Genomic DNA, 115,343 nt, shown 5'->3' with positions numbered 1-115,343 from the left:
CAGCTGAGCGAGTCTGCATGGGCAATCACTATGCTGCCGGGAGCCGCAGGTCCGGCGTGCGGGAAGCGACGGCCGGGCGCAAGCTGGTGGGGAGCGCTGACGGCTCAGCGTCCGGCGGCCGTCACGGCGCGGCGTCAGCCGACGGCCTTCACCCGGCGGTCCGCCTCTGCGTGGGCTCGCAGACCGGCGCTCCCCATTGTCCTGCGGGAAGCCTCTCCGGACAGAGGCCGATCGAGGCTCCGACGCTCGTTCGTCGAGAGTCCAAACCCTGCCCGCCGACCAGGCGCCCGTACCCGGTGGGAAAGGTGATCATCATGCCCGACCCCATGCCCAGCCCCATGCCCAGCCCCATGCACGCGCCCTCGGTAGAGCCCTTCGAGCCCGGTGCAGAGACCAGCGCGGAGCCGGCGGAGCACGGTGCCGGAATCAACGACAAACGGCTGGAAGGGCTGATCTCGGCAGCGCATACCGCCATGCCGGTGGAGCTTTCCGCACTGGTGGAGCGATGCGCCGCGGTGCTGGGCATGCACACTGCGCTGATCTACCTAGTCGACCTGCAGCAAAGACTTCTCATCCCGCTCGACGAGCGGTACGGCCCTCTTCCGGTGGACGGCTCCTCGGCCGGCTGGGCGTACCGCACGATGTCGCTTCGAGTGGCCGACGAGGAGGCCGGCGTGATCGTGTGGGTACCGCTCGTCGACGGTGCCGAACGGCTGGGAGTGCTCGCGGTTCGGTCCGCGACGCTCGACGGCCCCCGGCTGCGGCGAAGCCGGATACTGGCTGACCTGCTCGCGATGGCGATCACCTCCAAACGGACCTACAGCGACTGGCTGGTCGCCCGGACACGCATGGCCCCCATGCAGCTGCACGCCGAGATGCTGCGGGCCTTCCTGCCGCCGCGCACCATCGGCAACAGCGAGTGCGTCTCGACGGCGGTGCTGGAGCCGGCGTATGAACTCGGCGGTGACGCCTTCGATCATTCGGTGGTCAAAAACATTCTGCACACGGCCATTTTCGACGCCATGGGTCACAACCTCGCCTCGGGGCTGACCACCTCGGTCGCCCTCGCAGGCGCACGCAATGCCCGCCGTAGCGGAGCCGATCTGCCCGAGCTGGTCGACACCGTCGACCAGGCGCTTGCCCAGTGGCTCCCGGAGCAATTCTGTACGGGTGTTCTCTGCGAGCTCGACGTGACCACGGGGGCCTTGCGGTGGATCAACTGCGGCCATCCGCCACCGCTGCTGCTCCGCAACGAGCGGGTCATCGACCATGCCCTGGTCAAGCCCCCGCAGCCACCGATGGGGCTGCCCTTGCAGCTCGCACCGATCAGCCGGGACGTGCACGAAACGGCGCTCGAACCCGGTGACCGGGTCCTCCTCTACACAGACGGTGTGACGGAAGCGCGCAGCGAAGGGGGAACGGAGTTCGGACTCGAACGGTTCACCGACTTCATCATCCGCTCCACAGCCTCGGGCCAGCGTCCGGCAGAAGTGCTGCGGCTGCTCATCCACGCGATCCTCGACCACCAGCGCAACGACCTGCGGGACGACGCGACCATCCTGCTCTTCGAATGGCGGCCGCAGCAGCGCTGAAGACGCACCGCCGCCCTCGTCACTGCCGCAGTGCGTTCCTCGCGTGCTCTGCAGCCAGCTTCGCGTCCGCCTTGGCCTGCTCCGCCTTGCCCCGGGCCCGCTTGGCGTCGTTGCCCGTGGCGGAGCCGGCGGTCTCCTCGGCCTTGCCCTTGATCTTCTCGGCTGCGTGCTTTGCCTTCTTCCTGGCGCTCATCGATGCCTCCAAGGTGCGCTCGGCATTCGGACACTCTCGCGCCTTCCTCGTACGGGCATCGGTAAACGCGCTAAGGAGGAACGTCGTCCGGTTCGCGATCTGCTCCGGATGGCCCAGTACGAGGGCTGAAGGGGGTGATCCGCCGGTTGGCGGGGTATGCCTGGGGATTTTACGGGCATGGGGTGCGGTCATGAGGATGAGGAAAAGGAATGGAACGCAGGTGGAGCGCCGGGGCCGGGTAGTGCGCGTGGTGTGTGCGGTGGCGGTCACGGCGGCGGTGGTGAGCGCGTGTGGTGACGACGGTGACGGGGGAGGGGGTGACGGCGCGACCGCTACCGTCTCGGTGTCGCCCCCGTCCTCTCCGTCACCCTCGCCCTCGCCCACCGGTGTGCAGACGTCGCCTTCCCCGGGTGGTACCGAGGGAATGACCGAGGATCAGGCCGAGCGCAAGGCGCTGGTGCCCGCGGCGAAGGTCGGGTACGACCAGGCGGCGAAGTCGGCGGTCGGCAAGGTGTCCGGCAGCAAGCTGGTGGACATCGACCTGAAACGCTCGGCCGGAGGCGCGCCTGAGTGGCACGCGAAGGTCGCCGCCGCCGACGGCACGGAGAACGACGTCGTCGTCGACGCGGTTTCGGGTGAGGTGACCTCGTCCGGCCCGGAGGCGGACCAGGATGCCGAGGACAAGCGGAAGACAGCCGACCGGCTGGGCAAGGCCAAGGTCTCCTGGCAGGACGCCGCCTCGACCGCGCTGGGCCGGAAGAAGGGCACGATCACGTCCCTCGGCCTGGACGACATGGACAACGGCACCCTGGTCTGGTCCGTGGACGTCGTGACGACGAACGACTGGAACAAGACGACGTACGACGTGGGCGCGGCCGACGGCAGCGTCAAGCGCGAGCACGTCGACCGCGACTGAGCCCGCCGGCGGCGGCGCTCGCGCGTCTCACCGTCGAAGCCGAACGGGCAGGCGTTCCCAAGGCCGTCGGGGCATTTCCCCTGCCTTGCGGACAGGCGGCCGTCTGACAGACCACACCAACCGCACCAAAGGCACTAACCGCACCAACCGCACCAAGAGGCTGCGAGCCGGCGCCGCACCGCCCGCCCGCCCGCCGGACCGCAGCACACGACCCGCATGCGACCTGCTCCGGAAGCCCGTCAGCTGCTCGCGTAGACGTCCTCGACGTAGCGGCCCTCGGCGACCGCGGCCCGCCACCACTCCTCTGCAGCGGCGGCGTCGCCGCCCGTATGCCGCGCATGGAGCTGCTGGAAGGCGTCCCGCACGCCGGGGGCCATCCGGCTGCCGTCGCCGCAGACGTACACCTTCGCTCCGGCTTGCAACAGCCGCCACACCTCCACGCCCTCCGCTTCGAGCCGGTGCTGGACGAACAGCCGTCCCTCCTCGGGCGCCTTGGAGAAGACGGGGCGCATGGAGACCGCTCCGGCCTCTTCGGCGGCCTCCAGTTCGGCACGGTGGAGGTAGTCCACGTCCGGGTGGTCGCAGCCGAAGTAGCACAGTGCGGGCGCGAGCGGCGTGCCCCGGCGGGCCAGGGCCAGGCGGTCGGCGATGGCACCCCGGAAGGGGGCCAGGCCCGTACCGGCGGCGACCATGATGACGGGGGTCTGCGCGTCGTGACGGATCCGGAAGGCGTCCCGGCACGGCTGCACGCGTGCGTACACCGTGTCGCCGCTCCGCACCCGGTGCAGATACGACGAGCCGGTGCCTTCGAAGGTGCCCCTGCCGGAGCGTGCGGGGGCGCGTAGCTGCGAGACCATCAGGTCCGCGTGACCCGCGTGATCCGGGCCGGTGGCGGGGGAGGAGGAGATGGAGTAGTGGCGGGTGCGCATCGGGGGCAGCAGGTCGAGCAGCAGCGGCCAGCCGATTCGGCTGCGCAGCGCCGGGTATTGCTCGGCGAGGTCGAGCAGCCGGTGGCGGGGGCCTGACGGCTGCCGCTCGGAGCCGGTGGCCAGCTGCCGCAGGGCCGCCTGCTCGGGCGGGCAGGGATTGAGGTCTGCGAGCCGGGCGACCTGCTCGGTGGTGAGCGGGTGCTGCAGTTCCACGTGGTGGGTGAGCAACTCGCGGACGGTGACCGGGCGATCCAAGTGCAGGCCGGAGCGGCTGGAACCGCCTGAACCGCCTGAACCGCTTGAACGGCCGGAACCGCCTGAACGGCCGGTGCGCCGGGCGCGGATGCTGAGCACCGCGTCGGAGGCGAGGCCGAGAGCGGTGATGGCGCGTTCGACCAGGGCGGGGTCGTTCTCGGGCATGACGGCCAGGTGGTCGGCGGTACGGTAAGCGACGCCCTCGGGCAGCGCGAGGCGCACGAACTTCTTGGAGCGGCCGAGGGGGTGGGCCAGGTCGGCGAGGTCCCCCGTCGCGGTCACGGTCATCGGGACCAGACCATGGCGGGAGGCCAGCACGTCGAGGGGATCGCCGGTGATCTCGGTGACGTCGTAGGCGCGCCCGGCCGGGTCCTCGTGGGAGTCCTCGGGCCCCGTGCCGGCGCCCGGGTCTCCGTACGCCGTGAGCAGGGCGCGGCGCAGCGCGGCGGTGAAGCGCGCGAACGATCCCGCGAGGTCGCCCGAGGCGTCGGCTGCGTGCCGTTCCACGAGCCTGATCCCACCCAGTCCGGCCAGGCGGTCGTCGATGGCGGTGGGAACGTGCTGGTAGGTGGCCGCCCAGTTGCGATCGCCGACGCCCAGAACCGCGTAGGGCACTGCGTCTGCGGCCCCGGGTTCCGCGCCGGCCAGCCAGGAGGTGAAGGCCTTGGCGTCGTCGGTCGGCTGCCCGTTGTAGGAGGCGGCCACGATGACGAGGGGAGCGCCTGCGGGCAGGGCTCCCGCGATCTTGTCGAGGGGTACGGCCTCCGTGGCGAAGCCGAGGTCGCCGAATGTCCCGGCGAGGTCCTCGGCGAACTCGCGGCAGGTGCCGAAGTTGGAGCCGTACGCGACGGTCAGCGCGGTGCCCGCCGCGGCCCTGGCGGGCAGGGCACCAGACTCCGGCTGCCCCTCGGCCCGGTCCGTGCGCGTGGCGCCGCCGGCGAGTCCGCCGAGGGCTTCGCGTACCCGGTCCCGGTCTTCGGCGGTGCGGTGCGCCAGGGCCAGGGTGAAGCCGTCGGGCTTGAGGGTGAGGGTCTCCTTGACGTCGAGGGTGTAGCCGGCGTGGTCGAGGAAGCGGTAGCGGTGGATGAGCAGGGCCAGCAGCATGGTGGCCTCGTGCATGGCGAACTGCCGCCCGATACAGGCTCGTTCCCCGGTGCCGAAGGGCTTGTACGCGTTCGCGGGACGGGCCGCCTCGGCGGCGGGCGCGAAGCGGTCCGGGTCGAACTCCTCGACGTTGTCGCCCCATACCGGATCGCGGTGCAGCATCGGGGTGAGCACGGTCAGCCGTCGGCCGGCCGGGACGGGGTACCTGCCGCCGATGACGGTGTCGGCCACGGGTGCGCGCTCGAAGGCCGCGGCGGTCGGCCAGAGCCGCAGGGTCTCGCTGAGGACCTGCCGTACGTAGCGCAGCCGGCCGATGTCCTCGAACGCGGGCTGCGGATCCGCATCGTCGCCCCACAGCGCGTCGACCTCGGCCTGCGCCAGACGCAGGGCGACCGGGTTCTTCATCAAGTGGTAGAGGGCGAACGAAAGGGTGCCGGACGTGGTCTCGTGGCCGGCGATCAGGAAGGTGATGACCTGGTTGCGGACGTTGGCCTCGTCGAGGGGTTCGCCGTCACCGGGGTGACGTGAGTTCAGCATCAGCCCCAGCAGGTCGTCGGCGGAGCTGTTCTCCCCGGCGGCCCGGCGTCCGGCTATCACCTCGTCGACGACCTGTGCGAGATAGGCGGTGTCCGCACGGAAGGCCCGGTCCTCCTCCGCGGTGTCCTCGCCCGGGGTCCTCCCCAGAGCGGCCTGGCTGTGGCTGAGTGCCCGTACGAGCGCCTGTACGAAGGGGTGGGGCTCGGCGCGGGCGAAGGACTGGAAGTCGTAGCCGAAGCCCGCGAGGCCTATGGTGTCGAGCGTCATCCGGGTCATGTCCGCCGACACGTCCACAGGCCTGTCGTGGGCGAGATGCGCGTCCCAGGCGCTGATCATCCGCCGCGCGGCCTTCAGCATGACCGGGTGGTACGTGCGCATCGAGCCCATGGCGAAGGCGGGCAGCAGGATGTCGTGGGCCTTGGCCCAGTTGGGCTCGTCGTTGTAGGCGGTGAACAGGCCGTCGGCGGCGACCTCGCGGACGTTCTCCAGCGCGGGGCCGATCACCTTGGCGAACCGTGTCTCGTCCGAGAGCTCGTCGACGAGTTCGTACGAGGAGATCAGCACCGTCTCGCGGCTGTGGAAACGGCGCCGGAAGGCGGGGCCGAACTCACGGGCGAAGGCCATGGCCTGTTGGACGGGCCTGTCGGTCAGACCCGTATCCGACACGTCGACGACGGGCAGGTCACGCATGGGCTCTCTCCTCTGACGGGTGATAGTCCGGCCTCCGGCGGGTGGTGGCCCCGACCGGTGCGTCCACGATTCCGCCGCACGCGGGCCGGCCTGCGGCCGGAACTACGATTTCTTGTAGCGTCTTGGCCGTGCCGCGGCGTGCGCGCTATGGCACGACTGTGGTAAGCGGCGCCTGCCGGTGGCTGAGCGGCGCGCCTGCCGGGGATCCGGAGAGGGCGAAGGGCGGGCAGGGAACTGCTGACAGCAGAGGAGCGCATGACCGTGACCGTGCCCGTGACCGTGTACGACCCGGAGTCGGACCCGGCGGTGTGGCGCACCCGTTTTCTCAACCTGCTCGACCGCACGCCCGTCCCGACCGCGGTCAGCACCACCGACGGTGTGATCACCGGCGCGAACCCGGCCCTGGCGGCACTGTGGGACCTCACCCCGGGCCGCCTGACGGGCCGCCACCTGCTCGACCTGTTCACCCCCGCCGACCCCCGCAGGCTGAGCAAGTTCGAGAGCGCCATGCGCGGGGGACGGCGCTCGCGCTACCCCTTCCGCGTCCGCTGGACCGCCGGCGGATCGTCCTACGAGGGAGAACTGACCGTCGAGCCGGTGAGCGACCCGGCGGGCGAGCCCCCGCCCCTGCTGGCCATCCTCCGCGCGGACGAGCCGCACCCCGCCGCGGACGGCCGGGAACAGGCCGCCGGCCCGGTCGCGCTCACCGCACTGGAGTCCCGCATCCTCGCCCTGGTCGCCGAGGGCCGCACCACGGCCGTGGTCGCCCGCACCGTCGGGCTCAGCGCCGACGGAGTCAACTACCACCTCGCCCGCCTGTGCCGCCGCCTGGACGCCTCCAACCGCACCGCTCTGGTGGCCCGCGCCTACGTGCTGGGCGTGCTCTCCCCGACCGCCTGGCCACCTGCGGCGGAGTGAGTGACACCTCGCTACCGCACGCTTGCGGTGGGTGACATTCGGCGGCGGTGCGTGTGAGGCCGCCCATGAGGCCTGGATCACTTACGAATCCGGATAGTGGACAGCCGTGGGTGAATTCGGGGGCAGGGTGGATATTCGCGGGCCGGCGATGAAGGAGCGTAGTAGGTCACAGCCCTTGTCAGGGGTTTTCGCCGCCGCTAACAATTACGGGGTCGCTGGGCGCCGTCGACCGAGAAACGGCGCTTGATTTCTGCGCCGCTTCAGGGCCGGGCGACATCCGCGATTGGAAGGTTCAGCTCACTCATGCGCTCCACCGTCTCCGCTTATAGCCGTCTGCCGAAGATTCACAAGTTCTCTGTCGCCGGTATTGCCGCGACCGGTGCCGCTGTCGTCGCGGTGGCCGTCGCCCCGCACGCTTTCGCCGCTGACACGCACGCTGCCCCGGCCGCTGCCGCTGCTGCTGTGGTGAAGCCGGTGGCGTGGAGTGCCGAGGCTTTCGGTGAGACGCAGCAGGCCGAGCTGGACCAGCACGCCGACGCTGCCGCCAAGGCCGGCGCGGATGCTGCTGCGAAGGTGAAGGTGGACGCGGAGCGGGCGGCCGAGCAGGCCGCCAACCGTTCCACCGAGCGCAAGGCCATCGCCGCCAAGCCCGCCGCCCCGGCGAAGCCCGCCGCCAAGCCCGCGGCCCCGGCCAAGCCTGCCGCCCCGGCGAAGAAGGCGTATGCCGACAATCTTGACGGCTGGATCAACGAGTCCCTGGACATTCTGCGGGCGAAGGGCATTCCCGCCTCGTACGAGGGCATCAAGAAGAATGTGCTGCGTGAGTCGACCGGTAATCCGCGTGCGATCAACGACTGGGACGTCAATGCTGTGAACGGTGTTCCGTCGAAGGGTCTGCTGCAGGTGATCGACCCGACGTTCAAGGCGTACCACGTCGAGGGCACCTCCTGGGACATCTACGACCCGGTCGCCAACATCACCGCTGCGTGTAATTACGCTGCTGACAAGTACGGCTCGATGGACAACGTCAACTCCGCCTACTGACCGGCTGACGACCGCCGCAATGCACACCGCGAAGGGCGGTGGCACCCCGCACCGGGGTGCCACCGCCCTTCGCCGCTCTGCACCATCACCGCCGGCGGGCGGCGCCCCACTGCCAGGCAGGCCTCGACATGAGCCACGCAGATGTCTAAAGATCATCTCGCCTTCTGTCGCCGCTTTCCTCAAGGAGCGCCGTGTCCACAGCATGCCGTCCCGTGCTCTGCCTGCCTGATCACACCGTGACCCTCGACGAAGCCGTCTCCCACATGGGAGAGCTGCACGCGAGCCATCCGAGGATCGGCACGGCCCTGCGATTGATGCGCAACACCTCGGTGGGCACCAGATCGCTCGTCGACCCTTTCGCGGAGGTCACGCGATTCCGGACCTTCGGCGAGCGCATGCGCCGTTACGCCGATGCCGGTACCGCATTAGGAGCACGGGCCGCAGAGGGCGCGCTGGCGGCCGCCGACACCACCGCGCGCGAGGTGGACCACCTCGTGCTGGTCTCGTGCACCGGGTATCTCCTGCCGGGGCTCGACGCGCACGTCGCGGGCCGCCTGGGCCTGCGCAGGGATGTCCGCAGGTTGGCATTCGGCCAGGTGGGCTGCGCCGGCGGTGCCTACGCGCTGGCGCGCGCCCGCGAGCTGTCCGCGGCCCGCCCCGGGTCGGTCACCCTGATCGTCGCGGTCGAACTGTGCTCGCTGTCGTACCAGCCCGGCGACGACAGGATCGCCTCGTTCGTCTCGACCGCGCTCTTCGGCGATGCGGCCGCCGCCTGCGTCGTCCGGGACGACCGGCCCGGTCTGCGGCTCGACGCCTCGTACGAGGACCTCGCACCGGACACCCTCGGGCACATCTCCTACGAGGTCGACGAGCTCGGCTTCCACTTCGATACCAACCCCCGGATATCCCGCGTGGTCGCGGACGCGATGCCGGGACTCAGACGCTGGCTGGAGGAGGAGACGCCCGTGCTCGCGCCGCAGCCGGATTTCCTCATCAGCCATACGGGCGGGCCGCGCATCATGTACGAGGTCAGCAAGGGGCTGGGGATCCCGCCGGCCATGTTCAAGCTCAGCGAGAACTCCCTGGCCCTGCGCGGCAACACCGCGAGCGCTGTGGTCTTCGACGTCCTGGAGCAGACCTTCGCCGCCCCACCGCGTTCCGGGGGACCGGGACTGGTCATCGCCTTCGGCCCCGGGGTCACCACGGTGGCCGTCACCGGCACCTGGGTCGCGCCCTAGGCGTGTCGGACAGCCGGCAGCCTTGCCGGGATGCGCGCCACGATCCCCGCATCCCGGCTCCGGGTCGACCGGTCAGCCGGAGGGGCTGCCACCGGACGTCGGCCGCGCGCCCTGGGGGACGGGCAGGTTGAACACATGGCCCGGGGTGACGATCTTGGTGATCGCCTGGCCGAAGAGGGTGCTGGGCTCCGTCCGGCCGTGCAGGATGTCCGTGTTGAGCAGGACGACCAGCGTCGCTCGCTGCTCGGGGAGGTAGATCGTCAGCGATTCGTAGCCGGGAAGCGAGCCGTTGTGACCGATCCAGCCCTGGACGTTGAAGATTCCCAGGCCGTACCCGACGCCGGAAATGGGCGTCGGAAGGGTCTTCAATCGCTCTGCCTGTGTCTTGGGACGCAGCAGGGAGCCGGTAGCGGCGACACGCGCCCAGGTCCGCAGGTCGCGCAGGTTGGAGCTCATCGCTCCGGCGGCCCAGGCCCAGGACGGATTCCAGTTCGTGGCGTCCTCGACCGCGCCCGAGGCCGTCTGGTCGGTGTATCCGTGGGCGTGGGGCCTGGGGAACTCGGCGCCCGTCGGGAACAGGGTGTGGTGCAGGCCCGCCGGCTTCAGGACTCTCTCCCGGATGAACCTGTTGAGTGGACGGCCGCCGGCCTTCTCCACGACGAGGCCCAGCAGGATCAGATTGGTGTTGGAGTACTCGAACTTCTCACCGGGCTGGAACTGCACCGGATGCTTGAAGGAATAGCCGAGCAGCTCCTGCGGGGAGAAGGGCCGGTACGGGTCGGAGAAGAGGGCCTTGGAGAAGCCCGTGTCCTCCGAGTAGTTGAACAGGCCGCTGCGCATGCCGGCGAGGTCGCGCAGGGTGATGCGGTGGCCGTTGGGGACTCCCTTGATGTACCGGCCGATCGGGTCGTCCAGCTTCACCTTGCCGTCGTCGACCAGTTCGAGCAGGGCGGTCACGGTGAAGGTCTTGGTCTCGCTGCCGATCCGCATATGGAGACCGGGGCTCATGGGGGTTCTGTTCGCCTTGTCGGCGATGCCGAAGGCCCGTACGTAATTCCCCTTGCCGGGAGCCGAAAGGCCCACGATGACCCCGGGCACGGAGGTTTCGCGCATCACTTGCCGGATCGCCGTGTCCAGACGTGCGGCGACAGCGGGGCTGAGCTTCGGGAACCGGGTGCCCGTGTCCGGAGGGGAAGTGAGGGAGGCGGAGGAGGTGGTGCGGAGGGGGGAGAAGGAGGAATCCGCGGCGATCGCGCCCGGCGCCGTGATCGCCGGTACCGCCAGCAGCCCGGCGGCGGCCATGCCCGCGCAGGCTCTGCGCCAACGCGTGTGCAGGCACCTCATGTCAGGCCTCCCGGCGGACGAGGACAAGTCCTTGGTCAGCCTAGGCCCGCTCGTATGTTCTCGCACCGCGACGCATGACCTGGAACCCCACGACAGGCGTGGGGCGCCACCGTGCCGGTGTCACCGGTTCTCCAGCCGTGCCGCCGGTCTCCCGGGCGGGACGTCCCGGCGGCACCCCTCCGTCCTCGCTTTCGAACGAGTGCTCGGTGCGCACCTGTCCGTTGGGCCCCTGACGGTCAGACGCGTCCACACGCCGCTGTCAGTTACCGCTTGCCGTGAGCTCGTCGAAGGCCGCGAAGATGTCTGTCGCGTGGAGGGTGGTGAGGTCTTCCCGGGTCGGGGGCCGGCCGTTGCGGGTGGTGGATGAGAGGCGGAGGTCGCGTTGGGCGGCGGCTTTGTGGCAGAGGTTACGGATGAAGCGTCCGTTGCCGAGTGTGTCGATCCGGTCCGCCGCAGCGTCGAGGCTTTGTTCCAGGGCGCTTTCGCCTTCGGGGGACAGTACGTCGCCGTTGTCGTCCAGCAGCACGGTGGCGATGCGCCGCAGTTCCTCCGGCGCGTAGGAGGGGAAGTCGACGCGGGTGGTGAAACGTGAGGCCAGTCCGGGGTTGGCGGCCAGGAGGGTCTCCATTTCCCGCTGGTAGCCGGCCAGGACCACGACCAGGCGCTCACGGTCGTCCTCGGCGCGCTTCAAAAGGACCTGCAGTGCCTCGTTGCCGAACGCGTCACCGCCGTTGTACCCGTCGTTGACCAGTGCGTACGCCTCGTCGATGAAGAGAACGCCGTCCAGGGCGGAGTCGATGACCGCCGACGTCTTCAGCGCCGTGGAGCCGAGGTGCTCGCCGACCAGGTCGACACGCTGCGTCTCGACGACGTGGCCGCGCTCCAGCAGACCGAGCCCCGCGAAGACCTTGCCCACGATGCGGGCCACCGTGGTCTTTCCGGTGCCGGGCGGGCCGGCGAAGACGAAATGCTGCGGCCGGGTACGGGTGGGTATGCCCTGCTCCGCGCGGAGCTCGGCCATCTCCAGCTGGGCGATCAGGGTGTGGACCTGGTGCTTGACCGACTCGAGGCCGATCATCGCGTCGAGCTCGGCCCGCGCCTCGGCGAGCAGGCCCGTGCGCTCCTGTGCCGCCGCGGCGGCGGAGCCGGTCCCGGACCGGACCACCTGTGCCCGCTCCTCCACGTCGTAGAGCGTGGGCCAGTACCGGAAGGAGTACTGGTAGTCCTTGAGGGCCTCCTCCTGCGCTCCCAGACCCTCATGAGCCCGGCCGCTCCAGTAGGCAAGCTCGGCGTCGAAGAGGCTGCCCGCCTCGGCCTCCTCCGAGAGCCGATCCAGGGTATTGAGGGCTTCGTGCCAGACCTTCTGCGCAATGAGCGCCTGCGCGACGTAGAGCTGCGCCTCGGCGCTGAGCATTGGATCGTCGATGCCGGTCGAACAGGACAGCACCCAGTCCCAGTCCTCCGAGAGGTAGGCGTGCCGCGTGGCGACGAATCGCGTCTCGTCGCAGTCCAGCTCCGCGTCCGCCAGTGTCTGCCAGGCCTCGTCCAGGGCACCGGCGTCCAGGAGGGCGCTCTGGGTGGCCAACCACAGGTCCCGGCCCGTCTCCAGAGCGAAGCTGACGAACACGCCGATCGGGAACTGGGACGCCAGGGGTACGTTGTGCTTGGCCCGCAGGGCACCGAACTTCGCCGCATGCCGGTCCATGGCGGCCAGGGCCTCGTCCTGGCGCTGACCCGTCGCATGCAGGCCGAGCCATGCATCGGCGGCGGTCGGGTCCTCACGCACCGCATCCGCGAAGCGCACCGCCGCCCGGTCGGTGTGCCCTTGCCCGAGCAGACCGACGGCGTCCAGCCAGGCCCGCTCCGCGCGTCTGGCCGCCATCCAGGACGTGGTTCCACGCGACACGGTTTCTGTCCCCCTATGACTGCTTGGCGGCCTGCTCCGGAGCAGGAACAGGACCAGCCGATGTGATCATCTACGGAGAGTTGATGGTACTGCGCATCCTCGTGACACTCCGCGGTGACCTCCATCGCCACCCGCGGCCGGCGGTCCAGGAACTTGTCGTCGAGGGCCTCTTCCGTCGGCACCTGGCTGATGGCGACCTGGCTGGAACCGGGGCTCTGCGGTGGGCCGGAAGCTCTGCAGGGGCCCGCCGTATTCCTCTACCGTGGGCGGGAGACCCGGGAGGCAGACGTGGACGTCGTGCAGGCCAAGCACCGCTCGCCCATCGGAGACGACGGGCATCAGCCCAACCGGCCCGTTCCTCCGCCCCCGCCGCCTCCGCCGGCCCCGGAGAAGAAGTAACCCACCGCTGTGAAGACCTCCCCGGCCGCGCCCGCTGCTCACCTCGGCCGGCTGCTGGCCGACGTCACCGAGCCCCTGGGCCGACAGCTGCCGCCCGAGTACGAGCGCGCGCTGCGCACGGTCCCACGGCACCTGTTCCTGCCCGATCGGCTGTGGCTGCGCGACGGCGACGGCGGCTACCGGCCCTGCGACCGTTCGACGAACCCGGACGGGTGGATCACCGCGGCCTACACCGACACCCCGCTGGTCACCCGCTTCACCGACGGGCTCCCCTCGTCATCAGCCTCCATGCCCTCCATGGTGCTGCGCACCCTGCTGCTGGCCGGAATCGGCGACGCCGCAGGTGGAGCCCGGCCGCGAAGAGTGCTGGAACTGGGCACCGGAACGGGTTTCAACGCCGCCCTCCTGTGCGCCGTTCTGGGCGATGACGCGGTCAGCACAGTCGAACTGGACCCACTGCTCGCCGCACAGGGGGAGCGGAACCTGGAAGCCGCGGGCTTCGCACCGGCGGTCTCCTGCGGTGACGCGGCCGCCGGTTGGCCGCCCGGAGCGCCGTATGAGCGGGTGGTCGCGACGTTTTCCGTCGACCGGGTCCCGCCGGCCTGGGTGGAGCAGACCACAGCCGGCGGGCGCATCGTCACGCCGTGGACGTCGGCCTGGTGCCGCTACGGAACCCTTGCGCTGACGGTCGGCCGGAACGGTACCGCGCACGGACGGTTCCACGCCTTCGCCTCCTTCATGCCCATGAGACGCCCCTGCCGGGACACGGCAGGCCCTGCAACCGCACCCGCCCCCCAGCGCAAGGGAGCGACGAGCCTGTCACCCCTGTCACCGTGGCTGGTCGCGGGCGGAGACCTCGACGCCGAGTTCCACCTCGGCCTGGCCGTCCCGGGCGCCTCCTTCGCCTGGGACACCAGCGGTGAGCACGCCCCTACCCGCCTGCACATCGCCGACGACGAAGGCCCGTCCTGGGCGGCAGTGGACTACGACGGCCACAGCGCCGACCGGTTCACTGTGACCCAGGCGGGTCCGAGGCTGCTCTGGGACGAGATCACCGCCGGATACACCCACTGGGAGACGCTCGGGCGCCCCCGCATCGGCCAGTACAGGCTGAGCGTGAACACGGCCGGTGACCACACCGTGCAGGTGGAGACAGGACGCGGCAGACCCGGGATCACCATCCTGGGAGAGCCGAGCCGGCCGAGCCCTTGAGCCGTCGCCCGCCCCGTCAGCAGACCCGCCCGGTGCAGTACCTGGTCAACGAAGAGGCGGCGATTGGACGTCGAGGTCAGGCAGCCCCGGGCGCCCCGGCCCGGGTGATGGTCACGGTCGTGGGGCCCGAGGCCGAGGAGAGCCCCTTCGGTGTCAGGCAGTCGGTGAGGCCGGAGGCGAGCAGGGTGACCTCGGTGACGACGAGGGCTCCGGTGAAGACCCCGGATGTGATGCGGCCAGTGCTGGCGGTGACGACGTTTCCGTTGGGACGGGCGGCGACGACGCTGCGGATTGCGGCCGTGGAGGTCTTCCCTTTGTCCCAGTGGAAGGTCAGGGTGCCGGACGCGGGGCCCAGGAGGCAGGACAGCGTTCCGGAGGAACTCCCCCCGAAGGTGGCCCGGGTGAGCCGGGAGCCGGCGGAGACGGGGCAACCGACCTCCGCCTGGGAGCTGACGGCGGTGGGTTTGGGGACGTAGGTCAGCCCCGGTGTGTAGGTGGCGGCGACGGTGCCCGCACACGCCATGAGCACGAGCGGGCCTCCGCCGTCCCCCGTGTGTGAGGCCGGTGCGGCGGTGGGGGCGGTGACAGCGGTGAGCAGGATGGCGGCCGCGATGCTCCAGGCCTTCCTCAGGTGTCTTGTCGGCACGGAGTTCCTCCCTTTGCTTTGCTGCGTGGACGTCGGGTGGTTCGGCAGGTGCGTTCAGGTCCGGTGCACGTCGACCGATACGGTGCTGCGCTGGGTGTCGGCAGCGGTGTAGACGCGGCCGTCGTTCTCCGTCCCGAAGGGGGTGAGGTCGATGAGCGCGCGCGTCAGATGGGCTCCTTCGACGCGGACCCCGGTGACTTCCGGGCAGGCGTCGAGGACGGCGGTCCCGAGCCGGCAGAAGGTGTGCTGGCTGGAGCGGCTGGTGTGTTCGGCGAACGCCTCGACGACCGCGCGGTGGGCCCGGTTCCGGCACGTCCCGTGGTCCGCGCCGGACGCCTCCGCGTACCACCAGGTCACGTCCAGCCGGGCTCCGAAGACGCGGTCGGTGAAGGTACGAGTGGTGGTGAAGGCGTCGCGTGCGAAGCCGGTGAAGGTGGCACCGCCGGTGACGAAGAGCTCCACGTCCCCGAGCCCGCCGAGCACGGTGGTCGTGCCGCCGCGGGAGAGGGTCACCCGCGCGAGGTCGCGAGGGGGTGGGCCCGCGGTGAAGTGCTGGACTCCGGGACGGACCCCGGGACGGACCCCGGCACCGATCTCTGAACGGACCCTGGCACGGATACCGGACGGGGGCGCGGCGGCCTCCAGGGGAGCCAGGTCCGAGGACGTGATGCTCAGCTCCGCGGTGTCCACCGGCGGGGCGGCCTCAAGGAAGTGCTCGGCCAGCGCGAGCGCGTAGACCTCCGGTTCCGCGGCGGTGTGCCGGGCGCCGAATGCCAGGACGGAGTTGTTGATGGCGCCGGCCGGGAGGAGGCGGGCGTTGTCACCCTCCTGGTAGACCTCCGGCAGGTCCACCAGCAGGCGGACGTCGGCACGCACTCTGCGGACCCTCTGCCGTTCCCGCGCTCTGTCCACGAGCAGGAATTCGATTCCGGATTCACCGTACGAGTGCCGGCCGAGGGAATGCCCCATCGTTCTCCGTTCCGCCGGGTGGGAAAGGGGGATGTGCGGAGCGCCTCGGTCACCATCGCAGGGCACTTTCCCCCGGTCAATACCGCGGATATATATATGACTTTCCTACTGTGACGGCTGTCTGGACACGAGAGTTCCTCGGTGCCAAGGTGGTGCGGGCCACGGCGACCACGGCTCCTTCCGACCGAGATCGTCCGCAGGAGTAGCAGGCCCGCTACCTGCACGCATAGCAGGCCCAGGCCCAGGCCCACCAGAGGAATGGCACTGATGCCCGACTCCTTGGTTCTGCCCGGTTCCGTCCAGGTCGCCGTCGTGGGAGCCGGCCCCGTGGGGCTGTGGCTGGCCGGGGAGCTGGCCCTGCGCGGCGTCAGCTGTGCGGTTCTCGAACGCGAGCCGCATATTACGCCGGTGACACGGGCGCTGGTGCTCCACGCCCGGACGCTCGAATACCTCGACATGCGCGGGATGGCGCATTCCTTCCTCACTGCCGGACACCGGTACCGGCATTACCCTCTGGGCGCCGTTCACGCCACGGCGCCCTTCACCGCACTCGACAGCCCCTTTCCGCACGCGCTCGCCCTCCCGCAGCACCGGACCACCTCCCTGCTGGAGGAGCACGCCGTCAAACTCGGGGCCCCGGTCTTCCGCGGCGTGGACGTCACCGGCCTTCGGGAGGACGGCGACGACGTCGTGCTGACAGCATGTGGTGCCGGGCGGAAACAGCAGATCCGTGCCGCCTATGTCGCCGGTTGCGACGGGGCGCGGAGTACCGTCCGCCGGCTGGCGGGCATATCCGCACCCCGGTCCGTCCATCCGTACGACGTGCTGTCCGTCGACGCGAGGGTGGACCTCGAGCCCCGGCAGCCGTGGAGCACGTGGGGGCGCGCGGGCATGGCGATCCTGCTCCCGTTCGGCGACGGACGCTGGCGCGTCATCCTCTACGACTACCGGTCGCCGCGCCCCGGCGACCGCGCGCAAGCCACCGTGGACGCGGACCGGGCCCGGGAACTGCTGCGCGCCGTCACCGGAAGTTCCCTCGGCCTGCGGGACGTCGAGTGGATCAGCCGTTACCGCTGCGAGCAGCAGCACGCGGTCCGGTACCGCCACCACCGCGTCGTCCTGGCCGGCGACGCGGCCCACGTCCACCCGCCCACCGGTGGCCAGGGGCTCAACACCGGGATCGCCGACGCCATGGGGCTCGGCTGGCGCCTCGCCGCGGCCGCCGCAGAGCCCCGGCACGACAGCCTGCTGGACGCCTACACGGACGAGCGGCGGCGGGCCGCCACCCGCGTCCTGCACCTGACGAGCGCACTGCTGCACTTCAACGCGGCCCCATCGAGCCGTGCCCACGTCCTGCGGGCCACCGTCCTGCTGGGCGCCCGGCTGCCGACCGTACGCCGTCGCCTCGCCGCCGCACTGGCGGGCCTGCCCCCGGCCGCCCCGTACACCGCCCGCCGGATCCGCGGCGGGCAGCGTGCACCGGACGTTGCCCTGCTCACCACCCTTCCGGGTGCTCCGGCCCGCCTCTTCGAGGCACTGCGCGACGGCCGTCACGTACACCTGATACCGCCGTGCGGCACCCCCGACCCCCGCGCCGCCGCGTTGGAACACCCACTGACGACCGCGCACTCCGCCGCGTACCGGCGGCCTTGTCTCGTCCGCCCCGACGGACACTTCCTGTGAACGCACGGCCCGTACCGCGGGAGGCACACGGGCCTCGTACCACCGCCCTGCCCTGCCACCTCGCCCTGCTCTGCGGTGCCCTGGCCATCGCCGCTCCCGCGGCGGCCGTGCCGCTGGTCTCCCACGACCTGCGGCTGGGCCCGGCGCAGACGGCCTGGTTCGCCGCCGCCTACCAGCTCGGCTGCGGTCCTCTGCAGCTGGGAGCGGGCCGTATCGCCGACCGGTACGGCCCGCGGCGGGTCCTGCTGAGCGCACTGGCGGTCTTCACAGCCGGGAGCCTGCTGGCGGCCGCGGCCGTCGGCGGCCCGTGGCTGGTCGGCGCGCGTCTGATGCAGGGAGCAGGCGGCTCCGCCCTGTCGCCGGTGAGCCTGACCCTGCTTCTGCAGTGGTGTCCCGGGCCGGAGGCCGAGCCGCGCGCGGTGGCCGGATGGGTGTCGACCGCCGGGGTCGCCTCATGTCTGGGCCCCCTGCTCGGCGGTTCGCTGGCCGCCCTGCTGGGCTGGCGCGCCGTCTTCGGTGCGCTCGCCGCCCTGGCCGCCTTCACGTTCCGGCGCGTGCACGCCGGACCGGCAGACCGCCCCCGGGATTCTCAGGAGGCAGGCGGTGACGATCGGTCGGAGGTACCGGGGATCGATCGGTCGGACGTACCGGGAACCGGGCGGTTGGACGCACTGGGAACCGAGCGGTCGGACGTACCGGGAATCGAGCGGTTGGACGCACCGGGAATCGTCCTGTGCACGGGTACAGCGGGTGCGGTGGTGGTGGGGCTGACGGCGCCGGCAGCACAGGAGCCCGCCCTGGCGGTCGCCGCGGCCGGGGCGGTCGCCGTGCTCCTGCCGCTCGCCGTCCACCGTGCCCGGCAGCACGTCCACTCGGCCCTCGACGTCCGGCTGCTGCGCGAGGCACCCTCGCGTCGTGCGCTGCTGGTACTCCTCATCCTTTTCGCGGCCAACTCCGCCTTCACCTACCTCCTGTACTTCGCGCTCGCCCGGGGCCACGGGCTCGGCCCGTTCCGGGCGGCGCTCGTCATGCTGCCCGCCGCGCTCCCCGCCGTCGTCGCGGGCCGGCTGGCCGCCCGGAGGACGGGCCGCGGCGCGGGGCCGGCCCTGATGCGGGGCGGCCTGCTGCTCATGGCGGCTGGACTGCTGACCGGCTGCGCCGGCCGGCACGAGCCCACGCCGCTGTGGCTGACGGGCTGCGCCTGTGCGCTGGTGGGGTGCGGGCTGGGACTCGCCAACGGTGCCGCCATGGCCACCGTCACCGGGTGCCGCGACCGGCGGCGCACGTCGGCGGCCGTGGCGACGGCAACGGCCTTCGCCATGGCAGGCGGTGCCGCGGGTCCGGCGGTCGCGGGTGCCGTCCTGACGGCCGTGGGGGAGCTCGTCCCGGTGTGCGGGGCGCCGGCGTGCGTGCCGCGGGGTCCCGCCCCCGCCGCGGCGGCTGCGTCGGGCGATGCCGGGGCAGGCCCGTACGCGGCCGTGGGGGTGCACGTGTCGCTGTCGCTCCTCGGGCTCGCCACCGCGGCAGCGGCGCTCACCCTCGCCCACGGGGGAACACGGAGCGACACGGCACGCAGAGGACGGCGCCCAGGGCCGAATGCCGGCAGGGCCGACCCGTAGGGCTTGTCCAGAGCCTTGAGCCTGTGCGGCCTGGACGTGGTGGTCCAGCAAGCGGGTGAGCAGCTGCACGAGCTGGTCTCGTCCGGCCGGACTCAGCGGCGTGAGTAGTTCGTCGTGGAGGTGGTCGAGGACCTTGTCGGCACCGACGCGGCCCGCCTCCCCACGTGCCGTCAGTGGTACGCGGTCAGCGGCGGAGGTTGATCCGGTACACGCGCCGCAGGTGCGGATGCTCCGCCAGGCACCAGAGCCGGCCCGCGTCGTAGCTGAGGTCCTCGGGCCCGATGGCGAGCGTTCCGTGCTTCTTCGGGCCGCCCTTGCGCCCCTTGTGCAGCCACAGCTGTCCCGCCTTCGGGGCGCGTTCCCGGCTCTCCCTGCTCTCCCCGCTCTGCCCGCTCTCCATGCTCGCCCCGCTGCCTCTGGGGCCCTTCGAGCCACGGACGTTGGCGGCGTAGTAGGCGTCACCGCCCACGGCGACCGCCCCCTGCACGTAGGGCTTGGACAGCCAGTCCTCGTCGGACAGCCCGTCGGCCAGGTAGCCGGTCGGGGCCAGACTCCAGCGCACGACCCTTCCCCTGGAGCCGTCGTCCCGGAATTCGCTGACGATCAGAGAGTGGGGTTCGTTGCGGCGCGTGCGGTCCAGTGACAGCTGCGAGTGCCGCAGCCTGCCGCCGCCCCGGTTCTCGTACAGGTGGTGCAGCGGGAGGATGTAGTCGTAGCCGAAGGCCTTGCGCTTGTCCGCGCCTTCCACCTTGACCATCCGGGTGAGGTCGAAGGCGCTCACCCCGCCCTGTTTGAACGGGGCGAGCCGGCCGGGCAGGTTGGCGACGTAGAGGAAGTTCCCGACCCAGGCCACGCCGCCCGCATGCATGATCACCGGATTGAAGGTGGCGGTGTCCGAGCCGTGGGGCTGGCTGGGCTCCACCAGCAGCACATGCTCGTAGCGCGGCCGCTTCGGGTCACCGGTCACGTCGATGAAGCTGATCCGGGCGCCCCGGTTCTCGTAGTTCTCGTAGCCGTACCAGCTGACCGCGACGACCTTCCGGCCCCCCACGGTGCCGCCGTAGCCGTCGACGCTGGTGCTGATCCCCTGCGGATACCACTGGGCGGTCTTGCCGTCCAGCTTGCGGTGCGGGTCCTTGGTGTCCGGATCCCAGGCGAAGCCGTAGTCGAAGCCGGTCGGCTCCACTCCCTCGCCGGGCCTGTCGCCCCAGCTTCTCAGGATGCCACCGGCGCGCTTCGCCCGGCGCAGCACGTCCCTGACCAGGTCCGCGTGGGGCAGGCGGCGGCGCAGAGTGTCGGCGGCGGCGGACCAGTTGCGGTGGTACTGCGAGGGGCTGAGCCGCATCGTCAGGGCGAAGTCGCCGGGCGCCGCCCGTGCGGTGGACGGTACGAGCAGACCGCCGGCGGTGGCGGCCAAGGGTGCCGCCGCCATGCCGCGCAGAATCGTTCTTCGTGTGGTGTCCATGGCGAAGCACCGTAGGGGCGGAGCCCGATATTCGGTACGGACGTGACATCGGCGACCGAACGCCGGCTCTGATCCTGGTCAGGCCGACTGTGCCACGACGAAGCAGGCCAACTCCACGTGAACGGCGCACAGGATGCCGATGTTCGGGTGAATGTCGGGCGAACGTCGGGCGATAATCGGGCGACGATCGGGCAGTGAGCAGGCCCGGCGCGAAGGGGGGCGGCGGCAATGGGTGGCATACCGGGCGCACGCGAGGAGCTGGACCGGCTGGGGCGAGCCCTGCGCACGCAACTGGTCGAGCTGATCAACGACTTGACCCCCGGCAGCGACCTGCGCCTGCTGTTTCTCGACGAGCCGACGATCGTCGACTGGCATGAACCGCTCCGCTACCAATACGGGACGAGCTCCTTCAGCGGGGAGCGTCCCGCGCATGCCAGTGCCGCCGACATCGCGTCTCGCGCGGCAACCCTGCTCGGCTCGGCGGGCTGGGAGGTCGCCACATCGCAGGAGGACGCCGGTGGCAGGCCCCGGTCCGTGGTCACCGGCCGCCGCGACGGCTGCAGCATCGAGATCCGCGTGGGCCACCACAGACCCGTCGTGTACTTCGACGGGCGGACGCCGGCGATGGCCTTGTACGAGCCGGAGGAGTTCCAGTGGCCGGAGCCGGTGTGCACAGCCGAAACCGTCACGCCCGGATATGTGCTGTGCTACGAGTGCGACGGTCTGGGTTGGTGCCCCGGATGCGGGGGACGCGGCTGGGTGCACGACGAGGTCCGCGGGCGGAAAAACTGCTCCGCATGCCACCGCGACCGCGTCTGCCTGATCTGCCGGGGAGCGGCGCAGCTCGCGATCTCCCAGTTGTCGCCGTACCAGCGGGGCTACTACCCCGAATTGGGCTAGCTTGACCTGCCCGTGGCCTGGGCGGGTGCCGACCCCCGTGCGGCACCCTGCAGCAGTGGGCGTCCTACGCGCCGGTGCGGGGCGGCAGCCAGTGGTGTGCGGTGAAGTCGCCCTTTTCCAGGGTTTCGAAGGGAGCACTGCTCACGCACTTGCCGACACTGTTGACAGGGAGGCCGTCCATGGCCCAGCTGTAGCCGAGCCGGTCCTTCTTTCCGCCCTTGCCTCCGTCGAGGACGGTGAAGCCGAATCGCTTGCCCTTCAGCTCGGCTGCAGAGGGCATCGGTATGCCCGGTGCGACCTTGACTTGGGCGTCGGTGACGACCCCGGTCGCCACGGCGACCGGTCCGCCGGTCAGCAGGCAATCGATGCGCCCCTTGAACCGCACGTCGAATTCCTTGCCGTACTGGTGGCTGACATCGAAGGTCCCTTGAGCCTTGTCCGCGAAACCGTGCGCGTCGATGGCGAAGTGGACGTCGTCGCCGGGCTTCCGCTGCAGCTTGGCGGAGCCGGCGAGGGAAGGCTCGTCCTTGGTCTGCGCTGCGGCTGTCCCACTGGTCGTAGTGACGCCGGCGATGACGGCCGCGCACACGCCCAGGGAGAGGGCGACGGTGGCGAAGGAACGGCGGCGGGTCCGGGACATTGATCCTCCTGGTGGCAAGGGGAGCGGCCGGGTCCGTGTCGGTCAGCATCCGGCGTGACCTCCCGGCCGCTCACATCCAGGCTGTCGTCTCCTGCACCACACCGCGTCATCTCTCGGACGGCTTCCCCTCCGCCACACGGTGGAACAACGTTCCTCATCCGCGGCGACGCCGGTCTCATATCTCTGCGGTACGCGTACGTGCGCCCGGGGCGGCGGCCTCGAGGGGAGGGAGACGGATCTCCCGAGCGAGTACGTCCGCCTGCGCGCGCAGTTCCGCGACCGGGAGCGCGAAGAGCATCATCAGCTCGGACCGGAGCTGCCGGCCGTAGCCGCGCTCGCCCGCACCCGCTGCCGCATCTGCAGCCGACGTGACCACCGCGTGACGCAGTCCAGTACGTCCCGGCGCGCGAGCGCGTCGGTGAGCGTACGTACGCCCTGGTGCCGCGCGCTGCTGACCACGCGTGCGCGCAGCTGTTCCACGCGACGGGTCGCTTCCGCACGCTCTGCCAGTGCCTCGGCAAGCCTCGCTGTCTCCATCTCCTGTCCGCCGTAAGCCTCACACGAGTAGGCGCACGCAGTGCCTGCCCGCCGGCCGGCCTGCTCAGCCCAGCGACCGGGCGTACGTCACGAACACCCGCTCCGTTGCGAAACCCATCTGTTCGTAGAGCTTCAGGGCCCCGGTCGGGTTGGCGGCATCGACGACCAGCTCCGCCTTGTCGTACCCCTGGCGCCCGGCCTCGGCCAGCGTGTGTGCCAGTAGGGCGCGCGCCGCGCCCCGGCCCCGGTGGGTCGGCCGGGTGCCGAGGTGGCCGATCGTGCACGTGCGACGCCCCGTGGCCGTGCCGTCGGCGACGTACTCGTCGGCGAGGAGATACGCCGCGACGCGGTCGTCGTCGGCGAGCAGCACCGCAGAGAGACCGGCGCGGAACGAATGGTGTCCGGTGAACCAGGTGCCCCAGTCGGTGGTGTCCGTCGCGGTGTGATTCCAGTGGTCGCGGAAGGCGTCGTTGTGCGCGCTGCGAGTTGCTTCGTCGAGGGCCGCCTCGAAGGGCGCGAGGCGCAGGCCGACGGGCACGTCGGCGGTAGGCAGCCGGTCCGTGTGCAGGTCGTCGTGCGCCATGGTGAACCAGTAACGGCGGGGCTCGAACCCGGCGTGCTCGGCCAGGGCCGCCAGCCCCGCGTTCGTGGATGCCCCATCGATCAGCAGCTCGCCCGGCACGCCGGGGTGACGCTCCGCCCGAATCGCGTCCGCGCGGTTGCACATCCAGCCGACCAGGCGCGTACCGATTCCCTGGCGGCGCCGGGCCGGATGAACAGCGGCGGCGGTGTCGAAACGGGCGATGTCCTGCACTCCCTCCGGCTCGTACAGCATCGCGTACGCCACCAGCCGCGATCCTTGCCAGACACCGACGGTGTTGTGCGCCAGGTCCAGCTTGGGGTCGGTGAGCTCATGGAGGGCGTCAGTTTCGTCCTCGTGCAGGCCTGACCTGTCGGCGCGCTCGACCTCTGCGCGCAGGGTCGCAAGGTCCCGGGCATCGGCTGTGTCGAGCGGCTTGAGCGTGGCATTCACCTGGCAAACAGTACAAAGAGGCGGAAGGCTGTGGCGAAGGATTTTTTGGGCAGGCCTCACGGGGCTGCTCCGGGCGGCCGGATGGGGTCTTCGGCCACAACAAGTGTGGTCGGGCATCCGGATCGGCTCAGATGACGCACAGACCGGCCGTGCCGAGAACAACCAGCGCCACGAGCTTCAGCAGTTCGAGGTCGAGGTAAAAGCGGTGGGGGACGTATGGCCTTTGACGGCCCCGTACGGACAGTAGTGCGGGGGCGGCCAGCCTCATCGCTGGGCGATTCTTGCCAGGACGAGCCGCAGCAGGATGAGCCTGCGGGCAGGAAGTGGTCACGGACAGGGGCTGTGATGGCGTACGGTGGGGACTGCCGACGCGGGGTGGAGCAGCTCGGTAGCTCGCTGGGCTCATAACCCAGAGGTCGCAGGTTCAAATCCTGTCCCCGCTACTGCCCAGCAGGGCCCGGATCCGTCGGGATCCGGGCCCTGCTGCATCCGTACTGCGCCCGATCCGACGGCTACGGCCCACGCCCCGCTGCACCGCACCGCCTTGTCATCCTCGGGGCCATGCCCCATACGGAGACGGCCGAGGGCTGGTACGACGACGGTGAGCCGACCCCGATCCCAGCGACCCCTGCGGGATGGGACGGGCTGATTGCGTCGCCGAGGTGGAGCTGCATCGACCGCGGCTTCTCCGGCACCACCCGCCGCATCTGGAACGGCCTGAACCAGGCCCTGGCCGCCGTCTGGGCCGGGACCGTGTCTTCACCGTCACCAAGTCCGACCGGTTCGCGCGCTGCTCAGCCCGCCGCGGAACACCTCCTTGACGAGCCTCTGCTTCACCTTCTCAAAGGCCTCGGCGATGGCGGGCCAGTCGAGCTCGGCGTCCCCGGAGGTGAGCGAGCCGGTCAGGGTCTTACTGCCGTCGGGCGTGCTGTACATCAGTGTTGCCCAGCCGCCCAAGCCGCCATTGTGCTGGAGGATGGTGCCGCCCCCGTCCGCCTCCTCCACGAACACACCCAGGCCGTAGCCCACCTTGGGGTGCGGCGTGCGCATCTCGGCCAGCAGCGGGGCCGGCAGGAGCTTGCCGCCGTTCAGCGCGGAGAAGAACGTGTGGAGATCCTGGCTGGTCGAGATCATGTCACCGGCGGCGGAGATCCAGGAGGGGTTGAAGCGGGTGGTGTCGGCCACCTTCCGTTGGCCGGCGTCCTCGTACCCGTAGTGGCCGTGGGTCCTGCTGCCCGACCGGGCCTGCGCGATCTTGGACCGGGTCGCCGATCACGGCTTCAGTCCCGACTACGTGGCCGGTCAACGGGAGGGCCTCGTGCTGGCCCGGGCACTGATGCCGGAGATCTTCGACAGCTTCCTGACTCGCCTCGAACGGTCACTCGACGACCCCGAGTTCGTCGAGCTGACCAAGCGCGGCTGGGATGCGAGATCGTGGGATCCCGACGACCCGCGTATCGAGCCGCTGGCGTCCGCGCTGGCCGACAAGCTGCTGACCAACCGCGCCCTGCTGGCGATGCCGACCGGCTTTCAGAACCGGCGCGACGCCGCCGCCCGGTACGGACTGGTCAACCACCACGGGGAAGACCAGGGACCATCCATCGCCCGGTTGAACGCCCTGGTCGAGATGAACCTGCGCGCGGCCGGCATCGACATCCTGCATCAGTGACGGCTGCCCGGCAGGCCCGGTGCTGCGGCGGGACGCCCGCCTGGAACCGCTTCTCCCTGCGGCGGCGGCAGATCCGACACACCATTCCGGGGCGCAGGACCGACCAGCAGGCCGGCTGCCGGCGGCACGGGAGCCGAGGCGGTTGCCCTGCTACTCCATGCGGTGGATCTCCATGGGCGGCGCCTCCGCCGCATGGGGGAGGCGGATCACGCGGCAGCCTGATCCCTGCGCGCTGCGGGTCCAGAACAGTGGGCCCATGGCAATCAGCGAGATGAGTCCCACGACGGCGGTCGAGGGGATCGAGCGGCCTGTGCCGCTGGGAACGACGCCGGCCCTTCCGCCGTTTCCCGGCAGTCAATTGCGACCGATGAGGGACCAGAGGGACCATCTGTGACGTTTTTGCTCATGTCGTTCCCGGCATTCGCTTCTCTCCTGGTCTTGTTCGCCCTGCTCGAGAGCGCGTGGCGGTGGTTCACAGGGCTGGGCTTGATGCCGTGGCTGCGCAGGCGCACGGGACAGTCGCTGTCGAGCATCGCCTTCGACGAGTTCACGGCGGTCGTGAATGGAAACAAGACGGTGGAGCTGGAGCAGCGAAGGGTGGAACTGCTGCAGCGGGACGACGAGAGCGACGGTGCACCGCCCCGCTCCAGCATCGACCTCACCAAGGGCACGGCGTTCATCGTGCTGCCACAGGAGACGGATGGCCCGTGCTGCGCTGACCGGCGTGATGCCTGTGAGAGCCGACGGTGAGACTTCAACCGAGGGGAACGGGTGCGGAACCGTCCACGCTGTGGGGACGTATCGCGTGCTCGTGGGCGGCCGCGTTCGCCGGGTTGCACTTCTACTGGGCCGTCGGCGGTGACGTGGGGCTGAGCGTCTCCGCCGGCCCGCTGGCCACCGAGCGCCCGCTGTGGTTCGTCGTAGCCGGCCTGTGGGGTGTGGGCGCGCTCTGCCTGCTCGGCGCCTGGCTGGCATGGCTGCTTGCCCGGTCCAGGCTCCAAGGCATTGCCGCTGCTCTGGCCAGGTGGCTGGGGTGGAGCGTCAGCGCCCTCCTACTGGCCCGGGGCATCGGTATCGAGGTGCTGCTGTTGACCAACACGGCGCACCTGGACACTTCGGTGAGCGTGGGGCAGCGGGTCTGGACGCTGGCTCTCTGGAACCCCTGGTTCATCGCCGGGGGACTGGCCTTCGGCCTCGCCGCCCTTCGGTCCAGCAGGCATACCGACGCAGGACTGCCACCCCCGTCCAGAAGCTGATTGCGGGCGGGTGCCGTCAGCTGGGGATTTGTCCTTGTGTGAGGCGGCCTCGGTGCGGCGGCGGCCCTGTGGTTGTCGGTGGTGCCTCGCGGCGACGGGTCGAGAGGGCGTGGGCGATGCAGGCTGTAATGGCGGGGGTGATCGCGGTCATCTCCGGGCGCCAGCCCGGGACGGCATTCACCTCGCAGATGGTGAAGGTGTCCCCGGAGGCGAACAACAGGTCCACCCCGGCGATGTCCAGGCCCAGGGCGCGGACCGCGCGCACCGCCAGCTCTTCTGCCTGCGGAAAGCGGCCCGCGCAGAGCGTGGCGGAGCCGCCCTTGGCGATGTTGGCGGTGAGAGTGCCGTTACGGGAGGTGTGCAGTACGGCGCCCACCGGTTCGTTGCCGACCACGACGACGCGCAGGGTACGTCCGTGCGAATGGGCGACGTGCTCCTGGAAGAGAAACGGCGCCTCCTGTGTGAGGCTGCCGGCCACCTCGCTGAGCAGGTGCGGGTCGGGGGCCAGGAAGACCTGCCCGCCCTTGGCGCCGCTGACGGACTTCACTACGCACGGCGTACCCAGGTGGGGGCTGCGCACGACGCCTTCCAAGGGGGCGGTGGCGTAGGAGATGGTGTCGGGCACCGGCAGTCCGGCCAGGGCGAGTTCTTGCAGCTGCCAGACCTTGTTACGGGACTTGAGCTGGGCGTCGACTGTGTTGATGAGGGTGCTGCCCATGTGCTCAAGGTGCCGTAACAAGGTCACCTCGCGGTCGTTGCGCATGGGTCCGGCCACCTGGCGAACGCACACCACCTCGGGAGCGGGGAGGTCCGCGCCCCCCAGGGTGCGCAACACCAACCGGCCGCCTTGGACACCGAAGAGCAGCTCGTCGGTGTGCCAGACCGCGAAGCGGGGGCCGTACGTATCGGCAAGGGCTGCTGCCAGTTCCCGAGTGGACCGGCGCAGCACAGCCGGCCGCTGCCGCACCAGCATCCACACGTCGGCGGGTGCCGGGATCGTCGGCAGGGCACGGGGTGGTGTGACCACGCTGGCTCCTCACCTCTTTGCCGCCCACTGCCTGCGGGCCGTCGAGGGGGCCAGTGTCTCAGTTCCGTGATCGCGGTGTCACGACGGGTAGAACGCGGCGCCGGTGTCGGGGTCGTCCTGCTGGGCAGGAGGACGCCGAGCGCCGAACGCCGACAGGCCCCAGGCGACTGACTCCCGTTCCCGCGCACATCGCCTATTCGAGCAAGCGTCCGACCTCCAAGCTCTGGCCGCGGTGGTGGGGCTGCTGCCGCAGGCCGCGCCGCTGGTGGCCCCGGCGGCCTGGGGCCCGGTCGTCGGCCGGGGGAGCCGACTGCCGGCCCTGGCGCTCGCTGCCGCGCTTCCCGTGGTGGTCACGATCGCCTGGATGGCGCTGCCCGACATCCGGCCTGGCCATTCGGTTCGGCTCTTCGGTGGGCTCCAGCCTGGTCCTCACCCTGGCGTGTGCGCTCGCCCCGGCGCCGGTGGGCACGCTCGCACGCCAGGACGATCGGTTGTTGCGCGCCGAGCGGGAGCGTGCGTGGGTCGCGAGCGGGCGCGGCGGGCCGATGTGGAGTCGGCCCAGTTGCGGGAACGTTCACGGATGGCGACCGAGATGCACGACGGGCTCGGCCACCGGCTCTCCCTGCTCAATCTGCGCACCGGCGGCCTGGAGGCGGAACTGGAGGCGACGACCCCCATCTGTGCCCGGAGGCGGAACAGATCCGTCTGCTGAGGCGCCAGGCATGCTCATGGTCCGGGGGCCGGGGGCCGGGGACACGACGATCGCGGACCTGGCGGTGGCCACGGGCTGCGGCCAGATCAAGACCGGATCACTGTCCCGCTCCGACCGCACCGCCAAGTACAACCAACTCATCCGCATCGAGGAGCCGTTGGGCGTCGGCGCCCAGTACGCAGGCGCGGAAGAGCTTCGGCACTGCCACCGCAGCAGCCCTGGTCATCTGGCTCCGCACATGATCGCCCACACGAGGCCTAGGCGAAAGCGAAGACGACGACGAGCAGCACAACGAGAAGGGCGAACGTCTCCCACCGGGTCGCACGGCTGAGGGTACGCATCGATATGGGCTTTCCGGACCGCGAGGTCCGTGACTGGCTTGGGGCGGCGTCATCGGACGTGGTGTCGCTCATCCCTCCATGCTAGCCGCGTCGCACCTGGTGCTCGCGTCCACGACCGCCACGGCACCCGTTGATCAAGACAGTAATCCGGCCCCCACGCATCAGACGACGATCGCCCGGACAGGTTCTAACCCTGGGCCCTCGGCGCCCGCTGGTGCGACTACGTCCCGCTCGCCGGGACCCTGGAGCAGGCCGTCAGCCTGGTGCGGCTTGCCAACAGGAGTGGGTGGACTGCGAAGGCTCTGTGTTGCCGGCCCGGGGTTGTTTGCGGGTCTCAGCCGGGGGCCGTACCCGCTGGGGGCCACTGCGGGTCCAGGAGCCGGTCGAGCCAGCCAGCTCGCCCCGTGCCTGCAGACCCCGCGTCGGCACAGGCCACCCGCCCTCCTCAGGGTCGGGGATCACCGACACGTAGGCACTGACCCGGCCCGGACACACCACGGGCCCCGGAGGGCCAGTCATGACACCTCCGGGGCCCGCATACGCAGTCGCACCGTCCAACGACGCCGCGACGCCGGCGTTACACGGCGCCAACCAGTCTCCGGTCGGCGCGCTCAGGTCTCCTCGGCCCGCGATGGCTCCGTCCGATGAAAGCACTACACGCACCTGGACACCGGGCCGACGCGGCCCATGTGCCGGCACGCTGACCCAGGTCGCCGGCGAGTCGATCGACCTCTGCCACCCGCGCCGCGCCCAGGCCATTGCAGACGGTGCGCGCTGCGCAGGCCCGGGCGGCGTGGTGAACGCGAAGGGAACCCCGCCGGCCGGGCGGACGCCGGGGGGCTCCCGAGGCGTCAGTTCATCAGCAGCAGCCGCGTGTTCGGGACCAGCTTCCGGTTTACGCTGGTGCTCTGCACGAAGATCGTGAAGTCGTCGTTGTGGTCCGGCTTGATGCGGACTTCCATGTCCGGCAGGCCGAGCAGGGCCCGGGCCTCCGGCCCCGTGTACACCCGGTCCGTTTTCTTCTCCAGCACCGCAATCTGCTTCCGTGCCTGGATTTTTTCCGACTTGCTCAGCTGGTAGAACGCACCACCGGTACGGTAAGTGTGCCCGCATTCGATGACCCAGTCCCGGATGGCCGCTTCGCGAGCCACCGGAATCAGCTGGTATTCCGACGGGTCCGCCGGGGTGAGACCGGCTGCCTTGATGGTGTCCTCATTGACCGCCTCCGCACCCGTGGAGAACACCGCCCGCGATCCCCGGATGCCCTGGGTGCGGCCCACCATGAATTTCTCGGTGGCCTCCTGGATGACCTGGCCGGCCTCCTCCAGGCCCTGCGTGCTCGTGGCGTCCCAGATGGCGATGTTGTCCTTCGGGAAACCGCACTGCATGGCCTCGCGCTTGCCCATCTGGTCCGGCACAAGAACGGCCAGCGTCCAGTTGTCCTCCTGCGTCTCGATCATCTCGGCCACGGCCCGCACCAGTTCACGCTGGTCCCTGCTGGGGGCATCCGGGCAGTGATGACTTGCGTTCTCCTGCCCGTCGGTCAGTACGAACGTCAGGAAGCTGTGGTCGCCGTACAGCTGAGCTGTCTGCGCCAGCTCCCGCTGCGACTTCAGTGCAGCCGCCAGCAGGGCCGTCATTCCGCCGACCCGGTACAGCTGCTTCAGGGACGGCATACGCAGCACGTCCTTGTCGTAAATGACGCACTCCACCGTGTCCGCGAAGACGTACACCGTGACGCGGGTTTCCTGGTCCAGTTCCTCCGACCGGCGGGCCAGATAGGCGATCTGCTGGTCGGCTACCTCGACGACCTTACGGCTCAGGTGTGACATCGACGAACTGGCATCCAGCACAAGAGCAACGTGGTTGATGTAGTTCTGGTTTCCGGACATGACAGCTCCCCCTTGTTCTCCGACTCGGTGCTCCGATCCTCCCACCCACCACTGACAATCGATCTTGGATGCCAGGCGGGGTGCAGACCCGGGGGGGGAGAGAGGACTGACCCGCGACGTGGCGCTCCCATCGCGCCGCGCCGTCCAGGGCCGGGGGCCCTCGCCGGGCGTCAGGATCAGCGGCTGGCACCGCAACTGCTCATAGCCCACCGGCGACGGGCCCGCGCAGGGGTGCGCGCTGCTCACGACTGCGACCAGGTGGTTGCGCCCGATCGGCCCGGACACCGATCGACTATTTCGACCTCTCGTTCTCATCGGGCCCCTGCAGCTGCGCGGAAGCCCCTGCACTGCGTGGCGCCGCCTGCGAGGCCCAACCCGCGGGCAGGACAGGGGACGGCATCGGTGGTAAAGTACCGTGGTTTACTTCGCTCTTCTGCGGCAGTTTCATGTCGATCCTCATCCGCACGCCCCAGGATCTTCGCAAGGCAGGCGGGTGGAGCGCCGCCGCACACCGGCGGGTGCAGACACAGGTAGGGGGTACCGCCGTGTCCGACCAGGATCTCACCTACGCACCGCTCGGCTTCACCAAGGAGAGCTGGGCCACCTTCGCCCGAGACGGCATTCTGATCATCGAAGATGCCCTCAAACCCGATCAGATCCAGCCCCTCGTCGAGGCTCTCGAAGAACAACCACGAGGAATGGGCTGGAACATCGTGGAGTCCGACCCCCGGTTCGCCGAGCTGATCGACGGCCCCGCCCACGTGGGCTACGTCTACGACGTCTACGGCGAGATGCTGAAACTGCTGCGCAGCCAGTCATTCAAGCGGGAGCCGGGCCGGCAGATGCGCGTCCGCTGGCATTTCGACGGCCCGCGCGCGCTGCCTTTCGAGGTCTTCGGCGGCAAAGCCCCCCTGCGCATCAAGGTGGGGTACTGGCTGACTGCCCTCCCCCATGCCGACATGGGGAACCTGGTCTACATCCCGGGAAGCCATCGCAACCGGCCGTACCTGTCGCAGTATCACACCCACGACCCGAGCCAGGACGAGCGTCACCTCACGGTGAAACCAGGTTCGATGACGCTCATGTGGAGCGGCTTGTGGCACCGGGTCGCGGAGAACCGAAGCGAGGTGACGCGCCTCAACCTCTTCTATGAATACGGCCCTACGTGGATCGTTGCGTGCGACAGGTTTCGCTCGACCCCGCATTGGGCCTCGTCCCTCTCCCGCACCCGCCGCATCCTGATGCGGGACTACGGTAAGCCGAACGACGCTTTCAGGCCACCCAAGGAGGACGTGCCGATCTACGTGCCCCGCCCCGGTGAGCCCGACCTGGAGGCAGGGAGGTACGCCGAGCATGTTCCGGCCGCGTTGCGGAAACGCAGCACCTGGCTCGAACAGCAGGGAATCCTGTGACGTCGGCTTGGTCGCGCCGGTGACTCGGGCGTCTTGTGCTGTTCACTGATCCAGGCGTTGCAGGTCCCTGGAGGAGGCAGGAATGGCGCCATCGGGTGTAGACGATGTTCTGCCGTTGACGCCGATGCAGGAGGGGCTGCTTTTCCACTCCCTCTATGACCGCACCGGTATTGATGTGTACACCGGGCAACATATTTTTGACCTGCGCGGCCCGCTGGACGCACCGCTGTTGCGCCGGGCGGCGCAGAGCTTGCTGGAACGTCATCCGAATTTGCGGGCCGGGTTTCCCCGGCTGAAGTCAGGCCGACCGGTGCAGATCATTCCCCGGCACGTCACCTTGCCGTGGGAAGAGGTTGACCTGTCGGGGACGAGCCGGACCGAGGCCGCGGTCGAGGCCGAAGTGATGCGGCTGGCAGCCGTGGAGCGGGCTCGCCGGTTCGATCTGTCGCGTCCGCCGTTGCTGCGTTTCGCCCTGCTCCGTCTAGGGTCTGCGCACCATCGTCTGATCATGACGAGCCATCACATCCTCCTCGACGGCTGGTCGCTGCCGGTCCTGGAAGAGGAGCTGTCCGCTCTCTATGTGAGCCGTGGAGATGCTGCTGCGCTGACTCCGGTCACTCCGTACCGGGACTATCTGGCTTGGCTGGCGGGCCGGGATCAGCGGGCTGCCGAGGTGGCGTGGGGGGAGGCGTTGGCCGGTCTGAGTGGTCCGACTCGCCTGGCGCCGGTCGATTCCCGCCGGGATCCGGTGGTTCCGGAACGGACTTCTTTCACTCTGTCGCGGGAGTTGACGGCTGCTCTGCATGATCTGGCCCGCGGCAATGGCCTGACGCTCAATACGGTGGTGCAGGGGGCTTGGGGTGTCCTGCTGAGTCGGATGAGCGGGGATATGGATGTGGTCTTCGGGTCCGTGGTCTCCGGCCGGCCTCCTGATATTCCCCGGGTCGAGACCATGGTGGGGTTGTTCATCAATATGGTGCCGGTCCGGGTGCGGCTGGACCCCGCCGAGTCTCTGATCGGCATGCTCACCCGGCACCAGGACGAACAGTCCGTCCTCACAAGCCATCAGCATATTGGGATTGCGAGCATCCACCGGCTGACCGGCATCAGTGAACTGTTCGACACCGTCATGGCATTCGAAAGCTATCCACGCACCCACGACACCGAATCCAGCCCCGAACGCTTGCGGATCAGCACCGTCAGCGGCCGCGCAGCGACCCACTATCCCTTGACTCTCGCGATCAACCCCGGACCGGAGCTTCGCCTGCGGCTGGACTACCGGCCCGACCTCTTCACAGACTCGGCGATCGACGACCTCGCCACACGGCTGACCTGCACCCTCAAGGTGATGGCCGCTCATCCCGAGCGTCCTTTGAGCAAGGTCGATATCTTCACAGAGGCCGAACGCCGACGGATCCTTGTGGAGTGGAATGGCACGGAGTGTGCGCTGCCGGCGGTGACGTTGCCGGATCTGTTCGAGGAACAGGTCGCGCGTGCTCCGGGCAATACTGCGCTGGTGTTCGGCGATGCATCCCTCACCTATGGTGAGGCCGATGCCAGGGCAAATCGCCTGGCGCATCATCTGATCGCCCTGGGAGCCGGTCCGGAGCGTGTCGTCGCCGTCGCACTTCCGCGTTCCATGGAACTCGTGGTGGTGCTGCTCGCGATCCTGAAGAGCGGGGCGTCCTACCTTCCGCTCGACGCCGATCAGCCGCGTCGGCGCTCGGAATTCGTTCTCGGTGACATACGGCCGCTGCTGATGGTGACCGACACCCGCACTGGGAGCGCTGTCCCTGATATCGGCGCCGTACGGCGGGTAGTGATCGATGATCCCGTATCCCTGAGGACATTGGAGGGGTATCCGGCGACCAGCCCGACCGATACGGACCGCATCAGCCCGTTGCTGCCCGCTCATCCTGCCTACCTCCTCTACACCTCCGGATCCACGGGAACCCCCAAGGGAGTGGTGACCTCTCACCGGGGAGTCGTGCGTCTCCTCGTGAGTACTGACTACGTCGATTTCAGCCCTCACAGAACGTTCCTTCAGATTCATTCGACTTCCTTCGACGCCGCCACGTTCGAGATCTGGGGGCCACTCGTCCACGGCGCCCGCTGTGTGCTGATGCCGCCAGGTCCGCCGACGGTGGCGACACTGAGTGAAGTGCTGCGACGGAGCCGGGTCGACACCTTGTCACTCACCGCCACTCTGTTCAATGTGGTCGTCGACCAGTGCCTGGAGGCGTTCTCGGGGGTACGGCAGCTGCTCGTGGGCGGCGAGCCCGTCTCGGTCGCTCATATTCGCCGGGCTCTGGAAGGGCTTCCGGAAACCACGATCACCCAGTGCTACGGTCCGACGGAAACCACCACGTTCGCCAGTTCCTATCGTGTGCCGCGTGACCTTGCTGGTGACGTGGTGAGGGTGCCGATCGGTCGTCCGATCGTGAATACGCGGGCGTTTGTGCTGGATGGTGTCTTGCGGCCGGTGCCGGTGGGTGTGGTGGGTGAGTTGTATGTGGGTGGGGCGGGTCTGGCGCGGGGGTATGCGCGGCGGCCTGGTCTGACGGCGGGGCGGTTCGTGGCGAGTCCGTTCGGTCCGCCGGGGGCGCGGTTGTATCGGACGGGGGATCTGGTCCGCCGGCGTGGTGACGGCAACCTGGAGTTCGTCGGCCGGGTGGATCATCAGGTGAAGGTCCGGGGTTTCCGCGTCGAGCCGGGCGAGGTCGAGGCAGCGCTGGTCCGACATCCGGATGTCGCCCAGGCCGTGGTGATCGCCCGGGAGGACCGGCCCGGAGAGCGTCGTCTGGTCGCCTACGTCGTCCCCGTGAGCGAACGCGACTGCCCGCCTGCCCCCCTGCGGGAGTTCCTGCGCCAGCAGATGCCGGACTATATGGTCCCGGCGATATTTGTGATGCTGGACGAGCTGCCTTTGACACGCCACGGGAAGCTGGACCGGGAATCCCTGCCTCTTCCGGGGCACGGAGCAGCTACTTCGGGGCGGTTGCCGCGCACTTCCCGCGAGCGGGTTCTCTGTGAGCTGTTCGCTGACGTATTGGGCGTATCCGAGGTAGGCATTGACGACGATTTCTTCGTACTGGGTGGGGACAGCATCGTCTCGATCCGGCTGGTGAGCCGGGCCCGGGCCGCGGGCATGGTCTTCTCGGTCCGGGATGTCTTTGCCCACCGCACGGTCGCGGGACTGGCCGGCATGGCCGGCGATGTCGCCGAGGCGGTCCCCGAGGCGCCCGAGGCAGGGATCGGGATGGTCGAGCCGATGCCGGTGATGCGTCGGCTGGGCGCTCGTAGTGCCGGCTTCGGCCGCTTCTACCAGTCTGTACTGCTGCAGGTTCCTCAGGCGCTGGGTGCCGGCCGGCTGAGTGCCGCGCTCGGGGCCGTACTGGATCACCATGACGCATTGCGGTCCCGCCTGGTGCCTCCGCGTGACGACCTCTCCGACGGGGAGTGGTCGCTTGAGGTACTTCCGGCGGGCTCGGCGTCACCGGCAGGTCTGGTGCGGCGGGTGGATGTGAGCGCCGTGGCTGCCGGGAGGCTGCGCGGAGCGGTCGAGTGTGAGGTGGAGGCGGCGGCGGGACGGCTGGATCCGGCAGCGGGGGTGATGGTCCAGCTGGTGTGGTTCGATGCCGGTCCGGGGTGTCCTGGCCGACTGCTCGTGATGGTGCATCACCTGGTGGTGGACGGGGTGTCCTGGCGGATTCTGGTGCCGGATCTGGCTGCTGCTTGGGAGACGGCCGGCGTCGGCAACCCCCACCCACTGGACCCGGTGGGGACGTCGCTACGTGCCTGGTCGAAGATCCTGCTGGCCGAAGCTCGGACTCCTCGGCGGGTGGCGGAGGCAGCCTGGTGGCAGCGGATGCTGAGCGCTGCTGCTGAACCGCTGTTGACGGATCGGTGTCTGGATCCGGGACGGGATTCACTCGGGACGGTGCGGCGTCTGAGGAGGGTCCTGTCTCCGGGGGTGACGGGTCCATTGCTGGGTGCTGTACCGGCGGTGTTCCACGGTCGTGTCAATGACGTTCTGCTGGCGGGGCTGGCGTTGGCCGTGGGGCGCTGGCGCGGTGAGCACGGTCGTGGTGGGGGCGGTTCGGTTCTGGTTGACGTTGAGGGTCATGGGCGGGAGGAGTTCGCTGAGGGCGTGGACCTGTCCCGGACTGTGGGTTGGTTCACGTCGGTGTTTCCTGTCCGCCTCGATCCGGGTGCGGTGACCTGGGGTGGTGGCCGTGGTGCTGGTGAGGGGTGGGGGCGAGCGGTCAAGCGGGTGAAGGAGCAGTTGCGGGCCGTGCCGGATCACGGGATCGGGTTCGGTCTGCTGCGGTATCTCAACCCTGGGACGGGTGCGGTCCTGGCAGGTCTGCCGAGGCCGCAGATCGGTTTCAATTACCTGGGGCGTTTCACTGCTCCGGACAGCGGGGCGGGTGGGGAGTGGCTGCCGGCCCCCGAGGCTGATGTGGTGAGTGCGGGTGGCGATCCGCGGATGCCGTTGATGCATGGCCTGGCAGTGACGGCGCTGGTGCGTGATGAGGGTGGGGAATCCCGACTGGAGGCCACCTGGAGCTGGTCGTCATCGCTGTGGTCCCAGGCGGATGTGGAGGAGATCGCCGGATACTGGTTCGAGGCGCTGGAGGCCCTGGTCGAGCACGGCACCCGGCCCGGAGCCGGAGGCCACACCCCCACCGACTTCCCGTTGGTGTCCCTTTCGGCGACAGAACTCGAGCAACTGGAAGCCGCACAGCCTGGTCTGAGTGACGTCTGGCCGTTGACATCGATGCAGGAAGGGCTGCTCTTCCACGCCCTGTACGACCGGACCGGTGTCGACGTGTACGCCGGCCAGCTCATTTTCGATGTGCGTGGTGTGCTGGAAGTCCCGCTGTTGCGTTCGGCCGTGCAGGCTCTGCTGGAGCGCCATCCGAACCTGCGAGCTGGATTCCCGCAGCTGGATTCCGGGCAGCCGGTGCAGGTCATTCCCCAAGATGTCGCTCTTCCATGGAAAGAGATCGATCTGTCGGGGACAGGCGGGTCCGAGGCCGAGGCCGAGGTCGAGGCCGAAGTGATGCGGCGGGCGGCCGTGGAGCGGGCTTCTCGATTCGATCTGTCGCGTCCGCCGTTGCTGCGTTTCGCCCTGCTCCGTCTGGGACCTGGGCACCATCGTCTGATCATGACGAGTCACCACATCCTCCTCGACGGCTGGTCATTTCCGATTCTGGAACAGGAACTGACTGCCCTCTACGCCGGAGGCAGGGACACCGCCGTTCTTCCTCCGGCCACTCCGTACCGGGACTATCTGGCCTGGCTGGCGGGCCGGGATCAGCAGGCTGCCGAGATGGCGTGGGGGGAGGCGCTGGCCGGTCTGAGTGGTCCGACTCGCCTGGCGCCGGTCGATTCCCGCCGGGATCCGGTGGTTCCGGAACGGACTTCTTTCACTCTATCGCGGGAGTTGACGGCTGCTCTGCATGATCTGGCCCGCGGCAATGGCCTGACGCTCAATACGGTGGTGCAGGGGGCTTGGGGTGTCCTGCTGAGTCGGATGAGCGGGGATATGGATGTGGTCTTCGGGTCCGTGGTCTCCGGCCGGCCTCCTGATATTCCCCGGGTCGAGACCATGGTGGGGTTGTTCATCAATATGGTGCCGGTCCGGGTGCGGCTGGACCCCGCCGAGTCCCTGATCGGCATGCTCACCCGGCTCCAGCACGAACAGTCCGCTCTCACTCCGCACCAGCACTTCGGGCTCGCCCGGATCCACCGGCTGACGGGTATCAGCGAACTGTTCGACACCGTCGTCGTATTCGAAAGCTATCCGCGCCCTCACGACACCGGGCCCGGTCCTGGAGGGTTGCAGATCACGCCTGTCAGCGGCCGCGCGGCGACCCACTATCCCCTGACTCTCGCGATCAACCCCGGACCGGAACTTCGCCTGCGGCTGGACTACCGGAATGACCTCTTCGAGCACTCCGACATCGACAACCTCACTACGCGATTGACCCGCATCCTCGAGGTCCTGGTCACCACCCATGCCGATCAGCCTCTGAGTAAGGTCGATTTCCTTACTGCGACTGAACGTCAGCAGATTCTCGCCGAGTGGAATGACACGGGGTGTGCGCTGCCGGCGGTGACGTTGCCGGATCTGTTCGAGGAACAGGTCGCGCGTGCTCCGGGCAATACTGCGCTGGTGTTCGGTGATGCATCCCTCACCTATGGTGAGGCCGATGCCAGGGCGAATCGCCTGGCGCATCATCTGATCGCCCTGGGAGCCGGTCCGGAGCGTGTCGTCGCCGTCGCACTTCCGCGGTCGTCGGACCTGGTAGTGGTGTTGCTGGCGGTCTTGAAGAGTGGGGCCGCCTATCTGCCGCTCGATCTCGATCAGCCGCGTCGGCGCTTGGAATTCGTCCTTGGCGACATCGATCCGTCGCTCGTGGTGACGGACACGCACAGTGCGAGAGGTGTCCCGGGCACTGGTGGGATACGCCGGGTGGTGATCGACGATCCCGGGACCCTGAGGACACTGGACGCGTTCCCCGCAACCAGCCCGACCGATACGGAGCGCATCACCCCCCTGCTGCCCACTCATCCTGCCTACCTCCTCTACACCTCCGGATCCACCGGAACCCCCAAAGCCGTGGTGATGCCGGGGCGCACGCTGGTGAATCTCGTGCGGTGGATACACCGTGGTGTTACGGGTGGTCGCGGGAAGAGGGTTGCGCAATTCGCGGCGATAACCTTCGATGTCTCGGCGAAGGAGATCCTGGCGACGCTCACCTGCGGTAAGGCGCTGGTGATCGCACCCGACGAGGTCCGACGGAGTGCCGAACAGCTGGTGGCTTGGCTGGATAGACACCAGGTGGAAGAGATGTACGCTCCGAACCTGGTGATCGGGGCCTTGACCGAGGCCGCCGTCGAAGAGGGGGCGGACCTTCCGCGGCTGCGTGATATCACACAGGGTGGTGAGGCGTTGTCGTTGACCCACCAGGTCCGGCAATTCCACCAGGCTGTTCCCGGCCGACTGCTGCACAATCACTACGGCCCGACTGAAACGCACATGGTGGCCGCCTACGCGCTGCCCCCCGACGCCGGTGACTGGCCGTTGAACGTGCCGATCGGCCGGCCCATCGCCAATACACAGTTGTTTGTGCTGGATGGTGTTCTGCGGCCTGTTCCGCCCGGTGTGGTGGGTGAGTTGTATGTGGGTGGGGCGGGTCTGGCGCGGGGGTATGCGCGTCGGCCTGGTCTGACGGCGGGGCGGTTTGTTGCGAGTCCGTTCGGTCCGCCGGGGGCGCGGTTGTATCGGACGGGGGACCTGGTCCGCCGGCGTGGTGACGGCAACCTGGAGTTCATGGGCAGGGCGGATCACCAGGTGAAGATCCGGGGTTTCCGCGTCGAACCGGGCGAGATCGAGGCCGCGCTGGTCCGTCATCCGGATGTGGTGCAGGCGGTGGTGATCACGCGCGAGGACAAGACAGGGCACCGGCACCTGATCGCCTACGTCGTCCCCGCGAGCGAGGGCGCGAGCGAGGGCGACGGCCGACTGGATCAGCTGCGTGGGTTCTTGCGCCGGCAACTGCCGGACTACATGGTTCCGGCGGCGTTCGTCGTACTGGACAAGTTGCCCCTGACGCGGAACAGGAAACTGGACCGAACGGCTCTGCCGCTGCCGGAACTCGGCACGGCAGGCACCGGCCGAGCGCCGAGGACGCCGCAGGAAGAAGTGCTCGCGGGACTCTTCGCCGATGTGCTCGGCGTGGCGAGCGTCAGCATCGACGATGACTTCTTCGAGCTGGGTGGTCATTCGCTGTCGGCGACGCGACTGATCTCGCGCGTGCGGGCGGTGCTGGGGGCCGAGCTGGGCATCCGGGTGCTCTTCGAGGCGCCCACCGTGGCCGGGATGGCGAAGCGGCTGGACGCTGCCGCGGTGGCCAGGGCGCGCCTGGGCCGCGCGGCGCGACCGGAGAAGGTGCCATTGTCCTTCGGGCAGCGTCGGTTGTGGTTCATCGACAAGTTGCAGGGGCCGAGCCCGATGTATACGGTCCCTCTGGCCTTGCGGCTGTCGGGAGAGGTGGACCGAGAGGCGTTGCAGGCCGCGCTGAATGATGTCGTCGCCCGTCACGAGAGTCTGCGGACAGTCTTCGCCGAGGCCGACGGCGTGCCGTACCAGCAGGTGCTCGACGCGCGGTCGGCCGTCATGGGATTTGAGGTCGTCGCGACGAACACGGGGCAGCTGCCGGACACGCTGGCCGCCGTGGCCGGCCGCGGGTTCGACCTGGCGACCGAGCCGCCGATGCGGGCTTGCCTGGTGGTGACCGGGCCCCGGGAGCAGGTTCTGCTGGTGGTGCTCCACCACATAGCCGTCGACGGATGGTCGAAAGGCCCGCTGCTGCGTGACCTGGCGGACGCGTATGCCGCCCGCGCGGAAGGACGTTCACCCGCCTGGATGCCGTTGGCTGTGCAGTACGCCGACTATGCCCTATGGCAGAACAAGTTGCTCGGTGACCACGAGGACCCGGACAGCGGCCTTGCCCGGCAACTGCGGTACTGGACGTCCACTCTGGCCGGCGCGCCCGAGGAACTGGTTCTTCCCACCGACCGGCCCCGCCCCGCGGTGGCCTCCTACCAGGGAGACACCGTTGCCGTGGAGATCAGCCCCCAGCTGCATCGACGGCTGGCCCGGCTGGCCCGCCGCGGAGGGGCCACCGTCTTCATGGTGGTCCATGCCGCGCTCGCCGCGCTGCTGACCCGCCTGGGTGCAGGCACCGACATCCCCATCGGTACCCCGATCGCCGGACGTACCGACGATGCCCTGGACGGGCTGGTCGGCTTCTTCGTCAACACTCTCGTACTGCGTGCCGATACGTCCGGTGACCCTGCCTTTGCCGACCTCCTGGCCCGGGTCCGGGAGACCGACCTGGACGCTTACCTCCACCAGGACCTGCCCTTCGAACACCTGGTGGAAGTACTCAACCCGGCCCGCTCACTGGCCCGGCACCCGCTGTTCCAGGTCATGCTGGCCTTCCAGAACACGCTGGAAGAACAGGTGTCCCTGCCCGGACTCGAGGTCCGCCCTCACACGGTGAGCGTTACCACGGCCAAGTTCGACTTCGCGCTGAGCCTGCGGGAACACCGCACGAGGCAGGGCGAGTCCGGCGGAATCACCGGTGCTGTCCACTACGCCACCGACTTGTTCGACCGGAACACGGTCATGAGGATGGTGCAGTGCTTCATCGATTTGCTGACGGCTGTGACGGCCCACCCCGATCGTCCTTTGAGCAAGGTTGAGCTCGTCACGGGGACTGAACGTCACCGGATGCTGGTGGAGTGGAACGCCACGGGTCGCAGCCTGCCGGCGACGACCCTTCCGAAGCTCTTCGAGGATCAGGTCGCACGTGCTCCAGGAAGCGTCGCGCTGGCATACGGGGACGTCACCCTGACCTACGGTGAGCTCGATGCGCGGGCGAATCGTCTGGCGCGTCATGTCATCGGTATGGGGGCCGGGCCGGAGGACGTTGTCGCTGTTGCTCTGCCGCGATCGGTCGAGCTCGTGGTGGTGCTGCTGGCGGTTCTGAAGAGCGGGGCTGCCTACCTGCCGCTCGATCCCGACCAGCCGCGTGAGCGCGCGGAGTTCATCCTGGGCGACGTACAGCCATTGCTCCTGGTGACGGACATAAACACCGGGAGCGGTGTCCCGGACACCGGTGCGTTCCGCCGGGTGGTGGTCGACGATCCCGAGACAGAGAGGATGCTGAACGGATACCCGGTTGAGAGCCCCACCGATCCGGACCGCACCACCCCCTTGCTGCCTGCTCATCCTGCCTATTTCCTCTGCACTTCCGGATCGACGGGAGTTCCCAAGGCTGTTGTCGTCGAGCATCGTTCGCTGACGAATTATGTGGTGTGGGCGCGGGATCGCTACGGTGGCGTGCAGGGTGTGAGTTTGCTGCACTCTTCCCTTGCGTTCGATCTTCCTGTTACGGGTTTGTATACCTCGCTGGTTTCCGGTGGCTGTGTGCGTATCGCGTCACTGGAGGAGGGCGAGAGCGAGGGCGAGGGTGAGGGCTCGGGATTCGGCGCCGGCGCCGGGCTGCCGGTCACGTTTCTCAAGGGGACACCGAGTCACATTCCGTTGCTGATGGCATTGCCGGATGGGTATTCGCCTGCGGAGCAGTTGGTTCTCGGTGGTGAGCGGCTGGTGGGTGAGGCGCTGAGCGAGTGGCGTCGTCGTCATCCGGGAGTCGCCGTTGTGAACCACTACGGGCCCACCGAAACGACAGTCGGGTGTGCGGACTACTGGATCGGGCCGGACGACGCCCTTCCGCCTGGTCCTGTGCCCATCGGCCGACCGATCGGCAATGCACAGGTGTTTGTGCTGGACGGCGTCTTGCAGCCGGTGCCGGTGGGTGTGGTGGGTGAGTTGTATGTGGGTGGGGCGGGTCTGGCGCGGGGGTATGCGCGTCGGCCCGGTCTGACGGCGGAGAGGTTCGTTGCGAGCCCGTTCGGTCCGCCGGGGACACGGCTGTATCGCACAGGGGACCTGGTCCGCCGGCGCGGTGACGGCAACCTGGAGTTCGTCGGCCGGGTGGATCATCAGGTGAAGGTCCGGGGTTTCCGTGTCGAGCCGGGTGAGGTTGAGGCGGCGCTGGTCCGTCATCCGGATGTCGCCCAGGCCGTGGTGATCGCAAGGGAGGACCGGCCCGGAGATTGTCGTCTGGCCGCTTACGTGGTGCCCGTGAGCGAACGCGACTGCCCGCCTGACCCCCTGCGGGAGTTCGTGCGTCAGCAGGTGCCGGACTATATGGTCCCGGCGGCATTCGTGATACTGGACGAGTTGCCGTTGACGCGGAACGGGAAGCTGGACCGGAAATCCCTACCGGCTCCGGAATACGTTCCGGCCGGAGACGGCCGTGCGCCGAGGACGCCGCAGGAAGAAGCGCTCGTTGAATTGTTCGCCGAAGTGCTGCGGGTGGAGACCGTGACCATTGATGACGATTTCTTCGCCGTGGGTGGTCATTCGCTGCTGGCGATGCGGTTGATTGCCCGAGTGCGGGCGGTGCTGGGCGCCGAGCTGGGCATCCGCACGGTGTTCCAGGCCCCCACAGTGGCCGGCCTGGCAAAGCGCCTGGGGCCCGCGGTGGCGGCCGGAGCGAGGTTGGGCCCCGTGGCGCGGCCGGAGAGGGTGCCGCTGTCGTTCGGGCAGCGGCGGTTGTGGTTCATCGACAAGCTGCAGGGGCCGGGCCCGCTCTATGCCGTCCCGGTCGCTCTGCGACTGTCCGGCGAGGTGGACCGGGAGGCGCTGCAGGCCGCGCTCGGTGACGTCGTCACCCGTCACGAAAGCCTGCGCACGATCTTCGTCGAGGTCGACGGGGTGCCGTACCAGCGGGTACTCGACGGCGAGGCGGCCACTGTGGACCTTGAGCCGCGCCACGTCACGGCTGCCGCGTTGCCGCAACTGCTGGCTGACGCCGCTCGGGAGGGGTTCGATCTGGCCACCGAGCTGCCGGTACGGGCACGCCTGTTTGCTACGGGGCCCGGGGAGCAGGTCTTGTTGCTGGTGTTCCACCACATCGCCGTCGACGGGTGGTCGATGGGCCCCCTCTTCCGCGACCTGGGCACTGCGTATGCCGCCCGTACTCAAGGTCGCGCACCGGGATGGGCGCCACCGGCTGTGCAGTATGCCGATTACACCCTGTGGCAGCACGAGTTGCTCGGCGACCACGAGGACCCCGACAGCGGCCTCGCCCGCCAACTCCGCTATTGGACGTCCGCACTGGCCGATCTTCCCGAACAGCTGGAATTGCCCACTGACCGGCCCCGTCCCGTGGTGGCCTCCTATCACGGAGACGCCGTCTTGCTCAGTGTCCGCCCCGCTCTGCATCAACGCCTGACCGCGCTGGCCCGTAGCGGAGGGGCCACGCTCTTCATGGTGATCCATGCCGCACTGGCAGCACTGCTGACGCGTCTGGGCGCTGGTGCGGACATCCCGATCGGTACGCCGGTCGCCGGGCGCACGGACGATGCCCTCGACGAGCTGGTCGGGTTCTTCGTCAACACCCTCGTCTTGCGTACGGACGTTTCCGGCGACCCGACGTTCACCGATCTGCTGGCTCGTGTACGAAACACGGATCTGGACGCCTACGGTCACCAGAGCCTTCCCTTCGAATACTTGGTGGAAGTCCTCAATCCGCCCCGCACGCTCGCCCGGCACCCCTTGTTCCAGGTCATGCTGGTCTTCCAGACCACCCCTCCTGCTCAGCTGTCGCTGCCGGGGGCCGACTCCGGTCCACACCCGGTGGGCACGGCCACGGCAAAATTCGACCTTGCGCTCAACCTGCGCGAACGCCGCACCAGCAGCGGTGAACCGGACGGCATCACGGGCGCGATCCAGTACGCAACCGATCTCTTCGACCGCAGCACGATCGCAGGGATGGCCGAGCACTTCACCGCCCTTCTCGAAGCCGTGGTCGCCGACCCGGACCGGCCCTTGAGCGAGATCGAGTTTCTCGGAGCCGCCGAGCGCCGCCGGCTCCTCGTCGAGTGGAACGACACGGACCGGGCATTGCCGCCGGCGACGCTGCCGGACCTGTTCGAGCGGCAAGTCGCACGCACTCCGGGCAGTGCCGCGCTGGTCTTCGGGGACACCGTCCTCACCTACGGTGAGCTGAACAGCGAGGCCAACCGCCTGGCCCGGCACCTGATCGGCCTGGGAGCAGGCCCCGAGCATGTCGTCGCCGTCGCCTTGCCCCGATCGGCGGAGCTCGTGGTGGTGTTGCTGGCGATCCTCAAGAGCGGGGCCGCCTACCTGCCGCTCGACTTCAACCAGCCACCCCGCCGCACCGCGTTCATCCTCAGCGACATGGAACCGACGCTGCTCGTGACCGACGCACACACCGGAAGCACTCTCCCGGATGCCGGTTCGACCCACCGGGTGGTCCTCGATGACCCCGATGCCGTGGCGGTGCTGGCGGGGTACCCGGACAGCAACCCCACCGACCCCGATCGCACCACTCCTCTGCTCCCCGCCCACCCCGTCTATGTCCTCTACACCTCCGGATCCACCGGGACCCCCAAGGGGGTGGCGATGCCGGGTCGCGGCATGGTGAACCTGGTTCGGTGGGTGCACCGTGACGCCATGCCCGGCCGTGGGACGAAGGTCGCGCAATTCGCGGCGATCAGCTTCGACGTGTCGGCCATGGAGATTCTCGCCGCTTTGACGTACGGCAAGACGTTGGTCACGGCCGCCGACGAGGTCCGACGCGATGCGGAGCAGCTGACCCGGTGGCTGGACCGGCACCAGGTCGAGATGATGTTCCTCCCGAATATCGTGGTCGGGGCACTGGCCGAATCCGCTACGGAAGGCCGAGGCCGGTATGACCTCTCGCGGCTGCGTGACATCGCTCAGAGCGGCGAGGCCATGACGCTGACCCGCCAGGTCCGGGAGTTCTGCCGGAGTGTGCCCGGTCGGCTGCTGCACAATCACTACGGTCCGACCGAGACGCACGTGGTCACTGCGCACACACTGCCCGCCGACGTCGCCGACTGGCCGTCGACCGTGCCGATAGGCCGGCCGATCGCCAACATGCGGGTGTTCGTACTGGATGGTCTTCTGCGGCCGGTGCCGGTGGGTGTGGTGGGTGAGTTGTATGTGGGTGGGGCGGGTCTGGCGCGGGGGTATGTGCGTCGGCCTGGTCTGACGGCGGAGCGGTTTGTGGCGAGTCCGTTCGGTCCGCCGGGGGCGCGGTTGTATCGGACGGGGGACCTGGTCCGCCGGCGTGGTGACGGCAACCTGGAGTTCGTCGGCCGGGCGGATCACCAGGTGAAGATCCGGGGTTTCCGTGTCGAACCGGGCGAGGTCGAGGCGGCGCTGGTCCGTCATCCGGATGTCGCCCAGGCCGTGGTGATCGCTCGGGAGGACCGGCCCGGAGAGCGTCGTCTGGTCGCCTACGTCGTCCCCGTGAGCGAACGCGACTGCCCGCCTGACCCCCTGCGGGAGTTCCTGCGCCAGCAGGTGTCCGACTACATGGTCCCGGCGGCGTTCGTCGTACTGGACGCGTTGCCATTGACGCGGAACGGGAAGCTGGACCGTGCAGCGTTGCCCGCTCCGGCATTGGGGCCGGACGGTGCGGGCAGGGCGCCTAGGACGCCGCAGGAGGAATCACTCGTCGAGTTGTTCGCCGAGGTACTGCGTCGGGAATCCGTGACCATCGACGATGACTTCTTCGAGTTGGGCGGGCACTCGCTGCTGGCCACGCGGCTGATGGCCCGGATCCGCGCGGCAATGGGGGCCGAACTGGAGGTCCGGGTGCTGTTCGAGGCCCCCACGGTGGCCGGCCTGGCGCAGCGGATCAACGCCCCCGTGCACGCCGGAGCGGATGGCGGATTGGGTCGGCTGCTCGCGCTTCGCGCCGGTGGTGAACGCCCGGCGCTCTTCGCCGTGCACCCTGCCGCCGGTCTCGGCTGGTGCTACTCGGGGCTGGTCCGCCACCTTGACCGCTCCCGTCCGCTGTACGCCCTGCAGGCACGCGGCCTCGACGGGCAGGGCGCACTCGCCGGCAGTTTGGCCGAGATGGCCGACGACTACCTGCAGTTGATCCGCGGGCAGCAATCCCAAGGCCCCTACTATCTGCTCGGCTGGTCGTTCGGGGGGACGGTGGCGCACGAGATCGCCTGTCGGCTTCAGGCCGCCGGGCAGGAGGTGGCGCTGCTGGCGCTGCTGGACTCGCAACCGGCCGGTAGCTTCCGGCACGTCAGCGGACCGATCACCGCCAGGACCCTTTCCCTCGCCCTCGACGGGATCGAACTGGACGGCATCGAACTGGACGGGATCGGACTAGACCGGATCGGACTGGGCGGCATCGAAACGGAGGACGCCGGACCTGACTACCGGGCCGCCGATCATGCCGGCGGCGCTCCGGACAGTACTTGGCCCGGTATTGAGCTCCCGCCCATCGAGACGCTGCTGGATCTCCTGCGCCGGCGCGGCAGTCCACTGGCCGGCATCGGCCCAGTGGCGCTGACCCGTCTGCTGCGGGTGGCCGCCAACAACCTGAAGCTCTCCCGGAGTGGTGAACCCGGTCGATACCGCGGCAAGGTGCTCTTCTTCGAAGCGCTTCCGGGCCGCGCCGTCGGCAGTGCTTCGCGCACCGAGCTATGGGCCCCTTATGTCGACGGGCCGATCGAGAATCACCTGCTGGACATCCCGCACGGTCGCCTGACCGGCCCCGAGGCCCTCGCCGTCATCGCGCCGGTGCTGGCACGGTACCTGCGATGAGCGGCCTACCAGGGCTGCGGCCAGGTGATCGGCTGTGACGGGCTGCCGTCCACGCCGACGGGGACGTCGCCGGTGATCATGACTCGGTGCATGATGCGGCGGAACCCGAGATGGTTGACGTCGTCCGGAGCGAGGTGGATGGCGGCACGGTTGTCCCAGATGGCCACGGCGCCCGGATCCCAGCGGAAGCGGACCGTGTATTCGGGACGGGTCGCCTGTTCGAGCAGCAGTTCCACGATTCTGCTGCTCTCCGCACGGGAGAGCCCCTGGATCCGCTGAAGGTAGTAGCCATTGACGAACAGCACGCGCTCGCCGGTCTCCGGGTGCACCCGCACCAGGGGGTGAACCGTGGCGATCTGGTGCTCCAGCAGGTGGCGGGCGTACTCGTCGTCGATGGGATTCGGCAGGTAGCCGACGCCCAGGCGGTGTTCGGCGCGCAGGCCGTCGACGAAGCCGCGCAGCGGCTCGGACAGGCCCGAGTAGGCGGCGACCAGGTTGGCCCAGGTGGTGTCGCCGCCGTATGGCGGTACGGTTCCGGCGCGCAGGACGGTGAGGGCGGGCGGATCGATACGGGAGCCGTGGTCGCAGTGCCAGCCCCGCAGCAGCGAATAGCGTCGGCGCTCCAGCCACTCTCCGTGGTCCAGCCCGAACCGGGTGCCACCGAGCCGGTTGGCCGCCGTCTCGATCTCGGCGAATTCCGGGGGAGCGGAGCTGCCGCGCCGAGGGCGTACGACCGGCTCGCCGAAGTGGCGCGAAAAGGCCACGTGCGCGGCATGGTCGAGGTGCTGGTCGCGGAAGAACAGCACCTTGAAGCGCAGCAACGCGGCTCGGATCTGCGTAACTGCCGTGTCGTCGAGCGGGACGGTGAGGTCGGCTCCTGTGACCTCTGCGCCGATGTGGCCCGCAACCGGCTCCACCTCGATGCCGGTGTCCTGAGCCGGTTCGCCGGCGGAGGACGGCTGTGAGCCGCCTTGGGCGCTTTGATGGATCGTCATATGGGCTCCGCTGCGTCGTGCGGTTCCTCTGACCAGGATGGCCGCTTGCTCCTCGGCGCGCCAGGGCGCCTCGCAGAGGGCTTGCCGAAGCTCGAAGCCCCTACCGGTGAAGCCCGAAGCCCCTACCGGTGTAGGCCTAAGCCCCTACCGGTGTAGGCGGCCACGGTCCCGGCCCGGGCGTTGCCGGATCGGCGTAACCTACTTCTTGCACAGGCATTTTGACGAAGCATCAGGTGACTCACCAGGCCGACTGGCCCCCCGTGAGGAAGGCGGATGCGGCATGCAGCAGTTCGGTGATTATCAGGGTGAGATCCATCTCGAGACACCGGGCGGGGCCGGACCGCGGTTTCCCCTGGTCTTCGCGGACTTGGAGGAGCAGGCGCAGGCCGTGTTGCCGCCGGCGGTGTGGTCCTACGTCGACTGCGGAGCGGGGGACGGCCACACCCAGCGCATGAACGTCCAGGCCTTCGGGTGCTGGGGTCTGGTTCCGCGGATGCTCGCAGGCGCAACGAAACGCGATCTGTCGGTCGACCTGTTCGATATGACGTGGCCGACGCCGCTGTTCATGGCCCCGGTGGGTGTGATCGGTCTGTGCGCGCAGGACGGCCACGGAGACCTCGCCACGGCCCGGGCGGCGGCCCGCACCGGGGTGCCTATGGTCGCCTCCACCCTGGCAGTGGACCCGTTGGAGGCCGTGGCACGCGAATTCGGGGCCACCCCAGGCCTCTTCCAGCTCTACACCCCCACCGACCGGGAGCTGGCCGCCAGCCTGGTCCACCGGGCGGAGGCGGCCGGGTACAAGGGCATCGTCGTCACCCTCGACAGATGGGTCGCCGGCTGGCGCCCCCGGGATCCGGGCACCGGTGCCTTGCCCGAAGTGCGCCGGCACTGCCTGGCCAACTACGTCTCCGACCCGGTCTTCCGCGCCCGGCTCCCCCATGCCCCCGAGGAGGATCTCCACGCCACTGCCGCGCAGTGGGCACGGATCTTCGGGAACTCCCTCACGTGGGACGACCTCCCCTGGTTGCGTTCCCTGAGCTCGCTGCCCCTGCTGCTGAAGGGCATCTGCCACCCGGACGACGTGCGCCGCGCCAAGGACGCCGGCGCCGACGGCATCTACTGCTCCAACCACGGTGGCCGACAGGCCGACGGCGGGCTGGCGGCCCTGGACTGCCTTCCGGCCGTGGTCGAGGCGGCCGACGGGCTGCCCGTCCTGTTCGACTCCGGCATCCGCTCAGGTGCCGATGCCGTCAAAGCACTCGCCCTCGGTGCCACGGCCGTCGGCATCGGCCGCCCCTGCGCCTACGGTCTGGCCATCGGCGGAACCGACGGGCTCGTCCACGTCCTGCGGTCCTTGCTCGCCGAGATGGACCTGATCATGGCCGTCGACGGCTACGCGGCTCTCGCCGACCTCACCCCGGAGGCCCTGCGCCGCGTGTGCTCCGGCCATGGCCCGTCGGCCTCAGGGCACCGGGGCGGGTGATGTCATGCGTGGGCCACTGGTTCGATACCGGTCGACCGGGGCGGACAGCGCCCGGTGGGAGGGGTTCGCGTTCCGGGAAGGCGACATCGTCATCAGCACCCCACCCAGATGCGGGACGACCTGGACGCAGATGATCTGCGCCCAGCTGATCTTCCAGACCCCTCGTCTCGATCGGCCGCTCGCCGAAATCTCGCCGTGGCTGGACATGTTGACGACCGAGCGCACCGCTCTCTTCGCTGCGCTCGAGGCACAGTGCCACCGCCGGTTCATCAAGACCCACACCCCACTCGACGGCCTGCCGCTCGACGAAAGGGTCACTTACGTGTGCATGGGCCGCGATCCCCGTGACGCCGGGCTCTCCTGGTCCGGTCACATGGCCAATTTCAACCATGATGCGTTCCTGGCCGCCCGGGAGAGGGCGGTCGGCCTGGAGGATCTCCGGGCGCGGCCGGCCGGTGTGCCTCGGCGGAGCTCGCCGGGCACCGAGATCGAGGAGTTCCGGAAGTGGGTCGACCACACGAGTCCCTCCGGCCGTTCACAGTTCGGTCTGGCAGCCCTCTTCCACCACATCCGCTCCTTCTGGCCGGCCCGGACCGGCGCCCCCAACCTGGTCCTGCTCCACTACGACGACTTCCGAGCCGACCTCGAAGGGCAGATGCGCTCCCTGGCCCGGCGGCTCACCGTTGACGTGCCCGAGGAGAAGTGGCCGGAGTTGGTGGCGGCCGCCCGCTTCGAGGAGATGCGCCGCAAGGCCGACGACCTGGTGCCGAACCGCGACGAGGGTCTCTGGCACGACAACGCGGACTTCTTCCGTCAGGGGACGAGCGGCCAGTGGCGGACGCGGCTGGGCCGAGACGACCTTCGCCGGTACCACGCGCGGGTCGCCGAACTCGCCGACCCGGAGGTGGCCGCCTGGCTGCACCGGGACCTGCCGGTCGGTTGACCGGGCGGGACCGTCGTACACGCACCACGGCAGGCTCCGGTCCGGTGCCTCTGGTCATGAGATCCGGGAATGGTTATGTTGTGGCCTGACGGTGGTAGGTACCGGGCAATTCGGCACTCGACGGAGCGATGCGAGCGATGCGGGTTGGCCGGCCGGCCTCGATCGGCTACTGGGCTTGCCGGGTGCACGGGTCAAGTCGATCCGGTCAGGAGGACGGTGCATGGTCGACGGGTGGACGGTCGACACCCTCTCTACTCCGGTGGCCGACGTGTGGATCGCCAGTTCTGATGGCGAAGACCTGGACTATTCCTACGGCGGTACGCGGAAGGTGCACTTCGGAGCGTCCGACGACGAGGCCGAGCGAGAACTGGGACGCCTCGTACACTACGAGAGCCGGCTCAAGAACCGGCTCATCAACCGCGTCCTGGCGGACGGGGCACTGGACCACCTCAGTGACCGCTTGCCACCCGGATTCCTGCCGAGCCGCGTCGGAGGCGGACGCTGCCTGTTCAGGCCCCGGGACGCGCAGGTCGATGCGATCCTCTCGGACCCGGCACATCCCGACTTCGAGCCGGTGATCGAGGTTCTCTTCGCCGGAATCGGCAGGGTTCTCAACGAGCGTGAGGGAAGGATCAAGCTCACACCGGACTTCGGGAGGTTCTCCGGTGTCTCGGACATTCTTTACAGGTTCACGCCGCACGTGCTGGGAATCCGGCGCGAAGACGGTGGGTGCGGCGGAAAGGCCTCGTACACCACCACGGGCATCGTGACGGCGCTGGAACACATGGGGATCGCGGAGTGCAAGGACCGGCCCGTGACCGTGATCGGCTCGGCCGGTGCGCTGGGTGCCGGCATCGCGAACCATCTCGCCCACGATGAGTTCCGTGACCTCAAGGTCGCCGATCTCGTCTACAGCGAGGGCACGGTCACCATGCCGGGGCGGTCGGGCACGGTGACGGCCGAGGTGCTTCCGTCGGAGGTCGGCCGCTTCACGGACGCGTGCCTGGGCCGTGGCGGGGTGATCGTGCCCGCCACGTACGGGGGCGAGCTCGCCGCCTCCGACCTGGGAGCGATACCCCGCGGGACGATGCTGGTGCTCGCGCACAACTTGGCGCTGCCGTCCGGCACGGAGGGGCGTGGCCTGGCGGCCGAACTGCAGCGGCTCGGCATCGATGCGCTCCCGGGCCAGATACTGACCCTGGGCGGTGCCCTGACCTCGCGCATCGAGTGGTTCTCCCGGGCTGCGGGCGTGTCGCTGTTCGACAAGCCGCTGGCCCACGCGGTGGTCCGCGCGACCGTCACCCATCTCATGGAAGCGATGCGAGCCGAGGGCCGATTCGCCACGCCCTACGAGCGGATGCTCGATTACGCAGGATTCGAGCCCGACCGGAAGGACCGCGACGACTGAGAAGGCTGAACACCGAGAAGGCTGAACACTGAGAAGGCTGAACACGGAGAACGCTGCGAAGACTGAGGAGGACGCATTGGAGCTCCGGCCGTTCCACATTGCTTTCCCGGTGGCTTCACTGGACGATGCGCGGGCCTTCTACGGAGGCGTGCTGGAGTGCCCGGAGGCCAGAAGCACGGACAACTGGGTCGACTTCGACCTGTTCGGCAACTCGTTGTCCGCCTATCTCCACCCGGAGGAAGCGGCGCGGACGATCCCGTCCAGCCTCGTCGACGTCACCGACTCACCCAAGCGCATCCCGGTGCGGCACTTCGGAGTCGTCCTGTCCTGGGAGGAGTGGGAGGCGCAGGTCGACAAGCTCCGGGGCAAGGGAGTGGAGTTCATCCTCGGCCCGCTCGTGCGTTTCGCGGGCCGCAACGGCGAGCAGGCAACGGTCTACTTCGAGGATCCGTGCAACAACGTCGTCGAGTTCAAGGCGTTTCGCAACCCGGACACACGCTTCCTGCCTTTCGCCGGCGAGTGACGGCAGTCCGGTGAATCCGGCCGCAGCTACGTGAAGGCAGTGACGGATGGGCGATGACGAGCGTGTCCTTTACCGGGGGACCAGGTACGACAGTGCTCGCTGGCGTGGGTTCGCGTTCCGCCCCGGCGACATCGTGATCAGCACGCCACCGAAGTGCGGAACGACCTGGGTCCAGATGATCTGCGCGCTGCTGATCCTCCAGGAGCCGGTGCTCCGGCAGCCGCTGTCGGTGCTCTCACCGTGTCTCGAACGCCGGGCGCGCGCCCGCTCCGACGTGGTCGCGGACCTGGAAGCCCAAGGTCACCGGCGCTTCATCAAGACCCACATCCCGCTCGACGGGCTGCCGCTGGACCCGTCGGTCACGTACATCTGCGTCGGACGCGACCCCCGCGACGCCGCACTGTCCATGGACAGCCAGAGGCAGAACGTGAACGCCGCCGCACTGGGAGCGGCGCGGCAGGCCGTTCCCGGGGATGACGGTGCTCTGCCGGATGCACCCTCTCCGCATGCGGGTGGGAAGCTGGAGCGCTTCTGGCAGTGGGCCGACGACGAGACACCACCGACCGTTCTGCGGCCGTCCCTGGTCCGCACCCTTCGTCATTTCCGGACCTTCCGGGACGCACCGGAGGGCATCCATGTCGTCCTGCTGCACTTCGACGACCTGCGAGCGGATCTGGAAGGCCGGATGAGGTCACTGGCGGACCGGCTCGCCGTGACTGTCCCCGAGCCGCGCTGGCCCGAACTGGTGAGCGCGGCGACCTTGGAGTCGATGCGCGCACGGGCGGCCTTCACTGCGCCCAGTGCGCACGAAGGGGTGTGGCGCGACGACGCGCGCTTCTTCCGCCGGGGGACGAGTGGCCAGTGGAAGGAGCTTCTCGACGCGCAGGGCCTCGCACGCTACCGGGCCAGGGTCGACGCCATCGGTTGCCCTGACGATGTCGTCGACTGGGCACACCACGGCTCGCTGTGAGCCCGCGCGGTCAGGCGCGCTCCATCTCACCGGGTGCGTGAACGGCGGGACGGCGCGGGTTCCGCGGCCCGTCCCCGCGGACGAGCGTGGCGTAGTGGCCGTCCTCCGCGAGGAGTTCTTCGTGGGTGCCCTGCTCGGTGACGCGTCCGCGGTCGAGGACGACGATCCGGTCGGCGTTGCGGACGGTGGAGAGGCGGTGGGCGATGGTGATGGTCGTCCGCCCGGCGGAGAGCGCGTCGATGGCCTGCTGGACGGCGTGCTCGGTGCGGGTGTCCAGGGCGCTGGTGGCCTCGTCGAGGATCAGCACCGGGGGGTCGCGCAGGATCGTGCGGGCGATGGCCAGGCGCTGCTTCTCGCCGCCGGAGAAGCGGTGGCCCCGCTCGCCGACGAGGGTGTTGTACCCGTCGGGGAGGGCGGCGATGTGGTGGTGGATCTGTGCGGCGCGGGCCGCCGATCTGATCTCCTCGTCCGTCGCGTCGGGCTTGGCGAACCGGAGGTTGTCCGCGACGGAGGCGTGGAAGAGGTAGCTCTCCTGGGAGACCATGCCGACGGCCCGGGCCAGGGTGTCGAAGTCGAGGTCGCGGACGTCGACCCCGTCGAGCAGGACGCGGCCGCCGGTGACGTCGTAGAGGCGGGGCACGAGATGGCTGAGCGTGCTCTTGCCGGAGCCGGTCGGTCCGACGACGGCGAGGCTGCCGCCCGCCGGCACGGTCAGGTCGATCCCGCTGAGCGTGGGAGCGGTGCCGGCACCGTAGGCGAATGAGACGTTATCGAAGCGGATTTCGCCGTGGATCTTGTCGAGCCGTACGGGCGCCGCGGGCTCGGTGATGTCGACCGGCAGGTCGAGGTAGTCGAAGATGCGCCGGAACAGGGCGAGCGAGGTCTGCATGTCCACGCCCGTGGCCAACAGGTTCATCGTGGGCCGGAAGAGCCCCTGCTGCAGGGAGACGAAGGCGACGAGCGTCCCGGTGGAGACGCTCGGGCCGCCCAGTCGCAGGGAGAGGCCCGCCGCCCAGTAGAGGATCGCGGGCAGGACGGCCATGACGATGCCCATGGTGGACATCTGCCACCGGCCGACCATGCTGGAACGCACTTCCAGGTCGACGAGCCGCTCGGACTCCCGCTCGAAGCCCCGGGTGAGGGAGTCGGCCCGGCCCATGGTGCGGCCCAGCAGGATCCCGCTGACCGAGAGCGACTCGGTGACGATCGAGGCCATCGAGGCCATCTGCTGCTGCCGCAGCGAGGTGATCTTCAGGCGTTCGTGCCCGACCCTGCGGCTGACCCGGATGAACAAGGGCAGCAGGGCCAGTGGGACGACGGTCAGCCGCCAGTCGAGGGCAAGTATCGCGGCCACGTTGCCCAGGACGCTCGTCAGGTTCGAAACGAGTGACGCCGCGGTGGAGGAGACCGTGGCCTGCATGCTTCCGATGTCGCCGGCGATGCGGGACTGGACCTCGCCGCTGCGGGTGCGGGTGAAGAAGGCGAGGGGCATGCGCTGCAACTTGCGGTACACGGCGACGCGCAGGTCGTTCATGACGTGCTGACCGACCGTGGTGGAGATCAGCGTCTGCAGCAGGGCGAACACGTTCGTCAGGAGCGCGGCAGCGATCATGCCGAGCACGAGCAAGGTCAGCCGCCCGGTGCGCCCTTCGGGCAACGCGGAGTCCACGACTTCGCGCAGCATGAACGGCGAGGCGATCGAAACGAGCGAGGAAGCGGCGGCCAGCAGGGCGACGACGGCGAGGCGGCTGCGGTAGGGGCGGAAGAGGCGAAGGACGCGTCGTACCTGTGCGGGCTCCTCCTGCTCTGCGTGTGGTGGGGTCCGGTCGGAGTCGCTGAGAAGCACGGGCTCCTCCAAGTCCTCCGGCGAGCAGGCGTACGGCTGCCGGCGAGCCTCGACAACGCGGAGTGCAGAGTGTAGTCCATTAGTTACTTTACGGACAATTAGTGTGATGCTCGCATTTGCGGCCTCAGGTGTCGCGGGGCACCTTGCCGAGCCGAGCACACGTTGCGGTGCGGAAACCCTCTCCGGTTTACGGAATCCTGCGCCGATCCGCACATGTGTCAGACCACGGGTCCGCGGGGAGACTTCAGTCCGATGACTTCTCCTGCCCGGCGAACGGAAGGAGACAGCCGCATGGCAGCCGCCCCTCCCGGCAGTCCACTGGACCGTGCGGACCTGCACGGCTCGCTCGCGGACCCGGCACTGCTGTCGATGAACTTTCTCAACGAAGTGGCCGGTCGGTTCCCGGAGGCCGTCTCCTTCGCCGCGGGGGCCCCCAACGAGGATTTCTACGACATCGAGGACGTGCACCGGTATCTGCGCGCCTTCTGCGACTACCTCGCCGACGTGGAGGGCTGTGACGGGACGCGAATACGCAGGGCCGTATTCCAGTACGGCCGCACCAAGGGCATCATCTCCCGGCTGATCACCCGTCACCTGTCACTGGACGAGGGCATCACGGCCGACCCCGAGTCGGTCGTGGTCACGATCGGCGCCCAAGAGGCACTGCTCCTGGTGCTCCGCGCGCTGCGTGCGACCGAGCGCGACGTCGTGCTCGCGGTGGCCCCGACCTACGTCGGACTGACCGGCGCGGCACAACTGCTCGACATGCCCGTGCACTTCGTCGGTGAAGGCCCGGACGGAGTGGACATCGACGACTTCGTCGCACGGGTCGGGGAAGTGCGAGCAGCAGGCCTGCGTCCCCGCGCGCTGTACCTGGTGCCGACCTTCTCCAACCCCACCGGGGTGACCATGACCTCGGAGAACCGGCAAGAGCTGCTCGACGCCGCGACGCGGGAGGGGGTGCTCCTCCTGGAGGACAACCCCTACGGCCTGTTCCGGGCGACCGGCGTCCGGCTCCCGACGCTCAAGGCCCTCGACCGGCGGCAGCAGGTCGTCTACTTGGGCTCGCTGTCGAAGAGCTGCTTCCCCGGGGCCAGGGTCGGGTACGTAGTGGCGGACCAGGCGGTGACCGGGGGAGGCGCCGGCCGAGGCCTGTTCGCCGACGAGTTGTCGAAGCTGAAGAGCATGGTCACGGTCAACACGTCGGCCGTGAGCCAGGCGGTCGTCGGCGGCATGCTGCTCGAACACGGGTGCAGCCTGACCCAGGCCAACAAGCGGCAGGTGCGCACCTACCGGCGCAACCTCAATTGCTTGGTCGCAGGGCTCGAGAAACGGCTCGGCGGAGTCCCCGGAGTGAGCTGGAACATCCCCGACGGCGGCTTCTTCGTCGTACTGACCGTCCCGTTCACCGCGGACGACGCACTGCTGCAGCATTCCGCCGTCCGGCACGGCGTGCTCTGGATGCCCATGAGCCACTTCCACACGGGAGAAGCGGCCCGCCACCGGATGAGGCTGTCGTTCAGCTGGCTGACCCCGGCCCGGATCGACGAGGGACTGGACCGGCTCGACGCACTGATCCGCGAGCGCATCGCCGCCACGTAATCGCAGGGGAGGACGAGGCGCCCATGTCCGGTCAGGACCGCATTCCCGAGCTGACGGAAGAAGACAGGGCACTGTTGCCCACGACCGGGGACGTCGCCTTCTACGCCGAACACGGCTGGTACCTGTCCCCGCGGCTGCTCACGGACGGGGAAGTCGACCTGCTGCGCACGGCGAGCGATCGCTTCTACGCCGGCCACCGCGACCGCACCCTCCCCGCAAAGCCCGAACGCCTGGCCTACTGGACCCCGGACCAGGGCGACGTACAGCGGCACAACGACTACATCCACTATGAGGACGACACCATCGCCTCGATCCTGCGAAAGCCGCTGATCGGAGCGGTGGCGGCGCGACTGGCGCAGGTGGAGGTGATCCGGGTCTTCCAGGCCACCCTCATCTCCAAACCGCCGAACGCACAGGAGAAGTCCAATGTGGTGCCGTGGCACTTCGACCGGGACTACTGGGCCACCTCGGCCTCCGAACGGATGCTGACGGCGTTCATCCCCTTCCACGACTGCGGTACGGAGATGGGCACCATCACCATGGTCGACGGCAGCCACCGCTGGCGCGCGATCGACCGCGGCGCCGTCACCTCACGGCATTTCGTGGAGATCTACGAGGAAGCCGACGCCGCCCTCGATGCCACAGCCGCCTTCAACAACGCCACCGTCGACAAGATCCCCATGTGCATTCCCAAGGGGCACATGAGCTTTCACCACTGCCGCATCTACCACGGGAGCGGTCCCAACCGTTCCGGGCAGCCCCGCCGGGCCGTGTCCTTGCACCTGCAGGACGGGGACAACGCCTACCGGCAGTTCACCCTGCCGGACGGCAGCATCGCCGAGTACAACCACGACGCCTTGGTGCGCCGCACCCCGCAGGGAACCCCCGATTACACCGACCCCGAGTACTGCCCCGTCATCTGGCGAGGCCCGGCGCAGGCCGGCGCTTCCACGTGGAGCTGCAGTCAGGAGAGCGCTCTATGAAGCCCCCGCCGGTGCGGCTCAGCCATGTGGAGATGTACGTCAGCGACGCCGTAGCGCAGGCCGCGTACTTCTCTCAGCGCTACGGCTTCCAGCCGGTCGGCAGGCATGGATCGCCGACCGCCGGCAGCGATCACTTCTCCATCGCGCTGCAGCAGGGGGCCATCGTGATCGTCCTCACCCAGCCCTGCTCGCCCTCTCACCCCGGGCAGACGTTTCTTGCGGCGCACGGTGACGGAGTGGCCGACATCGCGCTGCAGGTCACCCCCTCCTCCTCCGTGGGCGAGCCCGTGCGTACCGCTGCGATCCGGGCGTTCGGCAACGTACGTCACACCTTCGTGGAGGGCGACGCCGGAAGCACCGGGGAAGCCGGTGTCCCGGGCTTCGAACCCTTCGCACCCCTCGCGACCTTCGCATCCCTTGCGCCCCTCGTGGCCTCCACCGCGACGGGGCTGCTGAGCATCGACCACTTCGCGGTGTGCCTGGAAGCAGGCAGCCTGGAGCCCACGGTCGCGTTCTACGAGAACGTCCTGGGCTTCTCCTCGATCTTCGAGGAGAAGGTGACGGTCGGCACGGAGTCCATGGCCTCGACCGTCGTCCAGGATGACTCCCGCACCGTCACCTTGACCTTGATCGAGCCCGCCGGCGGCGCCGCGCCCGGGCAGATCGACCACTTCCTGCAGCAGAACGGGGGCGCCGGAGTACAGCACATCGCCTTCAGCACAGGAGACGCCGTCGCTGTGGTGAAGGAGCTGGCCGGGCGCGGGGTCGAGTTCCTGACCACCCCGCGGTCCTATTACGCGGCCCTGCCGCAGCGGATCTCACCGGCGGCCCATTCGGTCGAAGCCCTGGAGGAGCTGAACATCCTGGTCGATGCGGACCACGACGGGCAGCTGTTCCAGATCTTCACGCGCTCGCCGTACCCGCGCCGCACCCTGTTCTTCGAGGTGATCGAACGCCGGGGTGCGCGCACGTTCGGCAGCGGCAACATCAAAGCCCTCTACGAGTCCGTGGAAGCGGAACGGCAACAGCAGACGGGCGGACTCGATCTGTGAAGCCGACCCGTCACAGTGCCGTCCACCCCTTCCGGATCACGATGAGGCCGGAGGTCCACCGGGCACTGGTGGACCTGAGCCGACGTCAGCGGGTCACGCCGCTCATGACGCTGCTTGCAGCATTCCGGGCCGGGGTGGGCTGCTGCGGCGCCGGCCCGGATGCCGCGGTCCGCTCGCCCGTCACGGGACACGAGCGAGCCGAGCTCGCTCGGGTGACCGCTTCCGGCTCCACCGCCGGCACCTTGGTGCTGCGTACCGATCTGTCCGGCGACCCCACCTTCGTGCAGCTCCTGGACCGGGTGCGCCGGGCCGTCCTCGATACCGGGACCCACCAGGGCGGCCCACCCGTCAGCCTTGACCTCGAACTCGAACTGCACCTGGAGGCGAGCAGCGGGGAACTCACGACCAGCGGGGAACTCACCGGCGCCGTCCGGTACGCGACGGAGGTGTTCGACCGGAGCACGGTTGCCCGATCCGTGCAGCACTTCGCCGCGCTGCTCGAAGCCATGGTGATGCATCCTGATCTGCCCATGAGCAGGGTGGAGCTGGATCTGGAACGGGATCTGGAACGGGATCTGCTTACTGCGGCAGAGCGCCACCGGATCCTCGTGGAGTGGAACGACACGGATCGGCCGCTGCCGGGCGTGACGCTTCCGGAGTTGTTCGAACGGCAGGCGGCGCGCGCCCCGGGACGCAGTGCTGTGGTGTGCGGGGATGAGGTGGTTGCCTATGGTGAGCTGAATGCCCGGGCGAATCGCCTGGCGCACCGTCTGATCGGTGCGGGGGTGGGGCCGGAGGACGTTGTCGCAGTTGCTCTGCCGCGGTCGGTCGAGCTCGTGGTGGTGCTGCTGGCGGTTGCGAAGAGCGGGGCTGCCTATCTGCCTCTTGACGTGAACCAGCCGTCCCGGCGCTCCGCGTTGATCCTCGATGACATGCAGCCGGCGTTGTTGCTGACCGATCTGATCACTGCGGAGGGCTTGCGGAATGCGGGTTCGGCTAGCCGGGTGGTGGTAGATGATCCCGCCACGGTGAGGGCTCTGGAGAGGTATCCGGAGACCGATCCCACCGATGCCGACCGCACGGCGCCTTTGCTTCCTGATCATCCCGCCTATCTCCTCTATACCTCCGGATCCACCGGAAAGCCCAAAGGAGTGGTGACACCCCACCGGGGGGTCGTGCGTCTCCTGGCCGACCCTGACTACGTCGAGCTGGGCCCTGACCGGACATTCCTTCAGCTCTCTCCGATCTCCTTCGGCGCCTCCACGTTCGAGATCTGGGGACCTCTCTTCCACGGCGCCTGCTGCGTGCTGATGCCGCCCGGACCGCCGACGCTGGCGGCGCTCCGCGACGTGCTGGTCCGGCACCGGATCGACACGCTCTCGCTGATCGGCTCCTTCTTCAACGTGGTCGTCGATCAGGATGTGCAGGCGCTTTCGTCCGTGCACCGGCTGCTCGTCGGTGGTGAGACGCTGTCGGCAGGCCATATCCGGAAGGCGTTGAAGGCTCTTCCCACCATCTCGATCACCCAGTGCTACGGATCGACCGAGACCACCACGTTCGCCAGTTCCTACCGTGTGCCGCGTGACCTTGCTGGTGACGTGGTGAGGGTGCCGATCGGTCGTCCGATCGTGAATACGCGGGCGTTTGTGCTGGACGGCGTTCTGCGGCCGGTGCCGGTGGGTGTGGTGGGTGAGTTGTATGTGGGTGGGGCGGGTCTGGCGCGGGGGTATGCGCGGCGGCCTGGTCTGACGGCGGGGCGGTTTGTGGCGAGTCCGTTCGGTCCGCCGGGGGCGCGGTTGTATCGGACGGGGGATCTGGTCCGCTGGTGTGGTGACGGCAACCTGGAGTTCGTCGGCCGGGCGGATCACCAGGTGAAGGTCCGGGGTTTCCGTGTCGAGCCGGGCGAGGTCGAGGCGGCGCTGGTCCGACATCCGGATGTGGTGCAGGCGGTGGTGATCGCCCGGGAGGACCCGACGGGGGACCGGCGCCTGGTCGCCTATGTGGTCCTTGTGAGGGAAGGGGATTTCCGGCGGGGTGCGCTGCGGGAGTTCGTGCGTCAGCAGGTGCCGGACTATATGGTCCCGGCAGCGATCGTGGTGCTGGACGAGCTGCCGCTGACGCGGAACGGGAAGCTGGACCGTGCGGCGCTGCCCGCTCCGGTATTCGGGCCGGACGGCTCCGGCCGGGCTCCTCGCACGGAGCACGAGCGGATACTCTCCGAGCTGTACGCCCAGGTACTGGGCACGGCAAGGGTGAGCATCGACGATGACTTCTTCGAGCTGGGCGGGCATTCGCTGCTGGCCACACGGCTGATCGCCCGGGTGCGAGCGGTATTGGGACGTGAGCTCGACCTCCGGGCGTTGTTCGAGGCTCCGACCGTGGCCGGGCTGGCGAAGCGGATGGGCCGCGCGGTGGCGGTCCGTGCCGGTCCGAGCCCGGCGCCGAGACCGGAGAGGGTGCCGCTGTCGTTCGGGCAGCGCCGGTTGTGGTTCATCGATCAGTTACAGGGGACGCATTCGCCATCCGCCTACACCATTCCGGTGGCTTGGAACGTGTCGGGGGAAGTGGACCGGGAGGCGTTGCGTACCGCGCTCTGCGACGTCGTCACCCGCCACGAGAGCCTGCGTACGGTCTTCGCCGAGATCGACGGTGTGCCGTACCAGTTCGTACGCGATGCCGGGGCGGCCCCCGTAGAGCTGCGGGTGGTCGACACCGATGCGGCGGAGTTGCCGCAGAGGCTGGCTGAGGCGGCCCACCAGGGGTTCGACCTGGCTTCCGAGCTGCCGGTGCGGGCAAGCCTGTTCGTGTCGGCACCGGGGGAGCAGGTGCTGCTGGTGGTGATCCACCATATCGCCGCCGACGGGTGGTCGATGGGCCCGCTCTGCCGTGACCTGGCCACCGCGTATGCCGCCCGCGCACAAGGACAGCCGCCGGACTGGTCGCCGTTGACGGTGCAGTACGCCGATTACGCTGTTTGGCAGCACGGGCTGTTCGCCGATCGGGAGGATCCCGACGGCGGTCTGGCACGCCGGCTCCGCTACTGGACGACCACCCTGACCGGCCAGCCCGAACAGCTGGAGCTTCCCACTGACCGGCCACGCCCTGCGGTCGGTTCCAATGATGGCGACGCCGTCTCCATCGACATCACGCCCCGGCTGCACCAGCAACTCGACCGGCTGGCGCGCCTCCGACACGTCACGATGTTCATGGTGGTGCACGCCGCCCTGGCCGGTCTGCTGACCCGCTTGGGCGCGGGTACTGACATTCCGATCGGTACCCCGATTGCCGGACGCACGGACGAATCCCTCGAAGAACTCATCGGGTTCTTCGTCAATACCTTGGTGCTGCGAACGGACACGTCCGGTGACCCCACCTTTACCGACCTGCTGGCTCGGGTACGGGAGACCGATCTGGACGCCTACAGCCACCAGGACCTGCCCTTCGAGTACCTCGTGGAAGTCCTCAACCCGGCACGCTCGTCGGCCCGGAACCCTCTGTTTCAGGTCATGCTCGCTTTCCAGAACACGCCCCAAGCGGAACTCGTCCTGCCCGGGCTGGACGTCCGACCGCGGCCTGTGTGCGCCACAACAGCTAAATTCGATCTCGCATTTGAGCTGAGTGAACAGCACGACAGTCACGGCGGGCCCGCAGGGATTTCCGGCACCCTCCGATACTCCACTGACTTGTTCGACCGGGGCACCGTTGCTCGGATGGTGGATCAATTTATTGCGTTGCTTGAATGGGTGGCTGTCGACCCTGATGCGCCGTTGAACAGGGTGGAGCTTCTTACTGCGGCTGAGCGTCATCAGATTGCGGTGGAGTGGAACGACACGGATTGTGTGTTGCCGGCGGTGACGTTGCCGGAGTTGTTCGAGGAGCAGGTGGTGCGTGCTCCGGGTCGTACTGCGGTGGTGTGCGGGGATGTGGTGCTGACCTATGGTGAGCTCAATGCCAGGGCGAACCGTGTGGCACGTCATCTGATCCGCCTGGGCGCTGGGCCGGAGTGTGTTGTTGCTGTCGCTCTGCCGCAGTCGGTGAATCTTGTGGTGGCGTTGCTGGCGATTATGAAGAGCGGGGCTGCTTATCTCCCTCTTGACGTGAGTCAGCCTGCCGGGCGTTCCGCGTTCATCTTGGGCGATGTGCAGCCGGTGTTGCTGCTCACCGACACACTTACTGCGGAAGGTTTGCCGGATGCAGGCCCGGTTTCCCGGGTGGTGATCGATGATCCCGGCACCGTGAGGACGTTGGACGGGTGTCCGGATACCGATCCCACTGATCCCACTGATCCTACTGATGCGGATCGCATAACGTCTTTGCTGCCGACCCATCCTGCCTACCTCCTCTACACTTCCGGATCCACCGGAAAGCCTAAAGCCGTTGTAGTCGAGCATCGTTCGCTGGTGAATTATGTGATGTGGGGGCGGAACCGCTATAGCGGTGTGCGGGGTGTCAGCTTGCTGCACTCCTCCCTTGCATTCGACCTTCCCATCACGGGGTTGTATACCTCGCTGATTTCCGGTGGCTGCGTCCGCGTCGTGTCGTTGGATGAGGACGAGGATGAGGGCGAGGGTTTGGGATCCGGCGCTGATGATCTCGGGCTGCCGGTGACTTTCCTCAAAGCGACACCGAGCCATGTCCCGCTCCTGACGACCCTGCCGGATACGTACGCGCCTGCGGAGCAGTTGGTCCTTGGCGGAGAGCGGCTGCTGGGCGAGACGCTCAGTGAATGGCGGCACCGGAATCCGGGAGTGACCGTCGTCAACCACTACGGGCCCACCGAGGCGACGGTCGGGTGTGCCGACTACCGGATCAGGCCCGGCGATGCCCTCCCGCCCGGTCCTGTGCCGATCGGCCGGCCGATCGCGAACACGCGGTTGTTCGTACTGGATGACGCTCTGCATCTGGTGCCGGTGGGCGTGGTGGGTGAGTTGTATGTGGGTGGGGTGGGTCTCGCGCGTGGTTATGCGTGCCGGCCAGGGCTGACGGCCGGGCGGTTTGTGGCGAATCCCTTTGGTCCGCCGGGCACGCGGCTGTACCGCACGGGGGATCTGGTCCGCCGGCGTGCCGACGGGAACCTGGAGTTCGTGGGCAGGGTGGATCTTCAGGTGAAGATCCGGGGCTTCCGTGTGGAGCCGGGTGAGGTCGAGGCGGCGCTGGTCCGCCATCCGGATGTGGCGCAGGCTGTGGTGATTGCACAGGAAGACCGGGCGGGGAGATGGCGCTTGGCTGCCTATGTCGTCGCCGTGGGGGGTGGGGACTGCAGGCCGGATGCACTACGGGAGTTCCTGCGTCAGCAGGTGCCGGACTATATGGTCCCGGCGGCATTCGTGGTGCTGGACGAACTACCGCTGACACGGAACGGGAAGCTGGACCGGACGGCGTTGCCGGTACCTGCGGATGCGGTCTCGTTGCCGGAGCGCTTGCCGCGTAATTCTCGGGAACGGGTGCTACGTGACCTCTTCGCCGAGGTGCTGAGCTTGTCCGGGGTCGGCGTCGAAGACGACTTTTTCGCCTTGGGCGGGGACAGTATTGTTTCGATCCGTTTGGTGAGCCGGGCTCGGGTTGAGGGCATGGTTTTCTCGGTGAGGGATGTTTTTGCCCATCGCACGGTCGCGGGTCTGGCCGGGGTAGTCCGGGAAGTCCCCGGGACGGTTCCTGGGGAACCCGGAGAACCCGGGGCAGGCGTCGGGGTGGTTGTGCCGACGCCGGTGATGCGCCGGCTGGGGACATGGGGTGGCCGGTTCGACCGGTTCCATCAGTCGGTGTTGCTGCAGGTTCCCCCTGGCCTCGGGACTGAGCGGGTGAGTGCCGCGCTGGGGATGGTGCTGGATCACCATGACGCACTGCGGGCCCGCCTGGTGCGCGGTGGTGATGACCCTTCCGGAGGGGCGTGGGTGCTGGAGGTGTCTCCCGCGGGCTCGGTGTCGGCGGCGGGCCTGGTACGTCGGGTTGACGCGAGTGCCATGGACGCCGAGGAATTGTGCGAAGTGATAGGGGAGGAGTCGGAGGCCGCGGCGGGGCGTTTGGCTCCGGAGTCGGGGGTGATGGTTCAGCTGGTGTGGTGTGATGCCGGGCCGGATCGTCCTGGCCGGTTGTTGGTGATGGTGCATCACCTGGTGGTGGACGGGGTGTCCTGGCGGATCCTGGTGCCGGACCTGATGACCGCCTGGGAAACAGCCGCCTCGAAGGAGCCTCATGCGCTGAACCCGGTGGGGACGTCGCTGCGTGCCTGGTCGCAACGGCTGCTGGCCGAGAGCGGGGCCCCCGGGCGGGTGGCGGAGGCGGCACTGTGGGCGCAGATGCTCGGTGTCGCTGATCCGTTGTTGACGCATCGGCCTCTGGATCCGGACCGGGATACCGTCGGGACGGTGCGGCGTGTGAAGAAGATATTGCCGTCACAGTTGACGGGTCCGTTGCTGGGTGCGGTGCCGGCGGCGTTTCACGGTCATGTCAATGATGTTCTGCTGACGGCACTGGCGCTCGCGGTGGGGCGCTGGCGCCGCGAGCACGGCCGCGGTGAGCACAGTGTGCTTCTCGTTGATGTCGAAGGCCACGGCCGGGAAGAGTTCGCCGAGGGCATTGATTTGTCCCGCACGGTGGGCTGGTTCACATCCGTGTTTCCTGTCCGGCTCGACCCGGGAACGGTGGGCTGGGATGAGGATCACCGTGCGGGGGCGATGTGGGGCCAGGCGGTCAAGCGGGTCAAGGAGCAGTTGCGGGCGGTGCCGGATCACGGGATCGGGTTCGGTCTGCTGCGTTATCTGAATCCTGGCACGGGGCGGGTTCTGGCTGCTTTGCCCGTTCCTCAGATCGGTTTCAATTACCTGGGGCGTTTCACCGTTCCCGGCGCCGGGGGGCAGGGGGAATGGTCGCCGGCTCCCGAGGCGGAGGTGGTCAGTGCGGGGGGTGATCCGGGGATGCCGCTGATGCACGGACTGTCGCTGGATGCGCTGGTCCGTGATGAGGGGCAGGAGTCGTGGCTGGAGGCCACGTGGAGCTGGTCGTCACAGCTGTGGTCCGAACCCGAGGTGGAAGAGATCGCCCGGTTCTGGTTCCAGGCCCTTCAGACCTTGGTCGAGCACGGCACGCAACCCGGCGCAGGCGGCCACACCCCCACCGACTTCCCACTGCTTGCTCTGACCCAAGAGGAGATCGATGACCTTGACGACCTCGACAGCACCTGGAAGGGGTGGGAATGACCCCATCGGGTGCAGACGACGCCTTGCCGTTGAGGCCGCAGCACGCACGGGGCCCGCGGGCAATTCCACAGCATCAACAGCTGCCAGGGAGTCTTGGTGAACAATCCGTTCGATGATGAAGACGGCATCTTTCATGTACTGGTCAACGACGAGGGGCAGTACTCCTTGTGGCCGGTTTTCGCTGATGTACCTCCCGGATGGTCCGTCGTGCTCGCCGATGCCGCCCGGCAGGTCTGCCTGGACTACGTGAACGAACACTGGACGGACATGCGCCCCAGGAGCCTTGCCGAGGCCATGAAGCAAGGGGGAGCGGGAGCGGGGCACACCGGATCTGAATGACCGGCCTGTACAGCGGGGCGCGCCTTCTTCGCCCGCCTGTCAGCACAAGAGTCGTCCCCGGGCGCGCGGCGCAGCCTCGGCCTGCGGCCGTGGCTCGCCAGGCTGATTGCCGACGCCGTCGATGCCGGTCTGCGCGGGTCAGCTGGTGGTCGTGGTGGTGTCTTCGAAGTAGGAGTCGAGCGCTGTGTCCAGTTCTGTCGCCCATTGCTTGAAGACCGGGCCGTCGCTGCGCGGCTGCGGTTCGTTGTCGGCGACAGCCGCTTCCGTTTCCGCTTCCGCCTTCGGTTCTGCAGCAGGGTCGGCGTCCGGTGCGGCGTCCGGTGCGGCGTCCGCCGGTCCCGTGGCACGCTCTGCTGCCTGGGCAGGGCGCGGCGGGGTCAGGCCTGGGACGAACGCCGGATCGATGCCGGCGGCGTTCACGGGCGGGTTGTTGTTCTGGTCCATGCGGTGCTCCACGGCGGGCAGTATGGCCGATGAAGCCGTGCCAGCGGTAACCGGACCCGGCCCGCTCACCACTCCCGCTTGCACAATCCTGCCGACTCGCCGGTTCCGACCGACGACAGCCCGCCCGGCAAGGACCCGGTCGTCCTCGCGCTGCACTTCACTACCTTGTTGCTGCTGTTGACGGTGCAGGCCCGTACCTTGAGGTCTTTGATGTTCGCGCTTTCCGCCGCCCGGTCGCAGTCGGCTTGGAGCCGGGTGCGTTCGCTGTCGCGGCACGGAGGAGGCCGTCGCAGCCTGATCACACGTCACCCGATCCACAACTCTTGACAACTGCTCATGTTCCTGACAGCAGTGGCACTGCACCACTCCCACGAACGGCACCCCACCCCGAAGGGAGCGATCAGCGCATGACCAAGCCTGAGAGCGCGAGATACGACTACGACGTCGTCATCAGCGGAGCCGGCCTTGCCGGCAGCGCCGCGGCGACCTTGCTCGCTCGACGCGGTGTCCGCGTCGCGCTGCTGGAACGCCGCTCGGATCCCGCAGCGTACAAGGTGCTTTGCACTCACTCCATCCATGCCGGCGCCTACCCGGTACTGGACGAACTCGGCCTCGTCCCCGCTCTCGAGAAGGCGGGAGCCGTCCGCAACGAGGTCCGCTGGTACACCCGCTGGGGATGGATCCAGCCGAGGCCGGCGCCGGCGGGCCCCGAGCTGCCGTACGCGTACAACATTCGGCGCAGCACCCTTGATCCGTTGATCAGGTCTCATGCGGCGGATACCCCGGGCGTCGATCTGCTCCTCGGTCATCATGTGACCGGGCTGGTCCGGAAAGCCGGGCGAACCTTGGGGGTGCGCGCGTCGACGCCACGGGGCGAGCGTGAGATCCGGGCCCGCCTGGTGGTCGGCGCCGATGGCAAGGACTCGGCCGTAGCGAAGTTCGCCGGGGTGCCTGCTCGGCTGGACGAGAACGCGCGGTTCGGTTATCTCGCGCACTTCCGCAACCTTCCGCTGCACGGCGGGATCAGTCACATATGGTTCCTTGAGCCTGACATGGCATACGCGTTTCCCAACGACGACGGGGTGACGGTCATTGCCATGCTCCTGGACAAGAAGCGGCTGCCGGCCTTCCGGGAAGACCTGGAGGGCAGCTTCTTCGCACTCGTCCGTGCCTTACCCGAGGCGCCGCCCATCGACTCCGCCGAGCGCATCACGAAGATCATCGGAACTGTCAACTACCCGCTGCAAAGCCGCAAGCCGACCGCACCGGGCGTCGCGTTCATCGGCGACGCCGCCCTGACCGGCGATCCCCTGTGGGGAGTGGGATGCGGGTGGGCCCTGCAGACCGCGCAGTGGCTGGCAGAGGCGGTTGCCCCGGCGGCAGCCGGTCGGGGCGACCTCGATAGGGCGCTCGTGGTGTACGCACGCAGACACCGGCGCCGGCTGCGCGGTCACCAGTACCTGGCCGCCGACTTCGCCAAGGCCCGACCGTTCAACCCCCTGGAAAGGCTGATGTTCTCGGCGGCAGCGCGCGATGAATCGGTGGCGCGGCACATGCATCTGTTCGCATCCCGCCTGATCGGTCCGCTGCGTTTCTTGAACCCCGTGGCACTCGCCAAAGCTTCGGCCGTCAACATCAAGCATCGCGGGGAGACTGTGCCACCCCCGTACCTGACGCACGCAAGTTCGTGACCAGCTGCCTGCAGACCATCAGGTCCTCGCGTCGGCAGACCTCCGCGACTTCCTTCCCGTGGAGTGACGGGGCACGGACCAGTCGATGAGCGGGTCGGCGGTCACCGGGTCCGGGATCTCCGGGTGCCGGAGAACAGCACCTCCATGAACGGGCTGCGGAACACCCCAGCCGGATCGTGCCGTTCGAGGACCGCGATCGCGTCGTCCCAGCGCGAGCCGGCGGGTTGCCCGGCGCGGAAGGCCTCCGGCCAGGCCGTCCGAAGGACGAAGTCGTCGGTCCAGGGGCCCTCCGCGCCGTAGCCCCAGCCCTTCGGCCACTCCGGCCGCACCGCAGCCCAGCCGGTGAAGTGCCGCACCATCCACTGCTCCAGGTCACGGTGGAAGACGTACGCGCCCGGCGTCCCGGGGAACGTCGCGGTGTCGAACCACACCACGGTGTCCCACGTGGGGCGGTCGGCCCGGGGGCGGGCCGGCGACAGCAGGGGGCCGGTGGGACCGGCGGTGTCCGTGGCGGTGACGCGGAAGTCCAGGGGGCCGTTGAGCGGGTACTCGCCGCGGGCCCGGTGCGCGGCGAGCTGGTCCCGCACGCGGGACCAGAGGTCGTGCACGACTCGCTGGACATCTCTCCTCGCACACGGCACGGCCCAGCCGGAGTATCTCCAGCGCGGGCTGGAGGGCCGGAGGTGGAGCAGTGTGTTCTTCGACCAGCCCCACAGGTCCCAGGTGGCGGTCGCCGTCAGGCCCAGCCTGATGCCGCGCTCCATGACGCCGGTGAACAGCGGCGTCACGGCCGGGGCTCCACCGGTAATCTCCCGTGCCAGGCATGACGCCCCTTCCGGAAGCGTGTCGGAGAAGACGTACGGGTACGGCGAGTCGACCTGTCGCGCCCCCAAGGGCCGCATCGGCTCCTCAGACCACACCCTCAGCCAGGGGCGGTCCGTGTACGGAAACCACAGGGCCTCCACCCGTCCCGTAGCGGCGAGGAAGTGAGCCAGGGTTCGCCGGCCGCCGGGCCGGCCGAACAGCTCGTGGGCCGGCACGTCGAAGCCGCTGCGGCACCGCAGTCGGACGTTCTCGGGTGCCCGTAGCGTCGCGTCGGTGACGAAGGCGCGCCCGAGGTGGACGAGGAACGCCGCCGTGTCGGGCTCCGATCGATGAAAGGTCCTCAGCACATGCCGTCCGGTACGGGCGTCCCACACCACGGCGGTGAGCGACTCGACCGCGTCGCTGAGCGTCGAGGAAGGCGACGCGGGCCGGACGCGGCCGGCGCCGGGGGACGCCGGGACGCCGGTGCCGTGCCCGCCGAGGGCCAGCACGCCGCCTACCGTCAGCGTGCCTGTGGCAGGGACGCACGTCAGGCCGCGGCCGGCGGCTTCCAGGGCCGCGTGGACCGCATCCCAGGTTGCCCCCGCCTGCGCCGTCACGGTCGCGGGGTCGCCCGCGCGGCACTCCACCGAGGTGAGGCCGTCCGTGGTGTCGACCATGACGAGCCGCTCGGTGGCCTCACCGGCGCCGGCGAGCAGGGGCGCCCATGTGTGACCGAGCCCCCGGGCGCGCAGCCGCCGGCCGTGGACCCGCGCCCAGTCCGCCAGGACGGGCACGTCGGCGGGCGACGCGGGGACCGCGGTCCACACCGCCTCAAGGGCTACCTCGCCTGACCAGTTGCGGAAACCCTGCCGGACGAGACGGATGCCTCGGGGGAAGGAGGGCGGTGTGTCGGGGTCCGCGGCCCGCGCCTCGACGCGGAAGGCGGGCGTCCATCCCAGTGCCGCCCCCGCGCCCGCCGCGGCGGCCAGGGCGAGCACCCGGCGCCGGCCCGGTTGTGGCGGGAGGGCGTGCGAGGCCCCGGAGCCGGTACTCGTATCGGTCACTGCGTCGCCGCCCTCGGTTCCTCCGCTGCCCTTACCTGCCGTGGGGCGCAACGACCCGGTGCGGCGGAGGATATCGGGTAGTGCGCCGAGGGTGTGTGCGGTGACCGGCACCACCGCGCACCCGCTGTACGGTCACCACCGCCCTCGCCTCCTTGCCCCTTTGCGGCGGCACGCACCGCCCGGCCAGGGTGGTTACTTGTGAATGCCTTCAACCGCGCCGTGGCCATTCTGTGAGCCGTTCTCCGAGCTGTTCTCCGGGCCGTTCCGTGAGTCGTTCCGTGGCCCGCGGGGCCGAGAGCGCGGGCCGGCGGGTGCTCCCGTTCGGGATCGACGGTCCGCCGCAGATCGCCGCCCTGGTCGGCGGAGCGGCACTGACCGCCCTGGCGGCGCCGGCCGCGCTGATCCGCGGCGCCCCGCCACTCGTTCCCCTGGGCACGGCCCTCGTCGCGGCCACGTTGACCGGCTGCGTGGCGTGCTATCTCCACGCCACGCTCCGGGGAAAGTTCCTCGTGTGGCGGGAGCTGGTCGCCGGCCTGGGGCTGCGCGGCGGCGAGAAGGTCCTGGACCTCGGCTGCGGCAGCGGTGCCGTCCTGCTGCAGGTCGCCCGGCGGCTGACCACTGGTCAGGCGGTGGGGGTCGACCTGTGGCGCACGCAGGACCAGTGGCGCAGCGACCCCCGCACGCTGCGGGCGAACGCCTCGGCGGGCGGCGAGGGCCGGCGGGTGGGGCTCTGCACCGCCGACATGACGACCCTGCCCTTCACCGACGGCTGCTTCGACGCCGTCGTCACCAGCATGGCCGTGCACAACCTGCGGCCCGTGGCGCGCCGTCGGGCGGCGCTGGCGGAGGCGGTACGGGTGCTGCGGCCGGGTGGACGCCTGGTCATGGTGGACATCTGGGTGGGCGGCCGGACCGAGGCCCTCGCCGAGCTGGGCATGCGCGACGTCGAGCGGCACCGTGTCGGGCCCCGCATGTGGTGGTGCGGACCCCTGGTGCCCACCAGCCTGATCACGGCCCGGAAACCGGGGCCGTGACCCCGCCGTACCGGGCGACCCCGCCGTACCGGGCCAGCAGTCGGGCCCGGGCGGGCGGGTGGATGTTGGCCAGCGTGACGTCCCCTCCGTAATGGGCGACCACCTTGGGATCCATCAGCCGCCGCCACAGGGGCGGGACCCACGCCAGCACGATCATGGAGACGAAGCCTGCCGGCAGTTGCGGGGACGCCTCGTCGTGACGCAGCACCGGATAGGGGCGCAAGGGATTGGTGTGATGGTCGGAGTGCCGCTGTGAGTGGAACAGCAGCACGCTGCTGACGATCGCGTCACCGTTCCAGCTGTGCCGGGGGGAAGGGCGCTCGTAGCGGCCGTCGGGACGGCGTTCGCGCAGCAGCCCGTAGTGGTCGAGATAGGCACCCGCCTCCAGCACGCACACGCCGAACGCCGCCTGGAGCACCAAGAAGGGCATGATCCCGGGCCCGAACGCGACAGCCAGGCCGGCGAACAGGGCGACGGCCACGCCCCAGCTGTTGAGGACGTCGTTGCCCGGGTGCCAGGGGCGGTGGCCGCGGCGCGCCAGTCGCCTGGCCTCCGCGCGCAGCGCGTCGACGGGTCGCCCGGCGACGACGCGGGGGAGGAAGTGCCAGAAGCTCTCGCCGAGCCGTGCGCTGGAGGGGTCGCCCGGGGTGGCCACGTGCAGGTGATGACCGCGGTTGTGCGCGACGTAGAAGTGACCGTAGGCGATCTGCGCGAGAGCGACCTTGCTCAGCCACCGCTCCGCCTCCGCGGTCGTGTGCCCGAGCTCGTGCGCCACGTTGAGCCCCAGGGCGCCGACCCAGCCGGCGGCGAAGGCGAGTCCGGCGCGGTCGAGGACGGAGAGTTCCGGGGACGCCCACTGGGAACAGACCCAGACGAGGGAGAGGTACTGCAGCGGAATGAAGACGTACGTACACCATCGGTAGTAGGCGCTTCCTCGGATGGAGCGGCCCTCACCCTCGGGAGGATTGGAGGTGTCGTCACCGACCAGCCGGTCGGTGAGGGGGATCACCGTCAGCGTGCCGACGAGCGGAAGCCACCACCCGAGGTGGCCCACGAGCGGATGGAGGTGGGCGAGGGTGAGCAGAGGGAGGCAGGGCGCGAGGGCAGCGAGCGGCCACAGCAGCCGCTTGGGGTCCCGCCACCGGCCGGGGACTTGAGCTGGGACGGGTGGGGTGTCCATGGTCCCTCCTCGCAGCATGGTGCGCGTGCTCTCTCGGGGCGCGGCGAAACGGTCGCCCTGGCGCATTTCTACCCGACCAGCATCGGTGCGACGCGTGCGATGACGGCCCCGTCAAGTACCCTTCCGGCCGCGTCGCGGCGTCCGGGGTGCGATGCGTTCCGGGCGTGACGGTACGCAGCTCCGCGGCCACCGACCAGCCCAGGCGGGGCATGAGTTCGGCGTCGACCCGGGCGACTTCGGTCCAGAAGACGGCGTCGGCGTCGGCGTCGAGATTCGTGGCCGGGGCCGTTTCGCCTGAGGCCGTGGGCTGCGCGGCCACGCCGCAGCATTGCGGGGGCGCCGGCGTCGGTGTGCTCGGCGAGGAGTACGAGCACAGTCTGTGCGTCGGCCTGTTCGTGGGGGAGTACGGGCTGCCAGATGCCTTCCGGAAGCCCGGCGCGATGGGCGATTCGTGCCATGCTCACTGCTGCCTGTGCGCGCCATAGCGGCTGGGGCGATCCCGGGCGCGCTGCACCACTTCGCGGATCTCCGTGAGCCCGGACACGAGCCATGGTGCGCTGGCCGACTGAGCCGTGGCGCCGACCCGATCGTAGAAGGCCGTTGGGCGGCCCCTCCGGATCCTCCGGCCAAGTACATGGGCCGGAGGATCGGTAGCCCGCGTCAGAAGATCACAGTGATCTTGCCTGCCAGGCCGCCGCGGAGAAACCGCTCGTGGGCGGCTTGGATCTCTTGGAGGTCGAAGGTGGAATGCACCCGCACCTGCAACGAGCCGCTGTCGACGAGCCTGGTCAGCTCGCGCAGCCCCGCGCCGTCCTCGCGTACCTGGTTGACAGTGGTGCGGACTCCGCGGGAGGACAGATCGGGGACCGGGCCTGCTTGGGTGGCGATCGACGCGTACCGGCCGCCGTCGGCCACTGCATCGGTCACGAACGCCCCGAAGGTGTCGAAGACAGCGTCATAGGCGCCCTCTTCGAGAGCATGCCGGTCGGTGGTGACGAGATCGGCACCACGATCGCGGGCGAAGGCGACCTGCGCATCCCGGGAGACCAGAGCATCGACCTTGGCTCCTCGTGCCCGTGCGATCTGCAGCGCGAGTCCGCCCACGGCACCGGCGGCACCGGCGATGAGCAGCCGCTCGCCGGCTTCGACCGCCAGCCAGTCCAGCGTCTGCCAGGCCGTCAGCCCCGGAAGCGGCAAGGCGGCCGCCGTTACCAGGCTGATCGAACGGGGCGCAGCGGCGACTGCTTGTGCGGGAAGTGCGACCAGATCGGCCCAGGTCCCTCGGCCGGAGTTGAGTTGGTGCGACATAGCGATCACGCGCTCACCGGCACGCAGTCCGCTGTCACCGCCGTCGACCACGATGCCGGCCAGGTCCCAGCCGAGGGTCATCGGCAGGGGCGGCGTTCCTTCTCCGATAGCGCCTTCCCGCGTCTTGTCATCGACGGGGTTGATACTGGTCGCCACGGTCCGGATCAGCACCTCTCCGGCGCCCGGTTCGGGCTCGGGAGCCTCGACGATGCCGAGGACATCAGGGGTGCCGAATCGATCGATCTGTATGGCGCGCACGAAAAGCCCTTCACACTACGGATGCTGACAGCAGGGCCCAACACCGTTAATGATCTAGAGATTCCCGTTGCGGCGACGGCTCGCACATCGGCCCGTCGGCGGTTGCCGTCGTTGCGCAGACTGCCGCCCACGACCAGCGTGAGCACCCCGAAGGCCCGTCACACCATCCCATTGACCTGCGACTCCAAGGTGGCGGCAACTCACTAGCGGTCACTGCAACGGTGCGCGCCACGATACGCGGGGATGCTCTCGGCTGGGCGCCGCGCCGCGATGTGAATACTCAGGGTGATGGTGCGCGGGGGGTGGTGTGGGCGGTGCGCACCGGCTCCCGTCGGTGGCTTCACCGGAGAGGGGGGCAGCACGGCATTATCCGCACCGGACCGAGAGCGCACCGCATCCGGTGCGCATCGCCGGTGGAGCCCGTCGTCGTCCTACTCACCTTGACGTCATGCCTGATCGGCATGGCCCTCCGGGGCAGCTTTCGGTCGGACCAGATCGTGGCCGCCGCCGGCGCTCTTGCCGGCTTCAGCGCCCTCGCCCATCACCGTCTCGCTCAAGGCACCACACAGCACTGAAGCGCTGCGCCAGGCGCGATCTGATCACCAGCACCGACCATCATTCGCGACACCTGATCGGGCGGCCTGGTGTCCGGCGATCGAGGCCGTAGCCCTGGTGGGCTCGCGCCCAGCATGTCATCCATCGTCGGCCACGAGGAGGTCAGGAGAAACTCCGCGACCAGTGCCTCCTCGGCGGGAAGCAGGCCGAGGCGGTTGTTCATCAGATGGGCGAAGTGAAACAGCAGGTAGGGGACCGTGCGCCGGCCGGGGAAGGGGGTGCGCAGCGTTTCCCGGAGGAGGTCCGTGTATTCCTGGACGGCCTGCGCCTGCGCCTGCGGCCCACCGTGCACCATGCGGAACCGGGCCTCCAGCGCTTCACGATTCCGGATCGCCGCCGAACGGATCCTGTGCCGCTGCTCCTCCGCCGCTCGGCCGTCCCTCCCGCTCCAGTACCAGCGCATGTTGTAGAGGAAGGACACCCGCTGCGCCGGGGGCAGGATGTCCATCGCGGAGGCCGTCGCGACGATCGCGTGGCCCAGGCGCAGCGGTGTATGACGGGGGCCGGAGAACCGCAGGGCGAGCTCGCTCGACGCCCGGAAGACCTCTTCGGCGCGTTCGATGCCGTTCCCCGCCCCGTACTTGGCGGTCTCCGGCTCGTAGAGGCCCGGGACGAAACCCGTGTACCCGGCGACGCCGTCCGCCCGGCCCGCCCGTTCGAGCACGCTGCCGGCGAGGCGCTCCAGCTCGGCCAGGGCGTCGAGCGGCCCGTGCTGCCGGAGCCGTATCTGGGGCCCCCTCTTGTCGAAGTAGCGGATGAAGAACCAGCGGTGGCCGGGGCACAACCGGCGGCCTTCTGCGACGATCTCCCGGACGGGGCCGTCGAGGAGTTGCTGGACGCCCTGGCGGTGTTCGGCGAAGATGCGGTAGTAGAGCCAGTCCGTTTCCATGAGGGTCCTCTTCGTTCGTCTTTCGTTCGTCTTTTCAGTCCTCCGTGGCATCCAGCCGGACGAGTGCGCACAGTTCGGCGGCGCGGCGGCGGCCGTCGGCACCGGTGAGCCAGTGCCCGCCAGGTCCGGGCAGCTGCTCCGTGAACGACACCGTCCGCACGGATCCCTCGTGCTCGTGCTCGTGCTCGAGCTCCTTCTGCAGCGCGCTCAGCACGTGGGGCGACCCCAGGTCGGCCCATTGCGGCTTGGACGCCCCCGCGCCCGGCCCCTGGAGCTGAACGAAGCACAGGCGGGGGAGGCCCTCCGCCCGCCGCCAGTCGTCGAAGCGCTCGAGGAAGGCCGCCGGGGCCTCGCCCCGGTCCGGCCGGGGAACCGAGGCGGCGGGCATGCGCCAGGTGGCGCGTTCGAGGACCAGCCGGCCGTGTGTCGCGCGCGGCGTCGCTCCGCCGCCCGTGGCAGGCCCGGACGGATGCCACGGCGCCTCGGCCAGCCATGGATTGGACAGTGTGGCGAGCAGCTTCACCGGCCCGTCCAGGAGGTCGAAGATGACGCTGCCGAGGTAGGGGAGCGCGACGTTCCGTCCGCCGGGCCCGTAGAGCTGCAGAGTTCCCGTGCCGGGATCGTGGGAGAGCACGAGATCTGCCAGGCCGATGGAGTCGTCGGGTCCGTCCGGACGGAGTTCGGTGGGCCAGCGGAAGGCGGGAAGCAGGTGCCCGGGCGGCGCCTGGACCATGGTGTAGTCCCCGCCCGGCCACAGTCCGTACACGGCACAGCCCGGGTACAGGTCCTCGATCCAGGCCCGCAGGGGCCCTTCGAGGTCCTGACCGGTGCCCGGCACCGCTCCCCAGCGCGCCAGCAGCGCGCCCGCACTGGGGATGACACGGTTCACCACCATCCGGTAATCCCCGCGGTGCACGGCCGCTTCGTCCTCCGCCACGAGCTGATGGAGCACCGACACCGCAGGCGCTCCCACGGTGCCGCACGGCAGCGGGTCCACCGGGACGGTGGCGGTCCGCCGGAGGACGTCCGGGTAGTCGGGCCGCCGGCACAGCGCGTGCAGGAATGCCATGACGTCCCGGCAGGTGCCGCCCCGGCCGTAGCGGGCGACGAAGTGCTCGACGAGCACGTCGTACAGACCGCTGCGACGGACGGCCGGCCGGAGCAGGCCGGCCAGCGTCCGCAGATCGTCCGCCACGCTGTCGGGGAGCCTCAGGAGGCGCCTGTCCGGGCAGGGAACGTTCTGGTGGAACAACGGGGTCCTCGCGAGCCACCGGGGCACGGGGGCGCCCGCGCCCCGCAGCGCGGTCTGCGCGGCCTGCCGGACCGTGGTGTCCAGGACGAGCCGCTCCTCGGCGCCGGCGTCCGGCATACGGTCCTCCGCACGCGCCAGGGCCTCCAGCGACTGCGCGACGCCGGCCGGCAGATGACCGGAGGCTGCCGCCTGCCCGGCCAGCTGCCGGAAACAGCCCCGGTCTTCGAGCCGCCAGGGAGTCCCGGGCAGCAGGATCCCGGCCGCGATCCACCGCCGTATCAGTGCGCGTTGCCCGTCGGTGCCGTCGGCCCAGGACCGCCACGTGCCGTCCAGGTACGGCACGTAGCCGTCCACCGTGGCGGGCTCGTCGAAGCGGTAGTGCAGCCGTTCCGAGGCCTGGTACTGCGGCAGCAGGACCCGCCACGTCCGGTCCGTCCGCCGCAGGCTCGGGTTGTCCCGCAGGGGGAAGGCGGTGGGGTTGCACGCGGCCAGGGCTCGCAGCAGGTGCACGGCGAGGTGACGGGGGGAAGCCAGATCGACGCGGTGCCGTGCGGGAGCGGGCCGCCTGTCGGGGGGCGGCCCGAGGTGGGCCGTGCCGAGCGTGGTCAGTGCCCCGAACGGGCTGGTCTTCGTCGCGGTGCGGGTGAAGTAGGCCAATGCCGAACGGGCCGTGCGGGAGCCGGGCGCGGGGGGCCGGTCGGGATCGGCGCGCAGGAGTTCGCGGGTGAACGCGGGGCTCGCCAGTGCCAGGGTCGCGGCGATGTCCGGCGTCCGCAGCAGGGCCAGCATGCGGGACCCGGCTGCGCGGGACGCCTGCATGGCGCACCTGTCCAGTTCGGCCCTGGCGGACGCCAGGTCGCAGACGGTGCCGAGCCATCGGGTCACCAGGGCGCCTGCGCCAGGGGAGAGGAACGGCATGGCCGTACGCGCCGCCTCGGCGGTCCTCGGCGTGCATCGCGCATTGTGTACGTCCCTGCGCAGTCCGAGCACCGCCCGGCGGACGTCCGGGGTCCCGTCGAGCGCGGGCACCAGGTCGTACAGGTGCCGGGCGATCTGCCGGCCGGCCGCCTCGGCCGCCTCGCGCAGGGACCTGACGCGCTCCAGGGCCATGGACAGGGCGGGGGCTGACAGCACCTCCAGGTCCTGCGGGGACAGGCCGGACACCCGGAGGGAGAGGACAGGACAGATCCGCATCATCGGCCGGACTCCAGGCGCATCCGCGCCTCCCGGTACCAGGCGTGGTCGTTGACGGGTTCCCAGCCGTCGTGGACGGCCGGAGGGAGAGCTCCCGGTGCGGGGAGGGAGCTCAGCAGGAACTCGCCGACGGCGGACTCCTGGAGGTAGTCCAGGCCCAGTGCCGCCGCGGTCAGGTCCGAGTCGCCGCCGCCGAGCGCGCACGGCGCCAGCCCCATGGCGGTGGCCACCAGATACATCGTCTGGTACAGCACACCGACGTGCTTGAGCGCGGCTGCGTAGGCCATGCCTCGGTACTTCCATGACAACCGCTGGAACCGGGAGGTCACCGTGATGTGGACGTCAGCGGCCTGCGCGGCTCCGGTCGCTCGCCGTGCCCAGTCCAGCACCGACTGCCGGTGCTCCGGCCCGTCGCCGACCAGGACCAGCGCGTGACCCGCCGGGTCGTAGTGGTACATCCCGGGTGCGAGGCCGGCCACCCGGTTCACCGTGAGGTAGAGCTCCAGGTCGTAGGCGGCGCCTGCGCTGGGGTACGGCCGGGACGAGGCCGGGTACGGCATGCCCTGCTCCGGCAGTGCCTCGGTCACGGTGCGGACGCGTGCCGTGCGGTAGAGGAACTCCCCCAGCTCGGCGAGCGAGAGAGGGGAGGGGCCGCGGTCGCGTACTGATCTTCTCCCTTCGACGGCCACGGTCAGCGGCACGTCCTTGGCCAGCACCGTGTGCAGCGGCGGCCGGTGCAGCGCGATGGCCGGCCCCTGCGGCGGCGTCCTCACCACCGGACGCGGTTCGACGGTCCCCCTGTGGGCGAAAACCGCGCCGTAGCCGCCCTCGTGGGACCCGGCCCGGCTTCGGGCATGGAAGAGCAGGTCGTGGAACTCCCACTGTGCGAGCACCGGATCACGGTCCGCGGGGAACCCCGCCCCGTCGTCGACGTCCACCAGTGCCGCGCCCGCCAGATGGGCCACCAGCCCGAGGACGTCGCAGACCTCGATCCCGGTGCTGTCGGCCATCCCGGCCGGGGTGCCACCGGCGAACAGATCCGCCACCAGACGCCGTGCACCGGCCCCCGGGAGGACGGCACGGAACCCTGACAAGGGCGACTCCACGACCGGAGAGCCGTCAACGGTACGGCACAGGGCGAAGCGAGACATGCGCACGGAGGTACGGGTGCCGAGAGGCGCGGCAGCGAGCGGGGCTCCGGCCGACGACTCGATGCGGACGGCCGGTTCCTCCCCGGCCCGCACGTGATGGACCAGCAGTGCTCCCAGCCTGCCCAGGACGGCGGTCATCTGGCGTGCGCACGCCGGGTCGTCACGCACGGCGGCCGCGACGTCCGCCGGCTCGTGCGTCATCCGCGAGAGCAGCCGGGCGACCTCGGGCCGTGCCCCTGTGAGCGTGAACCGCGACGGGCCGAGGCTGACGAGCAGGGTGCGTCGTGCCCCGGCCGTTCCCTCCGCCGCCGTGTCTTCCTCCACGACGACGTCCTCGCGGAAGGCGAGCAGTGCGCTGGTGGGTGTCACAGGAACACTCCGATCGGGTTGAGGTCCTCTTCCGGAGTGGGCTCGCGCAGCCAGCCCAGCGCCACCGGCACCTCGTAGAGGCGGCCCGGCGCGTACCGGGGCCAGAAGTGGCGCAACCCGGGTACCAGGACTTTGACGACGGGCAGACCGACGTCGACCCGGGTCTGGTCGAGCACGAGCATCTCCAGTCCCGCCCGCTCGACAGCCAGCTGAGCGGCCTTCAGATCTGCCAGAAGGTCGCGGTCCACGTGCACCGGACAAGTGTCGCTGGTCCGGGGCGGGCCGTCGAGCGGCTGCAGGTAAGGCTGGTTGGCGAGGGTGGCGGTCGTCCACCAGCGCACGTAATCTGGTTCGTCGAAGCGGTAGCCCCCCGGACGGCCGGAGGAGGCACCGACGTGCGGCAGGAACTGGTTCACCTCGGTCATGGCCCGGGAGATCGCGATCCGCATGTCGAAGTGGGCTCCGAACCCCATGAGGATCTCCTCCGCGGGACCGGTGGTCCGGCGGGCCAGCGCCACGACCGTGGGGATGCCGAGGTCCGAGGTCAGGTCGAGGACCCAGGTCTGCCGGTCCATCCGCCGGTAGGCCGCCTGCCACCGCACGAAGTAGGGGTCGTCGAAGGAGGAGAGGTCCACCGCGGGGCGGCGGACGCGGTTGTACCACCACAGCGCCACGCCGTCGCGTTCCACCAGCTCCATGAACCCCTGGAGGGCGGCGTCCTCCGGACTGGTGCCGGCCGCACACCCGTTGGAGTCCCCTCCTGCGAAACCGTCCGCCGATTCCGGGTGCTCGAAGTAGAGGTACGCCGTGGGAACGTGCACGTGACGGCCGCGGGTCAGGGACCACACCGGTGTCCATTCCACCCGGGCGTCCTCGTCCAGAGGGCGCCACACATGGTGGAATCCCGATGTACGGCTGTTCCAGGTCTCACGTTCGGCATACTGCCGGGCCGAGTAGAGCTGAAGAGCACTGGGGTGGATCGCCTGCTCCGGGCCCAGCTCCCGGTAGGAGGCGACGCGCCGGGGCTCGTCCCCCTGGAAGATCGCCGAGTACCGTTCGACCGCTTCGCCGAGGGCCGAGGCCCGTGCTTGGACGTCGCTGCGCCCCTTGCCGCCGCTCATGGATCTCAGGCTTGACCGCAGCGCTTTGAACCCGCCCTGGTGCACCGCCGTGTTGAACCCGGCCACGTAGCTGTGCAGCAGGCCGGCCCCGTCCGTGTCCACCGTCCTGGAGTCGAATCTGACCAGCTCGGGGACGATTCCGGTCACCGGGCTCACATGGTGGCCGTAGGACGCCACGAACCCCTCCGGGTCCCGGGCGCGGTGGCCGCCGTCCGTGGTGCCGGCCTTCTGCTGTGCCCGGAAGACGACGGGGCGCAGAGCGGCCTCGGTCTGGATGCCGGGGTCGCCGCACACCGGGCACTGCGGGCGACGGGTCAGCCGGTGCCGCTCGCCCTCCAGCGTGACGGTGTCGAGCGTGAAGACCTCCGAGAGGTCCTCCGACCGTACCCCGGCCAGCCACTTCGCGGCTTGCAGTGCGGCCAGGCGCCCGGCGATCTCCGCGACTCCCGGCCCGGTCGCCGTGCCGGTCACGGGAATGCGCTCCAGGGACAGGGCCGACTGGACGAAGGAGTCGACCATGCGGTTGCCGCGCAGCCGGACCGACAGGCAGTGCCAGCACCCGGTACGGCCCGGCTGGAACAGGGGCCCGATCCAGATCCGGGCCCCGGACGGCCGCACCAGCAGCCAGGGGCGGCCGCGCTCCAGGGAGCACCTGTTGACGGACTCCAGAGCCGGGTCCAGGTAGTCGTCCGTCAGCACCATGGCGAGGTCGCCGTCCCGGTCCCGTACCCGGATTCCGGCCTCTGCGGCGGCCTGTGCGAACGGGGCCGTGGATGCGGAGCCGAGTGCATTGATCTCTACGGATCCTGCCGCTGTCCGCGTTGCCGCCGTCCCGTCCAGCCCGGCCAGTTCCCAGAACGCTGCGGTGCCGGGGGCCTCCGGAGATCCGGTCTCGATCACATGGCAGGAGGCGAGAAGACGGTCCAGCGCGCGGGTCACCTGTTCCGGGGCGAACCGATCCGACAGTGCCGTCGTGATGGACTCACGGGTACGGCCCTCGGCCAGCAGCGGTGCCAAGCACTCGACAAGGGCCCCGCGGAGCACGGTCTGCTTGCGCTCGGAGAGCAGGAACACCCCTTCGCCGGGCGCGACGAAGGAGGTGACGGACCATCTGAATCGTAACTTGCCGGACACTTCTCATCCTTTCGAAGGCCGAGCAGCAACTGCAAGGCGGACCGGCCCGCCGGAGCGAGCACCGTGGGGAGCTGCTCCGGCGGGCCGGCTCACCGGCTCACCGACCTACCGGCTTACCGGCTTACGAGTGTTCAGTGGGTGGTGCTGCAGCTGGAGGTCTGGTTGCTGAGGAACTCGGCGGAGGTGTTGAGCTCCTCGATCTGCAGGTCGTCGAGCTCAACGGCCGCCAGGATTTCCTCGTTCATTACTGATCTCCTTTCGTTGCCATGGGCTTGTGTCCCATGGGTCCATTGGGTGTTTCCGCCGTGCTGACCGCACGGAGGCATTCGGGGGCCGGAGGGTCCGGGCCGGCCCCGGTCGCAGAGGCAGGGTCACCAGATCTGCCAGTCGAGGAGCCTTCTGCCGGGCTGGGCGTTGATCACCGTGGCCACGGGCTGGATGTAGGTGACGCCCTCGCCGTTGCCGCCCACGATCGTTCCGAGGCCCAAGCCTCCCCACATCACGGCTCCGCCGCTGTCGCCGGGGCGCGACTTCATCTTGATCACTCGGACGAGGTGGTTGGTGGTGACCTTGTCGTTACTGGTCATGCTGGCGTTGGAGTCGACGACCGATCCGCACTCCCATCGCAGGTACCGGCCGGAACCACAGGCGAAGAACGAGTCGAGCTCGGGGAGCTGGGCCTGGGTGACCCAGCCCTTGTAGGTGTTGAAGACGCCGTCGGGCGAGCCCTTTTGAAGATTCCCGAAGGGGCGCCAGGAGGTGGGCTGCCGGACCGCGACGAGGGCGTAGTCACCGTCGGCGCCGTACTCCCTCTCGGTGATCCACCCGATGGTGCCGCCGTCATTGCGCCACGCGGTCTGTCCCGGCTCTCCGCAGTGCCCGGCGGTGATGATGTAGGTGGCGTTCCCGTCCAGGATGCCCAGTCCGGCCGAGCAGTCATGGTTCTCCGGCCCGACCTGGATGTCGTCCCCGCCGACGAGACCGTGTCTGCGGATGGTGCCGGGTGAGGTGCCGATCCTTACTCGGGCCCGCTCCTCCTCCGTCAGTTCTGCCGCCGCGAAGACCTTCTGTGCGGCTTGCTGTACGCTCAGCCCGCCGGGCTGGCGGTCCGACAGCTCCAGCGACACGTTGTTGCCCGGGGCGTCCACCCACCACGCACTGTTCGGCGGCATCGCCTGGCGCTTCCCGACCGCATCCAGGGCGGCCTTCACGCGGTTGAGCTGCGTGGTGGAGTGCCTGACCCGGTGCGGGACCAGACCGCTCTTTCTGGCACGCTCCTCGGCATCCCGGTCGAGCACGCCGACGTGCGCCCTGCCGTCGCCGAGGCTGTCGACCCACGAGCCGGCGGCACGCTGCCCGAGGGCCTTCTTGAAGGCCGCCGCCTTGCCCGCGAGTGCGGGCTGTTCGACGAGCCGCTGCCGGATCGTGGCGACCGGGATGCCGGTCTTGCGGTGAAGGTCGTCGGCGGCCACCCGGTAGTAGCCGGCCGCGTCCGTCGTCCGCGGTGCCGTACTCGCGGTCAGCCTGACGGAATCCCCGGCCCCCCGGGCCCCCGCGTCCGGGACCGACGCTGCTGTGGACGCCAACGCCGCGGCGGCGGCGGCCAAGGTCAGCCCGAGCCTTTTGCGCATAGCAGCAACCCCCCTGTGACGGTTCCTTGCCCGAGGAGGCTTCTTCCGGTGCCTCCTGCCTGGCCATGCCCAGAGGACACCAGGGGCCGGTCAACAAGCTGTCAACGCGCCCGGACTTGACGGAGCCGAGCACATCGACGAAGCGCGGGAGTCTCACCGCTGCGGACCCGCAAGACGGGTCAGGTTGCTGCCGCGGGCCCGTCCCCGTCCCGAGCGTCCCGAGAGCGCCTCGTGTAGTAGCCACCTTCCGGGGGCGAACGGCGCGGGGCCTCGTAGAACCAGTTGCTTTGCCCTGCGTAAGGGCGAGTATTGCCGTAATCCGTGCGACCGTTCGGTCGGCTCCGCCCGCGGGAGCAGGCCGGGGAAGTGCCTTGGTCATCACGGCCGGAATGTGCTTGCGGACGTCGGAGCGCGGGCGGTGCCCATCCGCGAGCGCGAGCGCGGGCGCCGTGGCACGGTCCGGCAACGGAGTCTGCTCGCCGCGCGCGTTGACTCCTCATGCTCGGCGCCGACGGCATCGGCCGTATCGGGGCGCGAACCCCGCACCAGGGCATGCGTGGTGACGGGCATAGGCCACACCGAGCGACAGGCGCTGGGCGCGATGCGTCGCGGCTACCGGATCCGCCTCGGCCGCTGCTCCGCCCACCGTCCTGATCGTCGCCGGGCCGCCCGCACATGCGGTCATACGTCCCGCCCGGGTGGGGACGACGTGGACGCGGTGGGCGACGTGGGCCGACGGCCGGCACAGCACACCTGTCGGGCCGTCGGGTGGTGTGAGGTGTCGGTCATCTGTCGGGGCTGTCGGTCCGATGTCGGCGGCTCGTCGACGGGGTCAGGCACCTTTCCGGAGACGGCCGACCGCAGCTCACCGGGCGGCCTCGATCCCGAAGGAGCCAGCACCATGAACAGCCCTGTCACGATCATCGGCGCCGGACTCGGCGGACTCACTCTGGCCCGCGTCCTGCACGTCCACGGAATCCCGGTCACGGTCTACGAGGCGGAGTCCTCCCCGACGGCGCGCACACAGGGCGGGCTGCTCGACATCCACGACTACAACGGGCAGCTCGCTCTCAAGGCGGCCGGCCTGATGGACGAGTTCCACGCCATCGTCCTGGAGGGCCGCCAGGCGATGCGGGTCCTCGACCGGGACGGGACCGTCCTGGTCGACAAGGCCGACGACGGCACCGGCGGACGCCCCGAGGTGCAGCGCGGTGAGCTGCGACAGATCCTGCTCGACTCGCTCCCGCCCGGCACCGTCCGCTGGGGGCACAAGGCCGCCGGCACCCGCGCCCTCGGCGAGGGTCGCCACGAGGTGACGTTCGCCGACGGCAGCACCGTCGTCACCAGCCTGCTCGTCGGCGCGGACGGTGCGTGGTCACGGGTCCGGCCGCTGCTCTCCACCGCAGCCCCCGAGTACGCCGGCACGTCGGCGGTCGAGATATTCCTGTTCGACGCCGACACCCGGCACCCGGCTGCCGCGAAGACGGTCGGCGGCGGGATGCTGATCGCGCCCTCGCCGGGCAAGGACATCTTCGCTCACCGGGAGAGCGGCGACACCCTGCACACCTACGTGGGACTGTCCAAGCCGCTGGACTGGTTCGCCGCCATCGATTTCACCGATGCCGCCGCGGCCACCGCGCGGATCGCGCGGGAGTTCGACGGCTGGGCGCCGGAACTCACCGCGCTGATCACCGACGGCGACACCGCGCCGGTCCTGCGCCCTCACTACACTCTGCCGACCGGGCACCGGTGGGACCGGTTGCCGGGGGTGACCCTCCTCGGCGATGCCGCCCATCTCGCGCCTCCGAACGGCGAAGGCGCCAACCTGGCCATGCTCGACGGCGCCGAACTCGGCAACGCCCTCGCCGCGCACCCCGAAGACATCGAGGCCGCACTCACCGAGTACGAGCAGGCCATGTTCCCCCGCAGCGCCGAGGCCGCCACGTTCGAAGGTTTCGAGGTCGACGGGAACGGGACCGACTCCGGCGACAACGCGGCCCAGCGCCTGATCAACATCATCACCGGAGGCGAGCAGGCTCAATAAGACCCTCACGGCCCGAACCGGTGCTCAGGCGGCGCGGAGGGCTGCCACCCACTTCCTCGCCTTCACCAGCATCGCCTGCACCCTCATCTGCTACCGCAGACTCGCCAAATGAGATGACTTCCAAGGAAACGGGCTGCGCAGGTCGCAGGGGCGCGTCCGGCAGTGGGTCCGGCACCGGGCCAGGGAGCTCGATGCGGGCTGTGGCATGCCCGCCGAGTACGGACCCCGGGGTCGGGTGTACGACCTGCTCCGTCGATGGCAGCGGGACGGCACCTGGACTCTACGATCGTGCGCGATCATCAGCACGCCGCCGGTGTGCGTAAAAAGGGGAGTTCCAACAGGAACCGCCTGGCGGTGTCGCCTGCGAGCCGGACGACCACGGACTGGGACGCTCCCGCGGCGGGCCCGCAACCGCAAGAAACGCAGTTCACGCGGCGGCCGGCCGCCGAAGTTCGACCCGCAGGACTACAAGGCTCGGCACGCGGTCGAGTGCGGTATCAATCGCCTCAAGAGGCACCGGGCCGTGGCCACCAGGTGTGACAAACTCGCGGTCCCCTACGAGGCCACTGTCCTCGTTGTCGCCATCAACGAGTGGTTGTGACGTACTGGTCCGACGACAACTCGAACACCCGTACTCGCCGACCCCCGGTGGGATTGACCGTCTCACGGACCGGATGCATCCCCAGTTTGGTCATGATCCGTTCGGAGGCGTCGTTGCCCACTTGAGTGATGCTGACGATCCGCTCCAGCCCTCGCTCTTCGAACCCGAACCGTACAGCGGCCGCAGCGGCCTCGGTGGCCAAGCCCCGCCCCCAGTGGGAACGTCCCAGCCGCCAGCCGACCTCAACCGCCGGCAATACCTCCGGCAAGAAGTTGGGCACCGAAAGGCCGGTGAACCCGGCCAGCTCGCCAGTGGACCGGATCTCCACGGCGAACAGGCCGAAGCCCTGTGACTCCCACTCGCTCTCCCATGCCTGGACCCTGCCGCGAGTCTGCTTTGCGTCAAGGACGCTGCCGTCACGGATCCACCGCATGACCTCGGGGTCGGCATTGACGGCAGCCATGGGCGCAACGTCTTCCTCGCGCCAGCGACGCAGGATCAAACGGGGAGTCTCAAGCGTGACCATCGAATCATTCTGGATCACAAATGGGTTCGCCACCATCCTCACCAGTGGAACCCATCAGGCGTCGAGTGGAAGTTCCAGCAGTTCCTCGGGACGCTGGAAACCGGAGCGCTGATAGAGCGAGGTGCTGCGCTCTGACGGCCAGACGATCAAGCCCTCGAGGTCGGCGTCGCGCGAATGCCGCTTCATACCGCCCCGGGGCCGAACCTCTGCCGGTACGCCGAGGGCGTGAGTCCCCTTTCGCGGCGCATCAGCGCCCGCAGGTTGGCGGCGGTGCCCAGCCCGCTGTGCCGCGCAACGGCCTCCATGGACATGGCGCCCCGTTCGATGAGGCGGCACGCCAGAGCGAGGCGCTCCCGGGTCAGCCAGGCCAGCGGGGTGGTGCCGAGCTGGGACCGGAAACGGCGGTGCAGCGTGGCCGGGCTGACCGCGGCGCGCGCCGCAAGGTCGGCCACGGTCAGTACCGTCTCCAGGTGCTCCTGGGCCCAGGCCAGGACGGGCCCGAGGGACTCGTCGGGGAGCTCGGGGACGGGGCGTTCGATGAACTGCTGCTGCCCGCCGTCCCGGTGCGCGGCGAAGACCAGGCGCCGGCTGACCGCGTTGGCGACGCCGGCACCGTGATCGCGGCGGACGATGTGCAGTCCGAGGTCGAGCGCGGCCGCGCTGCCCGCGGCGGTGAGGATGTCCCCGTCGTCGACGAAGAGCACGTTCTCCTCCAGGCGGACGCGGGGGAAGCGGGCCCGGAAGGAGTCGGCCCACTGCCAGTGCGCGGTGGCCCGGCGCCCGTCGAGGATCCCGGCCTCGGCGAGAGTGAAGGCGCCGCTGCACAGGCCGACCAGCCGCGCGCCGCGCGCGTGGGCCCGCCGGACGGCGTCGAGTACGGCCGGGCGGCGGGGCACGTCGATGTCGGGCCGGTTGGGGACGATCACGGTGTCCGCCGCGTCGGCCGCCTCCAGGCCGGCGACGCCCGTGAGCGTGAAGAACCCGTCGCGCATCACGGTGCTCGGCTCGGGGGAGCAGAGCCCGAAGTCGTACAGCGTACGGCCGATCTCGGGCCTGTGCAGGCCGAAGACCTCGGTCGTGCAGCCGAGCTCGAAGGGGTTGGAGTTCTCGTCCACGATCACGACGACGCGGTGGGGGCCCGCCGCCGGAGCACGGCGTGCGTGCGAGGAATCTTGCGGCATTTGCGATTCCTAGCACTCACCCAGGACGGGCTCAACCGGGGACGATGCCTGCATGAGCAATGAACCCCTGGCCCTCGGCAAGGCCCTCGCGTCCTTCGACGCCCTCTGGAGTCCCCGCATCGTCACCCACGTCAACGACTACGACGTCCGCGTCGCGAAGGTCCGCGGCGAACACCTCTGGCACGCCCACGACGACACCGACGAGTTCTTCCTCGTCCTGGAGGGAGAGCTGAGCATCTCTCTGCGGGAGGCGGCCGGGGAGCGCACGGTCCGGCTGTCGCAGGGCACCGTCTTCACCGTGCCGAAGGGCACGGAACACAAGCCGTTCTCCGCAACCGGCGCCGCGATCCTCCTCTTCGAACCCACCGGGACGCCGACGGTCGGCGACCGCCACGACGAGATCCCCGGCCACGTCGACGTGACGACGGGGCACCCTCTCGGCTGATGAGGCCGGTCCGGCCGGCGACCGGTACGGGGATCCTCAACGCGCCGACCGCGGCATTGCGTGCCTCCTCTTGAACGGCGGCGTCGCTGACGCGGGACTTCGCCTTGTCGCCGGCCGGCACCTGCGGTCCCCGCTCACCGGAGGTCGGCGAGGAGGGTGCGCGTCTGGTCGGCGTCCGCCTGTGCCTGCCGCTGCTCGAACACCCCGAGCGCGGTTTCCAGGCAGGTACGGGCCCTTGCCCGCTGGCCGAGGTGGACCAGGCTGCGGGCGAGAGCCCGCAGCAGGCTCGCCTCGAGTATGGGGCTCGTCTTTCGGGCCACGGGCAGGAAGGTCTCGGCGACATCCGCTGCCAGGCGGTGCCGGCCCGCCTGGACATGGAGGTCGGCGATCAGGACGCCGGTGGCCGCTTCGAAGGCCGGCACGTTCAGGGACCGGAACAGCTCCAGCGCCTCCTGGGCGCGGTGCAGTGCCTCGCCCACGTCGTCGCACAGCCGCAGCACACGGGCCAGGTAGTACAGGCCGATCGCCTTGGAAACAGAGGGCTCTCGCCCCACTAGCTGCGCGCCCCGCTCGGCTGCGGTGCGGGCCTCGGTGAGTCGTTCCTGCCGGGCGTAGTTGAAGGCGAGTTCGCCCAGTGCGGTGCCCTCGGCGGTCCCGGCACGCGAAGAGCGGAACAGCCGTACGGCCGCCTCGCCATGCTCGACCGCCTCGTCGGTCCGGCCGCGGACGCGCGCGCCGGCGCACAGGGTGAGGTGGGCCCAGCCGCGCAGCCGCGCGTCGCCCGCGTCATCCGCGTCATCCGCGTCGTCGCACAGCGCGATCGAGCGCCGTAGTTCGGACTCGGCTTCGGCATAGGCGTTCGTGTGCCACAGGGCGTTGCCGCACACGTAGCGGGCGAGGGCTTCGGACGTCCGGTCGCCGCGCGCCGCCGCCACCTCGGCGACGTGCCCAGCCTGGGCGATCACGCTGGTCTGGTGGGCAGTGCCGGGCAGCACGTTGTTCAGCTTGTCCACGAGGTCGGCTGCCTGGGCCAGCGGCAGGGACTCATCCGTACAGGCGCGGTCGATCAGCGCCCGCTGGACGGGTATCTCCTCGTGCATCCAGTCGGTCGCCTCCTGTGCGCTGCCGAAGCGGAGGCCGGCCGCGGTGACCGGCACGTCGATGAGCCGGCGCTCCGTGGGGTCCACGGAGTGCGAGGCCGCATCCGCGGCACGTGCGGTGGCCAGGCAGAAGTCCAGCAGCCGAGCAAAGGCCCTGGAGGTCGCGGCGGGGGAGCCGTCACGGGTGTTCCTGGCCCGTGCGAAGACCCGCACCAGGTCGTGGAAGTGGTACCGGCCCATCCGCCGGGACTCCACGAGATTGAGGTCGACCAGGGATTCGAGGAGGTCCTCGGTGGTCTGCGGGTCCCGGCCGAGGAGTGCGGCGGCGCAGTGCAGGCCGAGGTCCGGCGCCTCCACGGCCGACAACAGCCGGAAGGCACGGCCCTGTTCGGGAGACAGCTTGGAGTACGAGAGCTCGAAGGTGGCTTCCACGGCGAGTTCGCCGGTGGACAGCTCGCTCAGCCTCCGGTGCTCGTCGCCGAGCCGGCGAACCATGCCGGAGAGGGCCGTGCCCGGCTCCGCGGCCAGGCGCGAGGCGATGACGCGGATGGCCAGCGGAAGACGGCTGCACGCGGTCACGATGTCCGCGGCCGCCTCGGGCTCGGCCGCGCAGCGCCGCTCGCCCACGATCCGGCCCAGGAGCTCCAGGGCTTCCCCGGGCCGCATCACGTCGAGCCGCAGGTGCTGCGCCCCGGCCAGCTCGGTCAGCCGGGCGCGGCTGGTCACCAGGACGGCACTGCGCCCCGATCCGGGCACCAGCGGTTGCACCTGGTCGTCGGAGGCGGCGTTGTCGAGCAGCACCAGGAACCGGCGTTCCGCCATCAGCGAGCGGTAGAGGGCGAGGCGTTCGTCGGCGTCGGCGGGGATCCCGCCGTCGGCCACGCCCAGGATGCGCAGGAACGACACCAGGATCGTCTGCGCAGCCAGGGGCTCGCGGTCGGCACCGCGCAGATCCGCGTACAGGTGCCCGTCAGGGAAGCGCTCGGCGACCTGTCGCGCCGCGTGGACGGCGAGGGCGGTCTTGCCCACGCCCGGAACACCGTTGACGGCGGAGACCACGATGGCCCGTGTGCCGGGGTGTGTGAGCATGCCGGTGAGGGTGCCGACCACTTCGCCCCGCCCGGTGAAGTCGTCGATTCCGGGGGGCAGCCGGTGGGCTCCCGGGACGCCGTCCGCGGTGAGGGCCGGGTGGGCCGGCCCGCCGGACCCGGTCATGGGTTCCGCGCGCAGGATGCGCTGGTGCAGCTCCCGCAGGGCCGCGCAGGGTCTGCGCTCGGACGGCGGGAGGTGGGCCAGCAGGTCTTCCAGGAACCGCCGGGTGTCCTCGTAGACGCTCAGTGCCTCAGCCTGCCGGCCCGCCTGGTAGAGCGCGAGCATTTGGACGCCGCGCAGCCGCTGGCTGGCCGGGTACTCGATGACCAGGTCGCCCGCCTCGGCATGCAGGTCCGGCCGGTCCCCGATCTCGGCATCGAGCTCCAGGCGGGCCTCCAGCAGCGACTGCCGGACGGCGCCGAGACGGTCCCGCTCCGCCCGGGCGTGCGGGCCGTGCAGGCCGGCCAGCGGCTCGGCCGACCACAGTTCGAGCGCGCTCGTCAGGACGTCCCGGGCCTGCTCGGCCGTGCCTCCGGCGGCCCGGAGGCGTCCGGCCTCCGCCTCCGCCTGCTCGAACGCCCAGGTGTCCACGGCGCCGGCGGGCACGCGCAATGCGTAGCCGTCGCCGACGGTCACGAGCAGCGGCGTCTCGGCGGAGTGCCCCAGCGCCCCGCGCAGCCGGTACATATGGGTGCGGACGGAATGATCCGGCTTGGACGGCCGGTCCGCCTCGTCCCAGACGCCCTCCGCGATCAGGGGCAGCGACACCGTCCGCCGCGCGGCGCCGAGCAGGATGGCGAGCACCTCGCGCTGCTGGGGTCTGCCCAGGCGGAGTTCCGCGCCGTCACGCCAAGCCCGGACCGGACCCAGCAGAGAGAAGCGGAACGCCGGTGCCACTGCCTGGGACGGCCGACGCCCCGCAGAATTCCCGTGCGTCTCCATGGCTTGCTTCCTCTCCGCAGGCGAACTTTCATAGGAAGTGCGTATTGTGATGGGATATCGGTTGTCCGGAACGTCGCGGTGACACGGCTGGCTTGGGGCGAGAAGTGACGGTTCGATTTCAGACGCTGGGACCGCTGCGCCTACGACGGGACGGCACCGAGGTTCCCGCGGGCCGGCCCCAGCAGCAGGCAGTCCTCGCGGCGCTGCTGGCGGCCAGGGGCCGCCCTCTGACGACCACCCAGCTCCTGCACGCCGTATGGGGAGAGAACGACGAGCACTGGCCGGCCCGCCCGAAGCGGGTCCTGGCCACACACGTCTACCGCATCCGCCGGCTCCCGGGCTTCTCACCGGCCGGTGCCGGTGCCGGTGCCGGAGCGGCCCTGCTCCAGGCCGGTGAGGGGTACCGGCTGTCGGTCGAGGCCGGGGCCGTCGACATGCACCGTTTCGACGACGCTGTACGGGCGGCTGCGGCGGCCCGCAGGAAGGGCGACCCGGACGGTGCCCACGCACTCCTGACCCAGGGGCTGGACCTGTGGTACGGGACCGCCCTGGAAGGGGTGCCCGGCCCGCTCGCCGGGCGGATCCGGCAGCGACTGGCGGCCAGTCGCACGGCAGCCCTGGAAGCACGGCTGTCCATCGACGTGGCCCGCGGCCGGCACGCAGAGGTGCTGCCGGAGATCGCCGCTCTGGCGGAGGCCCCGGACGCTTCCGGGCAGGTGCTGTCACTGCTCGTCCTCGCTCTCTTCCGCAGCGGTCGGCGTGACGAGGCGTGCGCCGTCTTCGACCAGGCCCGCGCCCGTGCCGGGGAGCTCGGCCTCGACCCCGCGCCCGAACTGGAGCGGGCGCACCGGGAGATCCTCGGCAGCCCCGCCGTGCCGGCCCGCTCCGGCCCCCGCGGCCCCGTCCGCCCGTGCCATCTGCCGCCCGACATCGGTGACTTCACCGGGCGGACCGCCGAAGCCGGCCTGCTTCTGGAAGCCCTGGCACCCGACGGCGCCGCCACCCGGCGGCCGGTGGTCGTCGAAGGAGCCGCCGGGACCGGGAAAACCACCCTCGCCGTCCACGTCGCACACCGGTTGCGCGACCTCTACCCCGACGGTCAGCTCTACGCCGGCCTGGCCGGTCCGCACACGTTGCCGGTCCTTTCCGGCCGGCTCCTCGCCGCATTCATCCGGGCGCTCGGCGGCGACGTGCCCGAGGACGAGGCGGCCATGGCCGCGGCCTACCAGGCGGCGCTCGAAGGGCGCCGGGTCATGGTCGTGCTCGACGACGTGCGCGACCTCGACGGCATCCGCCCGCTGGTTCCCCGGCATCCGGGATGCGCAGCCGTGGTCACCGGCCGGGCGCTCACCGGGCTCCTGCCCGACGCCCGGTGGCTCGCCCTGGGCGCCTTCTCCCCGGAAGACGCACTCGGCCTGCTTGCCCGTACGCTCGGAGCCTCACGTGTCGAGGCCGAACCGCACGCCGCACGGGCCCTGGCCGAGGCGTGCCGACGCCACCCGGCGCTGCTGCGCACGACGGCGGCACGGCTCGCCGCCCGGCCGCACTGGTCGCTGGCGAGCATGGTCGACCGGATGACCGGATGACCGGGGAATGACCGGATGACCGGTTCGTGAGCGAGGGGTGTCAAGACTTCCAGAGCACGTCGCAGGAGAGGTCCGCCTTGTACGGGGCCGTGCTGTGGCACCATCTGCCGTTGTCACCGTAGATGGCCAGGGAGCCGCTGGAATCGAGGAAGAGCTTCACCGGGTAGGAGCGTGAGCCCCGCTGAGTCCCGCTGGCCCAGCATGAGCGCCCGTCCTGCGCGTAGACCACGAGGTTCCCATCGGCCTGCATCACGGCCTTGTAGCCGCAGCCGACCGTGTTGCTGCTCCAGCTCGGGCTGCCGTTGACGTAGGAGACGAGGTTGCCGTCTTTCTGCATGATGAGCCTGGCGGGCCCGTTGTCGAGGTGCCAGTCCGCGAAGAGCGGCTCGTCGTCCCAGATGGTCGTGTGCTCGGGGTTGATGGCTGCGTGCGCCGTGCCGCCGGCGAACAGCAGGCCGGCTGTGGCGACCACTGCGGACGCCGCGAAGGCGGTGAGGCGGCGGGCTGCCGAAGGACGCTTCGTGCTCGGGGGAGTCATGACGGTCATGACGATCCTTTCTGCGGGACGGAGACGAAGGGATGTAGCTGCGACGTCTCCCACGAGCGTGTCCTCCATCGGTGAAAGAAGATTCAACGAACGATAAACGGTGAGGTGGGGGAGGTGAGGAGGGCGTACTCGACGCGGGCTGTCCGCCCGGCCTCACTACCTGCCGCTACCTCGCCGAGCGGCTGCGCACACAGCCCGTACAGCCCCTACAGCCCCTACAGCCCGTACAGCAGAACCCCGTTGCCCGCTGTCGAGCCCCGTGAGAGCATCAAGGTTCAACGGTCCTCCTCCTTTCGTTTGCGCTGCGCAGCGCAAACGAAAGGAGGAGGACCGTTGTCGTGTCCACGGCTTTGAATAATCCACCAAGATCTGCGAATGGCAGGTACCGTTTGATGTGCACAACAGAGCTGACAGAAGCCTGTATCGAGGATTTGAGCAACACCTTGGTTGCGCCTTCGATGCTGCAAGACAATGACTTGATCAGGGACTTCTTCGGGTCCGTGATCACGCCGGAGGACCTTGCTTCTGGTTCGCTCGACCTCGCGCGGAAGACCGTCTACCTGTGTGGCGATATCTCCGGGATCAGCAGCCGCCAACTGGATGTGGCTGCCCGGGTATTCGTCATCCGGGAACTGTCACACGGCTACCATGAGGACGTCGACAAACCTTGGACCCTCGTCGACCTCGGCCGAGTTCCTATCCGCGTACACGGCGTCGGCGTGTACTACCGCCGCTTGTTCGGGCTCGGCGCCGATCACTTCGGACGGATCCGTGCGGAGCACGCGTTCCAATCCCTGACGGAGTCCACCAAGCCTGGAACAGCCCATCGCAGCGGAATCTATCTGACGCCCGTCACACGAAACGGTGACGAACTACATTTCCGCCTGCTCCGGTGCTCCACGAATCTCTCGGGACCGACCGAGAGCTTTCGCCCGACCGACACGCGCATCGTCGAGGCTCTGAACCGCGAGGCCGCCGCCGTCTTCCGAAACCAGGCACCGCTCAATCACGTCCTCGCTCAGATCTACCACAACTCCCTTGCCACGGCCGAGCGCAAGCAGTCCAAGGCCAAGATCTCGGCCCATGCCGACAAGACCAAGGACATGCCCGTCAATGGCATCATGGCCTTCTGCACCTTCTATGACCGGCTCGACAAGCTGCAGCCCCTGGCCGAAGACGCCTTCGACTATGGCGTGAAGGGTGCCAGTGGGCTGACCAAACTCCACTTTCGCCTCAAGGAGCCGACCGGAAAACGCGACGGGGTCGCGCTCCCCTCGCAGTTCACCCTGACGCTCTACCCCGGCTCCGTATTCTTCATGCCGCTGTCCACCAACCGCCTGTATACGCACGAAATCCGGCCCTCACCGTTGGACGCCGAGTTGCTCCCGACCCGCCTGGGATACGTGGTGCGCTGTTCGAGTACCGAAGCCGTTCACAAGAACGGCCGCACATTCCTCAAAGTGGCCGGAGATTTGGCGAAGCTGGGGCCACCCACACCGGCCGGCATGAACGAGCTGCGGAGGCTGTACGCCGAGGAGAACAGAACCTCGTCCTTCATTGATTACGGCGACAAATTTCTGTTCAGCATGAACACGGGAGACTACCTTGCACCCCGAGCCTAGGATCTTGGACGAGATCCTCTCGTGCGATTTGCCAGCCGATGAGAATCTCTTCGCGGAGCTGTCCGCGTCGGTTCGTTGGGAAGACGTAGGAAAAGGCCGGCGAGCCGCCACGCTTACGAAGGCCGACGAGGCGGGTGGTGTGCCTCTCGTGCGTACTACCACTCGATACAGCAGCCCGGCGCAGCGTTTCCGGGCGGTGCACGAACGGCTGGCGCAACGGATTCAAGAACGTGCGGCGCTCCCGGTCGACTTCAACAACGCTCTCATCGAGAGCTACACCGACGCTTACAAAACCATGGGCAGCCATTCCGACCAAGCCCTCGATCTGGCCGACGAGTCGTTTATCGCCGTCTTCTCCTGTTACCAACACCCCGAAGCGATCCCGCCGAGGAAGCTGATCCTCGAATCAAAGGGGTCCGGTGGCGAGAAGTACGAGATCCCCCTCGCCCACAACGGTATCGTCGCATTTTCTGTCGACTTGAACCGGCGACTCAGGCACAAAATCGTATTGGATATGTCCGTCCGGGCGGCGGACAACCAATGGTTGGGCGTAACGTTTCGAACGTCAAAGACCTTCGTTCGGTTTCGCGACGGACATGCATACCTCCCGCAGGGTGCGCGCCTGGTGTCGGCCGACGATGAGCAGAGGCGCGAGTTCTACCAACTACGGCGCCGTGAGAACAAGGAAACGGACTTCAGCTACCCCCTGCTGACGTACACCATCAGCGAGAGCGATCTGATGCTGCCCGTCTGACCTTGAGGGATTTTGATTATGATTCCGGCTCGCTGCCGAACGGATCCTGTTCCGCTGCTCTTCCGCTGCCCGGATGTCCCCCCGCTCCAGCACCAGCGCATGTCGTACATGTTGTAGAGGAAGGACACCCGCCGCGCCGGGACGGGATGGGGCGGTGACAATGCCCCGGCCCTCCGTCAGCGGCTCGCCCGGCGCGCGCCCGTGATGGCCTCGTTGCGGTAGGTGCAGTAGGCGAGTGCCGGCTTGGTGTAGTGGGTCCAGGGCGTGGCTGCTATCCAGCCGTCCAGCAGGCGGAATTGCTCCACCGCCTCCGCGTACCGTTCCTGCTTCGTCAGCAGGTATGCCAGCAGGTGGCGGGCGCCCGGCAGCGAGGGGTGGTCGGGGCGGCACGCCGCGACGTCCATCAGTGCGGCGTTGATCATGGTGGTGAGGTCGACCGAGCGGTAGGCGACTTCCGGGGCGTCGTCGTCCATGTGGTGGTACCAGTAGTGCAGCGGCAGCATGGTCATCAGGTTGCCGGGCGGGGCCGTGCGCGCCGCGGTCCACGCGAAGGTCAGGGCCAGTTCCTCGGAGCCGTGCCACCTCGGGAACCAGTACCACAGTGCGCTCGAGTGGGCTCCGAAGTGGTAGGGGGTACGGGAGGTGATCTCGGCCCACAGCTCCCGCATCTGCTCGTGCGAAGCACCCGTGCCCGTGTACAGCGGGATCTTGGCAATGTACGGGGTGGGGTCCTCGGGCGCGGCCAGGGCGACGGCGCGGGTGAAGTCCTCCCGCGCTTCCTCCAGTATCCGGTGGAAGCCCGCGAACTGCTCGGCCGTGGTGTCCTTGGCCCAGGCCGTGCCGCGGACCTGCCCGGCCACGGTCACCTTCGCCTTGGCCTTGACGAGGGCCGCGCCGGCATCGCCGGGGCGCGCGGCCTCCCAGGCACGCAGCCAGACGTCCTCCTTGGCCGCCTCGTCGGCGATGATGCCGGCCAGCGCCGAGCGCCGGTCCCAGTCGGCACCCGTCGCCTCGAGCGCCCGGGCGGCGGGCTGCCAGTCGCCCCGCTTGAGGGCCGCCACCAGGGCGATCGCCTCGTGGTCCGCGAAGGACCGGTCCGTGTTCTGCTGCTCCGGCGGCAGCCAGCCCTCGGCGGCCAGCTGGGCGGCGGACGGCGCCGCGCGCCGCTTCCTTCTGAACCAGAGGAAGACGGAGACGGCAATGACGATGATGGACAGCAGCATGAAGGAAGGGATCCGATCGGGTTTCAGCAGTAAGGGGCAGTCAGCGGCAAGGGACAGTCAGCAGGATAAACGCAGCACTTCGCGCAGCGGAGCCGCTCCGGGGACGTCAGCCGTGGCCGGCCGTAGCGCCAGGGTGAGAGCCCTGTAAGGCACGCAGAGATGTGCCCACTGGGCAGAGTCCCCCACTGAAGATCTGGCGAATGGAAAGCGAGATGGATCATATGTGCCATTGAGGGGCTGGTGGGCGGAATTTCGCCCGGCGCCGAATTGCCCCGCTTATCCGGCCTCCCGCCTGGAGCGCCCGAACGCCCCGAAGCCCTGCGCGATCTCGCCCACGCCGAACGCACCGCACCGCACCGAACTGACCGAGTCCGCCCTGCTGCGCTCCCACTCACTGGCTCTCCCAAGGCCGGCTCGGGCCGGGGCGGTAGCGCCGGGCGGGGCCGACCCGGACGCCCCGCACCCGCAGGGCCCGGATCGTGCCAATCCGCTGCGGGCCAGTCCCGCTCTGTTGTGAACTCGGGCGCCTCACGCACCGCCACGGGATCGGGAGGGCTCATGGACGGACGGACAGCCGGTGCCCCGGCGTACGATCATCAGGGTTACGGGCGGAACGGCACTGGCAGCCGGAGTGTCGGCGACTCGGGGGCGCGGTGTCGGCGAATGCCCCGGACGATTCGTGCCTCGCCGAGTTCTCAGGCCTGGTCGAGTCCGTCGCGGAGCCGGGCCAGGTCCTCGGGGCCCACGATGACGCCGAAGTCCTCGGCCAGTACGCGCCCGAGGTCGGCCGGCGCGATCTTCCGCTCGGTGTACGAGCCGTCGGGCCGGAAGGTGGTCCACGTCGTCGCGTCGAGCCGGTGGTGGTGAGCGGCGCTGAACGCCTGGGCGAAGGGGCGCTTGACGAAGGGCGAGCGCGGGTGGGTGGAGACGTAGTGGCTGCCGACGACGTAGTCGATCGGGTACTGGGGGTTGAGAGTGAAGGTGTGCCGGTCCAGCCAGTTGCCCTCGCGCCGCTGGTGCAGCCACCAGTCGTCGAAGCCCAGCGCCCCGGGACGCCGCTCCAGCCGGAAGCCCCATCCGTCGAAGTCGGCCTCGACGCCGTCCGCGAGCTCGATCGGCTCCAGGGGCCCGCTGCCGAAGCCGACGTCGCACAGCCACAGCCGCTCGTCGTCGGCCGTCGACACGGCCAGCAGCGCGTGGGTGGCGGGCAGGACCTTGGGCGAACCGAGTGTGATGCGCCCGCTCAGCGCGGTGAACCGGAACCCCAGCCGCTCCAGGGCCGCTGCGAACAACGTGACGTGCTCGAAGCAGTAGCCGCCGCGACCGCCGTGCACGAGCTTGCCCTGGACGGACTCGAGATCCAGCAGGATCGGAACCCCGAGAACGGCGTCGAAGTTCTCGAACGGTATCGAGGTGACGTGCGCCCGGTGCAGCCCGCGCAACACCCCCAGCGTCGCGGCCCGCTCCCCGCGGTACCCGATGCGGTCCAGGTAGGCGTCGAGGTCCAGGAGATCGCCGCTCCAGTCGTATATGGGGCTCATGTGCGTCGTGCTTCCTTCGCTGGCGTCAGTCGATCGTCCACGAGTCGATCGATCATGATCACGACGGTACGCGGCGGCCCCGTCCCGACACATCTGTCCACAGCTGGTACAGACCTCGGTCGTTGGTCCTAGGCGGTTCAACGGGACCGCCCGGTTTCCACCACCGTCCTTGATCCGGCGAGACACCCTTGGGGGATACGGGGTGCATGGTGGTGGCCGTCGCGCTGACCCCGACCGAATGCTCCGCAGCCCCGATGCGACGTCGCTATGCTTCCGGGGCCATGGGAAAGCATCGCCGACCCGGCCCCTTCGACCAGTCCTCCCGCGTCTTCCCGCACGTCGATTCCGACGACCCGCTCGCCCCGTTCCAGAGGCGTCGGAAACCACCCCTCGACGGACCGTGGCGCCGCCACCGCCCAGCCGGAGGCGGCGCCACCCACGTACGTTCCGGAGAGGAACGGCTCCTCGAGGAATGGGACGGCTTCGCCTACCAACCGGCCGGGATCGCCCCGAACCTTGCCGAAGCACAGAAATGGGCAAGGGGAGAGCGGTGACCACAACGCCCACCGGCACCTCCGAAACCCGGCTGATCGTCCTGCGGGGCAACAGCGGCTCCGGCAAGACCACCACCGCCCAAGCACTGCGCACACACCACGGCCGGGGTCTGGCCATCGTCGGCCAGGACTACCTCCGGCGTGGAGTCCTGGGTGAACGCGGCCCCGCAGACGCCACCCTCGGCTTGGTGGACATCGTCACCCGCCACTGCCTCGACGAGGGCTATCACGTCGTCCTCGAGGGCATCTTCTCCAGCAACAGGTGGGGCAGGGTCCTGTGCGAGCTCGCAGCCGGCCATCAGGGCACCACCGCGTTCTTCTACTTCGACATCCCCTTCGAAGAGACCTTGCGACGGCACGCGGCCCGTCCCGAAGCCGACTCCTTCGGTGCGGAGGAGATGCGCGACTGGTACCGCCCTGGAGACCTCCTCGGCAACGGCATCGAGGAGACCGTCATCGGCCCCGGCAGCAGCCTCGACGCCACGATGAACATGGTCATGGATGTGACGGGGTTGCGGATGGACCGCACGCTCGGCTCGTGACATGCCCGGTACGGCGCCGTGTGTCGCCATGCACACCGGTACACGCACCCGCGCCCGCTTCCGGCGTGGCCGGACAGGACGATGAGCGGGCCGTCGAGGGTGGCCGGATAGGCGTGTTCGGGCGGGGCGGCGAACCCGATCAGCAGCCTCTGGGGGGAGAGAGGGGGGCGGCCGGTGGCGTCGTGATGGAGCTCTGAGAACCCGCGCAGTGCGAGGCCCTGCGGGTCTCCGGCCCCGAAGACTTCGGACCGGGCCTTCTCGAGCACCCGCCGGGTGGCGGCGAGCCAGGCCTTGGAAGGGGAAAGGGCTGCCGTCGGGGAGGCCGGGGCGCACGGTGGTACCGACTGCGGTGCCCTAGCCGGGGCGCGTGACCAGGCAGCCCTCTGCAGCCAGTTGGTCGTAAACGGCGGTGACGGCACCTCGCGAGAACCCGAGCTCCTGGGCCGGCCTGCGGGTGGACGGCAGGTGCGGGGCTGAACGCCCGGCAACGTCACAGCGGGCTCTACTCGGCCGACCGTCTCATCAGGCCGCGCCGCCCCGCCCGGCTGTTGCGAAGGGAAGCTCTTGCTTGCTGGCCGACCGTACAGGGCGGGAGCCGAGGGGGCGGGGCGGCCTGGTATCGGTTGGATCGAAGGCGATACTGCGACCCGGCGTCTGCGTTTCGAAGGCAGATTGTTGATCTTGCTCTTGTTTCGTTAGGGAGGGGCGAGGCGCGGCGCGTGCTCGGGTCCGATGAGCTGGGGTGCCGCGGGCGTGCCAGCGTGCCAGCGTGCGGGGTGTCGACCGAGCGTAGGGCGACGTCGAGGCATGGAGTCGACTGGCCTGGCCTGGCCGGGTTGCTCGCCGACCGCAGTGACCTAAAGCCATCACGGCGGCAGGTAGTCGCCTGGCCCGACAGCCGGCCCTCGGCCGGGCGCCCGGGCCAGGGCTGCCCAAAGAGGCTGAGGGGACGCGAGGGACTGACATTTCGGAAAGTGGTCCACTTCGGGAGCGTGGGCTCCTACCCTCCGTTGGGTGATTGTCCTCGACAGTAATCAGCTGCGTCTCTTCGCCCCTGGAAGTCCCGCCCTCAGGCTCTTCTCCGCAGTCGCCGAACGAGCAGGCCACACCATCGCCACCACAGACACCGCCGTTCGAGAAGTAGTCCGTCAGCGTCGTGACGAACTCTCTTCGGCACACAGTGCGCTGATGCGGGCGGAACGCGAGATCAACGGGCTCACCACCAGCCCGGGGAACTATGTCAGGTTTGCGCATCCGACGCTGCGAAACCGGCCCGTCTTCATCTCTCAGGAGGCAGCGCGGTTCGAGTCGGAGCTTCGTGACACCTTCCGCATCCTGGAGACGGCCCCGCAGGACGCGCTGGAAGCCCTGCGGTGGGAGGCCGAGCACCGGCCGCCCTGCCGCAACGGGTCGGGAGCACGAGATGCCGCTATCTGGCTCACTGCCGCACGCGCCTGCAGGACTCCCGACACCGACAGGAAGGGCCGGCCGCTCCCCGTCATCTTCGTGTCCAAGGACAAGGACTTCACTCAACCGGGTGACCCGTCCCGCCTCGACGAGGCACTGAGATCCCAGCTGACCGACAGCGGGATGCTGATCCTGAAGTCAGAGGTCGTCCACGCCATGGCCGAAATCGGTTACCCGAGGCGGCATGTCAACGCGGAAAAGATTACTGGCCGTGAGGACTTCAGACAGACGCTTATCGAAGTCGTCCGCGACGGAGCGGGGCCCGGAAGGTTCCCGAACGTGATCGAGTCGGCGGAGACCATCGTCAGTATGGCTCCTGGTGGCAGGGCCTATGAATGCCGCGGAGACGGAACGAGGCTGATCAGCATCTCCGGTACGTGGAGCCTGCAATTCGTGACGGAACAGCTGCCCCCGCAGCCGAACGGCCGGGCCGGCGGCTACAAAGGGCTCCCCATGGGCGTCCAGGGGATGGCTCTGCTGGTTGAGGACGCGCAGGCGGAAGCAACGAAGATCGATTTCTTCCCGCAGGTCATGAGTTTTACCAGCATGGGCGAGCACGCCGGTTGGTGACACTTCTCCCTGCTTCCGGTGCGCCGACGCGGACCTTCAGCAGCCGACTGTCCGCTCCCTGGCCGCAGGCCCGCCTCTACCTGCCGGAAGGAAGCCCGTCAGTTGGCCCCGGCACGGCGTCCGGCCGCCTGGACAGATGTGGTCCGCCGCGCAGCAGTCGATTCGCCCAGGCCGCCGCATGAAACGGGGGCATGACGGGACGTGTCGGCTACACCGGCGGCGCCACCTCGTCGGGTAGGAACAGCCCGATCCGACCCCGAACAACCCGGGTTCCGCTCCGCACGTTTGGGGTCGCTCGGCACTGCAGTTCGGTCAGGCCTGGAGAGCGATGACCTTTCACTCCTGCGGCCGCAGGTCGTGGAGTCGGCACACTACCCGCACCCTCACCGCAACGCCGCACTCATCCCGGCGGCGCACCACTAGGTCCTGTCCGATGGGTCGGTGTGACTGACCTGTCAGCTGATCGTTCCCGTCAGCATGGGGCGGGGTGATGTATCCGACGAGGAATGGGCTCGGTTGGCACCACACCTGCCCAAGAACGTGGGGCGAGGTGGCCGTTGGAAGAGCCACCGCAGAGTGATCAACGGCATCCTCTTCCGGCAGCGGACCGGCCTTCCATGGCGGGACCTGCCGGCACGGTTCGGGAAGTGGAAGACCTGCCATGATCGGCACCGCAGATGGTCAGCGGACGGCACGTGGGAAAAGATCCTGCGGGCCGTCCAGGCCGACGCCGATGTGGAAGGCCGGATCGATTGGAGCATGGTCAGCGTGGACTCGACGTCCTGCCGTGCCCATCAGCACTCCGCAGGTGCCCGAAAGCACAACCCCCGCATCCGAGGCAGACGCGGTCGGCCCGTCCACCACCGCCCAGACGAAGCTCTGGGACGCTCCCGGGACGGCCTGACCTGCAAGATCCACCTGGCCTGTGAGGGCGGACGCCGTCCGCTTGCGTTGCTGATCACGCCGGGTCAGTGGGGTGATGCCCCGCAGCTGATCCCGGTGCTGGACCGCATCCGCGTTCCTCGCCGGGGAGGCGGACACCCCCGCACCCGGCCTGACCACCTCGGCGGCGACAAGGCGTATTCGTCCCGCCGCAACCGCCGCTACCTCCGGCGGCGGCAGATCAAGCACACCTCCCGGAGCCAAAGGACCAGCGTGCCAACCGTCAACGCAGAGGCAGCAGGGGCGGTCGGCCCGCCGGCTTCGACAAGACGATCTACAAGCGTCGCAACGAAGTTGAACAAACCATCAATCGACTCAAGAACTTCCGGGCCGTGGCGACGCGTTACGACAAGAGGGCCTACATCTTCCATGGCACTGTGACCGTCGCCGCGATCTGGCTGTGGCTCCGCCGCCCCTGACCCGCCAGACAGTGCCTAGCCGAAGGGGACCTGCACACACCCCAGGCGCGCCCCGGCCGTGCCGGCCTCGCCCGGTCCCGTGTGCGTGTGCTCGTTGTGCACCACGAGCGAACGGGCCTCTCCGTCCCGGAACTTCCACCGGACGTCGGAGTGCGCACGGGCGTTGCCGTGCTTGTCGGTCGTGAAGTCCAGCCACACCTCGTTGCGCGGGTTGGCGTAGGCCGGGTCGGTGGACGGCTGGTGGGGGTCCTTACGGTGTTGGTAGTGCGGCCCCGAGTCGTCGGGCTTGGTGCCGCACGGCTTGGTGTGCACATGCGCGCCGTACTCCCGGTTCGGCAGCAGCCCGCTCACCCGGAACGTGACGTGCGTGCCACCCGGCCCCTCGAACTTGTCGACCACGGCTCGGGCGTCGGCCGGGACCTTCTGCATGTCATACGTGATGGCCTTGGGCGGCACGAACGCACTGGGCGGCGCGAACTGCGCGTCCACGTGCACGGCACCAGGGGTTGCGCAGGTGGCGAAGAGGGCTGCGAAGAAGACCGCTGCGGTGGTGAAAGGCATGATGGTTCCTCTCTACTACCGGCTCAGGTCATCAGAGCAAGTGTCCCGGCTGGGCCTGGCTATCGCATGCGGTAGCGAATTTTGCCCCTGGCCCGCCCTTTCACCGTTTCCGGATTTTCCAGCCCGTCCGGCGCTTGAGGACCGGGGTCTGGGGCGGAGCCCCAGGAAACGGTGAAAGGGCGGGCCAGGGGCAAAAATCCCACGGTGCACCCCCCCGGGGGGCGCCCGGACACGGCAACGCTCCAGCCCCGCCCCAGGCTGTCGTTTATCAGCCAATCCGGCGGAAAGGACTCGTCCGCCACTGCAAGTGACCCATCCACCACTGCAAGTGATCCGCAGGAGAGAGTCCCATGAAGCGCATCCTCACCACCCTCGCCACCAGCGCACTCCTCGCCCTCGGCGGCACCGCCCTCGCCACCCCGGCCCACGCAGCCGTGGGCGACCTCAGCGTCGGCCCCGCCCAGGTCACGTTCGGCGAGAACATCACCGCCTCGGTCAGCGGCTGGGAGATCGTCAGGGTCACGGAACCGAACCTCTTTCATCCTGGTTCTTGAAGGGTGAAAGGCGCCCATTCCTCGTCGGATACATCACCCCGCCCCATGCTGACGGGAACGATCAGCTGACAGGTCAGTCACACCGACCCATCGGACAGGACCTAGTCGTTGAGACTTCTTGACCTCAGGTGCAGTTGAGCTCTTAGCGTCGCCGGCGACGAAAGGAACTCAACTGTGACGACATTGGTTACGGGTGCTACCGGGAACACCGGTCGGCACGTTGTGGCAGAGCTGGTCCGCCGAGGAGAGCACGTTCGGGCGCTGACACGGAATCCGGCCGCCGCTGCGGGAAGGCTGCCGGCTGAGGCGGAGCTGGTTGCCGGCACGCACACGGCACCGGAGGGGCTGGTCGCTGCCCTCGACGGCGTCAGCCGGTTGCACATCACGGTGACGGCGGGGCTCGCCGAGGCCGGGCCCGCATTGGTGCGGCGGGCGGTCGACGCGGGCGTGCGGCGCATCACTGTGGTGTGGGGCGGGTGGGTGGGGCCGGTCGAGCAGGCCGTGGCGGACTCGGGTGTGGAGTGGACACGCCTGGAACCGCAAGAGTTCATGTCCAATACGTTGGCCTGGGCCGAATCGGTTCGGACCGAGGGGATCGTGCGCGAGCCGTACGACTTTCCCAGCGCGCTTGTCCACGAGGCGGACATCGGGGCGGCGGCAGCGGTCGCACTGCTCGACCATGGCCATGCGGGGCGTGCCTACAACCTCACCGGCCCCGAATCACTGACCCCGCGTGAGCGGATCGCCATCCTGTCCAAGGCAGCTGACCGGGACATCCTCCTTGTCCCTATCACGCATGAACAGGCCGTCGACCGGCTGATGGCCACCGGTGTGTCCCGGGCGGACGCCGAATACGTCGTGGGCTGGTACGCCGCCCCCGGCGAGGACGCCACGACCGTCGTCGACACCGTCGAGCGGGTGACCGGCCGCCCTGCGCGCACGTTCGCACAGTGGGTGGCCGAGCACGCGGAACTCTTCCGCGCCTCCCGGGTCAGGGCCGGCTGAGCGACTGAGCGGGTCCGATAGGTCAGCAGCCTCGGGTCATCGGACACGCCCCAGGTGGTGGGACCGGCTCTGTGTTCCATGACACGCTCCGGCTGGCAGTTTCCTCTGCCAGTCGTCCCCGGGCCGCCGCAGACCATGAAAACTGGTGACTGCGGGGTTAGCTGGTGGTGGTCGTGGTGTCTTCGAAGTAGGAGTCGAGCGCTGTGTCCAGTTCTGTCGCCCATTGCTTGAGCAGGTTCCGGCTCGGTGCCTCGATGTGGAGGTCGTAGCTGTGGCGGCTGGTGGTGTACACCCTGATGGTGAGTCGGCGGGCGAACCGCGGGGTGTTCGTTTCCACTGCGCCGATCTCCGGCCAGTTGAACTCGGCTGTCTCGTCGTCCAGCCGGAAGGTGATGCCTGTGCTGTCGACGGTGATCGAGCCGCATCGGTCGGATACCTCGAAGACGGGGCCGTCGCTGCGCGGCTGCGGTTCGTTGTCGGCGACAGCCGCTTCCGTTTCCGCTTCTGCTTCCGCCTTCGGTTCTGCAGCAGGGTCGGCGTCCGGTGCGGTGTCCGGTGCGGCGTCCGCCGGTCCCGTGGCACGCTCTGTTGCCTGGGCAGGGCGCGGCGGGGTCAGGCCTGGGACGAACGCCGGATCGATGCCGGCGGCGTTCACGGGCGGGTTGTTGTTCTGGTCCATGCGGTGCTCCACGGCGGGCAGTATGGCCGATGAAGCTGTGCAAGCGGTAGCCGGGCTCGTTCGGCGACGGAGCGTCGCCGTGGTTCGGGGCCGGTAGGTGAGTCGCGCGCTGCGCTTCCGGGGCCTCCCAGGACCCATTGAGGGGTGGCCGGCAGGGAAGGGCCCGCCCGCTTGAAGCTCGGCAGCGACTGGTGCGGGCCGCCGAACATGTCGTGAGGCGCCGGCCGGCATAGCCGCCCCGCTCAAGTTCACGGCACAGATTGTTGGTCCACAGGGTGGTGTCGGAGTTCGGCACGGCAGAACCGTAGGCGTGCCTGCCCACTGACAGCCGGTCCTGTGGAAGCGGCAGCGGGAAACGATCGAGCGGCGGCCCCCGCGATCCTCGACGCGGCGGCCCGTCTGGCCACAACGAACGGCATCCGGTCGGTCACCATGACCGACATCGCCGCGGAGGTCGGCATGCACAAGTCGGCGATGCTCCACTACTGCGAGACCCGGGAAGAGATCTTCCTCCGCCTGGCTGCCACCGGCTGGGTGGAGTGGTCGCGGGCGGTGCGCGAGCGGCTCGCCGACGCAGCGCCCGGCACGGGCGACGGGGACTCCGCGGATGCCGTGAACGGCGTGGACTGGACCAAAAGCCTCACCTGCGCGCGGTCGCCCGGCTGCTGGCCGAGTCGCTGGTGGCGCAACCCCTGTTCTGCGATCTGCTCGCCCACACGCCGTCCTGGAGAGCGTCCGGTCCTTCAAGCTGACAGCCCTTGCCGAGGTCGCGGCCGTGGGCGAGGCTGTGCGCCAGGTGGCCGCTGTGCGCCCGGCGCAGGCCGGCAACGTCGTCGCCACGGCTACGGTGATGGCCGGAGCACTGTGGCAGATGGCCGCCCCGGGAACCGAACTGCGCCGCCTCTACGAGTCGGACCCGGACCTCGCTCACTCCGTCGTCGATGTCGCCCGCCGCTTGGCGTAATCGGCGAACCCCTGCCAGTCGATCAGGACGCACGGCTCGCCGCCGACCACCCACGCGTCATGCCCGGGCGGGCAGAGCATGCAGTCGCCCGGGCCGAACTCGTCCTCCTGCCCGTCGTCCATAACGACCTTGATCCGGCCCGAGACGACGTACGCCAGATGGGGGGCCTGGCAGCTGTCGGTCCCGGCGATCGGCTTGACGTGCCGGGACCATCGCCAGCCGGGCTCGAACGTCGCTCGGCCCACCGGCCCGGCACCTACGTCCACCAGCTCCAGACGTCCCTTACCTTCCTCGAAGGGGCGTACTTCCTCCGCTGAAGCGAAGCTCTTGCGTACGAGACCGGCCATGGACGCTCTCTCCTCGGGCAGATGGGATCTCTCGAACTTAGCCATGGGCGCCGTCGCGGAGCCAACGCTGCTGAGCCGGACGAGTGGCCAGGCGACGATTACCGGGGGCAGGCCGCTACCCGGGCCGGGATCGCGTCCGACGCACCGAGCGGAGACCGGACATGCGTACGGGTGGGAACGGCGCTCACCGTGGCGCCGTACAGGGCCGCTGCAGCGGCGGCCGTCGACCTCGCGCTCGAGTTCGGCGACCTGCTTGGACAACGAGGGCTTTGTGATGCCGAGCGCTGCGGCCACCCGGCCGAAGCGCTGTCGGAGAGCGCGAGGGCGTAGCGCAGACGGCCCTGCAGACCGTGGACGAACCGCTGACACCGAAGCGCCAGCGCCGGTCGTAGTTGCTGTGGCATCCCACACGACGAGCTCGGTGCCGTTCGCGGTGCTTCCGTTGTTCGCGAGCCCCACGCACTTTTCGAAACCGGCGAGGCTGCGCCACAAAGGGACCGCGGCCGTCGCGGCCGGTCGGTTCCTCAGCCCCCGATCTTCGGCCGCCGTCAGGGTCCGGCATCTTCGAACAGGTGAGAATGTCGGCCACAAGGCCGGAGCGGCTAGAGGAGTCGACCCGCCGGGCGGATCAGGTATCCACGATCTGTTCGGAAGTCGCCCTGAAGCGGCCCGATACCGCACCCGGCCCGCTGCCTCCTACACGCCTATGCGAGCCGTTCGCGCTGCGAAGGTGAAGTCCTGCGGGGTAACGCAGGGTCCCCGCCATTGCGGGTCGCCGGCTCCGCGCCAGGCCCGGAGGAGGTGACAACCCGAGCACGGTGAAGCGCGACTGGCCGGACGTGCGGTCGGCGACCCGGATGGATCCCGGAGGTCGGCCTTCGCCCGGGCTCGGCGTGACGAACGTTTGCTTTATGACCACGGACGCGCCCGGCGGGGAAGGCCGGATCACCGATGTCCAGTAAGGACGACCAGCAGCTGCACGCGTTGCGGCCTACGGTGACTCCCGGCGCGGCCCGAGGGCCACGCTGCCTGCACGGGGGCTCGTGTATGCCCATGCGCGCACGCAGGAGCCCCGGAGCGCTCTGCTGGCGCTGTTGCCCGCATCCTCACGACCGTTGACCGACCTCTTTGAGCCACCTACGTTCGGGATGAGGCCCGGTCCGTGTGGACGGGCCAGCCGCGGCTCTTGGGGGCGCAGGTGCACTGGTATGTGGATGTACTCAAGAAATACGCGACGTTCAGCGGACGGGCGAGCCGCCCCGAGTTCTGGATGTTCACTCTGATCAGCCTTGTCGTCAGCATCGTGCTGGCCGTCATCGACGTTCTGCTCGGCACGGGCATCATCATCGAAACCGTCTACGACGTCGCCGTGCTCCTGCCCAGCCTCGCTGTCAGCGTCCGGCGCCTGCACGACACGGACCGGTCGGGCTGGTGGCTACTGATTGGCCTGATTCCGATCGTGGGCCTCATCGTCCTGATCGTGTTCTGGGCCGCGGCCGCCAAGCCGCAGGAGAACGCCTACGGTACGAACCCACAGAAGGTTCCGGCCCGTTGAGGGCTTAGCCCCGCGCCTTCACGAAACGGCTGTCCGGCAGGCGGCCCGCTCAGCTGAACCAGTGAGTATGAGGGTTGTCGAGGCACTCGTTCCCGCACCGGCCTGAGGCACTTCTCAGGTGACCAAGCCCTTGGGCTCGGTTGTCGACGTGATGTTTCACAGCCGCCGGATGCGCAGCACGCCGGTCAGCATGGGGAGAGTGAACTCGCCGCGGGCGGCCTCAGGTTCGCTGGCGAGGAATGCCCGGATCCGTCCCAGTGTGGCCTCTTGTTCCTGTCCTGGCATGACGAGCACCCCCGCGCGCGTCGCGATGGTCGCGACGAGTGAGTCGGCGGTGCGGGGCTGCCCGTGGGGGAACTCGGTCTGCTCCGGTGAGCCGAACCGGGCGGCCGCAACAGTCTTTGGAAGGTGCATGTCCGCCGTCGCGGCGCGCCAGCCGGCGGGCGTGTCGCGTGGGCCGATGGCTGCGTTCCCGCTGACCCGCGCGAGCCGGGCAACCCACTCGACCTGGTCGTCCATGAGGTTCCATAGGCCGACCAGGACGCCGCCGGGTGCGAGGACTCTGGCGATCTCGGGTCCCGCGACGGCCATGTCGAACCAGTGCATGGCGTTGCCCGCCAGCACGGCATCGACGGAAGCGTCCGGCAGCGGTATCGCCTCGGCACGACCCGGCAGGGCACGGACGGCCGGCAGCGAGCGGCGCAGCTCGGTCAGCATGTCCGGGTCGGGCTCGACTGCAATGACTTCGGCACCCAGCGCGACCAGCGTGGTGGTCAACTTGCCGGTTCCGGCGCCGAGGTCGAGCACGCGCGGTCCGGGCACGGGCTCGAGCGCCCAGCGCACCGCGGCCTGCGCGTAGTCCGGACGGTGCTCGGCGTATGCGACTGCCACTGCTCCGAACGACGAGGCGTGAAGCAGCCGTTCATCCTGGTCCACGCGGTGACCGTATTAATGCTGCCGGCGGTCCGGCAACCTCGCCTCGCCGCTTCCTCGCCACTTCGGCGGCAACTATCCGATGGCACTCCTAGCACGGCCTCGCGCATTCACGGGGTGGGTGTCCGAGACTTGAGCGCTCGCGGTCGCAACCGGCGGGGACTGCCTGGCCGACATCGCGACGGAACGGTGAGGGACGATGACCTCATCCGGGACCTGGCGAGAGCAGGGCTGCATAGGGTGCGAGACCACCGCGGACGGCAAGGCCGTGGTCATGCGCAAGCACGACCGGTGGAGTGTGGTCCCCTTGTGATGGCTCGCCGATGAGGCTGCGGACACCAACAAGGCTAAGGCTGAGGCCGGCGTCGGCCCTCGTCCGACGGCTCGACCTGCAGGGCTTCGGTGCGACCGGGCCGGGGCGTCACCGCCCCGGCCCGGTGAGAACGCTGGTGTCAGCTCACGACCGACGCGCAGGTGGTGGGTTCGGCGTTGGCCGGGTCGAGGAGGTTGGCGACCTTGTGGACGACGATGCGGTCGATGCTGCCGATCGAGATGTGCTCGGAGAGGTCGAGGGCGCAGAGGTCCTGGAGCATGATGTTGCGGACGTTCGGGCCCGACAGGAAGTTCGTGCCGTGCGGCGTGACGACCTGGTCGTACTTGGTGGCGATGACCGAGTACTCGACCCCGGGCATGGTGTCGGGGCTGGCGTTCAGGCGCTTGAGGAAGTCGGAGCCGAGCGCCTGGTCGGTGAGGCCGGGGGCCATGCCGCCGAGTGCCTTACGGGCCCCCGGGACGGCATCCATCAGCTTGGTCAGGCCCATCATGGTCGTGCCGTGGCTGGACGGGGCGAGGCCGATGAGGTGGTTCACCTTGTCGGCGCCACCCAGGAAGTTGATGTAGTAGCGCGGCATCATGCCGCCCTGCGAGTGGCCGACCATGTCGACCTTGTCGACGCCGGTGGCCGCGCGCACCTTGTCGACGAAGACGGAGAGCTCTTCGGCCGACTTGGCGATCGGGCCGAGGCCGTAGAAGACCGGCACACCGGGCAGCTTGCCGTAGTCGAGGGAGAAGACGCAGTAGCCGCGCTTGACCAGGTAGGGCGCCATCACGAGCCAGTTGTCGACGGAGTTGCCGAGCGTGCCGTGCACCAGGACGACGGGGCGTGGGTGGGCGGCGGAGGGCTTGCAGTCGTAGTCGTTCCAGCCGCTGCTGACCGCGGAGGGGCGGTCAGTAGTCGAGGCGGCCGAGGCGGCGGAGGCAGTGGAGCCGACGGCAATTGTCAAGGCAACAGCTGATAAAACGGAACAAACAAGGCGGGAAACGTTGCGGAATCCAGACATGAAGAACCTCATCCATGGGACGGGCAGACGGCATCGGCACAACGACCTGATCGGTCGCGCGCTCAAAGCGTCCGCGTGGATGCGAGTAAGATCACCGAAAAGTTACCCACAAGTCAAGTAAGAATGTTCCAGCACGTCAGAACGGATGAGACGCCACCCAGTTGGCGGCCGCCCACTCATCAGGAGCGCGGGCGAAGAGCGCGTGCGAGGATGCCGTCATGACCGTCGGCACTACCGCTCTCCCCGCGTCCTGGATGATCGCGTCACCGCCCGTCCGCTCCGCCTGGCCGCACCGTGCTTCATGGCTTACGCATGTCACTACCGTTCGCGCGCCCGGCTGTCCGCCGAGAACGCCGCCTCCAGCCCCTCGGCAACCACCAGTTCGCCCTGCCCGCCAGAGTCATCAGGCCGGGAACCAGAGCCCCCCGCACCACCACGGCGTCCACCACGACAGCCAGGGCCAGGCCCGTCCCGGTGAGTTTGAGCGAGGTGACGCCGGAGGTCGCGGGGCCCGCCATGGCGGCTGCGAAGACGAGTGAGGCCGCCGTGACCAGGCGGCCCGTTCGCTGCATTCCCGCGACGACGGCCGCGGTGTTGTCACCCGAGGCCAGGAACTCCTCCCTGATGCGGGCGACGATGAAGACCTCGTAGTCCACCGCGAGCGCGTACGCGGTCGCCAGCAGGAAGACGGTCGTCGTGTCGCTGAGGTACCCGGGGGCGTGGAAGTCGCCGACGACACTTCGCAGGTGGCCGTCCTGGAACACGTACACCAGGCAGCCCAGCGTGGCCCCCAGGCTCATCGCCGCCACCACCACGGCCTTGAACGGCACCAGCAAGCTGCGGGTGAACAGCGCCATGAGCACGAACGTCGCAGCCGCGACGACGCCGCAGCACCACGGCAGGGCCCGCCGGACGGCGGACAGGGAGTCCACCGCCTCTGCCGCCCGCCCGGCGACGAGAACGTGGCCGTGGGCAGGGAGAGTACGCAGCTGCCGCACCAGGACCGCCGATCGCTCCGTACCAGGAGGAAAGCGTGAAGCGACGACCATCACCGGGCCGGCCGGTGCATCCTGCCGTGTGTCCCAAGGGCCTGGTGCCTCGACCTTCGTGCCCCCGCGGTACCGGCCGGTGAAGGTGCGGACGAAGGCCGTCTGCGGCAGTGCCGACACCGTGCGGGCACGGCCCTCGACCTCCTCGCGCGGTGTCCCTTTCGGCAGCCCGACGATCAGCTCTCGCTCCGGCGCCGAGGCGAAGTCCTGACGGATGATCACTGCCGCCGTACGGGCCCTGCTGCGGTGCGGGAGATCGTCGACGCCGCTCGGTCCGAGGGAGACGTGCCATGCGGGCAGGGACATTGCGGTGAGCGCGCAGGCGGCGGCGAGCGCCGCCACGACAGGCCGCCGGGTGACGGCCAGCGTCGCCCGGCGCCAGCCCGGGCTGCCCTCGGGCCCGCGAGAGTTGCGCCTACGGAGGCGGGCGAACAGGTCGAACCGGTCGGTGTTCCGGCCGAGGAGTGCCAGCAGGGCGGGGACGACGATCACGGAAGCCGCTGCCGAGAACACCACCACCGCGACGGCGGCCCAGGCTGCCGAGCGCAGGAACACGAAGGGAAAGACCAGCAAGGAGGAGACGCATGCCAGTACGATGCCGGCCGAGACGACGACCGCACGGCCCGCCGTGCGGACGCTGCGCTCGACGGCCTCCCGCAGGGACACGCCGGCCGTGGATTCCTCGCGGAAGCGTGAGACCACCAGGATGCCGTAGTCCACCGCCAGGCCGAGCCCCAGGGCGGTGGCGATGTTCGAGGCGTACACCGAGACCTCCGTGAAGGAGGTCAGCAGCCGGAGAAAGGCCAGGGTGCCCGCCGTGGCGATCAGCGCGCTGACGACGGGCAGCAGCGCCGCGACGAGGGAACGGAAGACGAACAGGAGGATGAGGGCACAGGCCGGCGCGGAGATCAGTTCGGCCCTGAGCAGATCGGCACGGTTGTCCTCCAGGATCTCTTCAAGGGTCCACGCCGCCCCGGTGGGCGTGATCGTCAGCGGCCCGCGGTGTTCGCCGAGGGCGGCGACGAGCCGCCGTGCGGCCCCGGCCCTGAGGGCCTCCTCACCGGTCAGGTCGGCGGAAACCAGTGCGGAACGCGCGTCCCGGGAGATCAGCGCGGGGTCGTTCGCGCTCCAGTACGAGGAGACGGCCCCGACACCCGGCGACCGGCGGACCTCCTCCTCCACCGCACGGCCCGCCGCCGCGACCTCCGGCGAGCGTACGTCCGACGTGGTGCTCAGCAGCAGCACCAGATCAGGGCCGGAGAAGCCGTAGCGCTCCCCGAGCGCGGCGCTGTCCCGGGCGGCGCGGGATCCGATCGGGACCGGCCAGGTGTTGCTGAGCCGGTCCAGGCCGCCCGCGCCGAACAAGCCCATCGCCACCGTAGCGACAACGCACGCGACCACGGTGAGGGAAGCCCTGTGCCGGGGACGCCACCGGGCGACCGCTCCGAGGAGACGCAGCACACCCCGGGCTGCGGCCTTGCCGCGAACGCTGTGCCGACGGTGCACGGGCGCATCCTCGTGTGAGGGAAGTCAACCGGTCCAGGGAATCCACTGGTTCATTCGGAGTTACCGGGTTATCGCCCTCAAGGGCTACCCGGGAATCCGGGGTTGAGCCGCCATGTCGCGCTTTCGGTGGAACGGCGCGCGGGCGGCGTTTTCCCCATCCGCTTGCCGGGTAGCCGTGGCACATCCACAGAAAGATTCGCATTCATGGCTGCTCTCGCCCTGATGGATTTCGTGCTGGTGGCTTTCGTCCTGGTGCTGTTCGCGGGTTCCCGCTGGATTCCCGGACGGTCGGTGCCGGCGGCGGCGACAGAAGACCTGGCGGCGGCGGGGGATACGGATACGGAGACGGAGCCTCCGCGGGCCTACCGCCTCAACGGTGCCTGGCTCTTCGCGCTGACCGCGGGCGCCGCGGCGGGATTCTGGATCTGGTCACCGCGGGTGCTCGTCTGGCCGGACCGGCACTGGGGAGAACTCCTGCTGGTGGCCAATGCGTTCGCGTTCGCACTGGCCTGGCTGCTGTTCCGCACCGGCCGGCGCCGGACGCCGGCCGCGTCCGGCCCGTCCGGACGGCGGCGCGGCCTGAGTGACTACTTCTACGGAGTGGAGAGGAACCCCGTATGGGCAGGGGTCGACCTGAAGTTCTTCTCCTACCGGCCCTCACTCATCGGGCTCTTCGTGTTCAACGTGTCGGCCGCGGCTGTCCAATACACGGGTCAGGGTTCGTTGAGCGGCCGGATGCTGCTCTATCAGATCTTCTTCTTCGTCTACCTGGCCAACTATTTCCAGTTCGAAGGCGGCATGGTCCACACGTGGGACCTCATCGCCGAGAGGTTCGGATGGATGCTGGTGTGGGGGGACTACGTTCTCGTGCCGTTCTTCTACGGCATCTCCGGACGCACGCTGATCCACGTCCGGGAGCCCCTTCCCCTGTGGCTGGGAGCGGTGTGCTGTGCGTTGTTCGTCTTCGGATTCTGGCTCTTCCGCGGAGCGAACGACCAGAAGCACCGCTTCAAGACCGGTGGCGCCGTCACCATTTGGGGCCGTCCGGCCGAGACACTGGGCGGCAGGCTCCTGGTGTCCGGGTTCTGGGGCATCGGCAGAAAGCTGAACTACACCGGCGAACTGCTGGTGTACCTCAGCTGGACGCTGCTGTGCGGCACCGGCTCCGTCGTTCCGTACCTGCTCCCGGCCTTCCTGCTGCTGATGTTCGTGCACCGGGCGCACCGTGACGACCGCCGCTGCCGCGTCAAGTACGGCCGGCTTTGGGAGGAGTACTGCCGCCGCGCCAGGTTCCGGATGTTCCCGTTCGTCTACTGAACCGGCC

At 69.3% G+C, this 115,343-nt stretch carries 80 protein-coding genes, 1 tRNA gene and 2 pseudogenes (1 of these 83 cut by a window edge); 45 read left to right on the top strand and 38 right to left on the bottom strand.

The features are described 5' to 3' along the window. Together FGW37_RS00690 and FGW37_RS00685 are read left to right on the top strand one after the other, a co-directional pair. Positions 1-7: the 3' portion of a hypothetical protein gene (locus tag FGW37_RS00690; protein ID WP_179079237.1), read on the top strand. The gene continues 272 nt to the left of window position 1, outside the view; 7 of the gene's 279 nt are visible here — the last part of the coding sequence; its start codon lies off the left edge, out of view; its stop codon occupies positions 5-7. A 466-nt stretch (positions 8-473) separates the two neighbouring features. After that, the gene (locus tag FGW37_RS00685; RefSeq protein WP_246430704.1) at positions 474-1,592 is read left to right on the top strand and encodes a PP2C family protein-serine/threonine phosphatase; all 1,119 of its coding nucleotides are present in this window, start codon (positions 474-476) and stop codon (positions 1,590-1,592) included. 19 nt (positions 1,593-1,611) lie between these two features. On the opposite strand, the gene FGW37_RS00680 is transcribed toward FGW37_RS00685, so the two are convergent. Continuing rightward, positions 1,612-1,785, bottom strand: a complete 174-nt coding sequence (locus FGW37_RS00680) for a CsbD family protein (protein WP_179079236.1) — start codon at positions 1,783-1,785, stop codon at positions 1,612-1,614. Positions 1,786-2,209: 424 nt separating this feature from the next. Between FGW37_RS00680 and FGW37_RS00675 the strand changes: the two genes are divergently transcribed. After that, a complete protein-coding gene (locus FGW37_RS00675) occupies positions 2,210-2,701 on the top strand; it encodes a PepSY domain-containing protein (RefSeq protein ID WP_246430191.1) in 492 nt (163 codons plus the stop codon). A gap of 239 nt (positions 2,702-2,940) precedes the next feature. On the opposite strand, the gene FGW37_RS00670 is transcribed toward FGW37_RS00675, so the two are convergent. After that, positions 2,941-6,216, bottom strand: coding sequence for a cytochrome P450 (locus FGW37_RS00670; RefSeq protein WP_179079234.1), 3,276 nt, complete (start codon positions 6,214-6,216; stop codon positions 2,941-2,943). A 255-nt stretch (positions 6,217-6,471) separates the two neighbouring features. Between FGW37_RS00670 and FGW37_RS00665 the strand changes: the two genes are divergently transcribed. From FGW37_RS00665 to FGW37_RS00655, 3 genes are all read left to right on the top strand, one after another. Next, the gene (locus FGW37_RS00665; protein ID WP_179079233.1) at positions 6,472-7,134 is read left to right on the top strand and encodes a helix-turn-helix transcriptional regulator; all 663 of its coding nucleotides are present in this window, start codon (positions 6,472-6,474) and stop codon (positions 7,132-7,134) included. 303 nt (positions 7,135-7,437) lie between these two features. Next, positions 7,438-8,178, top strand: coding sequence for a transglycosylase SLT domain-containing protein (locus FGW37_RS00660; RefSeq protein WP_179079232.1), 741 nt, complete (start codon positions 7,438-7,440; stop codon positions 8,176-8,178). A 236-nt stretch (positions 8,179-8,414) separates the two neighbouring features. Next, the gene (locus tag FGW37_RS00655; RefSeq protein WP_179079231.1) at positions 8,415-9,416 is read left to right on the top strand and encodes a type III polyketide synthase; all 1,002 of its coding nucleotides are present in this window, start codon (positions 8,415-8,417) and stop codon (positions 9,414-9,416) included. A gap of 72 nt (positions 9,417-9,488) precedes the next feature. Here the strand turns inward: FGW37_RS00655 and FGW37_RS00650 are convergent, their stop codons facing one another. Both FGW37_RS00650 and FGW37_RS00645 read right to left on the bottom strand, forming a co-directional pair. Beyond that, positions 9,489-10,718, bottom strand: a complete 1,230-nt coding sequence (locus tag FGW37_RS00650; RefSeq protein ID WP_179079230.1) for a serine hydrolase domain-containing protein — start codon at positions 10,716-10,718, stop codon at positions 9,489-9,491. 301 nt (positions 10,719-11,019) lie between these two features. After that, positions 11,020-12,642 carry an AAA family ATPase gene (locus FGW37_RS00645; RefSeq protein ID WP_179079229.1) on the bottom strand — a complete coding sequence of 541 codons (1,623 nt, stop codon included), beginning with the start codon at positions 12,640-12,642 and terminating at the stop codon, positions 11,020-11,022. Between the two features lie 432 nt (positions 12,643-13,074). Between FGW37_RS00645 and FGW37_RS00640 the strand changes: the two genes are divergently transcribed. Next, the gene (locus FGW37_RS00640; protein ID WP_179079228.1) at positions 13,075-14,277 is read left to right on the top strand and encodes a protein-L-isoaspartate O-methyltransferase family protein; all 1,203 of its coding nucleotides are present in this window, start codon (positions 13,075-13,077) and stop codon (positions 14,275-14,277) included. Positions 14,278-14,353: 76 nt separating this feature from the next. Here FGW37_RS00640 and FGW37_RS00635 read toward each other — a convergent pair whose 3' ends face one another. Then, positions 14,354-14,923, bottom strand: a complete 570-nt coding sequence (locus FGW37_RS00635; RefSeq protein WP_179079227.1) for a hypothetical protein — start codon at positions 14,921-14,923, stop codon at positions 14,354-14,356. Between the two features lie 54 nt (positions 14,924-14,977). Next, a complete protein-coding gene (locus tag FGW37_RS00630; protein WP_343066957.1) occupies positions 14,978-15,799 on the bottom strand; it encodes a hypothetical protein in 822 nt (273 codons plus the stop codon). A gap of 360 nt (positions 15,800-16,159) precedes the next feature. Here FGW37_RS00630 and FGW37_RS00625 point away from each other — a divergent pair, with 360 nt between their 5' ends. Both FGW37_RS00625 and FGW37_RS00620 read left to right on the top strand, forming a co-directional pair. Beyond that, positions 16,160-17,575, top strand: a complete 1,416-nt coding sequence (locus FGW37_RS00625; RefSeq protein ID WP_179079225.1) for an FAD-dependent monooxygenase — start codon at positions 16,160-16,162, stop codon at positions 17,573-17,575. Continuing rightward, a complete protein-coding gene (locus FGW37_RS00620) occupies positions 17,572-19,194 on the top strand; it encodes an MFS transporter (RefSeq protein WP_179079224.1) in 1,623 nt (540 codons plus the stop codon). Before FGW37_RS00625 ends, FGW37_RS00620 begins: the two co-directional genes overlap by 4 nt. A 184-nt stretch (positions 19,195-19,378) precedes the next feature. Here the strand turns inward: FGW37_RS00620 and FGW37_RS00615 are convergent, their stop codons facing one another. Beyond that, positions 19,379-20,659, bottom strand: a complete 1,281-nt coding sequence (locus FGW37_RS00615; RefSeq protein ID WP_179079223.1) for a hypothetical protein — start codon at positions 20,657-20,659, stop codon at positions 19,379-19,381. A gap of 228 nt (positions 20,660-20,887) precedes the next feature. On the opposite strand from FGW37_RS00615, the gene FGW37_RS00610 reads away from it, so the two are divergent. Beyond that, positions 20,888-21,559, top strand: a complete 672-nt coding sequence (locus tag FGW37_RS00610; RefSeq protein WP_179079222.1) for a hypothetical protein — start codon at positions 20,888-20,890, stop codon at positions 21,557-21,559. A gap of 64 nt (positions 21,560-21,623) precedes the next feature. Here the strand turns inward: FGW37_RS00610 and FGW37_RS00605 are convergent, their stop codons facing one another. The 4 genes and pseudogenes from FGW37_RS00605 to FGW37_RS00590 all read right to left on the bottom strand — a co-directional run bounded on the left by FGW37_RS00605 (position 21,624) and on the right by FGW37_RS00590 (position 24,037). Further along, a complete protein-coding gene (locus FGW37_RS00605) occupies positions 21,624-22,199 on the bottom strand; it encodes a hypothetical protein (RefSeq protein WP_179079221.1) in 576 nt (191 codons plus the stop codon). 175 nt (positions 22,200-22,374) lie between these two features. Then, positions 22,375-22,736: pseudogene (locus tag FGW37_RS33955) on the bottom strand (DIP1984 family protein). A 64-nt stretch (positions 22,737-22,800) separates the two neighbouring features. Next, positions 22,801-23,769: a GNAT family N-acetyltransferase gene (locus FGW37_RS00595; RefSeq protein ID WP_179079220.1), complete on the bottom strand. Its 969-nt coding sequence runs from the start codon at positions 23,767-23,769 to the stop codon at positions 22,801-22,803. 127 nt (positions 23,770-23,896) lie between these two features. Then, complete coding sequence (locus tag FGW37_RS00590; protein ID WP_179079219.1) at positions 23,897-24,037, bottom strand: hypothetical protein; 141 nt, start codon at positions 24,035-24,037, stop codon at positions 23,897-23,899. A 101-nt stretch (positions 24,038-24,138) separates the two neighbouring features. Here FGW37_RS00590 and FGW37_RS00585 point away from each other — a divergent pair. After that, positions 24,139-24,212: transfer RNA gene (locus tag FGW37_RS00585), tRNA-Met, on the top strand. 322 nt (positions 24,213-24,534) lie between these two features. Here FGW37_RS00585 and FGW37_RS00580 read toward each other — a convergent pair. Continuing rightward, the gene (locus tag FGW37_RS00580) at positions 24,535-24,954 is read right to left on the bottom strand and encodes a serine hydrolase (RefSeq protein WP_343066956.1); all 420 of its coding nucleotides are present in this window, start codon (positions 24,952-24,954) and stop codon (positions 24,535-24,537) included. 70 nt (positions 24,955-25,024) lie between these two features. Here FGW37_RS00580 and FGW37_RS00575 point away from each other — a divergent pair, with 70 nt between their 5' ends. From FGW37_RS00575 to FGW37_RS00565, 3 genes are all read left to right on the top strand, one after another. Then, positions 25,025-25,438: a hypothetical protein gene (locus tag FGW37_RS00575; RefSeq protein WP_179079218.1), complete on the top strand. Its 414-nt coding sequence runs from the start codon at positions 25,025-25,027 to the stop codon at positions 25,436-25,438. A gap of 390 nt (positions 25,439-25,828) precedes the next feature. Beyond that, positions 25,829-26,188: a DUF6191 domain-containing protein gene (locus FGW37_RS00570; protein WP_179079217.1), complete on the top strand. Its 360-nt coding sequence runs from the start codon at positions 25,829-25,831 to the stop codon at positions 26,186-26,188. Continuing rightward, a complete protein-coding gene (locus FGW37_RS00565; RefSeq protein WP_179079216.1) occupies positions 26,185-26,694 on the top strand; it encodes a DUF3995 domain-containing protein in 510 nt (169 codons plus the stop codon). The genes FGW37_RS00570 and FGW37_RS00565 overlap by 4 nt, the downstream gene beginning before the upstream one ends. A 16-nt stretch (positions 26,695-26,710) precedes the next feature. On the opposite strand, the gene FGW37_RS00560 is transcribed toward FGW37_RS00565, so the two are convergent. Then, positions 26,711-27,721 carry a RimK family alpha-L-glutamate ligase gene (locus tag FGW37_RS00560; RefSeq protein WP_246430189.1) on the bottom strand — a complete coding sequence of 337 codons (1,011 nt, stop codon included), beginning with the start codon at positions 27,719-27,721 and terminating at the stop codon, positions 26,711-26,713. Between the two features lie 364 nt (positions 27,722-28,085). Between FGW37_RS00560 and FGW37_RS34040 the strand changes: the two genes are divergently transcribed. Together FGW37_RS34040 and eno are read left to right on the top strand one after the other, a co-directional pair. Then, the gene (locus FGW37_RS34040) at positions 28,086-28,433 is read left to right on the top strand and encodes a histidine kinase (RefSeq protein ID WP_218650626.1); all 348 of its coding nucleotides are present in this window, start codon (positions 28,086-28,088) and stop codon (positions 28,431-28,433) included. Next, positions 28,417-28,632: pseudogene (gene eno, locus FGW37_RS00550) on the top strand (phosphopyruvate hydratase); the annotation flags it as partial. The gene FGW37_RS34040 and the pseudogene eno, both read left to right, overlap by 17 nt. 993 nt (positions 28,633-29,625) lie before the next feature. Here eno and FGW37_RS00545 read toward each other — a convergent pair. Beyond that, positions 29,626-30,666: a vWA domain-containing protein gene (locus FGW37_RS00545; RefSeq protein WP_179079214.1), complete on the bottom strand. Its 1,041-nt coding sequence runs from the start codon at positions 30,664-30,666 to the stop codon at positions 29,626-29,628. A 446-nt stretch (positions 30,667-31,112) separates the two neighbouring features. Here FGW37_RS00545 and FGW37_RS00540 point away from each other — a divergent pair, with 446 nt between their 5' ends. Together FGW37_RS00540 and FGW37_RS00535 are read left to right on the top strand one after the other, a co-directional pair. Then, positions 31,113-32,078 (top strand): phytanoyl-CoA dioxygenase family protein, encoded by a 966-nt coding sequence (locus FGW37_RS00540; RefSeq protein ID WP_179079213.1) that lies wholly within the window; start codon positions 31,113-31,115, stop codon positions 32,076-32,078. An 82-nt stretch (positions 32,079-32,160) separates the two neighbouring features. Beyond that, positions 32,161-47,343: a non-ribosomal peptide synthetase gene (locus FGW37_RS00535; protein WP_179079212.1), complete on the top strand. Its 15,183-nt coding sequence runs from the start codon at positions 32,161-32,163 to the stop codon at positions 47,341-47,343. A 5-nt stretch (positions 47,344-47,348) separates the two neighbouring features. Here the strand turns inward: FGW37_RS00535 and FGW37_RS00530 are convergent, their stop codons facing one another. After that, on the bottom strand, positions 47,349-48,338 hold the full coding sequence (locus FGW37_RS00530; RefSeq protein ID WP_179079211.1) for a TauD/TfdA dioxygenase family protein: 990 nt from the start codon (positions 48,336-48,338) through the stop codon (positions 47,349-47,351). A gap of 280 nt (positions 48,339-48,618) precedes the next feature. Between FGW37_RS00530 and FGW37_RS00525 the strand changes: the two genes are divergently transcribed. The 5 genes from FGW37_RS00525 (at position 48,619) to FGW37_RS00505 (ending at position 53,665) form a co-directional block, all read left to right on the top strand. Further along, the gene (locus FGW37_RS00525) at positions 48,619-49,821 is read left to right on the top strand and encodes an alpha-hydroxy-acid oxidizing protein (protein ID WP_179079210.1); all 1,203 of its coding nucleotides are present in this window, start codon (positions 48,619-48,621) and stop codon (positions 49,819-49,821) included. Between the two features lie 4 nt (positions 49,822-49,825). Then, on the top strand, positions 49,826-50,764 hold the full coding sequence (locus tag FGW37_RS00520; RefSeq protein ID WP_179079209.1) for a sulfotransferase domain-containing protein: 939 nt from the start codon (positions 49,826-49,828) through the stop codon (positions 50,762-50,764). A gap of 220 nt (positions 50,765-50,984) precedes the next feature. After that, on the top strand, positions 50,985-52,172 hold the full coding sequence (locus tag FGW37_RS00515) for a hypothetical protein (protein WP_179079208.1): 1,188 nt from the start codon (positions 50,985-50,987) through the stop codon (positions 52,170-52,172). Between the two features lie 76 nt (positions 52,173-52,248). Continuing rightward, a complete protein-coding gene (locus tag FGW37_RS00510) occupies positions 52,249-52,695 on the top strand; it encodes a VOC family protein (RefSeq protein ID WP_179079207.1) in 447 nt (148 codons plus the stop codon). Positions 52,696-52,741: 46 nt separating this feature from the next. After that, positions 52,742-53,665: a sulfotransferase domain-containing protein gene (locus FGW37_RS00505; RefSeq protein WP_179079206.1), complete on the top strand. Its 924-nt coding sequence runs from the start codon at positions 52,742-52,744 to the stop codon at positions 53,663-53,665. Positions 53,666-53,675: 10 nt separating this feature from the next. Here FGW37_RS00505 and FGW37_RS00500 read toward each other — a convergent pair whose 3' ends face one another. After that, positions 53,676-55,511, bottom strand: a complete 1,836-nt coding sequence (locus FGW37_RS00500; RefSeq protein WP_179079205.1) for an ABC transporter ATP-binding protein — start codon at positions 55,509-55,511, stop codon at positions 53,676-53,678. Positions 55,512-55,802: 291 nt separating this feature from the next. Here FGW37_RS00500 and FGW37_RS00495 point away from each other — a divergent pair, with 291 nt between their 5' ends. The 5 genes from FGW37_RS00495 to FGW37_RS00475 all read left to right on the top strand — a co-directional run bounded on the left by FGW37_RS00495 (position 55,803) and on the right by FGW37_RS00475 (position 66,686). After that, a complete protein-coding gene (locus tag FGW37_RS00495) occupies positions 55,803-57,113 on the top strand; it encodes an aminotransferase-like domain-containing protein (RefSeq protein ID WP_179079204.1) in 1,311 nt (436 codons plus the stop codon). Positions 57,114-57,136: 23 nt separating this feature from the next. Then, a complete protein-coding gene (locus FGW37_RS00490) occupies positions 57,137-58,096 on the top strand; it encodes a phytanoyl-CoA dioxygenase family protein (protein WP_179079203.1) in 960 nt (319 codons plus the stop codon). Continuing rightward, a complete protein-coding gene (locus tag FGW37_RS00485) occupies positions 58,093-59,148 on the top strand; it encodes a VOC family protein (protein WP_246430188.1) in 1,056 nt (351 codons plus the stop codon). The genes FGW37_RS00490 and FGW37_RS00485 overlap by 4 nt, the downstream gene beginning before the upstream one ends. Further along, on the top strand, positions 59,145-66,347 hold the full coding sequence (locus tag FGW37_RS00480; protein WP_179079202.1) for a non-ribosomal peptide synthetase: 7,203 nt from the start codon (positions 59,145-59,147) through the stop codon (positions 66,345-66,347). The genes FGW37_RS00485 and FGW37_RS00480 overlap by 4 nt, the downstream gene beginning before the upstream one ends. Before the next feature lie 96 nt (positions 66,348-66,443). Continuing rightward, complete coding sequence (locus FGW37_RS00475; RefSeq protein ID WP_281394660.1) at positions 66,444-66,686, top strand: MbtH family protein; 243 nt, start codon at positions 66,444-66,446, stop codon at positions 66,684-66,686. A gap of 138 nt (positions 66,687-66,824) precedes the next feature. Here FGW37_RS00475 and FGW37_RS00470 read toward each other — a convergent pair whose 3' ends face one another. Further along, positions 66,825-67,130, bottom strand: a complete 306-nt coding sequence (locus FGW37_RS00470) for a hypothetical protein (RefSeq protein ID WP_246430187.1) — start codon at positions 67,128-67,130, stop codon at positions 66,825-66,827. 78 nt (positions 67,131-67,208) lie between these two features. On the opposite strand from FGW37_RS00470, the gene FGW37_RS00465 reads away from it, so the two are divergent. Beyond that, complete coding sequence (locus FGW37_RS00465) at positions 67,209-67,457, top strand: hypothetical protein (protein WP_179079108.1); 249 nt, start codon at positions 67,209-67,211, stop codon at positions 67,455-67,457. Positions 67,458-67,537: 80 nt separating this feature from the next. After that, positions 67,538-68,821 carry an NAD(P)/FAD-dependent oxidoreductase gene (locus FGW37_RS00460; protein ID WP_179079200.1) on the top strand — a complete coding sequence of 428 codons (1,284 nt, stop codon included), beginning with the start codon at positions 67,538-67,540 and terminating at the stop codon, positions 68,819-68,821. Positions 68,822-68,922: 101 nt separating this feature from the next. On the opposite strand, the gene FGW37_RS00455 is transcribed toward FGW37_RS00460, so the two are convergent. Continuing rightward, positions 68,923-70,692 (bottom strand): cholesterol oxidase substrate-binding domain-containing protein, encoded by a 1,770-nt coding sequence (locus FGW37_RS00455; RefSeq protein ID WP_179079199.1) that lies wholly within the window; start codon positions 70,690-70,692, stop codon positions 68,923-68,925. 266 nt (positions 70,693-70,958) lie between these two features. Here FGW37_RS00455 and FGW37_RS00450 point away from each other — a divergent pair, with 266 nt between their 5' ends. Then, complete coding sequence (locus FGW37_RS00450) at positions 70,959-71,726, top strand: class I SAM-dependent methyltransferase (protein WP_246430186.1); 768 nt, start codon at positions 70,959-70,961, stop codon at positions 71,724-71,726. Here FGW37_RS00450 and FGW37_RS00445 read toward each other — a convergent pair. The 7 genes from FGW37_RS00445 to FGW37_RS00415 form a co-directional block, all read right to left on the bottom strand. Continuing rightward, positions 71,701-72,906 carry an alkane 1-monooxygenase gene (locus tag FGW37_RS00445; protein ID WP_179079198.1) on the bottom strand — a complete coding sequence of 402 codons (1,206 nt, stop codon included), beginning with the start codon at positions 72,904-72,906 and terminating at the stop codon, positions 71,701-71,703. The two genes, FGW37_RS00450 and FGW37_RS00445, sit on opposite strands and share 26 nt — an antisense overlap. Positions 72,907-73,566: 660 nt before the next feature. Further along, positions 73,567-74,472 (bottom strand): NADP-dependent oxidoreductase, encoded by a 906-nt coding sequence (locus FGW37_RS00440; protein ID WP_179079197.1) that lies wholly within the window; start codon positions 74,470-74,472, stop codon positions 73,567-73,569. Positions 74,473-75,025: 553 nt separating this feature from the next. Beyond that, positions 75,026-75,976, bottom strand: coding sequence for a thiopeptide-type bacteriocin biosynthesis protein (locus tag FGW37_RS00435; protein WP_179079196.1), 951 nt, complete (start codon positions 75,974-75,976; stop codon positions 75,026-75,028). 34 nt (positions 75,977-76,010) lie between these two features. Continuing rightward, on the bottom strand, positions 76,011-78,425 hold the full coding sequence (locus tag FGW37_RS00430; RefSeq protein ID WP_179079195.1) for a lantibiotic dehydratase: 2,415 nt from the start codon (positions 78,423-78,425) through the stop codon (positions 76,011-76,013). Continuing rightward, entirely contained in the window at positions 78,422-79,942 is a 1,521-nt protein-coding gene (locus tag FGW37_RS00425; protein WP_179079194.1) for a SagB/ThcOx family dehydrogenase, read from the bottom strand. The genes FGW37_RS00430 and FGW37_RS00425 overlap by 4 nt, the downstream gene beginning before the upstream one ends. Further along, positions 79,939-82,197, bottom strand: a complete 2,259-nt coding sequence (locus tag FGW37_RS00420) for a TOMM precursor leader peptide-binding protein (protein ID WP_179079193.1) — start codon at positions 82,195-82,197, stop codon at positions 79,939-79,941. The genes FGW37_RS00425 and FGW37_RS00420 overlap by 4 nt, the downstream gene beginning before the upstream one ends. Positions 82,198-82,568: 371 nt before the next feature. After that, positions 82,569-83,828, bottom strand: coding sequence for a S1 family peptidase (locus FGW37_RS00415; protein ID WP_179079192.1), 1,260 nt, complete (start codon positions 83,826-83,828; stop codon positions 82,569-82,571). A gap of 901 nt (positions 83,829-84,729) precedes the next feature. Here FGW37_RS00415 and FGW37_RS00410 point away from each other — a divergent pair. Beyond that, positions 84,730-85,872: an FAD-dependent oxidoreductase gene (locus tag FGW37_RS00410; protein ID WP_179079191.1), complete on the top strand. Its 1,143-nt coding sequence runs from the start codon at positions 84,730-84,732 to the stop codon at positions 85,870-85,872. A gap of 584 nt (positions 85,873-86,456) precedes the next feature. On the opposite strand, the gene FGW37_RS00400 is transcribed toward FGW37_RS00410, so the two are convergent. The 3 genes from FGW37_RS00400 to FGW37_RS00395 are packed head-to-tail and all read right to left on the bottom strand — an operon-like array spanning position 86,457 to position 88,180. Further along, positions 86,457-86,999, bottom strand: coding sequence for a GNAT family N-acetyltransferase (locus tag FGW37_RS00400; RefSeq protein WP_179079190.1), 543 nt, complete (start codon positions 86,997-86,999; stop codon positions 86,457-86,459). Positions 87,000-87,053: 54 nt separating this feature from the next. Continuing rightward, complete coding sequence (locus FGW37_RS33780; protein ID WP_281394659.1) at positions 87,054-87,185, bottom strand: hypothetical protein; 132 nt, start codon at positions 87,183-87,185, stop codon at positions 87,054-87,056. Then, on the bottom strand, positions 87,182-88,180 hold the full coding sequence (locus tag FGW37_RS00395) for a GlxA family transcriptional regulator (RefSeq protein ID WP_179079189.1): 999 nt from the start codon (positions 88,178-88,180) through the stop codon (positions 87,182-87,184). The genes FGW37_RS33780 and FGW37_RS00395 overlap by 4 nt, the downstream gene beginning before the upstream one ends. A 52-nt stretch (positions 88,181-88,232) precedes the next feature. Here FGW37_RS00395 and FGW37_RS00390 point away from each other — a divergent pair, with 52 nt between their 5' ends. Beyond that, positions 88,233-88,625 (top strand): cupin domain-containing protein, encoded by a 393-nt coding sequence (locus FGW37_RS00390; RefSeq protein ID WP_179079188.1) that lies wholly within the window; start codon positions 88,233-88,235, stop codon positions 88,623-88,625. A gap of 134 nt (positions 88,626-88,759) precedes the next feature. Here FGW37_RS00390 and FGW37_RS00385 read toward each other — a convergent pair whose 3' ends face one another. Next, entirely contained in the window at positions 88,760-91,759 is a 3,000-nt protein-coding gene (locus FGW37_RS00385; RefSeq protein ID WP_179079187.1) for an AfsR/SARP family transcriptional regulator, read from the bottom strand. A gap of 104 nt (positions 91,760-91,863) precedes the next feature. On the opposite strand from FGW37_RS00385, the gene FGW37_RS00380 reads away from it, so the two are divergent. Continuing rightward, on the top strand, positions 91,864-93,345 hold the full coding sequence (locus tag FGW37_RS00380) for an AfsR/SARP family transcriptional regulator (RefSeq protein WP_179079186.1): 1,482 nt from the start codon (positions 91,864-91,866) through the stop codon (positions 93,343-93,345). A 40-nt stretch (positions 93,346-93,385) separates the two neighbouring features. On the opposite strand, the gene FGW37_RS00375 is transcribed toward FGW37_RS00380, so the two are convergent. Beyond that, on the bottom strand, positions 93,386-93,892 hold the full coding sequence (locus tag FGW37_RS00375; RefSeq protein WP_179079185.1) for a hypothetical protein: 507 nt from the start codon (positions 93,890-93,892) through the stop codon (positions 93,386-93,388). A gap of 392 nt (positions 93,893-94,284) precedes the next feature. Here FGW37_RS00375 and FGW37_RS00370 point away from each other — a divergent pair, with 392 nt between their 5' ends. Both FGW37_RS00370 and FGW37_RS00365 read left to right on the top strand, forming a co-directional pair. Further along, the gene (locus FGW37_RS00370) at positions 94,285-95,514 is read left to right on the top strand and encodes a hypothetical protein (RefSeq protein ID WP_179079184.1); all 1,230 of its coding nucleotides are present in this window, start codon (positions 94,285-94,287) and stop codon (positions 95,512-95,514) included. Positions 95,515-95,518: 4 nt separating this feature from the next. Beyond that, positions 95,519-96,268, top strand: coding sequence for a hypothetical protein (locus tag FGW37_RS00365; RefSeq protein WP_246430185.1), 750 nt, complete (start codon positions 95,519-95,521; stop codon positions 96,266-96,268). A 176-nt stretch (positions 96,269-96,444) separates the two neighbouring features. On the opposite strand, the gene FGW37_RS00360 is transcribed toward FGW37_RS00365, so the two are convergent. After that, on the bottom strand, positions 96,445-97,491 hold the full coding sequence (locus FGW37_RS00360) for a DUF4034 domain-containing protein (protein WP_246430184.1): 1,047 nt from the start codon (positions 97,489-97,491) through the stop codon (positions 96,445-96,447). Positions 97,492-98,186: 695 nt separating this feature from the next. Continuing rightward, a complete protein-coding gene (locus FGW37_RS00355; protein ID WP_179079182.1) occupies positions 98,187-99,032 on the bottom strand; it encodes an arylamine N-acetyltransferase family protein in 846 nt (281 codons plus the stop codon). A gap of 206 nt (positions 99,033-99,238) precedes the next feature. On the opposite strand from FGW37_RS00355, the gene FGW37_RS33045 reads away from it, so the two are divergent. From FGW37_RS33045 to FGW37_RS00340, 4 genes are all read left to right on the top strand, one after another. After that, positions 99,239-99,586 carry a DUF6087 family protein gene (locus tag FGW37_RS33045; protein WP_343066954.1) on the top strand — a complete coding sequence of 116 codons (348 nt, stop codon included), beginning with the start codon at positions 99,239-99,241 and terminating at the stop codon, positions 99,584-99,586. After that, complete coding sequence (locus FGW37_RS00350) at positions 99,583-100,128, top strand: AAA family ATPase (RefSeq protein ID WP_246430182.1); 546 nt, start codon at positions 99,583-99,585, stop codon at positions 100,126-100,128. Before FGW37_RS33045 ends, FGW37_RS00350 begins: the two co-directional genes overlap by 4 nt. A 1,014-nt stretch (positions 100,129-101,142) precedes the next feature. Further along, a complete protein-coding gene (locus FGW37_RS00345) occupies positions 101,143-102,165 on the top strand; it encodes a PIN domain-containing protein (protein ID WP_179079180.1) in 1,023 nt (340 codons plus the stop codon). A 477-nt stretch (positions 102,166-102,642) separates the two neighbouring features. Next, a protein-coding gene (locus FGW37_RS00340) for an IS5 family transposase (protein WP_179079179.1) occupies positions 102,643-103,526 on the top strand; the annotation gives its coding sequence in 2 pieces (ribosomal slippage) (positions 102,643-103,291 and positions 103,291-103,526; 885 coding nt in all). 15 nt (positions 103,527-103,541) lie between these two features. On the opposite strand, the gene FGW37_RS00335 is transcribed toward FGW37_RS00340, so the two are convergent. Then, the gene (locus FGW37_RS00335) at positions 103,542-104,087 is read right to left on the bottom strand and encodes a superoxide dismutase family protein (protein WP_179079178.1); all 546 of its coding nucleotides are present in this window, start codon (positions 104,085-104,087) and stop codon (positions 103,542-103,544) included. Positions 104,088-104,437: 350 nt separating this feature from the next. Here FGW37_RS00335 and FGW37_RS00330 point away from each other — a divergent pair, with 350 nt between their 5' ends. Both FGW37_RS00330 and FGW37_RS00325 read left to right on the top strand, forming a co-directional pair. Next, positions 104,438-104,641, top strand: a complete 204-nt coding sequence (locus FGW37_RS00330) for a hypothetical protein (RefSeq protein WP_179079177.1) — start codon at positions 104,438-104,440, stop codon at positions 104,639-104,641. Positions 104,642-104,815: 174 nt separating this feature from the next. Further along, positions 104,816-105,646: an NmrA family NAD(P)-binding protein gene (locus FGW37_RS00325; protein WP_179079176.1), complete on the top strand. Its 831-nt coding sequence runs from the start codon at positions 104,816-104,818 to the stop codon at positions 105,644-105,646. Between the two features lie 157 nt (positions 105,647-105,803). Here the strand turns inward: FGW37_RS00325 and FGW37_RS00320 are convergent, their stop codons facing one another. Continuing rightward, positions 105,804-106,325 (bottom strand): hypothetical protein, encoded by a 522-nt coding sequence (locus FGW37_RS00320; protein ID WP_179079175.1) that lies wholly within the window; start codon positions 106,323-106,325, stop codon positions 105,804-105,806. Positions 106,326-107,100: 775 nt separating this feature from the next. Here FGW37_RS00320 and FGW37_RS33950 point away from each other — a divergent pair. Further along, positions 107,101-107,289 (top strand): hypothetical protein, encoded by a 189-nt coding sequence (locus tag FGW37_RS33950; protein ID WP_343066952.1) that lies wholly within the window; start codon positions 107,101-107,103, stop codon positions 107,287-107,289. On the opposite strand, the gene FGW37_RS00310 is transcribed toward FGW37_RS33950, so the two are convergent. Continuing rightward, a complete protein-coding gene (locus FGW37_RS00310) occupies positions 107,253-107,636 on the bottom strand; it encodes a cupin domain-containing protein (protein ID WP_179079174.1) in 384 nt (127 codons plus the stop codon). The genes FGW37_RS33950 and FGW37_RS00310 overlap by 37 nt on opposite strands. Before the next feature lie 1,198 nt (positions 107,637-108,834). Between FGW37_RS00310 and FGW37_RS00305 the strand changes: the two genes are divergently transcribed. Then, entirely contained in the window at positions 108,835-109,191 is a 357-nt protein-coding gene (locus FGW37_RS00305) for a DUF805 domain-containing protein (RefSeq protein WP_179084414.1), read from the top strand. A gap of 156 nt (positions 109,192-109,347) precedes the next feature. On the opposite strand, the gene FGW37_RS00300 is transcribed toward FGW37_RS00305, so the two are convergent. The 3 genes from FGW37_RS00300 to FGW37_RS00290 all read right to left on the bottom strand — a co-directional run bounded on the left by FGW37_RS00300 (position 109,348) and on the right by FGW37_RS00290 (position 113,884). Further along, positions 109,348-110,127: a class I SAM-dependent methyltransferase gene (locus FGW37_RS00300; RefSeq protein ID WP_179079173.1), complete on the bottom strand. Its 780-nt coding sequence runs from the start codon at positions 110,125-110,127 to the stop codon at positions 109,348-109,350. 449 nt (positions 110,128-110,576) lie between these two features. Further along, positions 110,577-111,464, bottom strand: a complete 888-nt coding sequence (locus FGW37_RS00295) for an esterase/lipase family protein (RefSeq protein WP_246430180.1) — start codon at positions 111,462-111,464, stop codon at positions 110,577-110,579. 299 nt (positions 111,465-111,763) lie between these two features. Next, complete coding sequence (locus FGW37_RS00290) at positions 111,764-113,884, bottom strand: MMPL family transporter (protein WP_179079171.1); 2,121 nt, start codon at positions 113,882-113,884, stop codon at positions 111,764-111,766. Between the two features lie 339 nt (positions 113,885-114,223). Here FGW37_RS00290 and FGW37_RS00285 point away from each other — a divergent pair, with 339 nt between their 5' ends. Then, entirely contained in the window at positions 114,224-115,336 is a 1,113-nt protein-coding gene (locus FGW37_RS00285) for a phosphatidylethanolamine N-methyltransferase family domain-containing protein (RefSeq protein ID WP_179079170.1), read from the top strand. Positions 115,337-115,343 lie beyond the last annotated feature (7 nt).

This window comes from Streptomyces rectiverticillatus (assembly GCF_013394065.1).
GTDB classification, from domain to species: domain Bacteria; phylum Actinomycetota; class Actinomycetes; order Streptomycetales; family Streptomycetaceae; genus Streptomyces; species Streptomyces rectiverticillatus.
Note: the sequence above shows the minus strand (reverse complement) of the source record. Positions and strands in the feature narration are given on the sequence as shown.

What these genes read in the sequence shown, in the direction of transcription:
- FGW37_RS00400 (WP_179079190.1), bottom strand. Translation starts at nt 86,999, where the DNA reads ATGGTCACGCTTGAGACTCCCCGTTTGATCCTGCGTCGCTGGCGCGAG.
- FGW37_RS00515 (WP_179079208.1), top strand. Translation starts at nt 50,985, where the DNA reads ATGGTCGACGGGTGGACGGTCGACACCCTCTCTACTCCGGTGGCCGAC.
- FGW37_RS00445 (WP_179079198.1), bottom strand. Translation starts at nt 72,906, where the DNA reads ATGGACACCCCACCCGTCCCAGCTCAAGTCCCCGGCCGGTGGCGGGAC.
- FGW37_RS00395 (WP_179079189.1), bottom strand. Translation starts at nt 88,180, where the DNA reads ATGCCGCAAGATTCCTCGCACGCACGCCGTGCTCCGGCGGCGGGCCCC.
- FGW37_RS00505 (WP_179079206.1), top strand. Translation starts at nt 52,742, where the DNA reads ATGGGCGATGACGAGCGTGTCCTTTACCGGGGGACCAGGTACGACAGT.
- FGW37_RS00355 (WP_179079182.1), bottom strand. Translation starts at nt 99,032, where the DNA reads ATGAGCCCCATATACGACTGGAGCGGCGATCTCCTGGACCTCGACGCC.
- FGW37_RS00410 (WP_179079191.1), top strand. Translation starts at nt 84,730, where the DNA reads ATGAACAGCCCTGTCACGATCATCGGCGCCGGACTCGGCGGACTCACT.
- FGW37_RS00665 (WP_179079233.1), top strand. Translation starts at nt 6,472, where the DNA reads ATGACCGTGACCGTGCCCGTGACCGTGTACGACCCGGAGTCGGACCCG.
- FGW37_RS00335 (WP_179079178.1), bottom strand. Translation starts at nt 104,087, where the DNA reads ATGCCTTTCACCACCGCAGCGGTCTTCTTCGCAGCCCTCTTCGCCACC.
- FGW37_RS00605 (WP_179079221.1), bottom strand. Translation starts at nt 22,199, where the DNA reads ATGTCCCGGACCCGCCGCCGTTCCTTCGCCACCGTCGCCCTCTCCCTG.
- FGW37_RS00535 (WP_179079212.1), top strand. Translation starts at nt 32,161, where the DNA reads ATGGCGCCATCGGGTGTAGACGATGTTCTGCCGTTGACGCCGATGCAG.
- FGW37_RS00675 (WP_246430191.1), top strand. Translation starts at nt 2,210, where the DNA reads ATGACCGAGGATCAGGCCGAGCGCAAGGCGCTGGTGCCCGCGGCGAAG.
- FGW37_RS00485 (WP_246430188.1), top strand. Translation starts at nt 58,093, where the DNA reads ATGAAGCCCCCGCCGGTGCGGCTCAGCCATGTGGAGATGTACGTCAGC.
- FGW37_RS00670 (WP_179079234.1), bottom strand. Translation starts at nt 6,216, where the DNA reads ATGCGTGACCTGCCCGTCGTCGACGTGTCGGATACGGGTCTGACCGAC.
- FGW37_RS00490 (WP_179079203.1), top strand. Translation starts at nt 57,137, where the DNA reads ATGTCCGGTCAGGACCGCATTCCCGAGCTGACGGAAGAAGACAGGGCA.
- FGW37_RS00610 (WP_179079222.1), top strand. Translation starts at nt 20,888, where the DNA reads ATGGGTGGCATACCGGGCGCACGCGAGGAGCTGGACCGGCTGGGGCGA.
- FGW37_RS00430 (WP_179079195.1), bottom strand. Translation starts at nt 78,425, where the DNA reads ATGATGCGGATCTGTCCTGTCCTCTCCCTCCGGGTGTCCGGCCTGTCC.
- FGW37_RS00685 (WP_246430704.1), top strand. Translation starts at nt 474, where the DNA reads ATGCCGGTGGAGCTTTCCGCACTGGTGGAGCGATGCGCCGCGGTGCTG.
- FGW37_RS00330 (WP_179079177.1), top strand. Translation starts at nt 104,438, where the DNA reads ATGAAGCGCATCCTCACCACCCTCGCCACCAGCGCACTCCTCGCCCTC.
- FGW37_RS00540 (WP_179079213.1), top strand. Translation starts at nt 31,113, where the DNA reads ATGTCGATCCTCATCCGCACGCCCCAGGATCTTCGCAAGGCAGGCGGG.
- FGW37_RS00285 (WP_179079170.1), top strand. Translation starts at nt 114,224, where the DNA reads ATGGCTGCTCTCGCCCTGATGGATTTCGTGCTGGTGGCTTTCGTCCTG.
- FGW37_RS33045 (WP_343066954.1), top strand. Translation starts at nt 99,239, where the DNA reads ATGGTGGTGGCCGTCGCGCTGACCCCGACCGAATGCTCCGCAGCCCCG.
- FGW37_RS00590 (WP_179079219.1), bottom strand. Translation starts at nt 24,037, where the DNA reads ATGAGGCTGGCCGCCCCCGCACTACTGTCCGTACGGGGCCGTCAAAGG.
- FGW37_RS00390 (WP_179079188.1), top strand. Translation starts at nt 88,233, where the DNA reads ATGAGCAATGAACCCCTGGCCCTCGGCAAGGCCCTCGCGTCCTTCGAC.
- FGW37_RS00495 (WP_179079204.1), top strand. Translation starts at nt 55,803, where the DNA reads ATGGCAGCCGCCCCTCCCGGCAGTCCACTGGACCGTGCGGACCTGCAC.
- FGW37_RS00530 (WP_179079211.1), bottom strand. Translation starts at nt 48,338, where the DNA reads ATGACGATCCATCAAAGCGCCCAAGGCGGCTCACAGCCGTCCTCCGCC.
- FGW37_RS00545 (WP_179079214.1), bottom strand. Translation starts at nt 30,666, where the DNA reads ATGTCCGGAAACCAGAACTACATCAACCACGTTGCTCTTGTGCTGGAT.
- FGW37_RS00680 (WP_179079236.1), bottom strand. Translation starts at nt 1,785, where the DNA reads ATGAGCGCCAGGAAGAAGGCAAAGCACGCAGCCGAGAAGATCAAGGGC.
- FGW37_RS00525 (WP_179079210.1), top strand. Translation starts at nt 48,619, where the DNA reads ATGCAGCAGTTCGGTGATTATCAGGGTGAGATCCATCTCGAGACACCG.
- FGW37_RS00660 (WP_179079232.1), top strand. Translation starts at nt 7,438, where the DNA reads ATGCGCTCCACCGTCTCCGCTTATAGCCGTCTGCCGAAGATTCACAAG.
- FGW37_RS00650 (WP_179079230.1), bottom strand. Translation starts at nt 10,718, where the DNA reads ATGGCCGCCGCCGGGCTGCTGGCGGTACCGGCGATCACGGCGCCGGGC.
- FGW37_RS00290 (WP_179079171.1), bottom strand. Translation starts at nt 113,884, where the DNA reads ATGGGCTTGTTCGGCGCGGGCGGCCTGGACCGGCTCAGCAACACCTGG.
- FGW37_RS00320 (WP_179079175.1), bottom strand. Translation starts at nt 106,325, where the DNA reads ATGGACCAGAACAACAACCCGCCCGTGAACGCCGCCGGCATCGATCCG.
- FGW37_RS00375 (WP_179079185.1), bottom strand. Translation starts at nt 93,892, where the DNA reads ATGACCGTCATGACTCCCCCGAGCACGAAGCGTCCTTCGGCAGCCCGC.
- FGW37_RS00360 (WP_246430184.1), bottom strand. Translation starts at nt 97,491, where the DNA reads ATGCTGCTGTCCATCATCGTCATTGCCGTCTCCGTCTTCCTCTGGTTC.
- FGW37_RS00470 (WP_246430187.1), bottom strand. Translation starts at nt 67,130, where the DNA reads ATGGACCAGAACAACAACCCGCCCGTGAACGCCGCCGGCATCGATCCG.
- FGW37_RS00615 (WP_179079223.1), bottom strand. Translation starts at nt 20,659, where the DNA reads ATGGACACCACACGAAGAACGATTCTGCGCGGCATGGCGGCGGCACCC.
- FGW37_RS00645 (WP_179079229.1), bottom strand. Translation starts at nt 12,642, where the DNA reads ATGGCGGCCAGACGCGCGGAGCGGGCCTGGCTGGACGCCGTCGGTCTG.
- FGW37_RS00520 (WP_179079209.1), top strand. Translation starts at nt 49,826, where the DNA reads ATGCGTGGGCCACTGGTTCGATACCGGTCGACCGGGGCGGACAGCGCC.
- FGW37_RS00435 (WP_179079196.1), bottom strand. Translation starts at nt 75,976, where the DNA reads ATGGAAACGGACTGGCTCTACTACCGCATCTTCGCCGAACACCGCCAG.
- FGW37_RS00385 (WP_179079187.1), bottom strand. Translation starts at nt 91,759, where the DNA reads ATGGAGACGCACGGGAATTCTGCGGGGCGTCGGCCGTCCCAGGCAGTG.
- FGW37_RS33780 (WP_281394659.1), bottom strand. Translation starts at nt 87,185, where the DNA reads ATGAAGCGGCATTCGCGCGACGCCGACCTCGAGGGCTTGATCGTCTGG.
- FGW37_RS00370 (WP_179079184.1), top strand. Translation starts at nt 94,285, where the DNA reads ATGTGCACAACAGAGCTGACAGAAGCCTGTATCGAGGATTTGAGCAAC.
- FGW37_RS00295 (WP_246430180.1), bottom strand. Translation starts at nt 111,464, where the DNA reads ATGTCTGGATTCCGCAACGTTTCCCGCCTTGTTTGTTCCGTTTTATCA.
- FGW37_RS00415 (WP_179079192.1), bottom strand. Translation starts at nt 83,828, where the DNA reads ATGCGCAAAAGGCTCGGGCTGACCTTGGCCGCCGCCGCCGCGGCGTTG.
- FGW37_RS00310 (WP_179079174.1), bottom strand. Translation starts at nt 107,636, where the DNA reads ATGGCCGGTCTCGTACGCAAGAGCTTCGCTTCAGCGGAGGAAGTACGC.
- FGW37_RS00625 (WP_179079225.1), top strand. Translation starts at nt 16,160, where the DNA reads ATGCCCGACTCCTTGGTTCTGCCCGGTTCCGTCCAGGTCGCCGTCGTG.
- FGW37_RS00460 (WP_179079200.1), top strand. Translation starts at nt 67,538, where the DNA reads ATGACCAAGCCTGAGAGCGCGAGATACGACTACGACGTCGTCATCAGC.
- FGW37_RS34040 (WP_218650626.1), top strand. Translation starts at nt 28,086, where the DNA reads ATGGCGCTGCCCGACATCCGGCCTGGCCATTCGGTTCGGCTCTTCGGT.